The 115,343-nt window shown below is 71.0% G+C and carries 93 protein-coding genes, 1 tRNA gene and 4 pseudogenes (2 of these 98 cut by a window edge); 55 read left to right on the top strand and 43 right to left on the bottom strand.

Annotated elements, in window-relative coordinates:
• From ACFYZ8_RS01570 to ACFYZ8_RS01555, 4 genes are all read right to left on the bottom strand, one after another.
• Positions 1–574, bottom strand: the start of a protein-coding gene (locus ACFYZ8_RS01570) for a citrate synthase (protein ID WP_007382170.1). The gene continues 716 nt to the left of window position 1, outside the view; only the first 574 of its 1,290 coding nucleotides appear in the window; it begins with the start codon at positions 572–574; its stop codon lies beyond the left edge, outside the window.
• 231 nt (positions 575–805) lie between these two features.
• Positions 806–3,025 carry an ATP-dependent RecD-like DNA helicase gene (locus tag ACFYZ8_RS01565; protein ID WP_359031490.1) on the bottom strand — a complete coding sequence of 740 codons (2,220 nt, stop codon included), beginning with the start codon at positions 3,023–3,025 and terminating at the stop codon, positions 806–808.
• A gap of 61 nt (positions 3,026–3,086) precedes the next feature.
• Positions 3,087–4,049, bottom strand: a complete 963-nt coding sequence (locus ACFYZ8_RS01560; protein WP_388536522.1) for a pyridoxamine 5'-phosphate oxidase family protein — start codon at positions 4,047–4,049, stop codon at positions 3,087–3,089.
• Positions 4,046–4,753, bottom strand: coding sequence for a hemerythrin domain-containing protein (locus tag ACFYZ8_RS01555; RefSeq protein ID WP_388536521.1), 708 nt, complete (start codon positions 4,751–4,753; stop codon positions 4,046–4,048). Before ACFYZ8_RS01555 ends, ACFYZ8_RS01560 begins: the two co-directional genes overlap by 4 nt.
• A 177-nt stretch (positions 4,754–4,930) precedes the next feature.
• Here ACFYZ8_RS01555 and ACFYZ8_RS01550 point away from each other — a divergent pair, with 177 nt between their 5' ends.
• The 13 genes from ACFYZ8_RS01550 to ACFYZ8_RS01490 all read left to right on the top strand — a co-directional run bounded on the left by ACFYZ8_RS01550 (position 4,931) and on the right by ACFYZ8_RS01490 (position 25,811).
• A complete protein-coding gene (locus tag ACFYZ8_RS01550) occupies positions 4,931–8,317 on the top strand; it encodes a BTAD domain-containing putative transcriptional regulator (protein WP_388536520.1) in 3,387 nt (1,128 codons plus the stop codon).
• A 115-nt stretch (positions 8,318–8,432) separates the two neighbouring features.
• Positions 8,433–9,452, top strand: a complete 1,020-nt coding sequence (locus ACFYZ8_RS01545) for a LacI family DNA-binding transcriptional regulator (RefSeq protein ID WP_359031486.1) — start codon at positions 8,433–8,435, stop codon at positions 9,450–9,452.
• Positions 9,449–10,975, top strand: coding sequence for a sugar ABC transporter ATP-binding protein (locus ACFYZ8_RS01540; protein ID WP_388536518.1), 1,527 nt, complete (start codon positions 9,449–9,451; stop codon positions 10,973–10,975). The genes ACFYZ8_RS01545 and ACFYZ8_RS01540 overlap by 4 nt, the downstream gene beginning before the upstream one ends.
• Positions 10,965–12,902, top strand: a complete 1,938-nt coding sequence (locus tag ACFYZ8_RS01535; RefSeq protein WP_388536516.1) for a substrate-binding domain-containing protein — start codon at positions 10,965–10,967, stop codon at positions 12,900–12,902. The genes ACFYZ8_RS01540 and ACFYZ8_RS01535 overlap by 11 nt, the downstream gene beginning before the upstream one ends.
• Positions 12,903–12,968: 66 nt before the next feature.
• Positions 12,969–13,874, top strand: a complete 906-nt coding sequence (locus tag ACFYZ8_RS01530; protein WP_388536515.1) for a ribokinase — start codon at positions 12,969–12,971, stop codon at positions 13,872–13,874.
• Positions 13,871–14,260 carry a D-ribose pyranase gene (gene rbsD, locus ACFYZ8_RS01525; protein WP_388536513.1) on the top strand — a complete coding sequence of 130 codons (390 nt, stop codon included), beginning with the start codon at positions 13,871–13,873 and terminating at the stop codon, positions 14,258–14,260. The genes ACFYZ8_RS01530 and rbsD overlap by 4 nt, the downstream gene beginning before the upstream one ends.
• 1,074 nt (positions 14,261–15,334) lie before the next feature.
• Complete coding sequence (locus tag ACFYZ8_RS01520; protein WP_359031481.1) at positions 15,335–16,390, top strand: LacI family DNA-binding transcriptional regulator; 1,056 nt, start codon at positions 15,335–15,337, stop codon at positions 16,388–16,390.
• 169 nt (positions 16,391–16,559) lie between these two features.
• A complete protein-coding gene (locus ACFYZ8_RS01515; RefSeq protein WP_388536511.1) occupies positions 16,560–17,804 on the top strand; it encodes an extracellular solute-binding protein in 1,245 nt (414 codons plus the stop codon).
• 20 nt (positions 17,805–17,824) lie between these two features.
• Positions 17,825–18,808 carry a carbohydrate ABC transporter permease gene (locus ACFYZ8_RS01510; protein WP_388536509.1) on the top strand — a complete coding sequence of 328 codons (984 nt, stop codon included), beginning with the start codon at positions 17,825–17,827 and terminating at the stop codon, positions 18,806–18,808.
• Entirely contained in the window at positions 18,805–19,614 is an 810-nt protein-coding gene (locus ACFYZ8_RS01505) for a carbohydrate ABC transporter permease (RefSeq protein WP_388536508.1), read from the top strand. Before ACFYZ8_RS01510 ends, ACFYZ8_RS01505 begins: the two co-directional genes overlap by 4 nt.
• A 90-nt stretch (positions 19,615–19,704) precedes the next feature.
• Complete coding sequence (locus ACFYZ8_RS01500; protein WP_388536506.1) at positions 19,705–21,465, top strand: amylo-alpha-1,6-glucosidase; 1,761 nt, start codon at positions 19,705–19,707, stop codon at positions 21,463–21,465.
• A gap of 84 nt (positions 21,466–21,549) precedes the next feature.
• Positions 21,550–24,738, top strand: a complete 3,189-nt coding sequence (locus tag ACFYZ8_RS01495) for an RICIN domain-containing protein (RefSeq protein ID WP_359030340.1) — start codon at positions 21,550–21,552, stop codon at positions 24,736–24,738.
• Between the two features lie 206 nt (positions 24,739–24,944).
• Positions 24,945–25,811: a DUF1963 domain-containing protein gene (locus ACFYZ8_RS01490; RefSeq protein ID WP_388536504.1), complete on the top strand. Its 867-nt coding sequence runs from the start codon at positions 24,945–24,947 to the stop codon at positions 25,809–25,811.
• A 49-nt stretch (positions 25,812–25,860) separates the two neighbouring features.
• Here the strand turns inward: ACFYZ8_RS01490 and ACFYZ8_RS01485 are convergent, their stop codons facing one another.
• From ACFYZ8_RS01485 to ACFYZ8_RS01475, 3 genes are read right to left on the bottom strand one after another with little or no spacing between them, the layout of a single operon-like run.
• On the bottom strand, positions 25,861–26,691 hold the full coding sequence (locus tag ACFYZ8_RS01485) for a sugar phosphate isomerase/epimerase family protein (RefSeq protein ID WP_388536503.1): 831 nt from the start codon (positions 26,689–26,691) through the stop codon (positions 25,861–25,863).
• On the bottom strand, positions 26,688–27,842 hold the full coding sequence (locus tag ACFYZ8_RS01480; protein ID WP_388536501.1) for a dihydrodipicolinate synthase family protein: 1,155 nt from the start codon (positions 27,840–27,842) through the stop codon (positions 26,688–26,690). The genes ACFYZ8_RS01485 and ACFYZ8_RS01480 overlap by 4 nt, the downstream gene beginning before the upstream one ends.
• Complete coding sequence (locus ACFYZ8_RS01475) at positions 27,839–28,996, bottom strand: Gfo/Idh/MocA family protein (RefSeq protein WP_388536500.1); 1,158 nt, start codon at positions 28,994–28,996, stop codon at positions 27,839–27,841. The genes ACFYZ8_RS01480 and ACFYZ8_RS01475 overlap by 4 nt, the downstream gene beginning before the upstream one ends.
• Before the next feature lie 265 nt (positions 28,997–29,261).
• On the opposite strand from ACFYZ8_RS01475, the gene ACFYZ8_RS01470 reads away from it, so the two are divergent.
• Positions 29,262–30,308: a LacI family DNA-binding transcriptional regulator gene (locus tag ACFYZ8_RS01470; protein ID WP_359030346.1), complete on the top strand. Its 1,047-nt coding sequence runs from the start codon at positions 29,262–29,264 to the stop codon at positions 30,306–30,308.
• Between the two features lie 165 nt (positions 30,309–30,473).
• On the opposite strand, the gene ACFYZ8_RS01465 is transcribed toward ACFYZ8_RS01470, so the two are convergent.
• Complete coding sequence (locus ACFYZ8_RS01465; protein ID WP_388536498.1) at positions 30,474–31,058, bottom strand: DinB family protein; 585 nt, start codon at positions 31,056–31,058, stop codon at positions 30,474–30,476.
• Positions 31,059–31,157: 99 nt separating this feature from the next.
• Here ACFYZ8_RS01465 and ACFYZ8_RS01460 point away from each other — a divergent pair, with 99 nt between their 5' ends.
• The 5 genes and pseudogenes from ACFYZ8_RS01460 to ACFYZ8_RS01440 all read left to right on the top strand — a co-directional run.
• Entirely contained in the window at positions 31,158–31,952 is a 795-nt protein-coding gene (locus ACFYZ8_RS01460) for a DUF4253 domain-containing protein (RefSeq protein WP_388536496.1), read from the top strand.
• A 94-nt stretch (positions 31,953–32,046) separates the two neighbouring features.
• Entirely contained in the window at positions 32,047–32,643 is a 597-nt protein-coding gene (locus ACFYZ8_RS01455; RefSeq protein WP_359030349.1) for a dihydrofolate reductase family protein, read from the top strand.
• Positions 32,644–32,719: 76 nt separating this feature from the next.
• The gene (locus tag ACFYZ8_RS01450) at positions 32,720–33,658 is read left to right on the top strand and encodes a GNAT family N-acetyltransferase (protein WP_388536494.1); all 939 of its coding nucleotides are present in this window, start codon (positions 32,720–32,722) and stop codon (positions 33,656–33,658) included.
• 103 nt (positions 33,659–33,761) lie between these two features.
• Complete coding sequence (locus ACFYZ8_RS01445; RefSeq protein WP_359030351.1) at positions 33,762–34,562, top strand: sugar phosphate isomerase/epimerase family protein; 801 nt, start codon at positions 33,762–33,764, stop codon at positions 34,560–34,562.
• A gap of 84 nt (positions 34,563–34,646) precedes the next feature.
• A pseudogene (locus ACFYZ8_RS01440) lies at positions 34,647–35,625 on the top strand (MFS transporter); the annotation flags it as partial.
• On the opposite strand, the pseudogene ACFYZ8_RS01435 reads toward ACFYZ8_RS01440, so the two are convergent.
• The 4 genes and pseudogenes from ACFYZ8_RS01435 to ACFYZ8_RS01420 form a co-directional block, all read right to left on the bottom strand.
• Positions 35,612–35,846 (bottom strand): annotated as a pseudogene (locus tag ACFYZ8_RS01435) (N-acetyltransferase); the annotation flags it as partial. The pseudogenes ACFYZ8_RS01440 and ACFYZ8_RS01435 sit on opposite strands and share 14 nt — an antisense overlap.
• A gap of 51 nt (positions 35,847–35,897) precedes the next feature.
• The gene (locus tag ACFYZ8_RS01430; RefSeq protein ID WP_388536492.1) at positions 35,898–36,530 is read right to left on the bottom strand and encodes a GNAT family N-acetyltransferase; all 633 of its coding nucleotides are present in this window, start codon (positions 36,528–36,530) and stop codon (positions 35,898–35,900) included.
• A 7-nt stretch (positions 36,531–36,537) separates the two neighbouring features.
• The gene (gene aroA, locus ACFYZ8_RS01425; protein ID WP_359030353.1) at positions 36,538–37,797 is read right to left on the bottom strand and encodes a 3-phosphoshikimate 1-carboxyvinyltransferase; all 1,260 of its coding nucleotides are present in this window, start codon (positions 37,795–37,797) and stop codon (positions 36,538–36,540) included.
• A gap of 327 nt (positions 37,798–38,124) precedes the next feature.
• Entirely contained in the window at positions 38,125–38,370 is a 246-nt protein-coding gene (locus tag ACFYZ8_RS01420; RefSeq protein WP_359030354.1) for a hypothetical protein, read from the bottom strand.
• Between the two features lie 369 nt (positions 38,371–38,739).
• Here ACFYZ8_RS01420 and ACFYZ8_RS01415 point away from each other — a divergent pair, with 369 nt between their 5' ends.
• Positions 38,740–40,536: a glycoside hydrolase family 3 protein gene (locus ACFYZ8_RS01415; RefSeq protein ID WP_388536490.1), complete on the top strand. Its 1,797-nt coding sequence runs from the start codon at positions 38,740–38,742 to the stop codon at positions 40,534–40,536.
• Between the two features lie 132 nt (positions 40,537–40,668).
• Entirely contained in the window at positions 40,669–41,310 is a 642-nt protein-coding gene (locus ACFYZ8_RS01410) for a hypothetical protein (RefSeq protein WP_388536488.1), read from the top strand.
• A 54-nt stretch (positions 41,311–41,364) separates the two neighbouring features.
• Here the strand turns inward: ACFYZ8_RS01410 and ACFYZ8_RS01405 are convergent, their stop codons facing one another.
• From ACFYZ8_RS01405 to ACFYZ8_RS01385, 5 genes are all read right to left on the bottom strand, one after another.
• The gene (locus ACFYZ8_RS01405; RefSeq protein WP_388536486.1) at positions 41,365–42,801 is read right to left on the bottom strand and encodes a S28 family serine protease; all 1,437 of its coding nucleotides are present in this window, start codon (positions 42,799–42,801) and stop codon (positions 41,365–41,367) included.
• Positions 42,802–42,911: 110 nt separating this feature from the next.
• Complete coding sequence (locus ACFYZ8_RS01400; RefSeq protein WP_359030358.1) at positions 42,912–43,301, bottom strand: hypothetical protein; 390 nt, start codon at positions 43,299–43,301, stop codon at positions 42,912–42,914.
• A 128-nt stretch (positions 43,302–43,429) separates the two neighbouring features.
• A complete protein-coding gene (locus ACFYZ8_RS01395) occupies positions 43,430–47,143 on the bottom strand; it encodes an ABC transporter ATP-binding protein (protein WP_388536485.1) in 3,714 nt (1,237 codons plus the stop codon).
• A 91-nt stretch (positions 47,144–47,234) separates the two neighbouring features.
• On the bottom strand, positions 47,235–48,263 hold the full coding sequence (locus ACFYZ8_RS01390) for an esterase-like activity of phytase family protein (RefSeq protein WP_388536483.1): 1,029 nt from the start codon (positions 48,261–48,263) through the stop codon (positions 47,235–47,237).
• Positions 48,264–48,546: 283 nt separating this feature from the next.
• A complete protein-coding gene (locus ACFYZ8_RS01385; protein ID WP_388536481.1) occupies positions 48,547–49,389 on the bottom strand; it encodes a serine hydrolase in 843 nt (280 codons plus the stop codon).
• A 578-nt stretch (positions 49,390–49,967) separates the two neighbouring features.
• Here ACFYZ8_RS01385 and ACFYZ8_RS01380 point away from each other — a divergent pair.
• The 3 genes and pseudogenes from ACFYZ8_RS01380 (at position 49,968) to ACFYZ8_RS01370 (ending at position 54,137) form a co-directional block, all read left to right on the top strand.
• Positions 49,968–50,931: pseudogene (locus ACFYZ8_RS01380) on the top strand (RNA-guided endonuclease InsQ/TnpB family protein).
• 92 nt (positions 50,932–51,023) lie between these two features.
• Positions 51,024–53,195: a glycosyltransferase family 39 protein gene (locus tag ACFYZ8_RS01375; RefSeq protein WP_388536480.1), complete on the top strand. Its 2,172-nt coding sequence runs from the start codon at positions 51,024–51,026 to the stop codon at positions 53,193–53,195.
• 138 nt (positions 53,196–53,333) lie between these two features.
• A complete protein-coding gene (locus ACFYZ8_RS01370) occupies positions 53,334–54,137 on the top strand; it encodes an endonuclease (protein ID WP_359030365.1) in 804 nt (267 codons plus the stop codon).
• 22 nt (positions 54,138–54,159) lie between these two features.
• Here ACFYZ8_RS01370 and ACFYZ8_RS01365 read toward each other — a convergent pair whose 3' ends face one another.
• Both ACFYZ8_RS01365 and speB read right to left on the bottom strand, forming a co-directional pair.
• A complete protein-coding gene (locus ACFYZ8_RS01365; protein WP_388536479.1) occupies positions 54,160–55,842 on the bottom strand; it encodes a thiamine pyrophosphate-binding protein in 1,683 nt (560 codons plus the stop codon).
• A complete protein-coding gene (speB, locus tag ACFYZ8_RS01360; protein ID WP_388536478.1) occupies positions 55,839–56,807 on the bottom strand; it encodes an agmatinase in 969 nt (322 codons plus the stop codon). The genes ACFYZ8_RS01365 and speB overlap by 4 nt, the downstream gene beginning before the upstream one ends.
• 144 nt (positions 56,808–56,951) lie before the next feature.
• Here speB and ACFYZ8_RS01355 point away from each other — a divergent pair, with 144 nt between their 5' ends.
• Entirely contained in the window at positions 56,952–58,535 is a 1,584-nt protein-coding gene (locus ACFYZ8_RS01355; RefSeq protein WP_388536477.1) for a PucR family transcriptional regulator, read from the top strand.
• Between the two features lie 70 nt (positions 58,536–58,605).
• Positions 58,606–59,394, top strand: coding sequence for a phosphatase (locus ACFYZ8_RS01350; RefSeq protein WP_359030372.1), 789 nt, complete (start codon positions 58,606–58,608; stop codon positions 59,392–59,394).
• Between the two features lie 6 nt (positions 59,395–59,400).
• On the opposite strand, the gene ACFYZ8_RS01345 is transcribed toward ACFYZ8_RS01350, so the two are convergent.
• The 4 genes from ACFYZ8_RS01345 to ACFYZ8_RS01330 form a co-directional block, all read right to left on the bottom strand.
• Complete coding sequence (locus tag ACFYZ8_RS01345) at positions 59,401–59,868, bottom strand: hypothetical protein (protein WP_359030373.1); 468 nt, start codon at positions 59,866–59,868, stop codon at positions 59,401–59,403.
• 224 nt (positions 59,869–60,092) lie between these two features.
• Positions 60,093–60,959: an acyl-CoA thioesterase II gene (locus ACFYZ8_RS01340; protein WP_359030374.1), complete on the bottom strand. Its 867-nt coding sequence runs from the start codon at positions 60,957–60,959 to the stop codon at positions 60,093–60,095.
• A 34-nt stretch (positions 60,960–60,993) separates the two neighbouring features.
• Positions 60,994–62,151: an acyl-CoA dehydrogenase family protein gene (locus ACFYZ8_RS01335; protein WP_388536853.1), complete on the bottom strand. Its 1,158-nt coding sequence runs from the start codon at positions 62,149–62,151 to the stop codon at positions 60,994–60,996.
• A gap of 351 nt (positions 62,152–62,502) precedes the next feature.
• Positions 62,503–62,871 (bottom strand): hypothetical protein, encoded by a 369-nt coding sequence (locus tag ACFYZ8_RS01330; RefSeq protein ID WP_359030375.1) that lies wholly within the window; start codon positions 62,869–62,871, stop codon positions 62,503–62,505.
• A gap of 267 nt (positions 62,872–63,138) precedes the next feature.
• Between ACFYZ8_RS01330 and ACFYZ8_RS01325 the strand changes: the two are divergent.
• Positions 63,139–63,321 (top strand): annotated as a pseudogene (locus ACFYZ8_RS01325) (SulP family inorganic anion transporter); the annotation flags it as partial.
• Here ACFYZ8_RS01325 and ACFYZ8_RS01320 read toward each other — a convergent pair.
• Together ACFYZ8_RS01320 and ACFYZ8_RS01315 are read right to left on the bottom strand one after the other, a co-directional pair.
• On the bottom strand, positions 63,272–63,691 hold the full coding sequence (locus ACFYZ8_RS01320; protein ID WP_359030377.1) for a hypothetical protein: 420 nt from the start codon (positions 63,689–63,691) through the stop codon (positions 63,272–63,274). The pseudogene ACFYZ8_RS01325 and the gene ACFYZ8_RS01320 overlap by 50 nt on opposite strands.
• Before the next feature lie 115 nt (positions 63,692–63,806).
• Positions 63,807–64,400, bottom strand: coding sequence for a TetR/AcrR family transcriptional regulator (locus ACFYZ8_RS01315; protein WP_359030378.1), 594 nt, complete (start codon positions 64,398–64,400; stop codon positions 63,807–63,809).
• Positions 64,401–64,497: 97 nt separating this feature from the next.
• Here ACFYZ8_RS01315 and ACFYZ8_RS01310 point away from each other — a divergent pair, with 97 nt between their 5' ends.
• The 11 genes from ACFYZ8_RS01310 to ACFYZ8_RS01260 all read left to right on the top strand — a co-directional run bounded on the left by ACFYZ8_RS01310 (position 64,498) and on the right by ACFYZ8_RS01260 (position 78,282).
• Complete coding sequence (locus ACFYZ8_RS01310; RefSeq protein WP_388536475.1) at positions 64,498–66,114, top strand: carboxyl transferase domain-containing protein; 1,617 nt, start codon at positions 64,498–64,500, stop codon at positions 66,112–66,114.
• Positions 66,115–66,120: 6 nt separating this feature from the next.
• Complete coding sequence (locus ACFYZ8_RS01305) at positions 66,121–68,043, top strand: acetyl/propionyl/methylcrotonyl-CoA carboxylase subunit alpha (RefSeq protein WP_388536473.1); 1,923 nt, start codon at positions 66,121–66,123, stop codon at positions 68,041–68,043.
• Positions 68,040–68,960 carry a hydroxymethylglutaryl-CoA lyase gene (locus ACFYZ8_RS01300; RefSeq protein ID WP_388536472.1) on the top strand — a complete coding sequence of 307 codons (921 nt, stop codon included), beginning with the start codon at positions 68,040–68,042 and terminating at the stop codon, positions 68,958–68,960. The genes ACFYZ8_RS01305 and ACFYZ8_RS01300 overlap by 4 nt, the downstream gene beginning before the upstream one ends.
• A gap of 7 nt (positions 68,961–68,967) precedes the next feature.
• Positions 68,968–70,128, top strand: a complete 1,161-nt coding sequence (locus tag ACFYZ8_RS01295) for an acyl-CoA dehydrogenase family protein (RefSeq protein ID WP_359030382.1) — start codon at positions 68,968–68,970, stop codon at positions 70,126–70,128.
• A 130-nt stretch (positions 70,129–70,258) separates the two neighbouring features.
• A complete protein-coding gene (locus ACFYZ8_RS01290) occupies positions 70,259–71,305 on the top strand; it encodes an ABC transporter substrate-binding protein (protein WP_388536470.1) in 1,047 nt (348 codons plus the stop codon).
• Positions 71,306–71,339: 34 nt separating this feature from the next.
• The gene (locus ACFYZ8_RS01285) at positions 71,340–72,149 is read left to right on the top strand and encodes a siderophore-interacting protein (protein WP_388536468.1); all 810 of its coding nucleotides are present in this window, start codon (positions 71,340–71,342) and stop codon (positions 72,147–72,149) included.
• A 143-nt stretch (positions 72,150–72,292) separates the two neighbouring features.
• Entirely contained in the window at positions 72,293–73,735 is a 1,443-nt protein-coding gene (desA, locus tag ACFYZ8_RS01280; protein WP_388536467.1) for a lysine decarboxylase DesA, read from the top strand.
• Positions 73,719–74,996: a lysine N(6)-hydroxylase/L-ornithine N(5)-oxygenase family protein gene (locus ACFYZ8_RS01275; RefSeq protein WP_388536465.1), complete on the top strand. Its 1,278-nt coding sequence runs from the start codon at positions 73,719–73,721 to the stop codon at positions 74,994–74,996. The genes desA and ACFYZ8_RS01275 overlap by 17 nt, the downstream gene beginning before the upstream one ends.
• A complete protein-coding gene (locus ACFYZ8_RS01270) occupies positions 74,993–75,544 on the top strand; it encodes a GNAT family N-acetyltransferase (protein ID WP_388536463.1) in 552 nt (183 codons plus the stop codon). The genes ACFYZ8_RS01275 and ACFYZ8_RS01270 overlap by 4 nt, the downstream gene beginning before the upstream one ends.
• Positions 75,541–77,313, top strand: a complete 1,773-nt coding sequence (locus ACFYZ8_RS01265; RefSeq protein WP_388536461.1) for an IucA/IucC family protein — start codon at positions 75,541–75,543, stop codon at positions 77,311–77,313. The genes ACFYZ8_RS01270 and ACFYZ8_RS01265 overlap by 4 nt, the downstream gene beginning before the upstream one ends.
• A gap of 75 nt (positions 77,314–77,388) precedes the next feature.
• Positions 77,389–78,282: a DUF4429 domain-containing protein gene (locus ACFYZ8_RS01260; protein ID WP_388536459.1), complete on the top strand. Its 894-nt coding sequence runs from the start codon at positions 77,389–77,391 to the stop codon at positions 78,280–78,282.
• A gap of 17 nt (positions 78,283–78,299) precedes the next feature.
• Here the strand turns inward: ACFYZ8_RS01260 and ACFYZ8_RS01255 are convergent, their stop codons facing one another.
• Positions 78,300–79,862 (bottom strand): fibronectin type III domain-containing protein, encoded by a 1,563-nt coding sequence (locus ACFYZ8_RS01255; RefSeq protein WP_388536457.1) that lies wholly within the window; start codon positions 79,860–79,862, stop codon positions 78,300–78,302.
• A 186-nt stretch (positions 79,863–80,048) separates the two neighbouring features.
• On the opposite strand from ACFYZ8_RS01255, the gene ACFYZ8_RS01250 reads away from it, so the two are divergent.
• Positions 80,049–80,306, top strand: coding sequence for a hypothetical protein (locus tag ACFYZ8_RS01250; protein ID WP_057609677.1), 258 nt, complete (start codon positions 80,049–80,051; stop codon positions 80,304–80,306).
• 12 nt (positions 80,307–80,318) lie between these two features.
• Positions 80,319–82,136, top strand: a complete 1,818-nt coding sequence (gene glmS / locus ACFYZ8_RS01245; RefSeq protein ID WP_359030392.1) for a glutamine--fructose-6-phosphate transaminase (isomerizing) — start codon at positions 80,319–80,321, stop codon at positions 82,134–82,136.
• A gap of 218 nt (positions 82,137–82,354) precedes the next feature.
• Here the strand turns inward: glmS and ACFYZ8_RS01240 are convergent, their stop codons facing one another.
• On the bottom strand, positions 82,355–82,882 hold the full coding sequence (locus tag ACFYZ8_RS01240; RefSeq protein WP_359030393.1) for a universal stress protein: 528 nt from the start codon (positions 82,880–82,882) through the stop codon (positions 82,355–82,357).
• 336 nt (positions 82,883–83,218) lie between these two features.
• Here ACFYZ8_RS01240 and ACFYZ8_RS01235 point away from each other — a divergent pair, with 336 nt between their 5' ends.
• The 4 genes from ACFYZ8_RS01235 to ACFYZ8_RS01220 all read left to right on the top strand — a co-directional run bounded on the left by ACFYZ8_RS01235 (position 83,219) and on the right by ACFYZ8_RS01220 (position 85,993).
• The gene (locus tag ACFYZ8_RS01235; protein ID WP_359030394.1) at positions 83,219–83,524 is read left to right on the top strand and encodes a hypothetical protein; all 306 of its coding nucleotides are present in this window, start codon (positions 83,219–83,221) and stop codon (positions 83,522–83,524) included.
• A 386-nt stretch (positions 83,525–83,910) separates the two neighbouring features.
• Positions 83,911–85,140 (top strand): helix-turn-helix domain-containing protein, encoded by a 1,230-nt coding sequence (locus ACFYZ8_RS01230; protein WP_359030395.1) that lies wholly within the window; start codon positions 83,911–83,913, stop codon positions 85,138–85,140.
• A gap of 101 nt (positions 85,141–85,241) precedes the next feature.
• On the top strand, positions 85,242–85,844 hold the full coding sequence (gene orn / locus ACFYZ8_RS01225; RefSeq protein WP_359030396.1) for an oligoribonuclease: 603 nt from the start codon (positions 85,242–85,244) through the stop codon (positions 85,842–85,844).
• Positions 85,845–85,920: 76 nt separating this feature from the next.
• Positions 85,921–85,993 (top strand) — tRNA-His (locus ACFYZ8_RS01220).
• Between the two features lie 52 nt (positions 85,994–86,045).
• Here ACFYZ8_RS01220 and ACFYZ8_RS01215 read toward each other — a convergent pair.
• Positions 86,046–86,921 carry a LysR family transcriptional regulator gene (locus ACFYZ8_RS01215; protein WP_388536454.1) on the bottom strand — a complete coding sequence of 292 codons (876 nt, stop codon included), beginning with the start codon at positions 86,919–86,921 and terminating at the stop codon, positions 86,046–86,048.
• A 163-nt stretch (positions 86,922–87,084) separates the two neighbouring features.
• On the opposite strand from ACFYZ8_RS01215, the gene ACFYZ8_RS01210 reads away from it, so the two are divergent.
• Entirely contained in the window at positions 87,085–87,981 is an 897-nt protein-coding gene (locus ACFYZ8_RS01210; protein ID WP_388536453.1) for an SDR family oxidoreductase, read from the top strand.
• A gap of 89 nt (positions 87,982–88,070) precedes the next feature.
• On the opposite strand, the gene ACFYZ8_RS01205 is transcribed toward ACFYZ8_RS01210, so the two are convergent.
• Positions 88,071–89,126: a LacI family DNA-binding transcriptional regulator gene (locus ACFYZ8_RS01205; RefSeq protein ID WP_359030399.1), complete on the bottom strand. Its 1,056-nt coding sequence runs from the start codon at positions 89,124–89,126 to the stop codon at positions 88,071–88,073.
• Between the two features lie 359 nt (positions 89,127–89,485).
• Here ACFYZ8_RS01205 and ACFYZ8_RS01200 point away from each other — a divergent pair, with 359 nt between their 5' ends.
• From ACFYZ8_RS01200 to ACFYZ8_RS01185, 4 genes are all read left to right on the top strand, one after another.
• Entirely contained in the window at positions 89,486–90,811 is a 1,326-nt protein-coding gene (locus ACFYZ8_RS01200; protein WP_388536450.1) for an ABC transporter substrate-binding protein, read from the top strand.
• Positions 90,812–90,816: 5 nt separating this feature from the next.
• Complete coding sequence (locus ACFYZ8_RS01195) at positions 90,817–91,833, top strand: carbohydrate ABC transporter permease (RefSeq protein WP_388536852.1); 1,017 nt, start codon at positions 90,817–90,819, stop codon at positions 91,831–91,833.
• A gap of 11 nt (positions 91,834–91,844) precedes the next feature.
• Positions 91,845–92,753, top strand: a complete 909-nt coding sequence (locus ACFYZ8_RS01190) for a carbohydrate ABC transporter permease (RefSeq protein ID WP_351988240.1) — start codon at positions 91,845–91,847, stop codon at positions 92,751–92,753.
• 102 nt (positions 92,754–92,855) lie between these two features.
• Complete coding sequence (locus ACFYZ8_RS01185; RefSeq protein WP_388536448.1) at positions 92,856–94,295, top strand: GH1 family beta-glucosidase; 1,440 nt, start codon at positions 92,856–92,858, stop codon at positions 94,293–94,295.
• 86 nt (positions 94,296–94,381) lie between these two features.
• Here ACFYZ8_RS01185 and ACFYZ8_RS01180 read toward each other — a convergent pair whose 3' ends face one another.
• The 11 genes from ACFYZ8_RS01180 to ACFYZ8_RS01130 all read right to left on the bottom strand — a co-directional run bounded on the left by ACFYZ8_RS01180 (position 94,382) and on the right by ACFYZ8_RS01130 (position 106,853).
• Positions 94,382–94,801: a PIN domain nuclease gene (locus ACFYZ8_RS01180; protein WP_359030402.1), complete on the bottom strand. Its 420-nt coding sequence runs from the start codon at positions 94,799–94,801 to the stop codon at positions 94,382–94,384.
• The gene (locus ACFYZ8_RS01175; protein WP_359030403.1) at positions 94,798–95,007 is read right to left on the bottom strand and encodes a type II toxin-antitoxin system VapB family antitoxin; all 210 of its coding nucleotides are present in this window, start codon (positions 95,005–95,007) and stop codon (positions 94,798–94,800) included. The genes ACFYZ8_RS01180 and ACFYZ8_RS01175 overlap by 4 nt, the downstream gene beginning before the upstream one ends.
• 327 nt (positions 95,008–95,334) lie before the next feature.
• On the bottom strand, positions 95,335–96,426 hold the full coding sequence (locus ACFYZ8_RS01170; protein ID WP_388536445.1) for a hypothetical protein: 1,092 nt from the start codon (positions 96,424–96,426) through the stop codon (positions 95,335–95,337).
• A 75-nt stretch (positions 96,427–96,501) separates the two neighbouring features.
• Positions 96,502–98,490 (bottom strand): beta-galactosidase, encoded by a 1,989-nt coding sequence (locus tag ACFYZ8_RS01165; RefSeq protein ID WP_388536444.1) that lies wholly within the window; start codon positions 98,488–98,490, stop codon positions 96,502–96,504.
• Positions 98,487–99,830, bottom strand: coding sequence for a glycoside hydrolase family 36 protein (locus tag ACFYZ8_RS01160; RefSeq protein ID WP_388536443.1), 1,344 nt, complete (start codon positions 99,828–99,830; stop codon positions 98,487–98,489). The genes ACFYZ8_RS01165 and ACFYZ8_RS01160 overlap by 4 nt, the downstream gene beginning before the upstream one ends.
• Positions 99,831–99,856: 26 nt before the next feature.
• Positions 99,857–100,768: a carbohydrate ABC transporter permease gene (locus tag ACFYZ8_RS01155; RefSeq protein ID WP_359030407.1), complete on the bottom strand. Its 912-nt coding sequence runs from the start codon at positions 100,766–100,768 to the stop codon at positions 99,857–99,859.
• Positions 100,765–101,742 carry a sugar ABC transporter permease gene (locus tag ACFYZ8_RS01150; RefSeq protein WP_359030408.1) on the bottom strand — a complete coding sequence of 326 codons (978 nt, stop codon included), beginning with the start codon at positions 101,740–101,742 and terminating at the stop codon, positions 100,765–100,767. Before ACFYZ8_RS01150 ends, ACFYZ8_RS01155 begins: the two co-directional genes overlap by 4 nt.
• A 13-nt stretch (positions 101,743–101,755) precedes the next feature.
• Positions 101,756–103,060: an extracellular solute-binding protein gene (locus ACFYZ8_RS01145; protein WP_359030409.1), complete on the bottom strand. Its 1,305-nt coding sequence runs from the start codon at positions 103,058–103,060 to the stop codon at positions 101,756–101,758.
• A gap of 201 nt (positions 103,061–103,261) precedes the next feature.
• Complete coding sequence (locus ACFYZ8_RS01140) at positions 103,262–104,680, bottom strand: cellulose binding domain-containing protein (protein ID WP_388536441.1); 1,419 nt, start codon at positions 104,678–104,680, stop codon at positions 103,262–103,264.
• Between the two features lie 74 nt (positions 104,681–104,754).
• Positions 104,755–106,152 (bottom strand): ATP-binding protein, encoded by a 1,398-nt coding sequence (locus ACFYZ8_RS01135; RefSeq protein WP_388536439.1) that lies wholly within the window; start codon positions 106,150–106,152, stop codon positions 104,755–104,757.
• A complete protein-coding gene (locus ACFYZ8_RS01130) occupies positions 106,149–106,853 on the bottom strand; it encodes a response regulator transcription factor (RefSeq protein WP_359030412.1) in 705 nt (234 codons plus the stop codon). The genes ACFYZ8_RS01135 and ACFYZ8_RS01130 overlap by 4 nt, the downstream gene beginning before the upstream one ends.
• Positions 106,854–106,951: 98 nt before the next feature.
• On the opposite strand from ACFYZ8_RS01130, the gene ACFYZ8_RS01125 reads away from it, so the two are divergent.
• Entirely contained in the window at positions 106,952–107,464 is a 513-nt protein-coding gene (locus ACFYZ8_RS01125) for a hypothetical protein (protein WP_388536436.1), read from the top strand.
• Between the two features lie 7 nt (positions 107,465–107,471).
• On the opposite strand, the gene ACFYZ8_RS01120 is transcribed toward ACFYZ8_RS01125, so the two are convergent.
• A complete protein-coding gene (locus ACFYZ8_RS01120) occupies positions 107,472–108,341 on the bottom strand; it encodes a spermidine synthase (protein WP_388536435.1) in 870 nt (289 codons plus the stop codon).
• Positions 108,342–108,388: 47 nt separating this feature from the next.
• Positions 108,389–108,769, bottom strand: a complete 381-nt coding sequence (locus tag ACFYZ8_RS01115; RefSeq protein ID WP_388536433.1) for a hypothetical protein — start codon at positions 108,767–108,769, stop codon at positions 108,389–108,391.
• A 267-nt stretch (positions 108,770–109,036) separates the two neighbouring features.
• Here ACFYZ8_RS01115 and ACFYZ8_RS01110 point away from each other — a divergent pair, with 267 nt between their 5' ends.
• A complete protein-coding gene (locus ACFYZ8_RS01110; RefSeq protein WP_388536432.1) occupies positions 109,037–110,443 on the top strand; it encodes a tetratricopeptide repeat protein in 1,407 nt (468 codons plus the stop codon).
• 149 nt (positions 110,444–110,592) lie between these two features.
• Here the strand turns inward: ACFYZ8_RS01110 and ACFYZ8_RS01105 are convergent, their stop codons facing one another.
• A complete protein-coding gene (locus ACFYZ8_RS01105; protein WP_359030417.1) occupies positions 110,593–111,186 on the bottom strand; it encodes a histidine phosphatase family protein in 594 nt (197 codons plus the stop codon).
• Positions 111,187–111,395: 209 nt separating this feature from the next.
• Between ACFYZ8_RS01105 and ACFYZ8_RS01100 the strand changes: the two genes are divergently transcribed.
• The 4 genes in view from ACFYZ8_RS01100 to ACFYZ8_RS01085 are tightly spaced (each overlapping or abutting the next) and all read left to right on the top strand, a layout consistent with a single transcriptional unit that may run on beyond the window.
• The gene (locus tag ACFYZ8_RS01100; RefSeq protein ID WP_388536430.1) at positions 111,396–112,349 is read left to right on the top strand and encodes a phosphatase PAP2 family protein; all 954 of its coding nucleotides are present in this window, start codon (positions 111,396–111,398) and stop codon (positions 112,347–112,349) included.
• Complete coding sequence (locus ACFYZ8_RS01095; RefSeq protein ID WP_388536429.1) at positions 112,300–113,421, top strand: hypothetical protein; 1,122 nt, start codon at positions 112,300–112,302, stop codon at positions 113,419–113,421. Before ACFYZ8_RS01100 ends, ACFYZ8_RS01095 begins: the two co-directional genes overlap by 50 nt.
• Positions 113,412–115,022, top strand: coding sequence for a hypothetical protein (locus ACFYZ8_RS01090; RefSeq protein WP_388536427.1), 1,611 nt, complete (start codon positions 113,412–113,414; stop codon positions 115,020–115,022). Before ACFYZ8_RS01095 ends, ACFYZ8_RS01090 begins: the two co-directional genes overlap by 10 nt.
• A protein-coding gene (locus ACFYZ8_RS01085; RefSeq protein WP_388536425.1) for an AAA domain-containing protein crosses the window boundary here: on the top strand, positions 115,019–115,343 show its 5' portion. 1,040 nt of this gene lie beyond the right edge of the window; only the first 325 of its 1,365 coding nucleotides appear in the window; it begins with the start codon at positions 115,019–115,021; its stop codon lies beyond the right edge, outside the window. Before ACFYZ8_RS01090 ends, ACFYZ8_RS01085 begins: the two co-directional genes overlap by 4 nt.

Here is a 115,343-nt window from a genome sequence, read left to right as displayed (position 1 = left end):
GGTCGTTGCGCGGGTAGACGAACGGGTGACCGATCGACTTCTTGTAGGCGTACGCCGCGATCGTCGGAAGCTTGGCGAGCAGGCGGATCGTCGAGAGGTTGCGCTGCTTCTCGTCGAAGGGGTTGTGGCTGTCCTGGTAGAACGTCGACAGCGCGGAGACGACCGAGGACAGCATCGCCATCGGGTGGGCGTCGCGCGGGAAGCCACGGTAGAAGTTCTTGACGTCCTCGTGCAGCAGGGTGTGCTGCGTGATGTCGTTCTTGAAGCTCGAGAGCTCGTCGACGGTCGGAAGCTCACCGTTGATGAGGAGGTAAGCGACCTCCAGGAAGGTGGAGCGCTCGGCCAGCTGCTCGATCGGGTAGCCGCGGTACCGGAGGATGCCGGCCTCGCCGTCGAGATAGGTGATGGCGGATTTATAGGCGGCGGTGTTGCCGTAGCCGCTGTCCAGGGTGACCAGACCGGTCTGGGCGCGGAGCTTCCCGATGTCGAAGCCCTTGTCGCCGACGGTGCTGTCGATCACCGGGTAGGTGTACTCGCCATCGCCGTACCGCACTACTACAGAGTTGTCGCTCACGTCATCCCTCACCGACGTTGTGCCTCTTCTTCGAGGTTGCCCTGACTGTCTCTACCATCCCCCATTTGGCGCAGGAGAGTGCACTCGGGGTCGGCCATTGGGCGTATCGGCGGCACTGAGTGCCGCCAACTTGCTCATCCTGCCCCTCCCCACCCGCTTCCGGAAGGGCTCTGTGACCCACGTGACTCATTTGATCGATCATTTTTTGTGAAGCTTCGATCTTGACCGCCGTCACAGCCCCGAGAGCCGGAAGTCCAGCGCCGTACAGCGCCGCCCCGCCGAGACCGTGCGCACCGCCTGGCCGATCGCCTTGCGCGAACCGACGAGGACGACCAGCTGCTTCGCCCGGGTGACCGCCGTGTACAGCAGGTTCCGCTGAAGCATCATCCAGGCGCTGGTGGTGACCGGGATCACCACGGCGGGATACTCGCTGCCCTGGGAGCGGTGGATGGTCACCGCGTAGGCGTGGGTCAGTTCGTCCAGTTCGTCGAACTCGTACGGCACCTCCTCGTCCTCGTCCGTCAGCACGGTGAGGCGCTGGTCGACCGGATCGAGCGAGGTGACCACGCCCACCGTGCCGTTGAAGACGCCGTTGGCGCCCTTCTCGTAATTGTTGCGAATCTGGGTGACCTTGTCGCCGACCCGGAAGACCCGGCCGCCGAACCGCTTCTCGGCGAGGTCGGGGCGGCCCGGGGTGATGGCCTGCTGGAGCAGGCCGTTGAGGGTGCCGGCGCCGGCGGGGCCGCGGTGCATGGGGGCGAGCACCTGGACGTCCCGGCGCGGGTCGAGGCCGAACTTGGCCGGAATCCGACGGGCCGCCACATCCACGGTGAGCCGGCCGACCTCCTCGGTGTCGTCCTCGACGAAGAGGAAGAAGTCCTTCATGCCGTCGGTGACGGGGTGCTGCCCGGCGTTGATCCGGTGCGCGTTGGTGACGACACCGGACTGCTGGGCCTGCCGGAACACGCGCGTGAGGCGCACCGCGGGGACCGGGCCGCCCTCGGCGAGGAGGTCGCGCAGGACCTCTCCGGCGCCGACGCTGGGCAGCTGGTCGACGTCCCCGACGAACAGCAGGTGCGCGCCCGGAGGCACCGCCTTCACCAGCTTGTTGGCGAGCAGCAGGTCCAGCATGGAGGCCTCGTCGACGACCACCAGGTCGGCGTCGAGCGGGCGGTCCTTGTCGTAGGCCGCGTCACCGCCGGGCTTCAGTTCCAGGAGGCGGTGCACGGTGGAGGCGTCGGCGCCGGTGAGTTCGGCGAGGCGCTTGGCGGCCCGCCCGGTGGGGGCGGCGAGCACGACCTTGGCCTTCTTCGCGCGGGCCAGCTCCACGATCGAGCGGACGGTGAAGGACTTGCCGCAGCCGGGGCCGCCGGTGAGCACGGCGACCTTCTCGGTCAGCGCCAGCTTGACGGCGGCCTCCTGCTCGGGCGCGAGCTCCACTCCGGTACGGCCCTTCAGCCAGCCCAGCGCCTTGTCCCAGGCCACGTCACGGAACGCCGGCATGCGGTCCTGGTCGGTGCGCAGGAGACGCAACAGCTGGGCGGAGAGGGAGAGTTCGGCGCGGTGGAAGGGCACCAGGTAGACGGCGGTGACCTCGTGGCCGTCGGGGCCGGGGAGCTTCTCCCTCACGACCCCGGGCTCGCCGGACTCCTCGTCCGGCAGGGCGAGTTCGGCCAGGCACTCGATGACCAGGCCGGTGTCGACCTGGAGGAGCTTGACCGCGTCGGCGATCAGCTGTTCCTCGGGGAGGTAGCAGTGGCCCTGGTCGGTGGACTGCGAAAGGGCGTACTGGAGGCCCGCCTTGACGCGCTCCGGGCTGTCGTGCGGGATGCCGACGGACTGGGCGATCTTGTCGGCGGTGAGGAAGCCGATGCCCCAGACGTCGGCGGCGAGCCGGTAGGGGCGGTTCTTCACGACCGAGATCGAGGCGTCGCCGTACTTCTTGTAGATGCGCACGGCGATGGAGGTGGACACCTCGACGGTCTGGAGGAAGAGCATGACCTCCTTGATCGCCTTCTGCTCCTCCCAGGCGTCGGCGATCTTCTTGGTGCGCTTGGGGCCGAGGCCCGGGACCTCGATGAGGCGCTTCGGCTCCTCCTCGATGATCTTCAGGGTGTCCATGCCGAAGTGCTGGGTGATGCGGTCGGCGAAGACGGGCCCGATGCCCTTGACGAGTCCTGAGCCGAGATAGCGCCGGATGCCCTGGACGGTGGCGGGGAGGACGGTCGTGTAGTTCTCGACTGAGAACTGTTTCCCGAATTGAGGGTGGGAGCCCCAGCGGCCCTCCATCCGCAGGGACTCCCCCACCTGGGCACCGAGCAGCGCGCCGACGACGGTGAGGAGGTCACCGCCGCCTCTGCCGGTGTCGACCCGGGCGACGGTGTAGCCGTTCTCCTCGTTGGCGTAGGTGATGCGCTCCAGGACGCCTTCGAGCACGGACAGGTTGGACATGATCCGACGCTACAGGCGGGGTCTGACAGCCGGGAGCCCGGTTCGGTGACGCGGTGGTCCCTCAGTGATGAGGGGAGCGCATCACGTTCTCCAGCGGGGCCGGACCGGACCGTGCGGTGGGCGCCGCGAGGGCACGGAAGCGGTCCCACTGCACCGGGGGCCGGGCGAGGCCGCGGCGCTCCAGATACCGGTCGGTGGCGCGCTGGGTGCCGCGCAGGACCCGTATCGCATCCGTCGGCCGTCCCGAGCCCATGGGCTCCAGGAGCTTCTCGGGAAGCAGCAGCCAGCCGTCCCCGGTCCGGGTCAGCGTCCCCCGGACGAGTGCGTTGCGCATGGCGTTGATCCGTTCGTCGTGCCGGTGCACCAGCAGCGAGGCGGGGCCCGGTGTCACGGCGCCGTCGTCCGGCGGGCGCACCGCGAAGCCGTCGGCCGTCGGCACCGGGCGGGTCCGGGCCAGGACGGGGGCCCCGGACGCGTCCCGGGCGGCGAGGACGGCGGTGTCGTAGCACGCCAACCGGTCCGCTCCGAGCGGCTGCGGTGCGGGAGCGGCGGGTGCCTCCGGGAGGGGTGGCCGCGCGGTGGACCGTACGGTCAGCTGCTCCGGGGTGACCGTGATGACGAGCCGCAGGTAGTACCAGTCCATCAGCCGCCGCATGGGCCGGGAGAGGTACGCGCGGCTGTGCGGCTGCCGTTCGAACAGCATTCGCCAGTAGTCCTCCAGGTCCTGCGGGCCCGTCCTGATGTCGTCGGGGCACTCGGCGCGGCCGCCGACGAAGAGGTGCGGGGGGTCGGTGAGTCCGCTGCCGGTGGGGTCGGAGAAGAGGAGGGCGACCCGGCCGTCGCGGCGGATGTTCAGCGCCTTCTGCGCGAACGCGAGGGACGTGGTCAGCACCAGTGTCCCGTTCTCGCGCCGCCGCACCGCCGTCGGCCAGGCCAGCGGTGTCCCGTCCCGGCCCAGCGTGACGAACTCGCAGGTCCGGTAGGCGTCGAGGACGTCGAGCGGGGCGGAGTCGAGCACGGTCATCGGCCCGCCTCCCCGGCCAGCGGGGCGCGCAGGGCGTGGCAGGCGGTGGCGTACCGACGCCGGCCCACCAGCTTCCAGGCCAGGCGTCCGAGCAGCGGGGCCTTGCCGAGGAAGTAGGCCCGCTCGTCCTCGGTGGCGTCCTCCAGGATCGCTCCGATGGCGAACATGACCTTGTCCTTGGGGAGCTGCTCCAGTCCGCGACGGCCGACCAGGTCCCACTCCTCGACCGTCAGGTGCTCGGCGACCAGCGGGAGGACCAGGCGTTCCTCGTCGTCGAGGTGATCGAGGAGTGCGAGACGGTGCTCCTCCAGGGCCAGGGCGAGTTCCTGCCCGGCGACGCTGTCGGCCGACCGCCGCCACTGCGGCGCCCACTGCGCCACGGCCGCCAGAGTGCGGTCGATGCGTCCGTGCTGCTCCTCCATGCGCGCGACCAGCGCCTCGTCCTCGGCGGCGGCGCTCCGGGCACGCAGCAGCGGCCAGATCAACTCGTCCTCAAGGCTGTGGTGATGGTGCAGCCCCGACACGTAGTCGTCGAGATACGCCGCGACCCGCGCGGCCCGTTCCGATGCGCCGTCCGGTACGGCCCGGACCATCCGGGGCAGCAGCGCCGACTCACGGCGGAAGACGCGGTGGACCACGACCATCTCGTGGGTGTAGGGGCGTTGGGAGGTGGGGAGTCCGGACGGTGTGATGCTGCGGGGCACGCTGTGTCCTTCGAAGGTCGGGGTGCGGACGACGGTCGCCCACGCTGTCGTCGTCCGCTTGGTGATGACTTGGCGTCCCGCTTGGCGTTCTCTTGCAGCCGCCCTGAGAGCGTTCTGAGCTGTGCGTTTACCGCTCGTTGAACGGATTTGCGCAGCGCTCGGATAGATTCCGGTGGCGTGCTGCGTATCAGAGTGCTGGGACCGTCGGGTGCCGAGATCGCGGGTGAGCCGGTGGTACTGGGCACCCCGCGGCAGCGTGCCGTGCTCGCGCTGCTGGTCGCGGCCCGCGGCGCGGTGGTCTCGGTGGACCGGATGGCGGACGAGTTGTGGCGCGGGGCGCCTCCGGCCAAGGCGACCGTGTCCCTCCAGGCGTATGTGTCGAACCTGCGGCGGCTGCTCGAACCGGAGCGCCCTCCGCGCGCCCCCGCGGCGGTCCTGGTCTCCTCACCGCCTGGGTACGCGTTGCGGCTGCCCGAGGACGCGGTGGACGCCTGGCGTTTCGGGGCCCGGGTCGACCGTGCCCGGCGCGTACCGGCCGAGCAGGCCCGGGAGTTGCTGGCGGAGGCGCTGGGGTGGTGGCACGGGCCCGCCTTCCAGGAGCACGCGGACGAGCCCTGGGCGGCACCCGAGGTGGCCCGCCTGAACGCGCTGTGCGCCGAGGCCCGCGAACTCGCCGTGACCGCCGACCTGTCGACGGGGCACGCCGCCGAGGCCACCCTGGCCGCCGAGACCATGGTCCGGGAGACGCCCCTGCGGGAGGAGGGCTGGCGGCTGCTGGCCCTCGCCCACTGGGCCACCGGCCGCCGCAGCGACGCCCTCACCGCGCTGCGCCGGGCCCGGCGCACACTGCGTGACGAACTCGGCTGCGACCCGTCTCCGGCATTGACCGAGTTGGAGCAGGCGATCCTGGCCCAGCGGGTGGAGGTGTTGCGGGCGGCGGTGCCGGAGCGGGTCCTTGCCGGAGCGGAACGGAATCTCGATGAAGGTGAGTTGCCCTCCGCTGTATCCGAACCGGTCCGTAAGTCTGCCGAGTCGACCCGAGCACCATCACAACGACCTCCCACCGACAACCTCTTCGTGGGCCGCACCGACGAACTCCGTGCCCTCGACTCAGCCGCCCGAGCCGCTCGTCGGGGCGGTGGGCTCGTGCTGGTCACCGGGGAGGCCGGGGCCGGCAAGACCGCTCTGTTCGGGCAGCTTGCCGGGCGGTTGCGGGAAGAGGGGTGGACCGTGGTCGTCGGGCGGTGCCCGGAGCACGAGGGGGCCCCGCCCGCCTGGGCCTGGGTGGAGGCGCTCGGCGCGCTCGCCCGGCTCGTGCCTCCCGCGCGCCCCGAGGAGGTGGCCGCCCTGCTGCACGAACCGGACGGCACGGCCGCCACCACTCGCGACGAGGCGACCGCGGGACGCTTCCGGCTGCACCGGGCCTTCTCCGCGTGGCTGCGCGAGGCGGCCGCCGACGGGCCCGTCGCCGTGCTCCTGGAGGACCTGCACCGGGCCGACGGGCAGACCCTCGCCCTGCTGGAAGCCGCGGCCGCGGTCACCGGCGTGCCCCTGCTGACCGTCGCCGGGTACCGCCCGGCCGAGGTCGGCGAACCGCTGGCCAAGACCCTCGCCCACCTCGCTCCCCGGCTGCCGCACCGGATCACGCTGGCCGGGCTGTCGCCGCGGGACGTGGCCACGGTGGTGGACGCCGTCTGCGGTGAGCACATCGACGAGGCCACGGTGGCGACACTCGCCGAACGCACCGGCGGCAACCCGTTCTACGTCCGGGAGAGCGCGCGGCTGCTGGCCGACGAGGGCGCCCTGGTGGCCGTTTCGGAGGTCCCCCAGGGCGTCAGGGACGTGCTGCGCAGGCGTCTCGCCCTGCTGTCCGCCGACGCGCGGGCGGCCGTACAGCTCGCGGCGGTGGCCGGGCCGGAGTCCGACGTGGCGCTGCTGGCGGACGCGGCGGAGGCGGACGAGGAGACCGTGCTGGCCGGGCTGGACGCCGCCGTGGCCGCGGATCTGCTGACCGATCCCGGGCCGGGACGGGTCCGTTTCGTGCACGCGCTGGTGCGCGACACCGTCTACACCGACCTGTCGGGGATCCGCCGGGCCCGGCTGCACGACCGCATCGCGCGGCGACTGCGCACGCACCGCCCCGACGACCTGGCCGCGCTGGCCCACCACTTCGCCCGCTCGGGCCGGACCGAGAACGCCCCGCTGGCCGTCGACTACGCGCTGCGGGCGGCGGAGCTGGCCGAGCGGCGGTACGCCCACGACGTGGCCGTGGAGCTCGTGCGGCAGGCGCTGGACGCGCACACCGCGGCCACCGCCGACCCCGAGGCCCGCCCGGACGGCACGGTCGCGCTGCTGGTGCGGCTGCTGGGCGCGCAGATGCGGGCCGGTGCCACGGGGGCCGCCCGGCGCACCCGGCGGCAGGCGGTGGACCTGGCCGTGCGGGCCGGCCGGGACGACCTGGCCGCGGCGGTCTACGGCGCCTGGGCCGAGCCCTCGCCCTGGCGCAGCCGTCTGGAGGGCTTCCTGGACCGGCCCTCGCTGGCCCACCTGGAGCGGCTCGCCGGCGACCGCACGCTGGACGGTCCGACACGCGCGCGTGTGCTCCAGGTTCTGGCGGACGCGGTGGCGGGCGAGGACGCGCGGCGGGCCCGGGACGCGGCCGCCGCCCAGCTGGAGTTGGCGCGGGCGGACGGTGAACCGCGTCTGCTGGCCTCGGCGTTGATGACCTCCGCCCGGCTGCTGCCGCACGAGGCGCAGGGCACCGCCCGCACCCCGCTCGTGGCCGAACTCCGCGTTCTCGCCCGGGACCACGACCTGCCCGCGCACCGCTGGGTGTGCGAGCACCTGGACACCCTGACCGCGGCGACCCGCAACGATCCCGACGCGGTGCGCGGCCACACCGCCGCGGGCCTGGAGCTGGCGCACCGCTACCGGATGCGGTGGGCGCAGGGAATCAACACCGTCACCTCGGCCATGCTGGCGGCGATCGCCGGGCGCTTCGAGGAGGCGGAGGCCCGCTACACCGAGGCGGACGGGCTGTTCCAGCGGGTCGGGGCGCACCACGCCACGGCCCCGCGCACGCTGGGCCTGTGGAGCATCCGGTTCACCCAGCGCCGGGAGGCCGAGATCGAGCAGGACGTCCGCGAGGTGTACGCGGCCGTCGGCACCCCGGTCGCGGTGGCGCACGCTCTCGTCCTGGCCCGGCTGGGGCGCCTGGACGAGGCCGCGGCCGTGCCCTTCCCCGCCCGGCCGGTGACCGACCATCTGTACGGCATGGAGCTGGACTACCGCAGCGAACTCGCGGTGCTGCTGGACGACCGGGACGCGGCACACGCGCTGATCGAGGCGCTGCTGCCGTTGCAGGAGCAGTTCGCCGGCACGGCGGGCGGGGCCTACGCCACGCGGCCGCTCGCGCACGCCCTGGCGGACCTGTACCGGCTCGTCGGTGAGCGGCGGCTCGCGGCCGGCGCCTACGCGCTGGCCGAGCGGGTCGCCCGGGTCTGGGGCTCGCCCCACCATGTGGCCGCCGCGCGCCGGGCCGCCGTACGGCTCGACGGAAGCTGAACGTCACGATCCGGTCTCGGGGTCTTGCCAACCTGTCGTGTAATCGATTCCAATCCTTCGTACACGGAGTCGTGTAATCGATTCCACGCATGATCCACAAGGAGGTGGGGCGGCGATGGCGAGCATCAAGGACGTCGCTGCCGAGGCGGGGGTCTCCGTCGCCACGGTGTCGCGGGTCCTGAACGACCATCCGTCGGTCAGCGCGGACGCACGCACGCGTGTGCTGGCCGCCGTCGAGGCGCTGGGCTACCGCCCGAACGCCGTCGCCCGCTCCCTGCGCACCGACCAGACCCACACCCTCGGGCTGGTCATCAGCGATGTGATGAACCCCTACTTCACCGAGTTGGCCCGGTCCGTCGAGGAGGAGGCCCGCGCGCTGGGGTACAGCGTGATCATCGGGAACGCCGACGAGCGGCCGGAACTTCAGGACCATCACGTCCGCACCCTGCTGGACCGGCGGATCGACGGCCTCCTCGTCTCCCCCACCGACGGCGGCTCCCCGCTGATGCTGGACGCCGTGCGCGCGGGGACGCCGATGGTGTTCGTGGACCGGTGGATCCCGGGCGTGGCCGTGCCGGTCGTCAGGGCCGACGGACGGGCCGCAGTGCGCGATCTCGTCGCCCATCTGCACGGCCTCGGGCACCGCAGGCTCGCCATCATCGCGGGCCCGGCGGCGACCACCACGGGTCAGGAACGTGTCGCGTCCTTCCGGGAGGCCCTGGAGGCGTACGGCCTCGATCTGCCCGACGCCTACATAGGGCAGGGCGACTTCCAGGCCGAGAGCGGGCGGCGGGTCACCGAGGGCTTCCTCGACCTGCCCGAGCCGCCCGAGGTCGTCTTCGCGGCCGACAACCTGATGGCGCTCGGCGCCCTGGACGCCGTACGCGCGCGTGGGCTGCGCGTGCCGCAGGACCTCGCCCTGGCCGCGTTCGACGACATCCCGTGGTTCGTGCACACCGATCCGCCGATCACCGCGATCGCCCAGCCCACGGGTGAGCTGGGGCGGGCCGCCGTGCGCGCGCTCGTCGACCGCATCGAGGGACGGCCGCCGGAGTCGGTCACCCTCCCCGCCCGTCTCGTCGTCCGCCGCTCGTGCGGCGAGGACCCCAACCCTGTGCAAAGGAGCACGTCGTGAGCAACGAGGACGAGTTGCTGCGCATCGAGGGCATACGCAAGACCTTCCCCGGTGTGGTCGCGCTCGACGGTGTCGACTTCGATCTGCGCCGGGGCGAGGTGCACGTCCTCCTCGGTGAGAACGGCGCCGGCAAGAGCACGCTGATCAAGATGCTGTCGGGCGCCTACCACCCCGACGAGGGCCGGGTCCTGGTGGACGGCCGGGAGGTGCACATCCGCGGGGCGCAGGACGCCGAGCGGCTGGGCATCGCCACCATCTACCAGGAGTTCAACCTGGTACCGGATCTGACCGTCGCCGAGAACATCTTCCTGGGCCGGCAGCCGCGCCGGTTCGGGATGATCGACCGGAAGACGATGGAGGCCGACGCCGAGGTGCTCCTGAAGCGGGTCGGCGTAAACGTCTCGCCCCGCGCGCGGGTGCGTGAGCTCGGGATCGCCCGGCTCCAGATGGTCGAGATCGCCAAGGCACTGAGCCTGGACGCCCGGGTGCTGATCATGGACGAGCCGACCGCCGTGCTCACCTCCGAGGAGGTCGACAAGCTCTTCGCGATCGTGCGCAGGCTGCGCGAGGACGGCGTCGGGATCGTCTTCATCACCCACCATCTGGAGGAGATCGCCGCCCTGGGCGACCGGGTCACGGTCATCCGGGACGGCAAGTCCGTCGGCCAGGTGCCCGCCGCCACGCCCGAGGACGAGCTCGTACGCCTGATGGTGGGGCGGTCGATCGAGCAGCAGTACCCGAGGGAGCGCGGCGACACCGGAGCGGCCCTGCTGAAGGTCGAGGGGCTCACCCGGGACTGCGTCTTCCACGACATCAGCTTCGAGGTGCACGCCGGTGAGGTGGTCGGCATCGCCGGCCTGGTCGGAGCCGGCCGTACCGAGGTGGTGCGGGCCGTGTTCGGCGCGGACCCGTACGACAAGGGAGCCGTGCATGTCGCCGGGACCGCCCTCAAGGGACACGACGTGGGCGCCGCGATGGCGGCCGGGATCGGGCTGATCCCCGAGGACCGCAAGGGCCAGGGCCTGGTGCTCGACCAGTCGGTCGAGGAGAACCTGGGGCTGGTGACCATGCGGTCCGCCACGCGCGCGGGGCTCGTCGACCTCAAGGGGCAGCGGGAGGCCGCCGCGCGGATCGCCGAGCAGCTCGGGGTCCGGATGGCGGGCCTGCACCAGCAGGTGCGGACGCTCTCCGGCGGCAACCAGCAGAAGGTCGTCATCGGCAAGTGGCTGCTCGCCGACACCAAGGTGCTGATCCTCGACGAGCCCACGCGCGGGATCGACGTCGGCGCCAAGGTCGAGATCTACCAGCTCGTCAACGAGCTGACGTCTCAAGGGGCCGCCGTCCTCATGATCTCCAGCGATCTGCCCGAGGTGCTCGGCATGAGCGACCGGGTGCTGGTGATGGCCCAGGGCCGGATCGCCGGCGAACTCGACGCCGACGAGGCCACGCAGGACTCCGTGATGGCACTCGCCGTCAGCACGAACACCGTCAAGACCGAGAAGGAGGCCCCCGGTGGCCACTGACACGCTCACGAGCGGGGCGAGCGCGGGTGGCCTGCGCCGTCTCCTGCTCGACAACGGCGCGCTCACCGCGCTGATCGTCCTCATCATCGCCATGTCGGCGCTGTCCGGCGACTTCCTGACCACCGACAACCTGCTCAACGTCGGCGTCCAGGCGGCCGTGACCGCCATCCTCGCCTTCGGTGTGACCTTCGTGATCGTCTCGGCGGGCATCGACCTGTCGGTCGGCTCGGTGGCGGCCCTGTCGGCGACCGTCCTCGCCTGGAGCGCGACCTCGCACGGGGTGCCGGTCTTCATAGCCGTCGTCCTCGCGGTCGTGACCGGCATCGCGGCCGGACTCGTCAACGGCTTCCTGATCGCGTACGGCAAACTCCCGCCGTTCATCGCCACGCTGGCCATGCTCTCCGTCGCGCGCGGTCTGTCGCTGGTGATCTCCGAGGGCTCCCCGATCGCCTTCCCCGACTCCGTCTCCCACCTCGGTGACACGCTCGGCGGCTGGCTGCCGGTGCCCGTCCTCGTCATGGTCGTCATGGGGCTCCTCGCGGCCTTCGTGCTGGGACGGACGTACATCGGCCGCTCCATGTACGCGATCGGCGGCAACGAGGAGGCGGCCCGCCTCTCCGGTCTCCGCGTGAAGAAGCAGAAGCTCGCCATTTACGCCCTCTCCGGTGTCTTCGCCGCCGTCGCGGGTGTCGTGCTCGCCGCGCGGCTGTCCTCGGCGCAGCCGCAGGCCGCCGACGGCTACGAGCTGGACGCGATCGCCGCGGTCGTCATCGGCGGTGCCTCCCTCGCGGGCGGCACCGGCAAGGCGTCCGGGACGCTGATCGGCGCGCTGATCCTGGCGGTGCTGCGCAACGGCCTCAACCTGCTGAACGTGTCCGCGTTCTGGCAGCAGGTCGTCATCGGTGTCGTCATCGCGCTCGCGGTCCTCCTGGACACCCTGCGCCGCAAGGCCGGGGCAACCCCGGTGGCCGGTGCCCCGCAGGGCGGCAAGGGGCGCCAGGCGGCGACGTACGGTCTCGCGGCCGTGGTCACCGTCGCGGTCGTCGGCGCGACCTCCTTCCTGCACAACGACTCGTCCTCGACGGCCAACCCGAAGGTCGGCCTGTCGCTCTCCACCCTCAACAACCCCTTCTTCGTGCAGATCCGGTCGGGCGCCCAGGCCGAGGCGAAGAAGCTGGGCGTGGACCTGACCGTCACGGACGCCCAGAACGACGCCTCCCAGCAGGCCAACCAGCTCCAGAACTTCACCAGTTCGAGCCTCGGCGCGATCATCGTCAACCCGGTCGACTCGGACGCGGCGAGCAACTCGGTGAAGGCCGCCGACCAGGCGAAGATCCCGGTCATCGCGGTGGACCGCGGTGTCAACAAGGCCTCGGTGGACGCGCTGGTCGCCTCCGACAACGTCGCCGGCGGTGAACTCGCCGCCAAGACCATCGGCGAGAAGCTCGGCGGCAAGGGCAAGATCGTGATCCTCCAGGGCCAGGCGGGCACCTCGGCGGCCCGTGAGCGCGCCGAGGGCTTCGCCAACGGCCTCAAGGCCTACCCGGGCATCCAGGTCGTCGCCCAGCAGCCCGCCGACTTCGACCGCACCAAGGGCCTCGACGTGATGTCGAACCTGCTCCAGGCCCACCCGGACGTCCAGGGCGTCATCGCCGCCAACGACGAGATGGCGCTCGGCGCGATCAAGGCGCTGGGCTCCAAGGCCGGCACGTCGGTCTCGGTGGTCGGCTTCGACGGCACCCCGGACGGCCTGAACGCGGTGAAGGACGGCACTTTGTACGCGTCCGTGGCACAGCAGCCCTCGCAGCTGGGCAAAATCGCGGTGGACAACGCGCTGAGGGCCCTTCAGGGCAAGAAGGTCGAGGAGACGATCAAGGTGCCGGTGAAGGTGGTCACGAAGGAGAACGTGGCCGGTTTCACGGGCTGACGACGGCGTAAGGGCGGGCGGTCGCTTCGACCGCCCGCCCGGCGTCACTGACTAGGGGAGTCACTCATGTACGACTACGACCTTCTGGTCGTAGGGTCGGCCAACGCCGACCTGGTGATCGGCGTGGAGCGGCGGCCGGGGGCCGGCGAGACGGTGCTCGGCTCGGACCTGGCCGTGCACCCGGGGGGCAAGGGTGCCAACCAGGCGGTCGCGGCGGCCCGGTTGGGCGCGCGTACGGCGTTGCTGGCCCGGGTCGGTGACGACGAACACGGCCGGCTGCTGCTGGACTCGCAGCGGGCGGCCGGGGTCGACACGGTGGGCGTGCTGGTGGGCGGGGCGCCGACGGGGGTCGCGCTGATCACCGTCGACCCGTCCGGGGACAACAGCATCGTCGTCTCACCGGGCGCCAACGGGCGCCTGACACCGGGTGACGTGCGGGCCGCGGTGAGCCTCTTCCACGCCTCGCGGGTGGTGTCGACCCAGCTGGAGATCCCGCTGGAGACGGTCGTGGAGGTCGTACGGAACCTGTCGCCGGACAGCCGGTTCGTGCTGAACCCGTCGCCGCCGCGGCCGTTGCCGACCGAGGTCCTCGCGGCCTGCGATCCGCTGATCGTCAACGAGCACGAGGCGAAGGTGATCCTCGGGGACGCGTGTGTGAGCGACGTGCCGGAGGACTGGGCGCGGCTGCTGCTCGCGAAGGGGCCGAAGTCGGTGGTGGTGACGCTGGGTGCGGAGGGGTCGCTCGTGGCGTCCTCGTCCGGGGGCGTGACCCGGGTGGCGTCGGTGAAGGTGGACGCCGTGGACACGACGGGGGCCGGGGACGCCTTCACGGCGGCGCTGGCGTTCCGGCTCGGGGAGGGTGCCTCCCTGGCGGAGGCGGCCGCGTACGCGTCCCGCGTGGGGGCGGTCGCGGTGACCCGCGAGGGCGCGCAGGACTCCTTCCCCACCGCTGAGGAGGTCGATGCCCTGTGAAGAGGGCCGGAATACTGAACCGTCATCTCTCCGGCGCGCTCGCCGAGTTGGGGCACGGGGACGGGGTGCTGGTGTGTGACGCCGGGATGCCGATCCCCGAGGGGCCGCGCGTGGTCGACCTGGCCTTCCGGGCCGGAGTGCCGTCCTTCGCGGAGGTCCTCGACGGGCTGCTCGCCGAGCTGGTCGTGGAGGGCGCGACGGCGGCGGAGGAGGTGCTGGGCGCGAACCCGGCGGCGGCCGCGCTGCTGCGGGGCGAGTTCCCCGACCTCCACCTGGTCTCCCACGAGAAGCTCAAGGAGCTGTCGGCGGGCGCGCGGCTGGTCGTGCGCACGGGGGAGGCACGGCCGTATGCGAACGTGCTGCTCAGGTGCGGGGTGTTCTTCTAGGGCGGGCCGGTGGCCGGTGTTCACGGCGCGGGGACGACCAGGGGCGGGCTGCGGCACCTCTCCGCGCGGCGCGGCGCCGGCAGGAGGGTCGTGCGCGGTTCGCGGACCTCGGCCGCGCGGTCGGTGAGCAAGCTGGTGCGCAGGCGTGACCGGACGGGTTCGCGTCCGGTCGCCACCGGACGCATGCCGTCGATGTGAATGGCCCGACTCCCTTTCCGTGCGGGGGGAGCTGAAGGGGTGGCACGGCCCGCACAGGTCTGGGTCTCTGCCCCGGAGGTCTGCTCGTCGCAAACCTTGACGCCGTTGCCCGACCAGGCAGTCGGGCAGGTCCCGTAGGACGTCAGCCCTGCCGGAGCCGTCGCGCGGAGAGGCAGGGTTCGGAGAACCAGCGGCACCGGGGACCGGAGTGGGTGCCGCGCAGCGCGTCGGCGGCGGCACCTTCGGCCCGGCAGCGCTGTATCTGTGCCACGGGGCCTGCGCACCCGGCACCGGAAGCGGGACGGGGCCTGGGATCTCAGCGCTCGCTCCGGTGACGACGGCTGCCACCGCGGCGCCGACCGCCGTCGTCGCACGAGGTCTCCGTGCGTCCCGTGGCGTCCCGGACGCTGGATCCGATCCGATCCGTCGCGTTTCCGGGCCGCAGGTGCACACGGCGTGGAGGCAAGAGGCCCCGCAAAGCTCCGCAGAGGTGGGGCCTGGACGGGGTCATCCCCACAGTGATTCATCGAACCGGTTCGATCACGCTAGCACTGAGAACCGGCCAGCAATACCCCCCGGCCCGGATCCCCTCGGCCGCCCGCAGGCGACCGTCCCGGCAGGGTCACCTGTCCGCCGTCCATGGACTCGCGCATCCAGTCCGTCGGCAAACGGGCTTACAGACAGGCAAACCAGACAACGAATCTCGGCACACCAACGTTTCCGGGCCGTTACGAGAATTTCGACAAGAGGCGTTGACACCCGCCCGGGTTGCTCCTACCTTCACTTCACGCGAACCGGTTCGACGATCGGCATCTGGCTGATTTCGCACCCTGAATTACTCGAACCGGTTCGACCCATGTCGGCAAGGGAGCCCCCGTGAACATCGGTGAGATCGCCAAGCGGGCCGGTGTCTCGCGGAGCACCGTGTCGTACGCCCTGAGCGGGAAGCGCCCCGTGTCCGAGGAGACCCGCGACAAGATCCAGCGGGTCATCGACGAGCTGGGCTACCAGCCCAACGCGAGTGCGCGGGCCCTGGCCAACGGCCGGACCAACACCATCGGTCTGGTCTTCCCGCCGGCCGGGAACCACTACACCGGCATGCAGCTGGACTTCATCGGCAGCGTCACCGAGGCCGCCGCGGCCTACGACTACGACGTACTGCTCTCTCCGAGCGGCATGGACAGCGACCGCTCGTTCCAGCGGCTGCTGGGCGAGCGGCGGGTCGACGGCGCGATCCTGATGGAGATCCGGCTGGAGGACGACCGGCTCGACCACCTCACCGCGGTGGATTTCCCCTCGGTCGCCATCGGACGCACGGCCCACCCGGAGGGCGGCTGGTGGGTGGGACTGGATCACACGGCGCTGGCGGCGGCCTGTGTCCATCACCTCGCGGACCTCGGCCACCGCCGAGTCGCCTTCGTCAACCGGCCCGAACAACTCCTGAAGGCCGGCTACGAGTCGGCCCACCGAGGTCTGGACGGCTTCACCAAGGCCGCGGCGGAACGCGGACTCACCGTCCGGACGTACTGCTGCGGCGACGACGCCGCCTCGGGCCTCGCCTGTCTGGAACGCATCCTGCACGACGACCCGGCCACCACGGCCCTCGTCACGCTGAACGAGGCCGCGCTCGGCGGTCTGTACCGCGGCCTGGCCCAGGCCGGTCGTCATGTGCCGCGCGACTTCTCCGTCACCGGAGTGGTGGCCGGCCGGTGGGCGGAGACGGTGACCCCGCAGCTCACCGCCGCGGACGTGCCGGCGGAACAGATGGGCCGCCTCGCCGTCGACCTGTTGGTCAAGCGGCTCGACGACCCCGACGCACCGGCCCGGCACCATCTGCTCGCGCCGCCGATCTCCCTGCGGGCGAGCACCGCACCTGCCGGCACAAGGGCCGCCGACCCCGCTGCGGACTTCGGCGTCCCCACGCATCCCTGACCGCCGCCCGCGCTTTCCCCTCGCCCTCCGCACCCCGTACCGGCCGACTCACCGCCCGGCCTCACCGTCCGGCCCCACCCTCGGGGTCCGGCGAGCCCGGCAACTCCCTGACACCACACCCGTGCCGATCCCAGGGCACACCTGTGCCAAAACCCGTGAGGAAGACACCATGAACCGATCTGCCAGACGGCGTCTCACCGCCGCAGTCCTGACCGTCGTCGCCGTCACCACCGGAGCCACCGCCTGTTCGTCGAGTTCCGGTAGTTCCTCGGCGAAGGGTGCGGACAGCAAGACGTACACGGTCTGGGACCCGTACCCGCAGTTCGCCAAGGGCTCGTCGTGGACGAACCTGCTGGACAAGTGCGGCACCGCGGCGGGCGTGAAGATCAAGCGGACCGGCTTCGACACCAGCGACCTGACGAACAAGGCGCTGCTCGCCGCCCAGCAGGGCAACTCCCCGGACGTCCTCATCGTCGACAACCCGGTCGTCTCGACCCTGGCCGAGGCGGGCGTGCTCACCACGACCGACGACAACAAGCTGGACACCTCGAAGGTCGACCCCAACCTGCTGGCGGCGGGCCAGTCCGGCGGCAAGACCTACGGCACCCCGATCGGCGCCAACACCCTCGCCCTCTACTACAACAAGGCGGTCCTGAAGAAGGCCGGGGTGGACATCTCCTCGGTCAAGGACTGGACGTCACTGACCGCGGCGCTGGCGAAGGTCAAGGGTGCGGGCAAGAAGGGCATCACGTTCTCGGCGATAGGCACCGAGGAGGGCAGCTTCCAGTTCCTGCCCTGGTACTGGGGCTCCGGCGCCCAGCTGACCGCACTCGACTCCGCCCAGGCGGTCTCCGCACTGTCGCTGTGGAAGAACTGGCTGGACAAGGGCTACGCCCCCAACTCGGTGATCAACAACACCCAGACCACCAGCTGGCAGGAGTTCGCGAGCGGCGACTACGCGTTCGCGGAGAACGGCACCTGGCAGCTCGCCAACGCCGACAAGGCCGGCTTCGAGTACGGCGTCATCCCCGTCCCCGCCGCCACGGGAGGCAGCGCGGCCGCCCCGACCGGCGGTGAGTTCGTCACCCTCCCGGTGCAGGACGACACCGGCCGCTACACCACCTCCCAGAAGCTCGTGTCCTGCCTGACCAGCAGCCAGAACCTGCTCGCCACCGACACGACGCTGTCCTACGTGGCCCCCACCAGCGAGGTCCAGGACAAGCAGGTGGCCGCGAACGCCGAGCTGAAGCCGTGGGTCGACGCGGTCAAGGCCGCCAAGGGACGCACCAGCGACGACCTGGGCACCAAGTACCCCAAGATCTCCGAGCAGATGTGGAAGGCCGTCCAGTCCGCGCTCAGCGGGTCCCAGTCGCCGAAGGACGCGCTTACGGCCGCCCAGTCCGCAGTCAAGTGACCAGTGGCAGAGGCTCGTTGATGAACCGCACGACACCAGCGCCGGTTGCGCTGCCGGTCCGCGACGGGAACGGGGCGGCGACCGCCGTCCCGCCCCCGGCCCGCCCCACTTCCCGCCGCCGTCCCCGCTCCCCTCAATGGGCCGCCTGGGCGTTCCTCGCCCCGGTGAGCTTGTACCTCGTCCTGTTCTACGCCTATCCGCTGTACCGCAACCTCGACCTGAGCCTGCGCAACTACACGGTGCGCTCCTTCGTCCGCGGCGACGCCCCGTTCACGGGCCTGGCGAACTACCGCAAGGTCTTCGACGACCCGACCTTCGCCCCGGCCCTGTGGCACACCGTGGTGTTCACCGGCGTGTGCCTGCTCTTCCAGTACGCGATCGGTCTGGCGCTGGCGGTCTTCTTCCACCAGAACTTCCGGCTCTCGGCGACCCTGCGGGCGCTGTTCCTGGTGCCCTGGCTGCTGCCGCTGATCGTGTCCGCGTCGACCTGGTCGTGGATGCTCAACAGCGACTCCGGTGTCGTCAACGCCGTCCTGCACGCGGTCGGTGTCGGCCCGGTGAACTGGCTGACCTCGCCGTCCTGGTCACTGACCTCGGTGATCATCGCGAACATCTGGATCGGGGTCCCGTTCAACCTGGTCGTCCTCTACAGCGGCCTGCAGTCCATCCCGGCCTCGCTGTACGAGGCGGCGGCCCTGGACGGGGCGAACGCCTGGCGGCGCTTTTGGAACATCACCTTCCCGCTGCTGCGCCCGGTCTCCGCGATCACCCTGCTCCTCGGCCTCGTCTACACCCTCAAGGTCTTCGACATCATCTGGATCATGACCAAGGGCGGCCCGGCGGACTCGTCCACCACCTTCGCCACCTGGTCCTACCAGCTCGGCTTCGGCAACCTGCTGCCCGCCTTCGGCCCCGGCGCGGCCGTCGGCAACCTGCTCGTGGTCGCCGCCCTGGTCTTCGGCCTGATCTACCTGAAGGTCCAGCGAAAGCAGGCGCTGTCATGAGCAAAAGCCTGAAGACCGTCGTCGGTCTGCTGCTGACCGCGGTCATGCTCTTCCCGGTCTACTGGATGATCAACGTGTCCTTCACCCGCGACCAGGACATGCGCAAGTCCCCGCCGGACCTGTTCCCCGTCCACGGCACCCTGGCCGGCTACCGGGCGGTCCTGGACCAGCAGCTGCCCTACCTCGGCACCAGCCTCGTCATCGGCCTGGGCACCGTCGTGCTGACCGTGGCGCTGGCCGCCCCGGCCGGCTACGCGCTGGCCAAACTGCGCCCGCGCGGCGGGGGCGTGCTCAGCTTCCTGCTGCTGGTCGCCCAGATGATCCCCGGCATCATCATGGCGATGGGCTTCTACGCCATCTACCTCCAGCTCGGCCTGCTCCAGTCGGTGCCCGGACTGATCGTCGCCGACTCCACCCTGGCCGTGCCCTTCGCGGTGCTCATCTTCACCGCGTTCATGTCCGGCATCCCCGGCGAGCTGATCCAGGCCGCGCAGATGGACGGAGCGCACGCCCTGCGCACCTTCTGGTCCGTCGTCCTGCCGATGAGCCGCAACTCGATCGTGACGGTGTCGCTGTTCGCGTTCCTGTGGTCCTGGTCCGACTTCATCTTCGCCAGCACCCTCGCGGGCGGCGGCGCCCATGAGCCGATCACGCTGGGCATCTACCACTACATCGGCAACAACAACCAGCAGTGGAACGCCATCATGGCCACCGCCGTCGTGGCCTCCCTGCCCGCCACGGTCATCCTCGTCCTCGCCCAGCGCTACGTCGCCGCCGGTGTGACCGCCGGCGCCGTCAAGGACTGACCCGGCCAGCAGACGAACCGCCGTGCGCGCACCGTCGCCCCGCCCGGCTGACCACCGACCGTCCCCCCTCAAGAAACGAGTACCGCCAGCATGACCGCCGCCCCGTCCGGCCCGGCCTTCTCCGTCCACGACATCCCGTTCAGCACGTACGGATCCTGGTTCGGCATCTCCCCCGTGGTGGCGGAGAAGACGTACGCCGAGGACCTCCACCTCGTCTCGCACCAGAACGGCATGCACGCCGTCCTGAGCTTCGTCCCCCTCGATCCCGCGACGGGCGACCGCGCCGAGACCCGCGTCGAGGCCACACCGGCCCTGCTGACCTGGACCGGGGCGGCCGGACGCGTGGATCTCACCTACGAGTCGCCGGACACCGTACGGCTGCGCGGTGCGGGTGTGCCACTGCGGATCTCGGCGGCGGCCCCGGCGCTGACCCCGTTCAGCGGCACCTACTTCTACCGCGACCCGGTGGACGGAGCCCACACGTTCACCTCCTACGAGACCGGGCGCCGCTACCGGATCACCGTGCTGTCCGGCACGGTCGCCGAGGTGTCCGGCTCCCAGGCCCTGGGCGCCGGGGACCGCGGTCTCACGGTCGCCGCCGAATCCGACGGATCGTGGGAGGTCGCGGTCGAGGAACTCGACAGCGCGCGTCGGCCCTACCGCACCTCGGCGGCGTTCGGCGAGGTCATGGAGGCCGCGCGGCGATCGTTCGCCGAGTTCGCCGACACGGTCGCCCCCTGGCGCTCGGACGACACTCCGGCCGCCGAACTCGCCGCCTACGTGGTGTGGTCGGCGACCGTCCGCCCGGCCGGCCAGGTCACCCGGCCCGGTGTGCTGATGTCCAAGCACTGGATGGACAAGGTCTGGAGCTGGGACCACTGCTTCAACGCCCTGGCCCTGGCCCCCGGCTGCCCCGAACTGGCCTGGGACCAGTTCCAGTTGCCCTTCGACCACCAGGACGAGACCGGAGCCCTGCCCGACTCCGTCACCCACTCGGAGGTCCTCTACAACTTCGTCAAACCGCCCATCCACGGCTGGGCCCTGGGCCACCTGCGCACCCGGCTCACCGAACCTCTCGAACCGGCGCAACTGGCGGAGGCGTACGACAGGTTGACCCGCTGGACGGACTTCTGGCTCACCGCCCGGCGCGCCCCCGGCGCCGCCCTGCCGCACTACCAGCACGGCAACGACAGCGGCTGGGACAACGCCACCACCTTCGACCCCGGACGCCTCGCCGTCACCGCCGACCTCACCGCGACGCTGATCCTCCAGCTCGACGAACTGGCCCGGCTGGCCGCCGAACTGGGCTTCCCGGAGGACTCCCGGCACCGCACCGAGACAGCCGACGCCCTCCAGGCCGCCCTGCTGGACGAGCTGTGGGACGGCGAACGGTTCCTGAGCCGCCCGGCCCACGGCGGAGCCCTCTCCCCGAGCGCGAGCCTGCTCGACCTGATGCCGATCGTGCTCGGCGACCGCCTGCCCGCCAAAGTCCACGACCAGTTGGCCGCACGGATCGAGGCCCACCTCACCGCCCACGGCCTGGCGACCGAACACCCCGGCTCCCCGCACTACGAGTCCGACGGCTACTGGCGCGGCCCGATCTGGGCCCCCGCCACCGTCCTCATCGAGGACGGCCTGCGCCGCGCCGGGCACGACCGGCTCGCGGACGAGATCAGCGCCCGCTTCCGCGCCCTGTGCGAAACCTCCGGTTTCGCCGAGAACTTCGACGCGCTGACCGGCGAGGGACTCCGCGACCGCGCCTACACCTGGACCGCGAGCAGCTATCTGCTGCTCGCCCACGACCACCGCCGACGCCGTTCGGAGACCGCGGCCGACACCACTGTCGCCTGACCGAAGAGCGACAACCCACCCACACGTCCGGCACGGGGGCCGGCGCAGCAACAACCAGCCACATCCCTGAAGGGACGTAAGGACATGCCACGAATCGGGCAAAGGCGCTCGACCAGCAGACGCCTTCTCCACGGCATCACCAGGACGCTGCTCCCGCTGACCGTCATAGCCGGCGTCACCACGATGGCGACGCCGGCCTCCGCCGCCACCCCCACCCTCACCGTCGATCTCGGCACCACCACCGGCGCCTTCCGCGGCGGCGCCTCCGGGGCGCTGTACGGCCTGTACGGGCAGGACGTGCCGACGAACAACCTCATCGAGGGGATGGGGCTTAAGACCACCAACACCAAGTACCAGGACGGTCAGCAGCACCCCGGCTCGGACGCCCTGGAGATCGCCAAGCCCTTCACCGACAGCGGCGGCGGGGACGTCTTCATCTACATGACGGACGTCTACCGGGCCAACTACGAGCGCACGAGCTACTCGGCCTACCAGGCGACCATGAAGACCCAGGTCGAGCAGGCGATGGCCAGCCCCTACGCGAGCCACATCGTCTTCATCCCCTACAACGAGCCCGACCTGAACTGGTTCAGCGGCATGCGCACCAACTCGACCGCGCAGGCCAACTTCAACGCCGAGTGGCTCCAGACCTACAACTTCATCAAGGGCATCTGGCCCGCGGCACGCCTGGCGGGACCCAACCTCTCCAGTTACAGCGACTCCGCCCTCAGGAGCTTCCTCACCTACTGCAAGGCCAACAGCTGCCTGCCCGACGTGGTGACCTGGCACACCCTGGGCAGCCCGGCGGACGTCCGCAACACGGTCAACACCTACCGCGCGGCGGAGACCGCCACGGGCATCACCTCCCCGATCACCGTCAACCTCAACGAGTACGCCCACCGCTACCACCTGACCGACCCCGGCCAGATGGTCCAGTGGATCGCGGGCATCGAGGACGAGAAGATCGACGGCAACCTGCCGTACTGGAACATCAACGGCAACCTCGGCGACTCCGCCGCCGCCCAGAACACCCCCAACGCCCAGTGGTGGCTGTACAACTGGTACAGCTCCATGAGCGGCAACACCGTCAAGGTCACCAGCACCGGCGCCAACGCCGCCTACACCCTTCAGGGTCTGGCGAGTCTGGACACGGCCAAGAAGCAGGCCCGCGTCATCCTCGCCGGGGGCGGTACCAGCGGTGACTCCAGCACGGTCATCAAGGGCATCGACCCCGCGGTCTTCGGCAGCACCGTGCACGTCAGCGTGTTCCAGGACCGCTACAGCGGCTACATCGGCGCGGCGGCCACCCCGACCCGGCTCTCCGACGCGGACGTCGCCGTGGGCTCCGACGGCTCGATCACCCTTCCCCTCACCCTCGACGCCATGTCCGCCTACGAGGTGATCGTCTCCCCGGGCGGCACGGGCAGCAGCACCGCATCCGACAGCACCTGGACGGGCACGTACGAGGCCGAGAACGCCACCCTCAGCGGCAGCGGCTACAACATCAACACCGAGGGCACGACCGGCAACGTCGGCAAGTTCGCCACCTCCGGCACCAAGGACGTCGGAGGCCTGCGCACCGGCTCGACCACGGTGATCTCCTTTCCCGTCAACGTTCCCACCACCGGGGACTACACCCTGTCGGTGTTCGGCAACAGCTACGCCAAGGACGCCGACGTCAAGGGCCCGACGGACGTGTACGCGCGGGTCGACGGCGGGGCCTCGACCAGGATCGACATACCGGTGGGCTTCCAGTGGGTGGTGTGGGGGCACAGCGACGCCACCGTGCACCTGACCGCCGGCAGCCACACCATCACCCTGGCCACCACCGGCGACAACGGCGCGAAGACCACCGGTGACGCCATCATCGACAAGATCGACCTGCGGTACCAGGACGCCTCCGTCCAGGGCACCACGCTCTACGAGGCCGAGCAGGCCAACCTGTCCGACAGCGGCACCGCCACCTACACCTCCCAGGGCCAGTCCGGCGCCGGCGCGGTGAACCTCACCTCCGGCAAGTCCGCGACCTTCTGGGTCTACTCCGCGCGGGACGGATACGCCGACCTGACGGCCCGCTACCGCAACACCGGCCAGGCCGCCCTCACCGTCAACGGCCAGACCACCAACGACCAGACCCTCTCCGGGGCGACGACCGGCGCCTGGTCCACCTCGACCAACCGGGTGTACCTCAACGGCGGCGTCAACAAGGTCAAGGTGACCGGCAGCAGCGGCACCCTGTCCCTGGACGACCTGGCCGTCACCCCGTTCAGCGCCACCGACGCCGTCACCACCGGAAACGTCGTCACCTACCAGGCCGAGAACGGCACGCTCACCGGCACCGCGGCCACCGACACCACCTACAGCCAGGCCAACGGCGGCGTCGTCACCGGCATCGGCAACGGAACCGCCAACTCCCTCACCCTCAACGTCAACGCGCCCACGGCCGGCACCTACGCCATGACCATGCGCTACGCCAACGCCGAGGAACTGCCCTCCAACCACTACAACCCGGACCTGTACGCCGAGCACGCCGACGTCAGCGTCAACGGCGGCAGCGCCACCCGCGTCAACTTCGCCAGCACCCTGCACTGGAACCAGTTCGAGGACTACACCGTCCCCGTGACCCTCACCAAGGGCGCCAACACCGTCAAGTTCACCGCCTCGCAGCTCTACAACTACGACGGCACCACCATCGGGCTGGTCTACTCCGGCGGCGGCAGCGACATCGGGCAGCCCATGCGCTCCAGCTCCGCACCCCACCTCGACCAGGTCTCCTTCGCCCCCGCGAGCCTGCACATCGGCGCCTCCACCGGCTTCTCCTCCACCGCGGTCGCCCAGCACAGCCAGCTCTGCCTCGAAGACCCGGCCAAGTCCACCGCCGACGGCACCCAGTACCAGCAGAACACCTGCGGCACCGGCCAGGAGCAGATCTTCGACTTCCACCCCGTCGCCGGTACGACCGACACCTACACCGTCGTCAACCACTCCAGCGGCAAGTGCCTGGACGTCTCCGGCCTCTCCACGGCCGACGGGGCCGCCGTCCAGCAGTGGACCTGCCTCAACGGCACCAACCAGCGGTTCACACTGAGAGCGGTGACCGCGCTCGGCAACAGCCACGACTACCAGCTGGTCGCCGTGCACAGCGGCAAGTGCGTCGACGTCAGCACCATCTCCACCGCGCCCGGCGCCCTCGTCCACCAGTGGACCTGCGACACCGGGAGCACGCTGACCACCAAGAAGAACCAGATCTGGCGGCTGCTCGGCAAGAGCTGATCAGCGGCGGATCCACCCCGCACGCACTTCGAAGGGGCCCGGCCTGACGACCGGACCCCTTCGGCTTTTCCCTCCCCGTCAGAACCCCCGCGATCCCCCCGGATCCCCCTCCAAGAGTCCTGATGCCAAGTACGACCGGCGAGGTGGGGGAAGGGTTGTACGGGTCCACGGATTTTTTTGTCAGTGCCCGGCCCTAGGTTTCCTCCATGACTCCTGACGAGATGCGAGAGAGATTAGGGCCCTTCCGTGACAAGGCGCTCGCGCGTGGGATACCCGCCGAGGACGTGGAGCGGTGGATGCACACCGCCCGGCCCTGCGCGACGCTGGCCGAGGACGGGGACGGGCCGGTGGTGGGGCGGTTCGGAGGGCCGTTGACGCTTCCGGTCGGGACACCGCACCCCTTCCACCCCTTCGTCGCGTCCATCGACCTCGCGGCCCTGCCCACCGGTGCGACGGACCTTCCGCTGCCGCCCGACGGCCACCTGCTGCTGTTCGCCTATCCCGAGGACTTCGGCGACGGGGACACCATGGGGAGCGTGGTGTACGTCCCCGTGGGGACCGCCGTGGAGGAGCGGGACAAGGAGGGGTGGGCCTGGTTCGACAACGACGACGAGTACCAGGAGGTCTTCGCGCGGTTCCCGCAGGAGCGGCTCCGGGCGACGGTCGACGTCTCGCTGCCGTACCACCACTGGGTCGAGATGCCCGAGGAGCCCCGCTGGGTACCGCTCCCCGGGCATCCGCGCTCCGGGGAACTGGCCGCGGTGTGGCGCGAGACCCACGGCGACATCGCCTCCTCGGGGCGGCTCCAGCTCGGTGGGTACGCCGACGAGGAGGCCATCGACACGGACCCCGTCGGGCAGGCCATGTCGTACGCGGTCGACGAGGCGCGGGCGGGGCGCTGGGGCGGCGGCGAGCCGGTGTCGGCCGACCTCGCGGACTGGGTCCTGCTCGCCGACTGGACTCCCTGGATCGACGGGCTGGAGGGCGCCACCGTCCACTGGGCCATCCAGCGCGCGGACCTGGCCGCCCGGCGCTTCGACCGCACGTTCACGACGGTGTTCCGGAATCCGTAGGGCTCACGGTCCCCACCCCGGGCTCGGCGGGGCGGGGACCGAGCAGCCGTCACAGGGTGTGCGTCACGAACCGTTCCGCCGTCTCCGCGAGGACCTCGCGGCCGTCTCGGGCCCACAGGGCGTCGTTGAACAGCTCGACCTCGATGGCGCCGGTGTACCCGGCCGCCTCGACGTACCGCTGCCACTCCCGCATGTCGATCGCGCCGTCACCGATCTGGCCGCGGCCGTTGAGGACGCCCTCCGGCAGCGGGGTCGTCCAGTCCGCGAGCTGGAAGGTGTGGATACGGCCGCCCGCGCCCGCCCGGGCGATCTGCGCGGGCGCGTTGTCGTCCCACCAGATGTGGTACGTGTCCACCGTGACGCCGACCTGCTGGGCGGGGAAGCGCTCCGCCAGGTCGAGGGCCTGGGTGAGCGTGGAGACCACACAGCGGTCGGAGGCGTACATGGGGTGCAGCGGCTCGATGGCCAGCTTCACGCCCTGTTCCTCGGCGTACGGGCCGAGGACGGACAAGGCGTCCGCGATGCGTTCGCGGGCGCCGTGCAGGTCCTTCGAGCCGGCCGGGAGGCCGCCGGAGACCAGGACCAGCGTGTCGGTGCCGAGGGTGGCCGCCTCGTCGACCGCGCGCCGGTTGTCGTCCAGCGCCGCGGCCCGCTCGGCCGGGTCGATCGCCGTGAAGAAACCGCCGCGGCACAGGGTGGTGACCGTGAGGCCCGCGTCGCGGACCAGCTTGGCCGTCTCCTCCACGCCGTACGACCGGACGGGCTCGCGCCACAGGCCGACGTTGCCGATGCCCAGCTCGCGGCAGGCGTCGACCAGTTCCGGGATCGACAGCTGCTTGACCGTCATCTGGTTGATGGAGAAGCGGGACAGGTCGGTCACTGGGTCACCCCGTACAGGGACAGCAGGTTCTTCATGCGCTCCTCGGCCAGCTTCGGGTCCGGGAACAGGCCCAGGCCGTCGGCGAGTTCGTAGGCGCGCGCGAAGTGCGGGAGGGAGCGGGCCGACTGGAGGCCGCCGACCATCGTGAAGTGCGACTGGTGACCGGCCAGCCAGGCGAGGAAGACCACGCCCGTCTTGTAGAAGCGGGTCGGCGCCTGGAAGAGGTGCCGGGACAACTCGACCGTGGGGTCGAGGAGTTCACGGAAGCCCTTCGCGTCACCCGTGTCCAGGACGCGGACCGCCTCGGCGGCCAGCGGGCCCAGCGGGTCGAAGATGCCGAGCAGGGCGTGGGAGAAGCCCTGGTCGTCGCCCGCGATCAGCTCGGGGTAGTTGAAGTCGTCGCCGGTGTAGCAGCGGACGCCCTGCGGGAGGCGGCGGCGGATGTCGATCTCGCGCTGGGCCTCCAGGAGCGAGACCTTGATGCCGTCGACCTTGTCGGGGTGGGCCGCGATGACCTGGAGGAAGGTGTCGGTCGCCGCGTCCAGGTCGGACGAGCCCCAGTAGCCCTTCAGGGCCGGGTCGAACATCGGGCCCAGCCAGTGCAGGATGACCGGCTCGGTGGCCTGGCGCAGCAGGTGGCCGTAGACCTCCAGGTAGTCCTCGGGACCCTTGGCAGCGGCCGCGAGGGCCCGGGAGGCCATCAGGATGGCCTGGGCGCCGGACTCCTCGACGAGGGCGAGCTGCTCCTCGTAGGCCGCGCGGACCTCGTCCAGGGTGGCGGGGCCGGTGAGCTGGTCGGTGCCGACTCCGCAGGCGATGAGTCCGCCGACCGACTTGGCCTCGGCGGCGCTGCGGCGGATCAGCTCGGCCGCGCCCGCCCAGTCCAGACCCATCCCGCGCTGGGCGGTGTCCATCGCCTCGGCGACGCCGAGCCCGTGCGACCACAGGTGGCGGCGGAAGGCGAGGGTGGCGTCCCAGTCGACGGCGGCGGGCGAGTCGGGCGTGGTGTCGGCGAACGGGTCGGCGACGACGTGCGCCGCCGAGAAGACCGTACGGGAGGTGAAGGGGGTGCCGGGGGTGGCGGCGAGGGGTTCCTTGCGGGGCTCGTAGGCCCTGAAGCCCCCCTTGGAGTCCGGGAGTTGGATCGTCACAGCGAGATCTCCGGTACGTCGAGACGGCGGCCCTCCGCCGAGGACTTCAGGCCCAGTTCGGCGAGCTGGACACCGCGGGCGCCGGCGAGGAGGTCCCACTGGTAGGGGGCGTCGGCGTAGACGTGCTTGAGGAAGAGCTCCCACTGGGCCTTGAAGCCGTTGTCGAAGTCCGCGTTGTCGGGGACCTCCTGCCACTGGTCGCGGAAGACCTCGGTGGCGGGGATGTCCGGGTTCCAGACCGGCTTGGGGGTGGCCGAGCGGTGCTGGACGCGGCAGTTGCGCAGCCCGGCGACGGCGGAGCCCTCCGTCCCGTCGACCTGGAACTCGACGAGCTCGTCGCGGTTGACGCGGACGGCCCAGGAGGAGTTGATCTGGGCGATCGCGCCGCCGTCCAGCTCGAAGATGCCGTAGGCGGCGTCGTCGGCGGTGGCGTCGTAGGGCTTGTCGTTCTCGTCCCAGCGCTCGGGGATGTGGGTGGCGGTGAGGGCCTGGACCGACTTCACGCGGCCGAAGAGCTCGTGGAGCACGTACTCCCAGTGCGGGAACATGTCGACAACGATGCCACCGCCGTCCTCGGCGCGGTAGTTCCAGCTCGGGCGCTGGGCCTGCTGCCAGTCGCCCTCGAAGACCCAGTAGCCGAACTCGCCGCGGATCGAGAGGATCCGGCCGAAGAAGCCGCCGTCGATGAGGCGCTTCAGCTTGAGCAGGCCGGGCAGGAAGAGCTTGTCCTGGACGACGCCGTGCTTGATGCCCTTCGCCTCGGCGAGGCGGGCCAGCTCAAGGGCGCCGTCGAGGCCGGTGGCGGTGGGCTTCTCGGTGTAGATGTGCTTGCCGGCGGCGATCGCCTTCTTGATGGCCTCCTCGCGCGCGGAGGTCACCTGGGCGTCGAAGTAGATCTCGACGGTCGGGTCGGCGAGGACCGCGTCCACGTCGGTGGAGACGTTCGCCGGGTCCAGGCCGTGCTGCTCGGCGAGGGCCTTCAGGGCGTGCTCACGGCGGCCGACGAGGATCGGCTCGGGCCACAGCACGTTGCCGTCACCGAGGTCGAGACCGCCCTGCTCGCGGAGGGCGAGGATCGAGCGGACGAGGTGCTGGCGGTAGCCCATGCGCCCCGTCACACCGTTCATGGCGATACGCACCGTCTTGCGTGTCACGTCATTCCCTTCATAGGAGTCGTACGCGGTTGTGCGCGCCGCGCACGCTCCACTGATGAGCGTTACAGCAAGCGCTTTCTATCTAGGTAGAAGCTAGCCTCTGACCAGCGGTCTGGACAAGAGCGCGACAGGGGTGAGTTGTTCGAGGGGGCGAACAACTCAGGGTAATGGGCTTAAGGTCGGCTCGGAACCGGGCCATGGGCGCCCGCGTGTACGACGGAGTACGACTGAGATGCGCTGCGGCGCGCGACCGGAGGACGACGAGATGACGGTGACCCTGGCGGACGTGGCGGCCCGCGCCCAGGTCTCCCCCGCGACGGTGTCGCGCGTACTGAACGGGAACTACCCCGTGGCCGCGTCCACCCGTGAGCGGGTGCTGCGGGCCGTGGACGAGCTGGACTACGTGCTGAACGGTCCGGCGAGCTCGCTCGCCGCCGCCACGTCGGATCTCGTCGGGATCCTCGTGAACGACATCGCCGACCCCTTCTTCGGGATCATGGCCGGCGCGATCCAGTCCGAGATCGGCGGGCCGGGCGGACGCGCGGGCGGGGAACGGCTGGGTGTGGTCTGCAACACCGGGGGGTCTCCGGAGCGGGAGCTGACCTATCTCACCCTGCTCCAGCGGCAGCGGGCGGCGGCGGTCGTACTGACGGGCGGGGCGACGGAGGCCGCGCCGCACAAGGCGGCGATGTCCGCGAAGCTGCGGAAGCTGGCGGACGCGGGGACGCGGATCGTGCTGTGCGGGCGGCCGCCGGCGCCGGAGACCGGGGCGTTCGCGCTGACCTTCGACAACCGGGGCGGGGGCAAGGAGCTGACGGAGCACCTCATCGGGCTCGGGCACCGCCGCCTCGGGTACATCGCGGGCCCCGAGGAGCGCACGACGACCCGGCACCGGCTGGAGGGCCACCGGGCGGCACTGGAGGCGCACGGGATCGAGGAGGACCCCCGGTGGACCGTGCACGGCCGCTACGACCGGCGGTCCGGGTACGAGGCCACGCTGGAGCTGCTGCGGCGGGATCCGTCGCTCACGGCCGTCGTCGCCGCGAACGACTCCGTCGCGCTGGGGGCGTGCGCGGCGCTGCGGGACTCCGGGCTGCGGATTCCGGACGACGTGTCCGTCGCCGGGTTCGACGACCTGCCGTTCAGCATCGACGCGGTGCCCGCGCTGACGACGGTGCGGTTGCCGTTGGCGGAGGCGGGGGCCCGGGCGGGACGGATCGCGATGGGGCGGGAGGAGCCGCCGCCCGGGGGGATCGCTACGGTTCGGGGGGAGTTGATGGTGCGGGGGTCTTCTGGGGCGCCGCGGGCCTGAGTTCGGGTTGGGTGGCGGGGGTCGGTCGTTGCTGCTTCGTTGGCGGGTGCGGGGCGGTGGGGGCGGTCGCGCAGTTCCCCGCGCCCCCAGGGGGGTTGGGAGCCCCCACGCCCCCAGGGGGGTTGGGAGCCCCCACGCCCCCAGGGGGGTTGGGGGAACCCCCTGTTACCCGGCCGCCTTTCTCGCCGCCTCCTCCACCCGGTTCCGGTACTGCTCCCACCAAGTCCCGTCCCCCGGCGCCATGTTGTCGCCCTCCGACCGCTGGCCCACCGAGCCGTCCGCGAGTTCGCGTACGACGTCGGCGTGGCCGACGTGGCGGTGGCTCTCGGCGATCATGTGGATCAGGATGCGGTGGAGGGTGAGTTCGGAGTGCGGGGGCCCGGGGACTCGGCCGACGGTGTCCAGAGGGAGGGCGTCGAGGGTCTCGTCCGCGTGGGCGCAGGCCCGGCGGTAGCCGTCGATTATGTGTTCGCGGCTCTCGTCGGGGGTCGCCCACAGGTCGGCGTTCGGTTCGGCGGCGCCGGTGATCCACAAGGGCTGGGCCCCGGGGAGCGGCCGGCCGAAGGTCTCGCCGAAGTAGAGGGCCTCGGCACCGGTGAGGTGCTTCACCAGTCCCAGGAGGTTGGTGCCGGTCGGAGTGAGGGGGCGGCGGACGTCGTACTCGGAGAGGCCGTCGAGCTTCAGGAGCAGGGAGTCGCGGGCGTCCTGGAGGTAGAGGCGGAGGTCGGCGGCGGGGTCCGTGGTGGTCATCGGACCAGTCTGTCGGCGGCGTGATCGCTGTCCACCGAATATGGGGGCGGCCAGGTCCTCGGACCGTCCGTTGTCAGTGGCCCCGTCTATCGTCCGGGCATGGTCTTTTCCCTTCCCCACGGGCTGCCCACCGGGCGGTTCGAGCGACGAGGTCCGACGGAGGTCTGGATCTCCGACGAACTGCCGGGCGGCATAGAGGAGTTGTGGGCGGATCTGCTGAGGCAGGCCGCCGTCACCGGGCTGCACCCTCACCTGTGCTGGCCCAACGACCCCGCACGGCCCGCGGATCCGGTCGCCGCCGACGCCGTACGCCTGGACGAGGTCCTCGCGGCCGACTTCGCGGAGTACCGGGAGCAACGGCTGCCGGCCTGGTCCGATCCCTCCCCCGCGGAGCCCTCGGACGACACCCCGGAGGACGTCGAGCCCTGGCCGCACGATCCGGGGCCGCCGTTCGAGAACTGGCCGGGGCTCGCGCCCGCCGCTCCGGACACCGGTGCCGGTCCGGGGCCCGAGGAGGTGGCGGGCCGTACCGTCGCGGATCTCCTGCGCACCGGGCCGTACGCGAGCTCCCTCAGCCTCGTCCTCGTCCCCGCCCGCAGCTCCGCCGACGTGCCGGCCGTGATCGGCTGGACCGATGACCCGCCGATGCCGCTCATGGGAGCCCTGCTGCGGAGCTGGGAGGAGCGGTTCGGGGCCCGGGTCGTGGCCGCGTACGGCGGCGAGCTGTATGTCTCCGTCGCCCGGCCGCCCCTCGACCCGGCGGATGCCGAGCGGCTCGCCCTGGAGCATGTGCTGTCCACCGCGGACAACATCGTGGACGACCCGCCGACGCCGTTCCCGGAGTACGCGCGCGAGCTGGTGGGGCGGACGCAGTGGCGTTTCTGGTGGGACTGAGCCGGAGGACGCCGTACGCTCCCCGCACCGATGAGTTCCGTGCCCCGCGCCGGTCTGTACTGCCGTAATCGACCAGGAATCGGAGTGAGTCCCCATGCGCATCGTGGTCAGTGAGTTCATCAGTCTGGACGGGGTCGTGCAGGCGCCCGGCGGGCCCGAGGAGGACACCGACGGCGGGTTCGCGCACGGCGGCTGGTCGCACCCCTACTTCGACCCGGAGGTGCTCGGTCCGGCGTTCACGGAGGGGATGGAGCGGGCCGAGGCGCTGCTGTACGGGCGGCGGACGTATCTCACGATGGCGGGGGCCTGGCCGGAGCGCGCCGGGGACCGGTTCGCCGACCGGCTGAACTCCCTGAAGAAGTACGTCGTCACGGACACCCTCGACGACTCCGAGCTGACCTGGAACAACACCGAGCGGATCCCCGGCTCCGAGGCCGTCGCGCGGATCCGTGAGCTGCGGGAGCGCGAGGGCGGCGAGCTGGCGATGATGGGCAGCCCCACCCTCGTGCGCACCCTGATCAGCGAGGGGCTCGTCGACGAGCTCCAGCTCATCGTGATGCCGGTGGTCCTGGGCGGCGGCAAGTCGATCTTCCCGGAGGACGGGGCGAAGCGGCCGTTCGAGCTGGTGTCGACCGTCACCGGGAAGACCGGCGTGCAGGTGTGCGTGTACCGGCCCGCCACCGAGGAGTAGCCGCAGCGGGCGCGGACGTCCTACGCTCGGCTCATCGGTATCTCTGACTGAGTCAAGCATCCGGGGGTCGACCGCCATGACCGTCCAGGACATCCGCGCCTTCAACCGCTTCTACACCAACGTCATCGGCGCCCTCGACTACAGCCGCCGGCTGTACGCGCCGTACACCCTCACCGAGTCCCGCGTCCTGTACGAGCTCGCGCACTCGCCACGCACCGACGCGGCCGATCTGCGCACCGAACTCTCGCTGGACGCTGGGTACTTGAGCCGGATCCTGAACAAGTTCGAGCAGGACGGGCTGATCGAGCGCACGACCTCGCAGCGCGATCCGCGCCGACGCCGGGTCACGCTCACCGCGCGCGGCCGGGAGACCGCCGCGCTGCTCGCCGAGCGCGCCGACGAATCCGTGGGCGCGCTGCTCGCGACCGTCCCCTCCGCCGACCGGCCCCGCCTCACCGAGGCGATGCGGACCGTCCGTACGCTCCTGTCCGACGGCCGCCCGCCCCGCCGCGAGGACGTCCTGCTGCGCGAGCCGGGCCCCGGCGACCTCGGCTGGATCGTCGCCCGGAACGCGGCCCTCTACGCCGCCGAGTACGGCTTCAACGCCGACTACGAGGCCCTGGTCGCCAGGATCGTCGCCGACTTCGCGGAGGACCACGATCCGCATCTGGAGCGGGTGTGGATCGCCGAGCTGGACGGGCGGCCGGTGGGGTGTGTGATGTGCGTACGGGACGACGCGCCCGCGACCGCCCGGCTGCGGCTGCTCCTCGTCGAGCCGGAGGCCCGCGGGCTCGGCATCGGGGACCGGCTGGTGACGGCCGTCGTCGACTTCGCGCGCGGCGTCGGCTACCGCGAGCTCGTCCTGTGGACCAACGACGTCCTCGCCGCCGCCCGCCGCCTCTACCAGCGCCACGGTTTCGTCCTGGCCGCCGAGAAACCCCACCGCTCCTTCGGCAAGGACCTGAACGGACAGGACTGGCGACTGGAGCTGACAGGGACGGGGACGGGTGGGTGAGAGGGCCGCTGGTGAGTGCTTCAGCGGCCGGCCGGCCCGGCCGACCCACCGGTACCGATCCCCGGCTGGACCTCACCGACTCGGTCGGGTGAGAGTAGAGCGCATGAAACTGGCGTTCTCCACCCTCGGTGTCCCCGGCCTCCCCCTGACCGACGTGCTGCGGCTCGCGGCCACGCACGGCTATCACGGAGTAGAACTGCGCGCGCATCCGGAGGAGCCGGTGCACCCCGGTATCGGGCTCGCCGAACGGGCCGACGCGGTCGCCGAGTTCAAGGCGGCGGGCGTGGAGGTCCTCGGTCTCGCCGGGTACGCGCGCGTGGCCGCCCCCGGCGACGACGAACCCGTGGTCGAGGAGATCCACCGCCTCCTGGACCTCGCCCGCGACCTCGGCGCCGGATACGTCCGCGTCTTCCCCGGCGCCGCCTCCGACCAGTCCCGCGAGGACGCCGACGCCACGGCCGCCCGGCGACTCGGTACGGCCGCGGAGTACGCCGGCGACCTCGACGTACGCATCCTCCTCGAAACCCACGACTCGCACCGCACGGGCGCCGACGCGATCCGGATCCTCGGCCCGGTCGGGCACCGTCAGGTCGGCTCGCTCTGGGACGTCATGCACACCTGGCTCGGCGGCGAGCAGCCCTCCGAGACCTACGCCGCCCTCGCCCCGCACCTCGGATACGTCCAGGTCAAGGACATCGCCTCGGCCGAGGACACCACCCCGGTCGCGCTCGGCGCCGGTGTCCTGCCGCTCGCGGAGTGCGTGGAGGTGCTGTCCCGGCACGGCTGGGACGGCTGGCTGTGCTGGGAGTACGAGAAGCGCTGGTACGAGGCGGCCGCGCCGCTGGAGGAGCTGCTGGGGGCCGGCCGAGAGCACCTGGCCCGGCTCCTGAACGACTCCGCCTGACAGCGACTAATCGCCGGCCGGGACGGACACGGCCCGGTACCGTCCCCGGGTGCCTCAGCCCGCCCCTCCCCCGCTTCCGGTGTCATGAGCCTCAGCCGCGTTCCTCGCCGTACGGCCCGTGGGCACCTCACCCGTCTTCCGGCGGCTCCTGTTCGGGCGCACGGTGTCCACGCTCGGCACCTTCATGACCATGGTCACCGTCATGTACCAGGTCTGGGACATGACCCACAGCACGGTCTGGAGCGGCGCGGTCGGTGTCGCGCGGGCGGTGCCGATGGCCGGGGTCAGCCTGTTCGCGGGCGCCTGGGTCGACCGAGCCGACCGGCGCCGGGTCCACCTCACGGGTACCGTCGGCTCGGCGGTGTGCTCCCTGCTGCTGGCCGTGCAGGGCTTCGCGGGAACGCGCCGGTGATGGTCGTCCTGCTCCTGGTGGCGGTGCAGACCTCCTTCGCCGCGCTCGGCGCGCCCGCCGCCGGTGTGTTCGTGCCGCGGCTGCCGCCCAGGGAGCAGGTGTCCGCCGGTCTCGCGCTCCAGCAGGTCACCGGCCAGGCGATGATGCTGGTCGGGCCGGCCGTCGCCGGGGTCGTGCTCGGCTGATGGGGCATCGGCGTCTGCTACCTCCTGGACACCCTGAGCTTCACGATGTCGTCCTACGGCGCCTACGGCCTGCCCGCGCTGCCGCCGGAGGGCGAGAAGTCCCGCCCCGGGCTGCACGGTGTCCTCGACGGGCTGCGTTTCCCGACCGGCCACCGGGTGGTGCGCGGCGCGCTGCTGACCGACCTGGCCGCCACCGTCCTGGCCATGCCGGTGAGCCTGTTCCCGCTGGGTCAACGAGGAACGCTTCGGCGGCGACCCGCGCACGCTCGGTCTGTTCCTGTCCGCGCTCGCCGTGGGCGGTGTCGCCGCGACGGTGTTCTCCGGCCCGGTGACCCGGCTGGCCCGTCCCGGCCCGGTGATGCTGTGCGCGTCGGCGGCCTGGGGTGCGGCCCTCGCGCTGTTCGGCCTGACCACCAGCGCCTGGGCTGGCCCGGGCGTCCTGGCGCCGGCCGGTGGTTGCTCCGCAGGACGCGGCCCGCGAAGGGCATGTCGAGTTCGCCGACCAGACGGAAGCCCACCGCCCCTGGAACTCCGGCAGCACCATCCAGCCGATCTCCGAGAGGGGCCCGTTCCCGGGGTCGTGGGACCAGATGGTCACCGCCCCCGCCACCACTCGGGCGGTCCGGATCGGGGACGATCATCTTGATCCAGGACTGGTCGGCCGCCGCCTCCTCCGTCGCAGCGCATCCGGACGTAGGCGTCCACGTCGTCCACCGTGACATCGCGCAAGAGCGCCGGTCAGCCCCTCCTCGCCACGAACCCCGCCACCCGCTCCTCCAGCCGCTTCCGGCACTCCGGCCACTCCTCCGCCGTGACGGAGAAGATCGCCGAGTCGCGGAGCCGTCCGTCCTCGCCGGGAGCCCAGGAGCGGGACCAGTTGCGCAGGACGCCCTCGAAGCGGGCGCCGACGCTCTGGATCGCGGCCCGTGAGCGGTCGTTGCGGGCGTCCGTCTTCAGGTCGACCCGGGAAACGTCCCACACGTCGAAGGCGTGCCGGAAGAGCAGCAGCTTGGCCTCGGCGTTGATGCCGGTGCCCTGTGCGGAGGCCGCCAGCCAGGTGAAGCCGACCTCGACCGCGTCGAGCCGGTCGTCGGAGCGCCAGCAGCGCGGCTCCCAGAACGACGTCGCCCCCACCGCCCGTCCCGTCGCCACCGAGACCTGCGCGTAGGGCGCCAGCCGTCCCGTCGCCGCCCGTGCGAGCTGCGCGTCGACGTAGTCACCGACCTCGTCGGCCCTGGGCACCCACGTGAACTCGTAGGTGCCGCGGTTCTCCTCCGCCGCCACGGCCAGGTCCGCCGTGTGCCCGTGCTCCAGTGGCTCCAGGCGCACCAACTCGCCTGCCAGGACCGGACCTTCCAGCCGGAAACTCACCGCTTGCTCACCCCCCGATGCCCCTTCGCAGCTCGGCGAAGGCCTCATGGAAACCGGGGAAAGTCTTCCGTACGCACCCGGGGTCGTCGAACGAGATTCCCGGGACCCGCAGTCCGGTGACCGCGAAGGACATGACGATGCGGTGGTCGCCGTACGACGTCACCTGAGCCCCGGTGGCTGGTCCGGGGTGGATCTCGATCCAGTCCGGGCCCGTCGACACCCGTACGCCCAGCCGCCGCAGGTTCTCCGCGCAGGCCTCCAGCCGGTCGCACTCCTTCACCCGGGTGTTCGCCACGTCCTCGATGCGGACGGGGGCGGAGGCGAAGGGGGCGATGGCCGCGAGGGTCGGCATCGTGTCGGAGATGTCCCGCATGTTGACCGTGAGGCCGCGCAGTTCGCCGGTGCCCCGGACCGTGGTGGCGTCGGCGCCGACGGACACCTGTGCGCCCATCCGCCGCAGTACGTCCACGAAGCCGAGGTCGCCCTGGAGGGCGCCCGTGCCCAGGCCGGGGACCGTCACCTCGGCGCCCGGGGTCACCGCCGCCGCCGCGAAAAAGTAGCTCGCCGTGGACGCGTCCGGTTCGATCGCGTAGGTCGTGGCGCGGTAGCCGCCCGGCGGGACCACGAACACGTCGTCCTGCCTCGTCACCTCCACCCCGAAGGCCCGCATCATCGCGAGGGTGATCTCGACGTACGGCGCCGACACCAGGTCGGTGACGCGGATGCGCAGCCCCCGGCGGGTCAGGGGGCCGAGCAGCAGGAGCGCGGTGAGGTACTGGGAGGACTGGCCGGCGTCCAGGACCACGTCTCCGCCCTCGACGCCCGCCGCCCGTACCGTCAGCGGATGATGGCCCTCCGCCTCCTCGTGGCGCAGGTCCACGCCCAGGTCGCGCAGCGCTCGCGAGAGCGGCAGCAGCGGGCGCCGGCGCATCTGGGGCGAGGCGTCGAAGTGGTACGTGCCGTGGCCGGCCGCGGCCAGCGTGGGCAGGAAGCGGGCGGTCGTCGCGCCGTCACGGCAGTACACGTCCGCCTCGGCGACCGCCGGTCCCTGCGGGCGGCCGTCCACTTGCCAGGTGTCCCGCGTACGGCCCACCCGGTAGCCGAGCCGGACCAGGCCCTCGGCGAAGCCCTCGGTGTCGTCCGAGCGCAGGGGGCGTACGAGGGTGGTCACGCCGTCGGCCGCGGCGGCCAGGAAGAGGGCGCGGGCGGTGATGGACTTCGAGCCGGGGAGGGTGAGGGACTGCGGGGCGGGCGTGTCGGCGGGCATGCCCGTCATGATCGCCCCACCACCGCCCCCGAGGCGGCGACGTCCACGGGATGGACCTCGGAGTTCACCCTGACCGTCGGCCTCCGCTCACCGACCCGGCCCGCCGGCCCCACCAGTCGTCCGGCAGCGGCGCCGCCCCGCCGCTCACCCACTGACCGGCCGGGCCGCCACCTCCACCGGTCACCGCTGAGCCGATGCCCCGACCGCTCACCGACGCGGTCGCCGCCCCCACCAGTCGTCCGGCATCGGCGCCGCCCCCACCGCTCACCCACTGACCGGCCGGGCCGCCACCTCCACCGGTCACCGCTGAGCCGATGCCCCGACCGCTCACCGACGCGGTCGCCGCCCCCACCGGTCGTCCGGCAGCGGTGACTTCCGGTCGGTCTGTACCTGGAGTTCGTAGTACGAGTCCGCCGCCGTCCCGTGCCACACCTCGTCGTGGGCCGCCAGGGCCCCGCGCAGCGCCCCGCCCGCCGTGCCGCGGCGGCGGACGTGCCGGGCCAGCAGGGTGAAGAGGGCCAGGGTCACGGCGATACCGGCGAGGACGCTCAGGAGCGGCAGCAACTGGCTCATGCGCCGAGCCTACGCCGGGGGCGGGGCCGGATCGCCGGGTCGTCTCATCCGCCCCGTCGGTCCCGGCCTCACCAACTTGCGGGAATCGGGCCGGAGCAGGGAACCCCGCCCGGCCGCCGCTCGTCCAATGCGCAAGTTGCCGGAGAGTCACCGCGGTACGGCGTCGGCCTCGCTGCTGGCTGCGAACGCTGACCAACCCTCTCCTCCGTACTGCGGCCGGCAGCACGCCGTCATCGGCGCGCCCCCCTCCAACTGCGCCGATGGCGGCCCCTCCGGTTACTGTGCACTCCCTTGACTGGCAGAAACTTCCCGGTTATTGCTGACTCCTCGGAAGTTTCCTTCAGCGGATCACCTCCGGAAGGAGCGCACGTGCCCTCCAGACGTACCGTCCTCACCGCGACGGCAGGCGTCACCGCGGCCCTCGCCGTCGGCGGCACCGCCCACGCGGACGACCGGCAGCACGACAAGAAACTCCGCTCCCTCGTCTCCCGTATGACCCTCGAGGAGAAGGTCGGCCAGCTCTTCGTGATGCGGGTCTACGGCCACTCCGCCACCGCCCCCGACCAGGCCGACATCGACGCCAACCTCAAGGAGATCGGCGTCCGTACGGCCGCCGAGATGATCGCCAGGTACCGGGTGGGCGGGATCATCTACTTCACCTGGGCGCACAACACCCGTGATCCGCACCAGATCGCCGACCTCTCCAACGGCATCCAGAAGGCGTCGCTGTCACAGCCGCGCGGGCTGCCCGTCCTCATCTCCACCGACCAGGAGCACGGGATCGTCTGCCGGGTCGGCGCGCCCGCCACCCTCTTCCCGGGCGCGATGGCCGTCGGTGCCGGTGGATCACGCCAGGACGCCCGCGCCCTCGGCCGTGTCGCGGGGCAGGAGCTCCGGGCGATCGGCATCCGGCAGAACTACTCCCCCGTCGCCGACGTCAACGTCAACCCGGCCAACCCCGTGATCGGCGTCCGCTCCTTCGGGGCCGACCCCCAGGCCGTCGCCGGGCTGGTGGCCGCCGAGGTCACCGGGTACCAGGGCGCCCAAGTCGCCGCGACCGCCAAGCACTTCCCGGGGCACGGGGACACCGCCGTCGACAGCCACTACGGCTTCCCGGTCATCACCCACAGCCGGGAGCTGTGGGAGAAACTGGACGCCGTGCCCTTCCGGGCCGCGATCCGCGCCGGGATCGACTCGATCATGACGGCGCACATCCAGTTCCCGGCCCTCGACGACTCGGGCGACCCGGCCACCCTCTCGCACCCGATCCTCACCGGCATCCTGCGCGGCGAACTCGGCTACGACGGGGTCGTGGTCACGGACTCCCTCGGCATGGAGGGCGTCCGCACCAAGTACGGCGACGACCGCGTCCCCGTCCTCGCCCTCAAGGCCGGCGTCGACCAGCTCCTCAACCCGCCTTCCCTGGACGTGGCGTGGAACGCGGTCCTGAAGGCCGTACGGGACGGAGAGCTCACCGAGGCGCGCCTCGACGAGTCGATCCTGCGGATCCTGCGGCTCAAGGCCAGGCGGGGGCTCTTCGAGGAGCCGTACGTCAGCCAGGACGGGGTCACCCGGACCGTCGGCACCCCGGCCCATCTCGCCGCGGCCGACCGGATCGCCGAGCGGACGACGACCCTGCTGGTCAACGAGAAGCGGCTGCTGCCCCTGTCCCGGCGCGTCCACCGCAAGCTGCTCGTGGTGGGCGCCGACCCCGCCTCGCCGTCCGGCACGACCGGCCCGCCCACCGGGGTCCTCGCCGCCGCCCTCACCGAACTGGGCTTCACGGCCACCGCCCTGCCGACCGGTACGGCCCCCTCGGCGGCCACCGTCGAACGGGCCGTCGCGGCGGCGCGGGACGCGGACGCGGTGGTCGTGGGGACGTACAACATCACGGCCGCGCAGAAGACGCTCGTGGAGCAGCTCGTGGCGACCGGGCGGCCGGTGGTGGCGATCGCGATCCGCAACCCCTACGACGTGGCCCAACTGCCCACCGTTCCGGCATACTTGGCGACCTACTCCTGGACCGACGTCGAACTGCGGGCGGCGGCGCGGGTGATCGCCGGGAAGGTGTCGCCGCGCGGGAGGCTGCCGGTGCCGGTGCAGCGGGCGGACGACCCGGCGACGGTGCTGTACCCGGTCGGGTACGGGCTGTCGTACCGCCGATAGCGCGCGGGGCGTAGTTCCCGTACGACTCGCACCTCGCACATCACCCCCGAAAGGCGCAAAGGACCCCACACGTCTGGCGTGGCCCCGCCGCGACGGTCACGCTGGACGCGGGGGTAGTCCGGGGGGATTGCGATGCGCGACAGGTTTTCCACGGGGGTGGTGTGCGTCCTGCTGACGCTGCTCGCCGCCCTGCTGACGGGGTGCACACAGCCGGCGGCCGGCGGGGAGAGCGACGAGGGGCCCGCCGCGACGGCCCCGGTCTCGCCGTCCGCCACCCGGCCCTCCGGTTTCGGGGCGGTGTTCCTGGCGGTGGACGAGTGCAGTTCCTTCGGCAAGGCCAGCTTCACCGAGGTGCCCTGCACCAGCGAGCGGGCGGCGGCACGGGTCGTGGCCCGACACGACGGCACCACGTCCGGCGGTCCGCCGTGCCCGGCGACCACCGACTTCGTGCTGCACATCAGTGAGCAGAGCCGGGTCTCCGACGAGGACGGCGACGGGGCGGTGCCCCAGGGGTACGCCTGTATGCGCAACCTCCAGCCGCCGCACCCCGGCGACCCGGGCGGCGGGGGCGGGCCGCGGACCATCGTCGGCGACTGCGTGTACGGCTCGGGCGACGGACAGGTCCGGGAGACCGCGTGCGACGGCAAGGGGGCGAGGAAGCCGCAGTTCAAGGTGGTGAAGGCGGTCGCCGAGCGCACCCGGTGCCCCCTGTCGACGGCCCTGTACGTCCAGCTCGGCGGCCCCCAGCCGGTGGGCTGCGCCCGGCCGGTGTGATCCCGGCCGGGCGCGGCGAGCGGACTGCGGTACGACCGCCTGGCGGTCTGTCGCTTACGGACGCAGGGCGGGTTCGCGCTCCACGTCCCGCACGTCCAGCTTCCTGTCGAACTTCGCGAGCGGCTTCGCCTCGGCCACGGCGGGAGCCGGGACACCCGCCCAGGCGAGGATCCTGGCCGTGGCGAACGCCTTCTGGTCGGCGACCAGACCGGCGACGTTCGCCCCGTGGTTCATGCCGGGCGCGGTGAACACGTACGCGTCCTTCGCCCCCTTGTCGACGCGGAAGCGCTCCGCGCCCCACGGGTCGTTCTGGCCGTAGACGTAGAGCATGTGGTGGGCGTTGTGGCGCACCCAGGTGTCCACGTCCCGCATCGCGTACGGCTGGAACTTCGTGGGGATGCTGCGCGGGACGAAGTTGCGCGGCGGCTGGTAGCCGTAGCGGATGTACTTCTTCTCGATGTGCGGGAACTTGATCGTCGGCGCGCCGAGCTGGGTGGCCGCCTGGTAGTAGTACGGCGTGTACGTCTCCAGGCCCTGGTCGGCGTAGGCGGAGAAGCCGGAGATCGTGTCGATCGAGTTCCAGATCTGGTCGTCGGTCGCGTTCTTCGCGTTCGCCGGGATCAGCTCGTCGTCACCGCAGTTGGCCAGCAGGTTGTACTGCCAGAAACCCCAGACGTAGTCGAGTACGACGGCCTCGTACGCCTTGTCCAGGCTGCCGACGGTCGTGAAGGTGTAGCCCTCCGCCGCCGCGTAGTCGGCGTACTTCTGCTCCAGGGACTCGCGCCGGACCAACGCCTCGCGCTGCACCGCGTTCAGCCGGTCGCGGCACTCCTCGGTGCCGACCTTCTCGAAGAAGCGGTCGTAGGCCGAGTCCTCGTTGTTGACCACGTCGTTGGGGGCGACGTAGGCGACCACGCCGTCCATGTCCCGCGGGTAGAAGCGCTCGTAGTAGGTGGCGGTCATGCCGCCCTTGGAGCCGCCGGTGGCGATCCAGTGCTTGGTGTAGATCTTCTTCAGCGCCTTGAAGATGCGGTGCTGGTCACTGGCGGCCTGCCAGATGTCCAGCTTGCTCCAGTCGGCCGGGGCGGGCCGGGAGGGCGTGAAGAAGCGGTACTCCATCGAGACCTGGTTGCCGTCCACGATCTGGGTCGGCTCACTGCGCCGAGGCGTGGTGGAGACGTTGTAGCCGCCGGTGTAGAAGACCGTCGGCCGGCTGACGTCCTTGTGCAGCACGGTGATCCGCTGCTGGAACGTGCCCTTGGACGGGTGCCGGTGGTCGACCGGCTGGGTGTAGTTGAGCACGAAGAAGCGGTAACCCGTGTACGGCTTCTCCTCGATCAGGCTCATGCCCGGGATGGCGAGGAGCTGATCCTTGATGTCGGTGGCACCGGTGCCTCTGGCCTCCGGCTCGGCGGCGGTGGCCGCTCCCGCCGTGCCGACCGTGCCTATGAGCACGACCAGCGTGAGAAGCCATCTGAGCGCCTTGCGCATGCACCCTCCCCTGTGAGTACAGATGTGCGCCGGACGCTAGCCGCGCAAGTGCGGTCCGCACCAGGGGAGATGGCGCCTTGATGGGGAAAACCCTGTGAGAAATCCGTGCGTCAGAGGCGGATCCAGCCGTCCGAGTCGTAACTGCCCCGGCCGACCGCGCCCTTCACCCACACCTTGCGCTGCCCGGCGTGCACGGTGACGGGGCCGGCCCGGTACTTGTACCGGCCGGCGTCCTCGACGGGCAGCAGCCCGTACGCCCGCAGGCTCACCCGCATCTGCTGGCGCACGCCCGGACGCTTGGACACGGTGACCGCGCACACGTAGCCGCCCCGCTTGTAGACCTCCACGGTGCCGGTGGAGAACGGGAACGACCTCACCTTGCGCCCCTCGCACGACGAGGCCGCGGCCTGCGCCTGCCCCGGCACGGCGACCCCGAGCATCCCGGCCGCCGCCGTCACGGCCAACCCCACCGCCAGCCGCCGTATCGCTCCACTCTTCACTGCCGTCCCTCCCGCAGCTCTCTGGGCGTACAGGTGTACGGACGCACAACGTATGTCCGACGGTTGCACGCCCGTCAGCACCCCACGCCGACCGTCGCCCCGGACACCGTCGCGGGCCTGGGATCGGGTCAGGCCGCCGCAGGCGCGTCCTCGCCCACGAAGGTGCGCCACAGCTGGGCGTAACGGCCCTCCAGTGCGAGGAGTTCGTCGTGGGTGCCGTCCTCGATGACTCGGCCGTGGTCCATGACCACCACCCGGTCGGCGCGGGCCGCCGTGGTGAGGCGGTGGGCCACGACGAGGGTGGTGCGGCGGCCCGCGAGGCGGTCGGTGGCCTGGTTGACCTGGGCCTCGGTGGCGAGGTCCAGGGCTGCCGTGGCCTCGTCGAGGAGGAGGATGTCCGGGTCGACCAGCTCCGCGCGGGCCAGGGCGATCAGCTGGCGCTGGCCCGCCGAGAGGTTGCGGCCGCGTTCGGCGACCTCGTGGAGGTAGCCGCCCTCCAGCGTGGCGATCATCTCGTGGGCGCCGACCGCCCGGGCCGCCGCCTCGACCTGGGCGTCGGTGGCGTCCGGGCGGCCGTAGGCGATGGCGTCGCGGATCGTGCCCTGGAAGAGGTAGGCCTCCTGGGGGACGACGCCGAGGCGGTGGCGGTAGGAAGTGAGGTCGAGGGTGCGCAGGTCCGTGCCGTCGACCGTGACCCGGCCGTCCGTCGGGTCGTAGAACCGGGCCACCAGCTTGACCAGGGTGGACTTGCCCGCGCCCGTCTCTCCGACGAAGGCGACCGTCTGCCCGGCGGGGATCTTCAGGTCGATCCCGCCGAGGGCCTCCTCGTCGTCCCCGTACGCGAAGCGCACGTCCTCGAAGGCCACTTCGCCGCGCAGGGAGAGGACCTCCAAAGGCTCGTCCGCCGCCTTCGTGGACGTCGGCTCCCGGAGCAGCTCCTGGATGCGGCCCAGGGAGACGGTCGCCTGCTGGTAGCCGTCGAAGACCTGGGAGAGCTGCTGGACCGGGGCGAAGAACAGGTCGATGTAGAGCAGGTAGGCGACCAGGGCGCCGGTCGTCAGGGTCGTCGCGTCCACCCGGCCCGCGCCCACGATCAGCACGGACGCGGCGGCGACGGAGGACAGCAGCTGGACGAACGGGAAGTAGATCGAGATCAGCCACTGGCCCCTGATACGAGCCTGGCGGTAGCTGTCGCTGCGCTCCGCGAACCGCGCCCCACCGTCCCGCTCCCGGCGGAACGCCTGCACGATCCTGAGCCCCGACACCGACTCCTGAAGGTCCGCGTTGACCAACGACACGCGCTCACGGGCGAGTTCGTACGCCTTCACGCTCGCCTTGCGGAAGAAGTACGTGGCGACGATCAGCGGCGGCAGCGTCGCGAAGACGACCAGCGCCAGCTGTACGTCGATCACCAGCAGGGCGACCATGATGCCGAAGAAGGTGACGACGGAGACGAACGCGGTGACCAGGCCGGTCTGGAGGAAGGTCGAGAGGGCGTCGACGTCCGTCGTCATCCTCGTCATGATCCGGCCGGTCAGCTCCCGCTCGTAGTAGTCGAGTCCGAGCCGCTGGAGCTGGGCGAAGATCTTCAGGCGGAGGGAGTAGAGCACCCGTTCGCCGGTGCGTCCGGTCATCCGGGTCTCGCCGATCTGCGCCGTCCACTGGACGAGCACCGAGAGCAGGGCGAGCAGGGTCGCCGTCCAGACCGCGGCCATGGCCATCCGCGAGACACCGTCGTCGATGCCGTGCCGGATCATCACCGGGAGGAGCAGACCCATGCCGGCGTCCAGCGCGACCAGGCCCAGGCTGATCAGCAGCGGGCGCCCGAAGCCGCGCAGCAGCCGCCGTAGGCCGTACGACTCCTCGGGCGTGACCGCGCGCGCCTCGTCGATGTCGGGAAGGTCCGTCGCCGGGGGCAACGCGGCGACCTCGGCGAGGAGTTCGGGAGTGGCCGGGGTGCCGGCGAGCGCCGTGTCCTCGGCGTTCTCGCGCTCGCGGTCACCGGTCCACAGCCGGGGCGTGACTCCGCGCTCGGCGTCGAACTCGGCGTCCAGCTCGTCGCGTACGGAGGTGTCCTCCTGTACGGCGACGGGCTGGGCGTGGCCCGGGGAGACGCCGCCGAGACCGTCGGGGTCGGTGAGCAGGCGGCGGTAGAGGGGCGACCGGCGCTGGAGCTCCTCGTGGGTGCCCACGTCGGCGAGGCGGCCGTGGTCCAGGACGGCGATGCGGTCGGCGAGGTTGAGCGTGGAGCGGCGGTGGGCGATGAGGAGGGTGGTGCGACCCTCCATGACGTGCTTCAGGGCCTCGTGGATCTCGTGCTCGACCTGCGCGTCCACGGCGGAGGTGGCGTCGTCGAGGACGAGCAGACGCGGGTCGGTGAGGATCGCCCGGGCGAGCGCGACACGCTGGCGCTGGCCGCCGGAGAGGGTGAGGCCGTGCTCGCCGACCGTGGTGTCGTAGCCCTCGGGGAGCTCGGTGATGAAACGGTCCGCCTGGGCGGCGCGGGCGGCCTTCTCGATCTCCTCCTGGGTCGCGTCGGGACGGCCGTACGCGATGTTGTTGCGGACCGTGTCCGAGAACAGGAAGGAGTCCTCGGGGACCAGGCCGATCGCGGCCCGCAGGGAGTCCAGGGTGAGCTCGCGGACGTCGTGGCCGCCGATGAGGACGGCGCCGTGGGTGACGTCGTAGAAGCGCGGGAGCAGGAGCGAGACCGTGGACTTGCCCGAGCCGGAGGAGCCGACGACCGCGAGGGTCTCGCCGGGGCGGATCTCGAAGGAGAGGCCGTCGAGGACCTTGCGGCCGTCCTCGTAGCCGAAGGACACGTCGTCGAACTCGACCGTCGCGGGCGCGTCGGCGGGGAGCTCCTTGGCGCCGTCCTTCAGGTACGGCTCGGTGTCGATCAGCTCCAGGACGCGCTCGGTGCCCGCGCGGGCCTGCTGGCCGACGGTGAGGACCATGGCGAGCATGCGGACCGGGCCGACGAGCTGGGCGAGGTAGGTGGAGAAGGCGACGAAGGTGCCGAGCGTGATGTGCCCGCGGACCGCGAGCCAGCCGCCGAGCGCCAGCATCGCGACCTGGCCGAGGGCGGGGACGGCCTGGAGGGCGGGGGTGTACTTCGAGTTGAAGCGGATCGTGCGCAGCCGGCCCGCGTACAGGCGGCGGCCGACCTCGCGCAGCTTGCCGGTCTCCTGGTCCTCCTGCCCGAAGCCCTTCACCACGCGTACGCCGCTGACCGCGCCGTCGACCACGCCCGCGACGGCGGCGGCCTGGGCCTGGGCGTACCAGGTGGCGGGGTGCAGCTTGGAGCGGGAGCGCCTGGCGATCCACCACAGGGCCGGGGCGACCGCCAGGGCGACCAGGGTGAGCGGGATCGACAGCCAGGCCATCACGACCAGGGAGATCACGAACAGGGCGACGTTGCCGATCGTCATCGGCAGCATGAAGAGCAGGCCCTGGATCAGCTGGAGGTCACTGGTGGCCCGGCCGACGACCTGGCCGGTGGACAGCTCGTCCTGGCGGCGGCCGTCGAGGCGGGTGATCGTGCCGAACATCTCGGTGCGCAGGTCGTGCTGGACGTCGAGGGCGAGGCGGCCGCCGTAGTAGCGGCGGACGTACGTGAAGACGTAGACGAGGACGGCGGCGGCGATCAGGGCGCCGGCCCAGGGGGCCATGTCCCGGGTGTGGTCGCCGATGACGTCGTCGATGATCACCTTGGTGATCAGGGGGACGACCGCCATGACGGCCATGCCGCCGAGGGAGGAGCCCAGGGCGAGGACGACGTCCTTGGGATAGCGCCAGGCGTACCCGGCCAGTCGTCGTGCCCATCCCCGTTGCGGTGTCACGCGGGTGCCCTCCGGTTCGTACGGCCTGATCGTCCGGAAGGCACCAACACGCGTGAAAGCGGATTTCATCCCTCCGCAACAAAGTCGGAGGTCAGACCCGGACCCTCAGGTAGTAGAACCGGGTCGTCTGCACCGCGTTCTGGTTGTCGTCGCTGACCAGGAGAACCTTGAGGCGGCCCTTGCGCCCGCCCGTGATCACCATGCCCTCGATGTTGTCGAGGAGGGGGTTCGGCTGGGGCTGCTTGGCGGTGGCGCCCAGGGTGGGGCAGCTCGCGATGTCCGTGAGCAGGGTCTTCTTGATCAGGCGTACGCCGGACTGGCCCGTGAGGTTCTCGATGCCGCTGGTGTCCGTCGCGTGGCGGGGGTCGGCCAGGTACAGGCGGACGGTGTTGCCGACGCCGGAGGTGAAGCCGCGTTCCAGGACGAGGAGGCGGCCGTCGGGGAGGGCCTGGACCTCGGGGACGCCGAGGAAGGCGGCGTCGGTGCGGTAGGCGTACTGGGCGGCGGGCTTGAAGTGGTTGTTCTTGGTCCGCGTCCAGGTCTGGAAGCGGACAATGCCCGCCGTGTCGCCGGAGAGCGCGTACTCCATGGAGGCGAGCAGGGTGCGGCCGCGGTTCATGAGGGTCAGGCCCTCGAAGGTCTGGTTCGACGTGGCACGGCCCGCCGGGGCGACCTGGAGGGAGGCCGGGACGGGGAGCCGGTCGAGGATCCTGCCGTCCGCGCCGTAGCGGCGGATCGACGGCTCGGTCTCCGAGGTGATCAGACGGGTGCCGTCGCGGTCGATCACCAGGCCCTCGGAGTCCAGCGCGGCGCCCTGCTCGTCGGCGAGCGGGACGACCGACGTCGGCGCGAGGGTCCTCGCGTCCAGGCCGAAGAGGGCGGAGCGGTCGGAGAGGGCGGCCAGGGAGCCGTCCCGGTCCAGCGCGAGCGCGGAGAAGTTGCCGACGAAGGTGCCGTCGTACGTCGTCTTGTCGAGCGCGTCGGAGAAGCGGTCGAGGGAGACGGACGGGGAGCAGGCGTGGCGCGCCGGGGCGGCGGCCCGCGCCGGCCCGGCGAGGGTCAGGCAGGTCGCCGCCGCCAGGGCCGCGGCGGTGGTCGCGAGTACGGTTCTGAGCTGCATGGGCGTCACGGTAGGGCGGGTTCGTGACGTACGGGAGGCCGTGTCATGAAGGGCCCTGGTCGCTGCCCGCGAACGGAGCGGCGAAACTCCCGGAGCCGGAGATGCCGCCGCCGCATGCGCCTCGCCGGTCCCGGCTTCGTGGCGGGGAGGCCGTGTCATGGGCGGGGAGGCCGTGTCATGAAGGGCCGGCTGGGGATTGAACGCCGGTCGCCGTCCGTGTACGAAGCGGCGACACCTCCGAATCCGGAGATGCCGCCGGTGACGTCCGGGAGTCCGGCCGGCGTCAGCTCGCCGCGAGGTCCTTGTGGATGACCTTGGCGACGCCCTGGATGGTGTTGATGCCGTAGTTCATGGTGCTGTTGCCGTGCGTGAGCACCGTGATCATGTAGTCGTGGCCGCCGCCCGTGAAGGTGCCGACGCTGTGCACCCGCCAGCCGTGCGTGGAGCGCTGGAGCCAGCCGTTCTTGACGTGCCAGGAGATGCCCGAGCCGGCGCCGTACGGGGTGCCCCAGCGCTGCGACGAGATGACCTGCCCCATCAACTTCAGGATGTAGGCGCGGGAGTTGTCGCTCAGGACGGTGTTCTTGGCGGTGATCAGCTTGAGCAGCTTCTGCTCGTCGGTGACGGTGATCTGGGTCAGGCCCCAGTAGCCGTTCGCCCCCGGCTTGGTCTGGGTCATGCCGGCCGCGCTCAGGAAGCCCTTGATCTTCGTCAGGCCCAGCTGACGCCACAGCTTGCTGGTGGCGTCGTTGTCCGACTTGGTGATCATGGCCTTGGCGAGGTTGTTCTCGGTGGTGGTCAGATACCTGTTGTGCTTCTTCGCGTCCCACAGCAGCGTGGCGAGGACGGTCACCTTGACCACGCTCGCGGAGTCGTAGGCGGTGGAGGAGCGCAGGGTGCAGGTCGTCTTGGTCGTACGGTCGTAGAGGCCGACGGCGATCGTGCCGGAGCGGTTGGAGACGGCGGACGTGATGTCCCGCTTGAGTTTGTCGGCGAGGCCCGCCTTGGCGGACGTGCAGCTGACGGTCGGTGTGGTCGCCGCGGCGGCCGGAGTGGCGGCGGCGACGCAGGCGGCCAGCGCACCGGCCGCGATCCATTTCGTGTGTCTGAATATCCCCCGTGTCATGCCCAGTTGACTCTCGGACGGAGGCGAATGGTTGTACGCATGGGGAATGGTTGTGCGAGCCGTTACCTGACCCGCGGTGTTTTTACCTGACTTTATTGAAGATTCCCCGGTGTTCACACAGGGAGGCACCGCACCCCATGACGGCATCGCGAGGTGCCGCTGTGTGCGCTCCTGTACAGCCTGCGGCACCCACGGGAGCACCCACGGCCGGGCAGGACCGGACCGAGTGGAGAACGAACTCAAGTTCCCTCGTTCACTGGTTGCGGTGACTGCATGTGATGAGGGCACGGGCGTGCGGGAGTCGCACGTACGGTCTTGCCACGGGAGCTGGGAACAGCGGGCGAGGCGTGGCAGGGGGTACTGGAGTGTCAGCGGAGCAGGAAGGCAAGGAGGGCGGGCGTGCCCGATACACGTACCGGCTGCGCGTCTCGTCCACCGCCCGCACGCGGCTGCAGTCGGAGTGGGACCGCTGCCGGTGGATCTGGAACGAGTGCGTGGCCAAGTCCAAGGCCGTGCACGCGTATGGCAAGGCCCGCCCCGGCGACAAGCTGACGTGCGGCCCAGCTCAGCTCGACAGAATGCTGACCGCGGCCCGTGAGCGCACGCCATGGCTGCGCGAGGGCAGCTCGGTGCCGCAGCAGCAGACCATCCGGGACTTCGGCAAGTCCCGCGCCAAGGCGCAGAAAGACATCAAGGACTGCCTCCCACAGCGCCGGCGCGCGGGGATGCCGAAGTGGAAGAAGAAGAGCGAAGCCGACCCGAGCCTGAACTACACCAGGCGCGGGTTCCGGCTCAAGGACGGGCGCCTGCATTTGGCGGGAAACATCGTGCTGACGGTCGTATGGTCCCGCGACCTGCCCGCCGATCCCTCCTCGGTACGGATCTACCGGGACAACCTCGGCCATTGGTATGCCTCGTTCGTCGTGCCGACTAGGGCGTCAGGGAGACCGCCACCACCACGAGTGACGCTCACGACCTGCCCCACGCCCAGCACGGCCGCGTGGCCCAGGCGAAGCTGTCGCGGTACGACCGGATGATGGCTCGCCGCAAACCCGCCAGAGGGCAGGCCGCCTCAAGGGCTACCGTGAGGCAAAGCGCCTGCGGGCCAAGGCCTACAAGAGGGTGGCCCGGCAGCGGCAGGACACCGGCCGCAAGTGGGCCAAGAAGATCGTGCGCGACCATGACGCGATCGCGGTGGAGGACTTCCGGCCGAAGTTCCTCGCCAAGACCACCATGGCCCGCAAGGCCGCCGACGCCGCTATCGGCGCCACCAAACAGGCCCTCGTGGAGATGGGCCGCAAACACGCGCGGGACGTCCGCCTGGTACACCCCGCGCACACCACCATGGACTGCGCATCGTGCGGGGCGAGAACCAAGCACGCACTCCCGCTGTCGGAACGTACCCACACCTGCACCACATGCGGAGCCGTCTCCCCCAGAGACAAGAACTCCGCCCGCGTGATGCTCGTCCGGGCTGGTCTCAACCCGGCTGGTGCCGAGGGCGTAAGACCTCCTGGAGCCCTGCTCCAGGAGGCAGCCTGAGCCAGGAATCCCCTCCCTCGGAGGGGAGGATTCAAAGGATGGCGCCAGGTACGTCACAGCTCCCGCCCAAGCCCCCGCCGCACGATGCCGGGGTGACATCTGCCACCGATCCCCACCCCCGCCCCCGCGCCGAGACCGTGTCCGCCGACTGGCCACCGCCGGTCCCGATCGCGGCACCCACGGACAAGGCCCCGCGCTGGTCGCTGCCCGCGCTGCTCGCGATCCTGGCCCTGGCCGGCGTCCTGTACGGCTGGAACCTGAGCGGGAACAGCCTCAACAGCTTCTACAGCGCCGCGGTCTACAGCGGTACGCAGAGCTGGAAGGCCTGGTTCTTCGGCTCGCTCGACGCGGGGAACTTCCTCACCGTCGACAAGCCGCCGTTCGCGCTCATGGTCATGGGGCTGTCCTGCCGGGTGTTCGGCTTCGGCACCTGGCAGATGATGGCGCCCGAGATCGCGGCCGCCCTCGGCACGATCTGGATCCTGCACACCTCGGTGAAGCGGGTGTTCGGGCACGCGGCGGCCGCGATCGCCGCGCTCGTCCTCGCGCTCACCCCCATCACGGTCGCGATCAACCGGGACAACAACCCCGACACGATCCTGGTGTTGCTGATGGCCGGCGGCGCGGCCCTCGCCCTGCGCGCGGTGCGTACCGACAGGCTGCTGCCCCTCCTGGGCTCCGCGGTGCTCTTCGGGCTCGCCTTCAACACCAAGATGCTGCAGGGCTACATCGCGCTGCCCGCCGTCTTCGCGGTGTACGTGTACGCGTCGAGGCTCGGCTGGCGGAAGAAGGCCGTCAACCTGGCCCTCGCGGCGGTGGCGTTGGCGGTCTCCAGCTTCTGGTGGGCGACGGCGGTGTCCCTCGTCCCGGCCGACGACCGGCCCTACATCGGCGGTTCGACCGACGGCTCCGCCTGGAACCTGATCATGGGCTACAACGGCCTCGGCCGGGTCCTCGGCGGCGAGGGCAACGGCGGGGGTGGCGGCGGCGGGGCCACCTTCGCCGGCAGCGCGGGCATCGGCCGGATGTTCAACGACGTCCTCGGCGGCCAGATCTCCTGGCTGATCCCCTTCGCCTTCCTCGCCCTCGTCGCCGGCCTGGTCCTGTGCGGCCGCGCCCCGCGCACCGACCCGGCGCGGGCCGCGCTGGTGATGTGGGGCGGCTGGCTGGTGCTGCACTACCTGACCTTCGCGATGGCCGAGGGCACCATGCACCCGTACTACACGACCGCGCTCGCCCCGGGCATCGCGGCGCTGACCGGCGCGGGCGGCGTCATGATGTTCCGCGCCTTCCGCCGCGGTGACGCCCGCTGGTCCTGGGTGCTGCCGGCCGGGCTCGCGGTCACCGGCGTCTGGGCGATCGTGCTGCTGCGCCGGGCCACCGGGTGGAACACCTGGCTGTGGCCGGTCGTCGGCGTGGTCATGGTCCTGGCGATCGTGGGCCTGTTCGTCTTCCGTACGGCGGGTTCCGGGACCAGGGCGCGGCTGCTGGGCGTGTCCGTCGCCGCGGCGATCGTGGCGGCCCTCGCTGGCCCGACGGCGTACGCGGCCTCGCCGGCCTTCTCCGCCACCACCGGGGGCATGGGCGGCACGAATCCGACGGCGGGCCCGTCGACCGGGGGCGGCATGGGCGGACCCGGTGGCGGCCGGGGCGGCTTCGGCGGCAACGGTCCCGGCGGCGGGCAGGGCGGGACGCGGCAGGGCGGCCGGGCGGGCGGGGAGTTCCCCGACGGCGGTGGCGGTGCCGACCGGATGCAGCCCGGTGGGGGCGACGGTGAGCTGCCCCAGGGAGGCGCACCCGGTGGCACGAACGGAGCCGGTACGGCTCCCGGCGGCACCGGCAACGCGGCGGGCCGCCCCGGCGGCGGGATGGGCGGCAGCGTCGACAGCGCGCTGATCTCCTACCTGGAGAAGCACCAGGACGGCGCCAAGTGGCTGCTCGCGGTGTCCAATTCACAGAGCGCGGGCCAGCTGATCCTCAGCACGCACAAGCCCGTCATCTCCATGTGGGGCTTCACCGGCACCGACCAGGCGATGACCCTCGCCAGGCTCAAGGAGCTGGTGAGGAAGGGCGAGTTGCACTACATCCAGCTCGGTGGCGGCGGTATGGGCGGCAACAGCGGCCTGAGCCAGGAGATCACCGCCTGGGTGCAGAAGAACGGCACGGCGGTGAAGGCGAGCGACTACGGCACGAGCGGGAGCAGCGGCTCGGCCTCCGGCACCACTGGGACGGTCTACCGCCTGGATCCCTCGGACGTCGGCTGACGTCCACCCGCACGAGAACGTCTCCCGGCCTCACGGTCGGGAGACGTTTTTAACGTTCCGTTAATCGACTTGACCTCATGTTCATGTCACGCTCCCATCTGCCGCCTCCGTTCAACCCGCGTAGATGGGACCCCCTTTATGTTGGCGACACGCATCCGCAGCTGGAAGTCGGTGGCACTGACCACCGCCGCCGTGCTGGTCGGGCTCGCCGCCCCGGTCGTGACCACGACCCCGGCCGCCGCCACGACGACCGCGTACGACTCGACGTACTACAAGAACGCGATCGGCAAGACCGGGACGAGCCTCAAGTCGTCCCTGCACACGATCATCAGCAGCCAGTCGAAGATCTCGTACTCCGCTGTCTGGGACGCGCTCAAGGTCACCGACCAGGACCCGAACAACACGAGCAACGTCCTCCTGCTGTACAGCGGTGTCTCCCGCAGCAAGTCCCTCAACGGCGGTGACGTCGGCGACTGGAACCGCGAGCACACCTGGGCCAAGTCGCACGGCGACTTCGGCGAGGTCACCGGCCCCGGCACCGACCTGCACCACCTGCGCGCCTGCGACGTCCAGGTCAACAGCATCCGCGGCAACCTGGACTTCGACAACGGCGGCAGCTCCGTCACCAACGGCGGCGGCTCCACCGTCGACTCCGACTCCTTCGCGCCGCGCGCGGCCGACCGGGGCGACGTGGCCCGCATGATCCTGTACATGGCCGTGCGCTACGAGGGCGACGACGGCTTCGCCGACCTGGAGCCCAACGAGAAGGTCGCCAACGGCTCCAACCCCTACATGGGCAAGCTCTCCGTCCTCAAGGCCTGGAACGAGGCGGACCCGCCCAGCGCCTTCGAGGAGCGCCGCAACCAGGTCATCTACGACACCTACCAGCACAACCGCAACCCGTTCATCGACCACCCGGAGTGGGTCGAGGCGATCTGGTAGGACCGATCCGGCAGGACCCCGGCTACAGGTGCGTCGGCGCGAACATCCGAAGCACCGCCGGGAGTACGACCACCGACGGCCCCGGTGAACCGAGCGCCTTCGACAGGTCGTCCGCGAGCGTCCCCGGTGTCGTACGGACCCCGGGGACGCCGAAGGACTCGGCCAGCGCCACGTAGTCGGGGCGGGTCAGCTCGGTCGCCGTGGCCTGGCCGAAGGCGTCCGTCATGTACTCGCGCAGGATGCCGTAGCCGCCGTCGTCGACGATCAGCCAGGTGACGTTCAGGTCGTACTGGCGGGCCGTGGCCAACTCCGCGACGGAGTACAGGGCGCCGCCGTCACCGGAGACCGCCAGGACCGGGACCGAAGGGTCGGCCACGGCGGCTCCCAGGGCGGCGGGGAAGCCGTAGCCCAGCCCTCCGGCCCCCTGGGCGGAATGGAGGAGGTTGGGGCCCTTGGCGTCGAACGCCGACCAGGCCCAGTAGGCCAGGATCGTCATGTCCCAGAAGGACGGCGAGTCGGCGGGCAGCGCCCGGCGGACCGACGCCAGCACGTCCTGCTCCAGGGTGAGTTCCTGAGCGGCGATACGGCCCGCGACACGGGCCAGCACCTCGCGCACCCGCTCCGGTGCCTGCGCGTCCTCCCTGGGCGTGACCGTCTCCAGCAGCGCCTGCAACGCCAGTCGCGCGTCCGCGTGGATGCCGAGGGCGGGGTGGTTGGACTCCAGCTTGCCGAGGTCGGCCTCGATCTGGATCACCCGGCCCCGCGGCCTGAACGTGTGGTAGTTCGAGGAGAGTTCGCCGAGCCCCGAGCCGACCACCAGGAGGACGTCCGCGTCCTCCAGGAAGTCCGTGGTGTGCCGGTCCTCGATCCAGGACTGGAGGGACAGGGGGTGCGTCCAGGGGAAGGCGCCCTTGCCGCCGGGGGTGGTGACCACCGGCGCGTGCAGCGTCTCCGCCAGCTGCCGCAGCTTGCGGGACGCGTCCGCCCGTACGACTCCCCCGCCCGCGATGATCGCCGGGCGGGCGGCGCGGGACAGCAGGTCGGCGGCCACCGCGGTGAGTTCGGGGCGCGGGGGCAGCTCCTCGGGGAAGGCGTCGCCGCCGGTGACCACCGGGATGGCGGTCCCGGCGAGCAGCACGTCCTGCGGGATCTCCACCCACACCGGCCCGTGCGGGGCGGTCAGCGCCGACTTCCAGGCCGCCTCGATCGCGGAGGGGATCTGGGACTGGGTGCGGACGGTGTGGACCGACTTGACCACTCCCCTGAACGAGGCTGCCTGGTCCGGGAGTTCGTGGAGATAGCCGTGGCGGCCGCCGCCGAGCCCGGCCGTGGGGATCTGGCTGCTGATCGCCAGGACGGGCGCCGACGCGGCGGCCGCCTCCTGGAGGGCCGCGAGCGACGTCAGCGCCCCCGGTCCCGTCGACAGCAGCAAGGGGGCCGCCTCCCCGGTGATCCTGCCGTACGCGTCGGCCGCGAAGCCCGCGTTGTTCTCCACCCGCAGACCGATGTAGCGCAGGTCGGAGCGCCGTAGCGCGTCGAACACGCCGAGCGCGTGCTGGCCGGGCAGGCCGAAGACGGTCGTCGCGCCGAGCGCGGCCAGCGTCTCCACGACCAGGTCTCCGCCGTTGCGGCCGGGAGGAGGGTTCAGAGCCGCCGAGATCTGCGCCTCGGTCGGACGGAGCACCAGGTCGTGGTCGTGAGTCACTGCGCGCGGGCCTCTGCAATCTGGCGGGACATGATCGTGGTCAGTTCGTAGGCGGTGTGGGAGGCCGCCACCGACGTGATCTCCGCGTGGTCGTACGCGGGGGCCACTTCGACGACGTCCGCCGACACCAGGTTGCACGATGCCAGACCCCGCAGGATCTCCAGCAGCTCGCGGGAGGTCATGCCGCCGGCCTCGGGGGTGCCGGTGCCGGGCGCGTGAGCCGGGTCCAGGCAGTCGATGTCGATGGAGATGTAGAGCGGACGGTCGCCGATGCGCTGACGGAGCTGGTCGGCGACCTCGTCCACACCGCGCCGCATGACGTCCGCCGACGTGACGATGCCGAAGCCCAGCTTCTCGTCGTCGTCCAGGTCCTGCTTGCCGTACAGCGGCCCGCGGGTGCCGACGTGGGAGAGGGCGGAGGTGTCCAGGATGCCCTCCTCCACCGCCCGCCGGAACGGCGTGCCGTGCGTGTACTCCGCGCCGAAGTAGGTGTCCCAGGTGTCGAGGTGGGCGTCGAAGTGGAGCAGCGCGACCGGGCCGTGCTTCTTGGCGACCGAGCGTAGGAGGGGGAGCGCGATGGTGTGGTCGCCGCCCAGGGTCATCAGACGGGCGCCGGTGCCGAGGAGGTCGTCCGCCGCCGCCTCGACGGTCTCCACGGCCTCGTTGATGTTGAACGGGTTCACCGCGATGTCCCCGCCGTCCGCGACCTGGGCCAGGGCGAAGGGGGACGCGTCCTGCGCCGGGTTGTAGGGGCGCAGCAGCCGGGACGCCTCGCGGATCGCGTTGCCGCCGAAGCGGGCGCCCGGCCGGTAGGAGACGCCCGAGTCGAAGGGCACGCCCACGACGGCGACATCGGCTTGGCCGACCTCGTCGAGGCGGGGCAGCCGGGCGAAGGTCGCGGGTCCGGCGTAGCGCGGGATGCGGGAGGAGTCGACGGGGCCGCGGGGCGTCTCGGGGGAGCTCATGGGCGGATGCCTTCCTTCTGCCGTTCTTCTGACGTCCTTCTGACGCCTTCTGTCGTCCGTCTGTCGACACTAGGTCGCCGGAAAGCGGCTGCGAAGTGTACGTTTCATCCATTCGAGCGGCGCCGGATGGAGGGAACGTCCACCATGTCGGACCCGGCTGTCCCACCCACCCCACCGGTCCCGCTGACCGCCCTGCTGGCCCGCGAGGACCTGGGGCTGCGGCAGATCGCGGGGCCCTCGGACCCCGACGCCGTCGTGCACTGGGCGCACACCTCGGAGATGGCGGACCCGTACCCGTATCTGCTGGGCGGTGAGCTGCTGCTGACGGCGGGGGTGCACATCCCGGAGGCGGCGGGCTCGGGCAGGTACTTCGAGGACTACGTGTCGAGGATCGTCGCGGCGGGTGGGGCGGCGCTCGGATTCGGGGTGGCGCCGCTGCACGACACGGTCCCGCGGGCCCTGGCCGCCGCCTGCGACGCGTACGGGCTCCCGCTGCTGGAGGTGCCGCCCCGGACCCCCTTCTCCGCAGTGGCCCGCGCGGTCTGGCAGCTGATGGCCCAGGCCCGCCACGCGGAACTCCGCCGTGTCACCGAGGCCCAGCAGAGCCTGGCCGCGGCCGCCTCCCGCCCCGACCCGGTGCCGTCGGTGCTGCGGCAGCTGGCGCAGCGGGTCGGGGGGTGGGCGGTGCTTTTCGGGCCGGACGGAACGGAGGTCGCGGTGGCCGGGCAGGGGTCCTGGCCTCGGGACGTGCGAGAGGAGCTGGCGGGGCTGGCGCGGATCGTCCGGCCGACGGCCACGCTCGCGCCCGCCGGACCGGCGCCGGCCGGGCCCGACAGCCCGGCTGCCTCCGCCACCGCTCTCCCGCCCGGCAGCCGCACGACCCCGGCCGCCGCGCCCCCTCCCGCCTCCCGCCCCTCCCCCACCTCCGCCACCGATGTCGTCGCCGGCGTCCACCTGGCCGCCTACGCCCTCGGCGCCGGCCACGGCTTCGTGCTCGGGGTCGCCACGCCCCACCGGGACCCCGGCGATCACACCATCGCCTCCGTCGCCGCCGTACTGCTGTCGTTGCTCACCGGTGAGCAGCAGAGCGGGTCGGGGGCGGCGCGGTCGTCCGCTCTCGTACGGCTGCTGCTGGGCGCCCCACCCGAGGACGTGGCCCCGCTCCTCGGTGGCGGTCGGTGGATCGTCGTGCACGCCCGCCCTGATACGCCCGCCGCCCCCGACGCCGACCCCGTCGCCGCCTCCGCCCTGGGCGCGGCGCTCGGCTCACCGCTGGTCGACGTGGCGCGGGACGTCGTACGGGTGCTGCTGCCCGCCGAGCGGGAACCGGCCCCGCAGCCCGGGTGGACGCTCGGGGTCAGTGCCGTGGCCGGACCGGCGGAGTGGGCCGTCGCCGACGCCCAGGCGGGGCGGGCGCTGGCCCGCGCCCGGGCCACCCGTGCCGAACTGGTCCGGCACGGAGCCCGCCCGGCGCTCGCGGACCTGGTGCCGGAGGCGGACGCCGAGGCGCATGCCCGGGCCCTGCTGACACCGCTGAGCCCCGCCCTCGCCGAGACCCTGCGCACCTGGCTGTCCCTGCACGGCAGTTGGGACCGTACGGCGGTCGCCCTCGGCGTGCACCGCAACACCGTCCGGCAGCGGATCGCGAAGTGCGCGGCGCTGCTGGAGGCGGACCTGGACGACCCGGACGTACGGATGGAGCTGTGGTTCGCGCTGCGCCGGGCATGATCGCGTGAGCCGCGTCCCAGCGTGCGGGATGCGCGGCGGTCCCGTGAAGGAGTGCATCAGAATGGGAGGCATGCCGATACCCGGGACACCCAGCCGCGCCGAGCTCGTCGACCACCTTGTGAAGACCCGTATCGCGGGTGAGGTCGCCACCCCGCGGGAGAACAACCTCTCGCACTACCGCCAGCTGGCGAACGGCAACCGCCACTACTGGCTCGGCCTGGAGCTCGGCGACCGCTGGAGCGACGAGCAGGACGTGCTCGCGGTGATGGCCGAGCGGGTGGGGGTCAACGACGACCCGGAGTACCGGTACGGCCAGGACACCATCGACCCCGAGCTGACGGTCGACGCGCTGGAGCGGATGGCGGCGCGGCTGCGCAAGGCGGCGGACGGGCAGCAGCGGGTGCTGTTCGCGACCGGCCACCCCGGCGGCATGCTCGACGTCCACCGCGCCACCGCCGCCGCGCTGCGCACGGCCGGCTGCGAGATCGTGGTCATCCCGGACGGGTTGCAGACGGACGAGGGGTACGTCATGCAGTTCGCGGACGTGGCCGTCCTGGAGCACGGCGCCACGCTCTGGCACACCCACTCCGGCGAGCCGATGAAGGCCATCCTCACGGCCCTGGAGCGCGAGGGCCGCCCGCTGCCGGACCTGGTCGTCGCCGACCACGGCTGGGCGGGCTACGCCGGTCAGCACGGCGTGGACTCGGTGGGTTACGCCGACTGCAACGACCCGGCGCTTTTCGTGGGCGAGTCGGAGGGCACGCTCCAGGTGGCGGTCCCGCTCGACGACCACGTGGTGAGCCCGCGTTACTACGACCCGATGACGGCGTATCTGCTGGAGGCGGCAGGCCTGGCGTAGCGCGGCTCAGGTCAGAGTCGTCCTCGGCGCGTCCGCCGCGTCCCCCGGCAGCGTGACGACACCGGCGATCTCCTGAGCGACTCGGACCCGCCCCTTGAGGAACGCGAGCCGGTTCAGCAGGGAGTACCCGTCGCACAGCACCGTCTCGTGGCCCGCGTAGCTCTCCAGGTTGACCACGGCCGCCTCCACGTGCGCGATCTCACCGATCAGCATCGGGATGCCGGAGCGGCCCAGCGCGTCCGCGGCGCCCGCGCGTTCGTACAGCACGGGGACGAGCGCGGAGCCGCTGCCGTTGGTGAGCGTCGGCTCGGAGCTGTCGCTCAGTTCACGCAGCCGCGCCCGGGCATGGCGGGTGACGCGCTCGATCGTCCGCAGCTCGTCCATGGTGATCTCGAACGCCAGTGGCGGCAGCGCCGCGGCGGCGGAAGAGTCGGGCGCGGCGGCGCGCTGGGCACGCCTGCTGAAGATCGACACGGAGCAGGGCCTCCTCACGGACGGACCAACACGAGCAAACGCCCCGACGACGGGTGTCGGGGCGAGGAACTCTGTGCCAGTGCGGGCCAGCTGGTGTGGGGAGGCCGAAAGTGACCCTTCTGACAGCTCTAAAGCGCTTTCATGGTAGAGCCGAAACGATCAGTTGGCTCCGGCCGAGACTAACGAATGGATGACGGCCGGGGGGCGGACCGTGTGAGCACACCTCAGCGAGGCGCGCGGACCACACCCTCCTGGATCACCGAGATCGCCAGCCGGCCGTCCTGCGTGTAGATCCGGGCCTGGCCGAGGCCGCGGCCGCCGGAGGCCGACGGGGATTCCTGGTCGTACAGGAGCCATTCGTCGGCGCGGAACGGGCGGTGGAACCACATCGCGTGGTCCAGCGAGGCCCCGACGACGTCACCGACGGCCCAGCCGCCGCGCCCGTGCGCGAGCAGGATCGAGTCGAGGAGCGTCATGTCGGAGACGTACGTGGCGAGGACGACGTGCAGCAGCGGGTCGTCCGCGAGCTTGCCGTTGGTGCGGAACCAGACCTGGGAGTGCGGTTCGCGCGGCTCGCCGAACTGTCCGAACGGCGGCTCGTCGACGTAGCGCAGGTCGATCGCCTCGCGGGTCTCCAGGAACCGCTCCACGACCGTGGGATCCAGGTGGTCGTAGCCGCGCAGCCGGTCCGCGGAGGTGGGCAGCGTCGCCGGGTCGGGGGCGGCCGGCATGGGGGCCTGGTGGTCGAAACCGTCCTCGTACCGCTGGAAGGAGGCGGAGAGGGCGAAGATCGGCTGGCCGTGCTGGACCGCGACGACCCGGCGGGCGGTGAAGGACCGGCCGTCGTTCATGCGGTCGACGGTGTAGACGATCGGCGCGCCCGGGTCGCCGGGGCGCAGGAAGTACGCGTGCAGGGAGTGGGCGAGCCGGTCCTCGGGGACCGTCCGCCCCGCGGCCACCAGCGCCTGCGCCGCGACCTGCCCGCCGAAGACGCGGGGGACGACGGCGGGGCGGGAGTGGCCACGGAAGATGTCCACCTCGATCTGCTCGATGTCGAGCAGATCGAGGAGGGACTGGAGTGCCTGGCTCATGGAGCTGTTGTACCGGCCGGTGATATCGCTCGGCTTACAGGCCCATGTCCTTCGCGATGATCGTCTTCATGATCTCGCTGGTGCCGCCGTAGATGCGGTTGACGCGGTTGTCCGCGTACAGGCGGGCGATCGGGTACTCGTTCATGAAGCCGTAGCCGCCGTGCAGCTGGAGGCAGCGGTCGATGACGCGGTGGGCGACCTCGGTGCAGAAGAGCTTGGCGGAGGCGGCCTCGGCGGGGGTCAGCTCGCCGGCGTCGAGGGCTTCGAGCGCGCGGTCGGCGACGGCCTCGGCGGCGTCCACCTCGGCCTGGCAGGCGGCCAGCTCGAACTTGGTGTTCTGGAAGGACGCGACCGGCTTGCCGAAGACGGTGCGCTCCTGGACGTACTCCTTGGCGAACCGCACGGCGGCCTTGGCCTGCGCGTAGGCGCCGAAGGCGATGCCCCAGCGCTCGGAGGCGAGGTTGTGGCCCAGGTAGTAGAAGCCCTTGTTCTCCTCGCCGAGGAGGTCCTCGACGGGGACCTTCACGTCGACGAACGCCAGCTCGGCGGTGTCGGAGGTCTTCAGGCCGAGCTTGTCCAGCTTGCGGCCGATGGAGTAGCCCTCGGACTTGGTGTCGACGGCGAAGAGGGAGATGCCGTGGCGGCGGTCCTCGGCGGTCGGCGCGGAGGTGCGGGCGCAGACGATCACACGGTCGGCGTGGACGCCACCGGTGATGAAGGTCTTGGCGCCGTTGAGGACGTAGTGCGTGCCGCCCTCGGAGAGCTTGGCGGTGGTCTTCATGCCCGCGAGGTCGGAGCCGGTGCCCGGCTCGGTCATCGCGAGGGCCCACATCTCCTCGCCGGAGACGAACTTCGGCAGGAAGCGCTTCTTCTGCTCGTCGGTGGCGAGCATCTTGATGTACGGCAGTCCGAGCAGGACGTGCACACCGGAGCCGCCGAACTGCACACCCGCGCGGGCCGTCTCCTCGTACATGACGGCCTCGAACTTGTACGAGTCGATGCCGGCGCCGCCGTACTCCTCGTCGACGCGGATGCCGAAGATGCCGAGCTCGGCGAGCTTGTAGTAGAAGTCGCGCGGCGCCTGGCCGGCCTGGAACCACTCGTCGTAGACGGGGACGACCTCGGCCTCGATGAAGGCGCGCAGGGTCTCCCGGAACGCCTCGTGGTCCTCGTTGAACACCGTACGGCGCACCGCCGCCACCTCCACCTGACTGAAAGGGTCCATGTCTAAGCGCTTGCTCAGACCCAAAGGTACCGGCCGGTAGCGAGAGCCGTCCAGAGGTGATCCCGTAACGCTCGTCACGCCGCTTCCTGAAGTGCCTTTAAGCCATCGATCACGCTGGACCTGTACGTGCGTCTCTACGAGGACGACGAGGACACAACGGCCGCGCTCATCGATGAGGCCCCGGCGGATGCGGCCCGAGAGTGCCCCCACGCCCCCGGAAAACAGGGAGTTCGCAGGTAGACACAGGTAAGGCGGCACCCGTGCGGGGGTGCCGCTCACGGGGTCAGGCCCCGACCTCCTCGCCTCCCGGCTTCCCTGTCAGCGATTCGGACGCCCAAGATCGACCCAGTAGTTCTGTGTCGCGAGGTTGTAAGGGACCAGTCGGTCTTCTACGCCCACTACGCCTCCCCAGGCCTCCTTGCACGATGTGCCGGACTGTCCCCAGAATGCGTATCTCTCGCCTTCTTTGACGTAGATTCCGGTATTCACATCCCGCCTGCCCTGGATGTTCTTGACGCAGCCGACGCGTTCGTACACGCCATCGGCCCGAATCTTCTTCCAGATGAGCACACTGTGCACGCCGCCGGGAAAGTTAGCCCCGGTGAGCATGACGTTGTGCGTGTCCGCCGCCGAGGCGCTCGGCGCGGTGATCATCCCGGCGGCCATGAAAACGCCCAGAGCCGCCATGACCCCGCGGGTACGGCCACCTACGACTCTCTTCAATCGATGCATATGTCCTCAGCCAATTGCTGGTTGCTGGTTGCTGGTTGCTGGTTGCTGGTTGCTGGTTGATCTTGCGCTTCTCAGGATGGCGTAGCAGCAACATGCGAGAGCTCAGTTTTCCTGTGATCTTGGACATGTTTCCAAGGCCCGGAGCCGCAGTGCCGCCCGCTCCGAACAGCGCATGGACACCACCGGCTCCACCGCCGAGGTGCGGCTGAACGCCGAGCTGACCGCGCTGCACAGGTCGGCAATCTGCCGGCCTCCGTCCAGGTGCCGGGGCCGGAGCAGTTCGCGGGGTTCGCGGACGCCGCGATCATCGCCTCCATCCTCACCTTCACGGTCATCACCTCCGCGGAGAGCCTGTTCACCGCGGCCGCCGTGGACCGCATGCACAGCGGCCCGCGCACCCGCTACCGGGATTCAAGAGGGCCCGCACGTCCTCGGCGGTGGCTCCGGGCGGGATGGGCGGAGTGTCGGGGTTGGTTTCGACCATGGCTACGGCGGGCGCGCCCGGGGGCAGCAGGCCGAGGAACCAGACGACGGTGTCGGCCCAGAAGACGGGCGGGGCATCCTTGAGGACCAGGTAGCTGCGGTCGAAGTGGAGCCCGTGCCTGCGCTCGTCATCGAGATCGACTTCAAACGCCAGACAGTCCTGGCCACGGCCGGGCTGTTCGAGGGTGCACATCGCCTCGGCGTAGCGGTCGAGGATCCGGGTCTCGAACTCCTCGACGGTCAGCGGCCAGCTGGTTCCGGGCGGCGCCGCGATGAAGATGGCGTCCTGCATGACCTCGCCCTCCCCTTCTGCCGCCGGTGCCCGTCAGGGCACGTAGCGGACGAAGCCGCGCAGGGATCCCTTTGCCGCCCTTCGATGAGCCCTTGGCCTGCGGTCCACGAAACCCTCACTCCGAGGCGGCCGCCAACGCCCCCCGGGCCATCCGGTGCAGCAGCGCAGCCGTCGCCCCCCGCCCCGGCAACGACCCCGCCCGTCCCAGATGCGGCGTCGAGTTCAGCAGCCCGAACACCGAGTGCACGGCGGACCGGGCAGCAGGCTCCAGCAGCTCCGGGTACAGCTCGCGGACCACCCCCACCCACAGCTCCACGTACTGCCGCTGGAGCTGCCGGACCAGCTTGCGGTCGCTGTCGCGGAGCCGGTCCAGCTCGCGGTCATGGAGGGTGATGAGGGGGCGGTCATCGAGGGCGAAGTCGATGTGCCCCTCGATCAGGGAGTCCAGCAGCGCCTCCGCGTCCCCGCCGTCCGCCTCCGCCACCCTGCGCTTCCCACCCGTCAGGAGCTGGCCGCTGATCCCCACCAGCAGCTCCGCCAGCATCGCGTCCTTGCCCGCGAAGTGCCGGTAGAGCCCGGGCCCGCTGATCCCGACCGCCGCGCCTATCTCGTCCACGCCCACGCCGTGGAACCCGCGCTCGGCGAACAGCCGCGCGGCCTCCTTGAGGATCTGCTCGCGGCGGGTGGGGGCGTCGGTTCTGGTGGTCATGCGAGCAATTCTAGACAGGGAGGTTAGCGGTCGTTAACCTGGAGGCGATGGTTAACGCTCATTAACAGGCGATCACTGGGTGAGGGGACCGCGGGACATGGATCAGGCACCCGAGCTGACGAGCGCGGCGGACCCCGCGTCGGAGGCCTGGAAGGCCAACGAGGAGGCCCACCGGGCCCTCGTGGAGGAGTTGCGGGACAAGCTCGCCGCGGCCAGGCTGGGCGGCGGGGAGAGGGCGCGCGAGCGGCACACCGCGCGCGGGAAGCTGTTGCCCCGGGACCGGGTCGACACGCTCCTCGACCCCGGCTCGCCCTTCCTGGAGCTCGCCCCGCTCGCCGCCGACGGGATGTACGACGGGCAGGCCCCGGCCGCCGGGGTCATCGCCGGGATCGGCAGGGTGAGCGGGCGCGAGTGCGTCGTGGTGGCCAACGACGCCACCGTCAAGGGCGGCACGTACTACCCGATGACGGTGAAGAAGCACCTGCGCGCACAGGAGGTCGCCCTCGACAACCGGCTCCCCTGCGTCTACCTCGTGGACTCCGGCGGCGCCTTCCTGCCCATGCAGGACGAGGTCTTCCCGGACCGCGAGCACTTCGGGCGGATCTTCTACAACCAGGCCCGGATGTCCGCCCGGGGGATTCCGCAGATCGCCGCCGTCCTCGGGTCGTGCACCGCCGGCGGCGCCTACGTCCCCGCGATGAGCGACGAGGCCGTCATCGTCCGCAACCAGGGCACGATCTTCCTCGGCGGCCCCCCGCTCGTGAAGGCCGCCACCGGCGAGGTCGTCACCGCGGAGGAACTCGGCGGCGGCGAGGTGCACGCACGCGTGTCCGGCGTCACCGACCACCTCGCCGAGGACGACGCCCACGCGCTGAGGATCGTGCGGAACATCGCAGCGACCCTGCCCGCGCGCGGCCCCCTGCCCTGGTCCGTCGAGGCCACCGTGGAGCCCAAGGTCGACCCCTACGGCCTGTACGGCGCCGTCCCCACCGACTCCCGAACCCCCTACGACGTCCGCGAGATCATCGCGCGCATCACCGACGGCTCCCGTTTCGCCGAGTTCAAGGCCGAGTTCGGGCAGACCCTCGTCACCGGCTTCGCCCGGATCCACGGCCACCCGGTCGGGATCATCGGCAACAACGGCATCCTGTTCTCCGAATCCGCCCAGAAGGGAGCCCACTTCATCGAGCTGTGCGACCAGCGCGGCATCCCCCTGCTGTTCCTCCAGAACATCTCGGGCTTCATGGTCGGCAAGGACTACGAGGCGGGCGGCATCGCCAAGCACGGCGCCAAGATGGTGACCGCGGTCGCCTGCACGCGTGTGCCCAAGCTGACCGTGGTCGTCGGCGGTTCCTACGGCGCCGGGAACTACTCCATGTGCGGCCGGGCCTACTCCCCCCGCTTCCTGTGGATGTGGCCCAACGCCAAGATCTCCGTCATGGGCGGCGAGCAGGCCGCGTCGGTCCTCGCGACCGTCAAGCGGGACCAGCTGGAGGCCCGCGGCGAGGCCTGGCCCGCCGAGGACGAGGAGGCCTTCAAGGACCCGGTCCGCGCCCAGTACGAGCGCCAGGGCAACGCCTACTACGCCACCGCCCGCCTCTGGGACGACGGGGTCATCGACCCGCTGGACACCCGTCAGGTGCTCGGCCTGGCCCTGACCGCATGCGCCAACGCGCCGCTGGGCGAACCCCAGTTCGGCGTCTTCCGGATGTGAGGACCCATGTTTGACACAGTGCTTGTCGCCAACCGGGGCGAGATCGCGGTCCGCGTCATCCGCACGCTCAAGGCCCTGGGCGTGCGCTCCGTCGCCGTCTTCTCCGACGCCGACGCCGACGCCCGGCACGTCCGGGAGGCCGACACCGCCGTACGCCTCGGACCGGCGCCGGCCGCCGAGAGCTATCTGTCCGTCGAGCGGCTCCTGGAGGCGGCCGCCCGCACCGGCGCCCAGGCCGTCCACCCCGGCTACGGCTTCCTTGCGGAGAACGCCGCCTTCGCGCGCGCCTGCGCCGACGCCGGGCTGGTGTTCATCGGGCCCCCGGCGGACGCGATCGCCCTCATGGGCGACAAGATCCGCGCCAAGGAGACCGTGGAAGCGGCCGGAGTACCGGTCGTGCCCGGTGGCCGCGACCCCGAACTCGCCGAGGCCGCGCGCGCGTTGGGCGCGCCGGTGCTGCTGAAGCCCAGCGCGGGCGGCGGCGGCAAGGGCATGCGCCTGGTCCGGGACCTCACGGTCCTGGAGGAGGAGATCGCCGCCGCCCGCCGCGAGGCCCGCGCCTCCTTCGGCGACGACACCCTGCTCGTGGAGCGGTGGGTGGACCGGCCCCGGCACATCGAGATCCAGGTCCTGGCGGACGGCCACGGCAACGTGATCCACCTCGGTGAGCGCGAGTGCTCGCTCCAGCGGCGGCACCAGAAGATCATCGAGGAGGCGCCCAGCGTCCTGCTCGACGAGGACACGCGCGCGTCGATGGGCGAGGCCGCGGTCGAGGCGGCCCGCTCCTGCGGCTACCGGGGCGCGGGGACGGTGGAGTTCATCGTGCCGGGCGACGATCCCTCGTCGTACTACTTCATGGAGATGAACACCCGCCTCCAGGTGGAGCACCCGGTCACCGAGCTGGTCACCGGCCTGGACCTGGTGGAGTGGCAGCTGCGGGTGGCCGCGGGCGAGCGGCTGCCGTACGGGCAGGAGGACGTCCGGCTGACCGGGCACGCCGTCGAGGCCCGCCTCTGCGCGGAGGACCCGGCGCGCGGGTTCCTGCCGTCCGGCGGCACGGTGCTGCGGCTCCGCGAGCCCCAGGGCGACGGCGTGCGCACCGACTCCGGGCTCAGCGAGGGCACCGAGGTCGGCAGCCTGTACGACCCGATGCTGTCCAAGGTCATCGCGTACGGCCCGGACCGCGAGACCGCGCTCAGGAAGCTCAGGGCGGCGCTCGCGGAGACGGTCACGCTGGGCGTGCAGACCAACGCGGGGTTCCTGCGGCGGCTCCTCGCCCATCCGGACGTGGTGAAGGGCGAGCTGGACACCGGGCTCGTCGAGCGGGTGGTGGACGACCTGGTCTCCACGGACGTACCGGACGAGGTGTACGAGGCGGCGGCGGCCGTACGGCTCGAAGCGCTGCGGCCGGGGGAGGACGGCTGGACCGACCCGTTCTCGGTGCCGAGCGGCTGGCGGATGGGGGGCACGGGGTTCACCAGGCCCGTCGGCTTCCCCCTGCGGGTGCAGGACCCCGTGGAGTACGTCCCGCGCGGCACCCACACCGTCACCGGCGACCGGGTCTCGGTCACCCTCGACGGCGTCCGCCACGCCTTCCACCGCGCCGGTGACTGGGTGGGCCGCGACGGCGACGCCTGGCACGTGCGCGACCACGACCCGGTGGCCGCGTCCCTCACCCGCTCCGCGCACGCGGGCGCCGACTCCCTCACCGCCCCGATGCCCGGCACGGTGACGGTCGTGAAGGTGGCCGTCGGGGACGAGGTGGCCGCCGGTCAGAGTCTGCTCGTCGTCGAGGCGATGAAGATGGAGCACGTCATCTCCGCCCCGCACGCCGGCACCGTCGCCGAGCTGGACGTCACGCCGGGCACGACGGTCGCCATGGACCAGGTGCTGGCCGTGATCGCACCGCACGAGGAGGTGGCGCAGTGAGCCTGCCCATGACCGTCCCCGAAGCGGGCCTGCCCGCCCGGGTCCGCATCCACGAGGTCGGCGCCCGCGATGGCCTGCAGAACGAGAAGTCGACCGTGCCGACGGAGGTCAAGGCGGAGTTCGTGCGCCGCCTCGCGGAGGCCGGACTGACGACCATCGAGGCGACGAGCTTCGTGCACCCGAAGTGGGTGCCCCAACTCGCGGACGCGGAGCAGCTGTTCCCGCAGCTCAGCGATCTCTCGGTGGACCTCCCGGTGCTGGTGCCGAACGAACGCGGCCTGGACCGGGCCCTCGCGCTCGGCGCGAGGCGGGTCGCCGTGTTCGCCAGCGCCACCGAGTCCTTCGCCAAGGCCAACCTCAACCGCACGGTGGACGAGGCCCTCGCGATGTTCGAGCCGGTCGTCGCCCGGGCGAAGGCCGAGGGAGTGCACGTCCGCGGCTATCTTTCGATGTGCTTCGGCGACCCCTGGGAGGGCGCGGTCCCGGTCCCCCAGGTCGTCAAGGTCTGCCACGCCCTGCTGGACATGGGCTGCGACGAGCTGAGCCTCGGCGACACCATCGGGGTGGCGACCCCGGGGCACGTACGCGCGCTGCTGACCGAACTCGACGTCCCCGTCGAGAAGGTGGGCGTGCACTTCCACGACACCTACGGCCAGGCCCTCGCCAACACCCACGCGGCCCTCCAGCACGGTGTCACCACCGTGGACGCCTCCGCGGGCGGCCTCGGCGGCTGCCCCTACGCCAAGTCCGCCACCGGCAACCTCGCCACCGAGGACCTGGTGTGGATGCTCCAGGGCCTCGGCATCGACACCGGAGTCGACCTCGGCCGTCTCGTCGCCACCAGCGCCTGGATGGCCGAACACCTGGGCCGACCCAGCCCGTCCCGCACCGTCCGCGCCCTCTCCCACCAGGAGTGAACCCCCGATGGACCACCGCCTCTCCCCCGAGCTGGAAGAACTCCGCCGTACGGTCGAGGAGTTCGCTCACGACGTCGTAGCACCCAAGATCGGCGAGTACTACGAGCACCACGAGTTCCCGTACGAGATCGTCCGCGAGATGGGCCGCATGGGCCTGTTCGGGCTGCCGTTCCCCGAGGAGTACGGCGGGATGGGCGGCGACTACCTGGCGCTCGGCCTCGTCCTCGAGGAACTCGCGCGCGTGGACTCGTCGGTGGCGATCACCCTGGAGGCCGGCGTCTCGCTGGGCGCGATGCCCCTGCACCTGTTCGGCACCGAGGAGCAGAAGCGGGAGTGGCTGCCCCGGCTGTGCTCGGGCGAGATCCTGGGCGCCTTCGGACTGACCGAGCCGGACGGCGGCAGCGACGCCGGGGCGACCCGTACGACGGCCCGCCTGGACCCGGACACCGACGAGTGGGTCATCAACGGCACCAAGTGCTTCATCACCAACTCCGGCACCGACATCACGGGGTTGGTGACCGTCACCGCGGTCACCGGGCGCAAGCCGGACGGCAAGCCGCTGATCTCCTCGATCATCGTCCCCTCGGGCACCCCGGGCTTCACGGTCGCGGCCCCGTACTCCAAGGTCGGCTGGAACGCCTCCGACACCCGTGAGCTGTCCTTCTCCGACGTCCGGGTCCCGGCGGCGAACCTGCTGGGCGAACAGGGCCGCGGCTACGCCCAGTTCCTGCGCATCCTCGACGAGGGCCGGATCGCCATCGCGGCCCTCGCGACCGGGCTCGCGCAGGGCTGTGTGGACGAGTCGGTGAAGTACGCGAAGGAGCGGGAGGCCTTCGGGCGGCCGATCGGCGCCAACCAGGCGATCCAGTTCAAGATCGCCGACATGGAGATGAAGGCCCACACGGCCCGCCTCGCCTGGCGGGACGCGGCCTCACGCCTGGTCTTGGGCGAGCCCTTCAAGAAGGAGGCGGCCCTCGCCAAGCTGTACTCCTCCACGATCGCCGTGGACAACGCCCGTGACGCCACCCAGATCCACGGCGGCTACGGCTTCATGAACGAGTACCCGGTGGCCCGTATGTGGCGCGACTCCAAGATCCTGGAGATCGGCGAGGGCACGAGCGAGGTCCAGCGGATGCTGATCGCGCGGGAGTTGGGGCTGGCGGGTTAAGCCGCAGCTCACCGGGCACCCACGGCTGGAGCGGGGCGGCACCCCACCCTCTGGACATTCACTGAGGTTAGGCTAACCTACATTCGAACTTGTCCGGCGGGCGCCCCGCCCCGTTCGAAAGCAGCCACACATGTCCAACGCACGAGCCGCCCACCTCACCCGCCGTGGCCTCCTCGCCGCGGGCGGCGCACTCGGCCTCGGCGCCGTGCTCGCGGCCTGCGGTGACGACGACTCCAGCAGCGAGGGCTCTGGCAAGGGGACCACGGCCGCCAAGTCCGGGGCGTGGACCTTCAAGGACGACCGCGGCACGACCGTGAAGCTCGACAAGGTCCCCACGAAGATCGTGGCCTTCGTCGGAGTCGCCGCCGCGCTGTACGACTACGGCATCGAGGTCAAGGGCGTCTTCGGACCCACCAAGACCAAGGACGGCAAGGCCGACGTCCAGGCCGGCGACATGGACGTCAGCAAGCTGACCGTCTTCGGCAACGTCTGGGACCAGTTCAACGTCGAGCAGTACGCGGCCTTCGCGCCCGAGGTCCTCATCAGCACGACCTTCGACAGCGCCGGCACCCTCTGGTACGTCCCCGCGGCCTCCGCGTCCAAGATCGCCAAGCTGGCGCCGAGCGTGGCCGTCTCCGTGTACGACCGTCAGATCACCACGCCGCTCCAGCGGGTGTGGGAGCTGGCCGAGTCCCTCGGCGCCGACATGACGGCGGCGAAGGTCACCGACGCGAAGAAGCGGTTCGAGTCGGCGTCGGAGCGGTTGCGGGCCGCCGCCAAGGCCCACCCCGACATCAAGGTGCTCGCCGGGTCCGCGGCCCAGGACGTCTTCTACGTCTCCGGCTCCAACCTCTCCATCGACCTGGAGTACTTCAAGGCGCTGGGCGTGAACTTCGTGGAGCCCCCGGCGTCGGTGCTCAAGGCCTCCGGCGGCTGGTACGAGTCGCTGAGCTGGGAGAACGTCGACAAGTACAAGGCCGACATCATCATGATGGACGACCGTACGGCGACCATCCAGCCGGCCGACATCACCGAGGCGACCTGGAAGAAGCTGCCCGCGGTGAAGGCGGGTCAGGTCATCTCGCGTTCTCCCGAGCCGATTCTGTCGTACGACAAGTGCGTGGCGATGGTGGAGAACCTGGCGAAGGCCATCGAGACCGCGAAGAAGGTCAGCTGACCGTTCACGTCTTCCTGAACCCCAGGAGCTTTGTATGACTACGGCCGTAGCCGCCCCGTTCCGTTTCTTCTCCCTCCAGGTCGTACGGACGAGGCGGCTGGGGCCGTCCCTGGTCCGGGTCACCTTCGCCGGGGAGGATCTCCGGCACTTCTTCTCCCACGGACACGACCAGTCGCTGTCCCTCTTCCTCCCCGCCGAGGGGCGGACCGAGCCCGGCGTTCCCGTCGAACTCGGGGACGGGTGGTGGCAGGCGTGGCGGGAGCAGCCCGACGACGTGCGGGCCGTCATGCGGTCGTACACGCTGCGAGGTCTGCGGCGCGATCCCGACGAGATCGACATCGACTTCGTGCTGCACGAGCCGGCCGGGCCCGCGTCCGCGTGGGCCTCGCGGGCCCGTGCCGGTGACCGGGTCCAGCTGCTCGGGCCCGCCGTCGCCGACAACCGGGCGATCCGGTTCCGGCCGCCCGCCGACACCGACCTGGTGCTGCTGTGGGGCGACGAGAGCGCCCTGCCCGCCGTCTCCGCGATCCTGGAGGCCCTTCCCGCGGGGCAGCGCGCCCGCGTGTGGCTGGAGGTGCGGGACGCCGGGGACATCCAGGACCTGGCGACCGAGGCGGACGCCGAGATCACCTGGCTCGTCGGGGAGAAAGCACCGGACCTCATCCGCGACGCCCAACTCCCGCCCGCCGAGCGGCCGTACGTCTGGATCGCGGGCGAGTCCGGGTGCGTGAAGGAGCTGCGGCGCCACTTCGTGCGCGAGCGCGGGGTCGACCGGCGCCGGGTCACCTTCGTCGGGTACTGGCGGCAGGGGATGACCGAGGAACAGCTGCGGGCGGCCGAGTAACCCCCGCCGACGTGACGCCGGTCACGGGTGGGGCAGGTTTTCCCTCGCGTTAATTAGGTTAGGCTTACCTAAGTTGAAGCCCGGGTAACCGCCCCGCTCCTGCCCCCGTCCCGCACGGATCGTCCCCACCGGAGGACCCCCACATGCGCTCGCACCTGCTCAATGACACGACCGCGGAGAGCTACCGGCGCTCCGTGACCGAAGGAATCGAGCGGGTGGCGGCCAAACTCGCCACCACCACCAAGCCGTTCACCGGCGTCACCGTCGACGCCCTCACCCCCCGCATCGAGGAGATCGACCTCGACAAGCCCCTGCTGGACACGGCGGCGGTGCTCGACGAGCTGGAGGACGTCTACCTCCGGGACGCGATCTACTTCCACCACCCCCGCTACCTCGCCCACCTCAACTGCCCGGTGGTCATCCCGGCGGTGGTCGGCGAGGCGATCCTCTCCGCCGTCAACTCCTCCCTGGACACCTGGGACCAGTCGGCCGGCGGCACCCTCATCGAGCGCAAGCTGATCGACTGGACGGCCGCGCGCATCGGCCTCGGTCCCGTCGCCGACGGCGTGTTCACGTCCGGTGGCACACAGTCCAACCTCCAGGCGCTGCTGCTGGCGCGCGAGGAGGCCAAGACCGACGACCTGGCCACACTGCGCGTCTTCGCCTCCGAGGTCAGCCACTTCAGCGTCAAGAAGTCGGCCAAACTGCTCGGTCTCGGCCCGGACGCCGTCGTCTCGATCCCCGTCGACCACGACAAGCGGATGCAGACCGTCGCCCTCGCCCGCGAGCTGGAGCGCTGCCGCCGCGAGGGCCTGATCCCGATGGCCGTCGTCGCCACCGCCGGCACCACCGACTTCGGCTCCATCGACCCGCTGCCCGAGATCGCCGAACTGTGCGAGCAGTACGGCACCTGGATGCACGTCGACGCCGCCTACGGCTGCGGACTGCTCGCCTCGGTCAAGTACCGGGACCGCGTCGACGGCATCGAACGCGCCGACTCGGTCACCGTGGACTACCACAAGTCCTTCTTCCAGCCGGTGAGTTCGTCCGCCGTGCTGGTCCGTGACGCCGCGACCCTGCGCCACGCCACCTACCACGCGGAGTACCTCAACCCGCGCCGCATGGTGCAGGAGCGCATCCCCAACCAGGTGGACAAGTCCCTCCAGACCACCCGCCGCTTCGACGCCCTCAAGCTGTGGATGACCCTGCGCGTGATGGGCGCCGACGGCATCGGCCGGCTCTTCGACGAGGTCTGCGACCTGGCCGCCGAGGGCTGGAAACTGCTCGCGGCCGACCCGCGCTTCGACGTGGTCGTCGAACCGAGCCTCTCCACCCTCGTCTTCCGTTACATCCCGGCCTCCGTCACCGACCCTGCCGAGATCGACCGCGCCAACCTGTACGCCCGCAAGGCCCTGTTCGCCTCCGGTGACGCGGTCGTCGCGGGCACCAAGGTGAGCGGCCGCCACTACCTGAAGTTCACCCTGCTCAACCCCGAGACGACGGTCGAAGACATGTCCGTCGTCCTCGATCTCATCGCCGGCCACGCCGAGCAGTACCTGGGAGAGTCCCTTGACCGCGCGTCCTGAAAACCCGTCCAAGACCTACGACTTCGTGGGCATCGGGCTCGGTCCCTTCAACCTCGGCCTGGCCTGCCTCACCGAACCCGTCGACGAACTCGACGGGATCTTCCTGGACTCCAAGCCCGACTTCGAGTGGCACGCCGGGATGTTCCTGGACGGCGCCCACCTCCAGACCCCGTTCATGTCGGACCTGGTCACCCTCGCCGACCCGACCTCGCCGTACTCCTTCCTCAACTACCTGAAGGAGAAGGGCCGGCTGTACTCGTTCTACATCCGCGAGAACTTCTATCCGCTGCGGGTGGAGTACGACGACTACTGCCGCTGGGCCGCGCACAAGCTGAGCAACCTCCGCTTCGGCACGACGGTGACCGAGGTGACGTACGAGGACGGCGTCTACGTCGTGAAGACCGAGGCCGGCGAGGTCTTCCGCGCCCGCCACCTCGTCCTCGGCACCGGCACCTCCCCGCACTACCCGGAGGCCGTGCGCGGCCTCGGCGGCGACTTCTTCCACAACTCCCGCTACGTGCAGCACAAGGCGGAGCTCCAGAAGAAGGAGTCGATCACGATCGTCGGCTCCGGTCAGTCCGCCGCCGAGATCTACTACGACCTGCTCAGCGAGATCGACGTCCACGGCTACCGGCTGAACTGGGTCACCCGCTCCCCGCGCTTCTTCCCCCTCGAATACACCAAGCTCACGCTGGAGATGACCTCCCCGGAGTACGTCGACTACTACCGCGAGCTGCCCGAGGCCACCCGCTACCGGCTCACCGCCGAGCAGAAGGGCCTGTTCAAGGGCATCGACGGCGACCTCATCAACGAGATCTTCGACCTGCTCTACCAGAAGAACCTGGGCGGCCCGGTCCCCACCCGGCTGCTCACCAACTCCTCGCTGAACAGCGCGCGGTACGAGAACGGCACGTACACGCTCGGCTTCCGCCAGGAGGAGCAGGAGAAGGACTTCGAGATCGAGTCGCAGGGCCTGGTCCTCGCGACCGGCTACACGTACGCCGAGCCGGAGTTCCTGAGCCCGGTCAGGGACCGCCTGGTCCACGACTCCCGGGGCAACTTCGACGTGTCCCGCAACTACGCGATCGACGTGACGGGCAGAGGTGTCTTCCTGCAGAACGCCGCAGTCCACACCCACAGCATCACCAGCCCCGACCTGGGCATGGGTGCCTACCGCAACAGCTGCATCATCCGCGAGCTGCTCGGCACCGAGTACTACCCGGTCGAGAAGACGATCGCGTTCCAGGAGTTCTCCGTATGAGCACCACCACCGCGACCACCTTCACCTTCCGCCCCCTCGACCCCCTGAAGGACGCCGAGTTGCTGCACGGGTGGGTCACCCACCCCAAGGCCGCGTTCTGGATGATGCAGGACGCGAAGCTCGAGGATGTCGAGCGCGCCTACATGGACATCGCGGCCGACGAGCACCACCACGCGCTGCTGGGCCTCGACGCGGACGGTGTCCCCGCCTTCCTGATGGAGAAGTACGACCCGGCCCACCGCGAGCTGGTCGGCCTGTACGAGCCGCGGCCGGGGGATGTCGGCATGCACTTCCTCACCCCCGCGACGGACCGGCCCGTCCACGGGTTCACCCGGTCCGTCATCACCGCCGTGATGGCCCACCTCTTCGAGGACCCGGCGGTCCGGCGGGTGGTCGTCGAGCCGGACGTCTCCAACAAGGCCGTCCACGCCCTGAACGAGGCGGTCGGGTTCGTGCCCGAGCGCGAGATACAGAAGCCGGAGAAGAAGGCCCTGTTGAGCTTCTGCACGCGGGAACAGTTCTTGAGGGCGACGGGGGTGGACGCATGAGCCTCGCCGACGCCGTGTCCCATCTCTCCCCCGAGCGCTGGGAGACCGCCAACCGCCTGCTGATCCGCAAGGGCCTCGCCGAGTTCGCCCACGAGCGGCTGATCGAGCCCGAGGAGACCGACAAGGACCAGTACGTCGTCCGCAGCGACGACGGCAAGACCCGCTACGACTTCACGGCCGTGCGCCGTGCCCTGGACCACTGGCAGGTCGACGCCGACTCCATCACCCGCCACCGCGAGGGCACCGAACTCCCGCTCGCCGCACTGGACTTCTTCATCGAGCTGAAGAACACCCTCGGCCTGAGCGACGAGATCCTGCCGGTCTACCTGGAGGAGATCTCCTCCACCCTCTCCGGCACCTGCTACAAGCTCACCAAGCCGCGGATCCCGGTCGCCGAGTTGGTGAAGGCCGACTTCCAGGACATCGAGACCGGCATGACCGAGGGCCACCCCTGCTTCGTCGCCAACAACGGCCGGCTCGGCTTCGGCATCCACGAGTACCTCTCGTACGCCCCCGAGACCGCGAGCCCGGTCCGCCTGGTCTGGCTCGCCGCCCACCGCTCCCGCGCCGCCTTCACTGCCGGGGTCGGCATCGAGTACGAGTCCTTCGTACGGCAGGAGCTGGGCGAGGAGACCGTCGAGCGCTTCCACGGCGTTCTGCGCGACCGGGGACTCGACCCGGCCGACTACCTCCTCATCCCGGTCCACCCCTGGCAGTGGTGGAACAAGCTCACCGTCACCTTCGCCGCCGAGGTCGCCCGCGAGCTCCTCGTCTGCCTCGGCGAGGGCGACGACGAGTACCTGGCCCAGCAGTCCATCCGGACCTTCTTCAACACCTCCCACCCCGAGAAGCACTATGTGAAGACGGCCCTGTCCGTCCTCAACATGGGCTTCATGCGCGGACTCTCGGCCGCGTACATGGAGGCGACCCCGGCCATCAACGACTGGCTCGCCCAGCTCATCGAGGGCGACCCGGTACTGAAGTCCACGGGTCTGACGATCATCCGCGAGCGGGCCGCCGTCGGCTACCGGCACCTGGAGTACGAGGCCGCCACGGACCGCTACTCGCCGTACCGCAAGATGCTGGCCGCGCTGTGGCGCGAGAGCCCCGTCCCGTCCCTCCAGGACGGCGAGTCGCTCGCCACCATGGCCTCCCTGGTCCACGTCGACCACGAGGGCCGGTCCTTCGCGGGCGCGCTCATCGAGCGGTCCGGACTCACCCCGACGGACTGGCTGCGCCGCTACCTGCGCGCCTACTACACCCCGCTCCTGCACAGCTTCTACGCCTACGACCTGGTGTTCATGCCGCACGGCGAGAACGTCATCCTGGTCCTGAGGGACGGCGTGGTCGAGCGGGCGGTCTACAAGGACATCGCCGAGGAGATCGCCGTCATGGACCCGGAGGCGGTGCTGCCGCCGGCGGTCGAACGGCTGCGTGTCGAGGTCCCCGACGACACCAAACTGCTGTCGATCTTCACGGACGTCTTCGACTGCTTCTTCCGCTTCCTGGCCGCGAACCTCGCCGCCGAGGGAGTCCTGGAGGAGGAGGACTTCTGGCGCACGGTCGCCGAGGTCACCCGCGACTACCAGCACTCGGTGCCCGAACTGGCCGACAAGTTCGCCCAGTACGACATCTTCGCCCCGGAGTTCGCCCTGTCCTGCCTCAACCGCCTCCAGCTGCGCAACAACCGGCAGATGGTGGACCTGGCGGACCCGTCGGCCGCGCTCCAGCTGGTCGGCACCCTGAACAACCCCATCGCGGGCCGGTAGGCACGGCCCGACGACCAGGCGGGTCCCGGGAGTACGGTCCTCCCGGGACCCGCCTTGCTCCGCCACACTCTCCCCATGGCGGAAATCCTCCAGAAGGACGGCTCATGGGTCTTCGACGGCGACGCTCTGCGGCTGACGCCCGGGAGAGACAAGAACGTCGGGCTGCTCCGCAAGGAGCTGGGTGAACTCGTCGTGCCGCTGGGCGCGTTGGCGGGCGTCTCCTTCGAACAGGGCAAGAAGACGGGCCGGTTGAGGCTGCGGCTGCGCGACGGCGCCGACCCGCTGCTGCAGGCGACCGGGGGCCGGCTGACCGAGCCGCACGACCCGTACCAGCTGACCGTCGAGTCGGACCGCTACGGCGTCGCCGAGTACTTCGTGGACGAGGTCCGCGGCGCCCTGCGCCTGGACCAGGTCCCGGCCGGCCCCGTGGACGGGTATCTGCTCCCGGGCCCGGCCGTGCCCCTCGCGGTCTCCGCCGGGGACGGCACCGCCGGCTTCGACGGCGCGCACATCCGTCTGGAGTGGAACTGGAAGACGGAGGACGCCAAGGCCTCCGCGGGCCCCCGCGTCCTCGCCCTGGCCGACGTCGTCGCCGTGGAGTGGCAGCCCGCGGTCGGCCTGGAGAACGGCCATCTGCGCTTCACCGTGCGGCACGCGCCGACCAAGGCCCCGCCCAAGTACGACCCCAACGCGGTGGAGCTGTGGGGCTTCAAGAAGGACCCGCTGATGGCGCTGGTCGCGGCGGCGGTCCAGGCCAGGCTTCCGCACCCGGCCCGGGCCGCCGCCGTCGACGTACCCGCGAAGAAGCAGCTACGACCGGAAACGCCTTCCTCTCCGGTCGCCTCCGCCGAGGACGGCCACGACGCCCTCCTGCGCCGGCTGCGCGAGCTCGGTGAGCTGCACCGCACGGGTGTCCTGACGGACGAGGAGTTCACGTGGGCCAAGCAGGCGATCCTCAAGCGGATGTGACGGCCCTGCCAGGGCGGCTACTTCGCCCTGCGCGCCACCGTGAAGTGGTCGATGCGGTCGCCGGTCTCGGCGATGCCCGACACCTTCAGCCTGGCGTAGTGGCCCTTGGAGGCGGGCTCCACGTCCACGCGCAGGAAGGAGTAGTTGAGGTAGCGCACCCGGGACCAGGCGACGGTCTCGTTGACCTTGCCGTCCTTGGTGTTGATGAAGGAGGCGACCGAGTCGACCTCGTTCAGGTGCCCCTCGTAGGAGTCCGGCGCGGTGAACGCGTACAGGCTGCGGCCCGCGGCGCCCGCCGTGACGTAGACGACTCCCTCGGTCTCCGGGTACGCGGTCTCGCCGATCGGGAGCTTCTTGGCGACCTTGTCGCCCTTGATGACGTCGGTGCGCTCGTACTGGTGGTTGTGGCCGTTGATGACCAGGTCCACGGTGTACTTCTCGAACAGCGGCACCCACTCCTGGCGCACGCCCCCCTCCGAGGCGTGCGCGGTGGAGGTGCAGTAGGCGCAGTGGTGGAAGAACACGATGATGAAGTCGATGTCCTTCGCGGCCCGGTACTTCTTCAGCTGCCCCTCGAACCAGGTGGTCTGGGTGCCGCCGGAGATGCCGAGGTTGGCCGGGATCTCGAAGGAGACGTCGTTCGGGTCCAGCGAGATGATCGCGGTGTTGCCGTAGACGAAGGAGTAGACGCCCGGCAGGTGCGCCTTGTCCGGCCCGTTGTCGGGGAGTGTGAAGCGGGCCTCCTCGCCGCCGTAGCCGTTGGGCGAGTACCAGGCCTCCATGTCGTGGTTGCCGTAACTCACCATCCACGGCACGGACTTGGCGACGGACTCGGTCTGGGCGAGGAACTGGTCCCACACCCGCGAGTCGAAGCCGGTGTCGGCCGACTTGCCCTGGCCTGCCGGGTCGGCGTAGGCGATGTCGCCGGCGTGCAGGTGGAAGGCCGGGTTCTGGCCGAGGAGCAGGCTGTCGTTGGCCAGGCCGTGGTAGCTGACGCCCTGGTCGCCGAAGGCCGTGAAGGTGAACGGCTTCTTGTGGGCGGGCGCGGTGGTGAAGGTGCCCAGGGTGCCCGTCAGGTGCGGCTCGGCGGGGTCGAAGCCCTGGTGGCCGACGCCGTAGTAGTAGGTCTGGCCGGGGCGCAGGTGGGTCAGCTTGGCGTGCAGGTAGTACTGGGTGTGGTCGGCGCTCGCGCCGACGCCGGCCGGGGTGTACAGGGTGCGCACCTCGGCCTCGATCTTGCGGGAGAGGTCCCAGGGGCGGGCGCCGATCCGGATGAACGGCTTCTTGACGGCGACCGGCACCTGCCAGGAGACGGTCATCTCGGTGCGCGGGTCGTTGCCGTAGGCGAGGTGGCGGCCGAAGGGGGCGACGAGGGCGCCGTCGACGCTCTCGGCACTGGCGAAGGTCCGGGTGGGTGTCGCGGCCTGGGCGACGGCGCCCGGCACGAACGCGCCACCGGCGACGGCGCCCAGCGTGACGGCTCCGCCCCTGATCATCGTGCGCCGGGAAAATCTGGTGCGCAGGTACTCGTGCTGCTCGGCCATGCTCATGCGCTCGGCGAGCTGCTCCGGTACTCCCATGCGAGGAATGTCCATGGCGTCTGAAACTCGTCTGCCTGGGCGACGGACCGCGGGACGCAGGATGGACAGCGTGCGAACAGGCACTCATGAGAGATTCAATGTTCTCCCAAGGAGTATCAACAGACACGTGCCCGAAATCGGGCAGGATTCTTGCGAAAGGCCGGGAGGTGCTTCAGGATCTACCGGGTGCACGACGACCTGGTTGATCATCTGACGCGGTCCACGCCCCTGAGCCGGGGCGAGGCGCTGCGGGTGATCCAGGACGTGCTCGCCTACTTCGACGAGACGACCGTGGAGTTCGTCCGTCGCCGCCACCGTGAGCTCCAGGCACAGGGCCTGGTGAACACGGAGATCTTCGGACGGATCGAGGCGGACCTGAAATACCGAGCGGTGGCACCGCCCGAGCTCACGCTCAGGCAGCTACGGCGCATCGTCTACGGCTAGGAAGACATACACATGTGCGGAATCGTCGGTTACATCGGGAAGCGTGATGTCGCTCCCCTGCTCCTGGAGGGCCTGCAGCGCCTGGAGTACCGCGGCTACGACTCGGCCGGCATAGTGGTCACCTCGCCGAAGACGGCAGGCCTGAAGATGGTCAAGGCCAAGGGCCGCGTCCGTGACCTGGAGGCCAGGGTCCCGGCCCGCTTCAAGGGCACGACCGGCATCGCCCACACCCGCTGGGCCACCCACGGCGCCCCCTCCGACGTCAACGCGCACCCGCACATGGACGCCGAGTCCAAGGTCGCCGTCGTCCACAACGGCATCATCGACAACGCCTCCGACCTGCGCCGCAAGCTGGAGGCGGACGGCGTCGAGTTCCTCTCCGAGACCGACACCGAGGTCCTGGTCCACCTGATCGCGCGCTCCCAGGCGGAGAAGCTGGAGGACAAGGTCCGCGACACCCTGCGGGTGATCGAGGGCACCTACGGCATCGCCGTGATGCACGCCGACTTCAGCGACCGCATCGTGGTGGCCCGCAACGGCTCCCCGGTCGTCCTCGGCATCGGCGAGAAGGAGATGTTCGTCGCCTCGGACATCGCCGCGCTGGTCGCCCACACGCGGCAGATAGTGACTCTCGACGACGGCGAGATGGCCACCCTCAAGGCCGACGACTTCCGCACCTACACGACGGAGGGCACCCGTACGACGGCCGAGCCCACCACCGTCGAGTGGGAGGCCGCCTCCTACGACATGGGCGGCCACGACACCTACATGCACAAGGAGATCCACGAGCAGGCCGACGCCGTGGACCGCGTGCTGCGCGGCCGCATCGACGACCGCTTCTCCACCGTGCACCTCGGCGGCCTCAACCTGGACGCCCGCGAGGCCCGCCAGATCCGCCGCGTGAAGATCCTCGGCTGCGGCACCTCGTACCACGCGGGCATGATCGGCGCCCAGATGATCGAGGAGCTGGCCCGTATCCCCGCGGACGCCGAGCCGGCCTCGGAGTTCCGCTACCGCAACGCGGTCGTCGACCCCGAGACGCTGTACGTGGCGGTCTCCCAGTCGGGTGAGACGTACGACGTCCTCGCCGCCGTCCAGGAGCTCAAGCGCAAGGGCGCCCGGGTCTTCGGCGTGGTGAACGTGGTCGGTTCGGCGATCGCCCGCGAGGCGGACGCCGGCATCTACGTGCACGCGGGTCCGGAGGTCTGCGTGGTCTCCACGAAGTGCTTCACCAACACCACGGTGGCCTTCGCGCTGCTGGCCCTGCACCTGGGCCGCACCCGGGACCTGTCCGTGCGCGACGGCAAGCGGATCATCGAGGGCCTGCGCAGGCTCCCGGCGCAGATCACCGAGATCCTGGAGCAGGAGGAGGAGATCAAGAAGCTGGCCGAGCAGTACGCCGAGGCCCGCTCGATGCTCTTCGTCGGCCGTGTCCGGGGTTACCCGGTGGCCCGCGAGGCCTCCCTGAAGCTCAAGGAGGTCTCCTACATCCACGCGGAGGCCTACCCCGCCTCCGAGCTCAAGCACGGTCCGCTGGCCCTGATCGAGCCGGCCCTGCCCACGGTGGCGATCGTCCCCGACGACGACCTCCTGGAGAAGAACCGCGCCGCCCTGGAGGAGATCAAGGCCCGCAGCGGCAGGATCCTGGCGGTCGCCCACCAGCACCAGGAGAAGGCCGACGAGACGATCGTGGTCCCGAAGAACGAGGACGAGCTGGACCCCATCCTGATGGGTATCCCGCTCCAACTCCTCGCCTACCACACGGCGTTGGCCCTGGGCCGGGACATCGACAAGCCGAGGAACCTGGCGAAGTCGGTCACCGTCGAGTAGCAGCTGCACGCAGGACGGACCCCCATGTGACGCCACCGCTCACAGGGGGTCCGTACGGGCGCCGGGACCGCCCAATACCCCGGCGCCGGCTGCCACTTGGCCGGTGACCGTCACGCCCCGGCAGGCAGCCAGTCGGTGACCGGTATATGCCCCGCACCAGGGAGCGAACACCTCTACGCGCGGGTAGGTTCACACATCTCGCGCGCGGGGACGGCGAGTTACGGGATGACGATGACGGGCCGCTTCGCCCGCTTGGCGAGCCGCCCCGCGACGGAGCCGAAGAGGCGCCCGACGATGCCGTGCGTGGAGCCGACGACGATCGCGTCCGCCTCGTACTCCCGCCCGACCTCCTCGAGTTCGTGGCAGATGTCCCCGCCGCGCTCGACGAGGATCCAGGGGACCTCGGCCAGGTAGTCCGCGCAGGCGAGTTCGAGGCCGAGCACCTCGGTGCGGTGGTCCGGCACGTCGACGAAGACCGGTGGCTCGCAGCCGGCCCACACGGTGGTGGGCAGCCGGTTGGCGACATGCACGATGATCAGGCCCGAGCCGGAGCGACGGGCCATGCCGATCGCGTACGCGAGGGCGCGCTCGCTGGACGTGGAGCCGTCGAAGCCGACCACGACGCCGTGCTTGAACGCGGGGTCGCAGGAGTGGCGTGGCTCTTCCGCCGCCAGGGGCTCGGCCGCCGTGGGATCGGCGACGGGCCGCTTGCGGTCCGCTGGTTCGAAGAATTCGTGACCGGCCATGGCTGTCTCGGCGTCGTGATCCTTGTGTGGGAGGGACAACAGTGTGCGGCGGAGCTGTGTCCGGGAATCATCTTCCCAACCCCATACCCCCAAGGGTACGGCGGCACGCCTCCTTAGCCCAGAGCCCATCCACGGTGCGTGGGGGTTCCAGGGAGCATGCACGAGGGGGCGCCCGTAACGCAATGGTTGCTGCGTTGTACAGGCGGTTTGCACGGGATTCACGCGCCCGTTCCCGCCGCGCACCCACCGGACGGCCCCGTCGCAGTGACCGACGGGTCGAACGGGCGTTGAGCCCCGTGAGCCACGCCGCCAGGGGGACGTCACAGGGAGCACGCGATGACCGGACACCGACCGCCCTCCGAGGACTCCACCACGGACGTGATCCGCTGGGCGGCCTTCAGCTGCGTCCTCGTCCCCGTGGTCCTCGTCGTGTACGGCACCTCGCTGGCCGGCGCGACGGGCACCGCCCTCGGTCTCGCCGCCGTCACGGCCGTCTGCCGTATCCTCCTGCGCCAGTCGGAGCGCGGCGCGGCCCGCCTGCACGCCGAGGAGCGGGCGCCCCACCGCGGCCGTCACCACAAGAGCGGTACCGGGGCCCATCGAGGCGGTCGTCACACTGGGGGAAGTACACCGGTCGGCTGACCGGTTTCCGTGCACCGCGACGATTCTTTTCAGCCAACTTCCGCCTCGGGCGTGTCCCTTGGCCGAACCACCCCTCAACCCCCGTTCCACCTGCACGGATAGGGTCTCCGGTGCCCTGTGCACCCTACGTGGATTAGCCACCTCCACAAGGCGCACTTCCCTGCACGGCCCACGAGTGCAACGCTTCGTGATCGAATGCTTTACGCCAAGTTGCCAAGTCGACAATGTGCCGGATGACGAACTGGTCACGCCGACACCACGGGACACAGTAGATTCGATCTTGACGTCTTACGGCGGGGGACTCGTGCAGGACCGAGGGGAAACGTGCTGGAGCGACATGCCCGACAAGTTAGGGGCGCCGCGACCACCGAGGGGGGCTTAGCAGTATGAGCCACGACTCCACTGCCGCGCCGGAAGCCGCGGCCCGGAAGCTTTCCGGGCGACGCCGCAAGGAGATCGTCGCGGTGCTGCTGTTCAGCGGCGGCCCCATCTTCGAGAGTTCCATACCGTTGTCGGTGTTCGGGATTGACCGCCAGGACGCCGGCGTGCCGCGCTACCGCTTGCTGGTGTGCGGCGGCGAAGAAGGCCCACTGCGGACCACAGGGGGCCTGGAACTCACCGCGCCGCATGGCCTGGAAGCGATCTCACGCGCGGGCACGGTCGTCGTGCCGGCCTGGCGCTCGATCACCTCACCGCCACCGGAGGAGGCGCTCGACGCGCTGCGCCGGGCGCACGAGGAGGGCGCCCGCATCGTGGGCCTGTGCACCGGCGCGTTCGTGCTGGCCGCAGCCGGCCTGCTGGACGGCCGCCCCGCGACCACCCACTGGATGTACGCGCCGACGCTGGCCAAGCGCTACCCGTCGGTGCACGTGGACCCGCGAGAACTCTTCGTGGACGACGGCGACGTACTGACCTCGGCCGGTACCGCGGCCGGAATCGACCTCTGCCTCCACATCGTGCGGACGGACCACGGCAACGAGGCGGCCGGTGCGCTGGCCCGCCGTCTGGTGGTCCCGCCGCGCCGCTCGGGCGGTCAGGAGCGCTACCTCGACAGGTCTTTACCAGAGGAGATCGGCGCCGACCCGCTCGCCGAGGTCGTCGCCTGGGCGCTGGAGCACCTCCACGAACAGTTCGACGTGGAGACGCTGGCAGCGCGGGCGTACATGAGCCGTCGTACGTTCGACCGCCGGTTCCGCTCGCTCACGGGGTCCGCCCCGCTGCAGTGGCTGATCACCCAGCGGGTGCTGCAGGCGCAGCGGCTCCTGGAGACGTCGGACTACTCGGTGGACGAGGTCGCGGGGCGCTGCGGCTTCCGTTCGCCGGTGGCGCTGCGCGGGCACTTCCGGCGGCAGCTGGGCTCGTCCCCGGCCGCCTACCGGGCCGCGTACCGGGCCCGCCGCCCGCAGGGCGACAAGCCCGTGGACAGCGACGGTCCGGTGGGGGGCCCGACGGGTCCCGCGCCCAGCGCGCCCGTGCCGCTGCACCCGGACAGCGGTCCGGTACCGATCCAGACCCGCCGCACCCCGGCCCCCGTGGGCCCGTCCTCCGACAACGGCCGCGAGCTGTACGTCGGCGGCGGCCGGGCGAGTCTGCCGGGGCAGCGCAGCGGAGCATGACGTCCTGACGCCGGGCGGGCCGTGACGGCCCGCCCGGCGTTCGGCTGCCCGGCACCGACACGGGGCGCCACAAAAGCAGACGTCACCCGTAGGGTGTTCGCATGAACGATCGCATGGTGTGGATCGACTGCGAGATGACCGGCCTCTCGCTGTCCGACGACGCGCTCATCGAGGTTGCCGCCCTCGTCACCGACTCCGAGCTCAACGTGCTCGGCGACGGTGTGGACATCGTCATCCGGCCGCCGGACCAGGCGCTGGAGACGATGCCGGAGGTGGTGCGTCAGATGCACACCGCGTCCGGGCTGCTCGAGGAGCTGTCCGGCGGCACCACCCTCGCCGACGCCGAGGAGCAGGTCCTCGCCTACGTCCGCGAGCACGTGAAGGAACCCGGCAAGGCCCCGCTGTGCGGCAACTCCGTCGGCACCGACCGCGGTTTCCTGCTGAGGGACATGCCCACCCTGGAGAACTACCTCCACTACCGGATCGTGGACGTCAGCTCCGTCAAGGAGCTCGCCCGGCGCTGGTACCCGCGGGCCTACTTCAACAGCCCGGACAAGAACGGCAACCACCGCGCCCTCGCCGACATCCGCGAGTCCATCGCGGAGCTGCGCTACTACCGCGAGGCGATCTTCGTCCCACAGCCCGGACCCGACTCCGACACCGCGAAGACGATCGCCGCGAAGCACGTGCTGCCTGCGCAGTAAAGCCGGGCGCGAGCACCCCTTCGGACCCTGTACACTTTTTCTCGGCCGGTCGGGGAAACCAAGACAGCCGAACATGGTGGGTGTAGCTCAGCTGGTAGAGCACCTGGTTGTGGTCCAGGATGCCGCGGGTTCGAGTCCCGTCACTCACCCTCATCACCTCAGCCGGTGATCCTGGAGACAGGATCACCGGCTGAGGTCGTTTCAGGAGCCGGACGGCTTCAGGAAGGTCCCCGCCGCCTTGCGGAAGGCCGCGACCAGCCGGCTCCGCTCCTCGGCGCGGGTCGCGAGGACCACATGGGCCGGCTCGACGCCGTGCAGCGGGACCGCGGTGACATCGGGCCGGAGCGTGCCGGCCCTGGGCATGGCCGTGATGGACAGGGCCTGTCCGGAGGCGACGAGTTCGAACTTGTCCTCCAGCGCGTCGGCCAGGGGCCCGTCGGGCGCCGGGCGGCCGTCCGGCCGCGGGTCGATGCGCCAGTACGCGTTCCAGACCGGGTCGGCCACCCGGACCAGCGGCTCGTCGGCGATGTCGTCGAGGGTCACGGACTCCTTGCCCGCGAGACGGTGGCCGACCGGGAGCACCAGCACCCGGGGCTCCTCGTACAGCACCGTCACCTGCGCCCCGTCCGTCGGGAAGGGCAGCCGGGTCACCAGGACGTCGACCTTCAGCTCGGGCAGGGCCGTCGTCCGCTCGGTCCAGTCGACGTGCGCGGTCCTCACGTCGGCGTCCGGGAAGCGCTCGCGCAGGGCGCGCACCGCCGGGGTGACGATGATCCCGGCCGTGTACCCGACGGTGATCCGGCTCGGCTGGGCGGCCGCCCGGGCCAGGCTCGCGGCCTGGGCCGCGGAACGCAGCAGCGCCTTCGCCCGGGGCAGGAAGACCTCCCCCGCCTCGGTGAGCCGGCTCCCCTGCGGGGTCCGCTCCAGCAGCCGCGCGCCCAGCTGCTGCTCAAGGCGCCGGATCTGCCGGCTCAGCGAGGGCTGGGTGATGTGCAGCGCGTCGGCGGCCCGTCCGAAGTGCCGGTGCTCGGCGACGGCCGTGAAGTACCGGACCAGCCGGAGGTCGAGGTCGCTCATGCCTGAAGCGTACGCCGACGTCGTCGGCGGTTTCCGGTCGATAACGCTACTCACCTGCGGTGATGCCTGATCCGTATTGCCCCATGCGAAACAGGCTTTGGACTCAGACGGCCCCGCCTTCGCACGCTGAAGGGGAATTCACTCGTCACAGCGAAGGACCACCATGCGTGTATTCGTCACCGGTGCGACCGGCTTCGTCGGTTCCGCCGTCACCCGTGAACTTCTCGACGCCGGGCACGAGGTCCTGGGCCTGGCCCGTTCCGACCGGTCCGCGCAGGCGCTGAAGGCCGCCGGAGCGGAGGTGCACCGCGGCGACCTGACCGACCTCGACAGTCTGCAACGGGGTGCCGAGGCGGCCGACGGCATCGCCCACCTGGCCTTCATCCACGACTTCACCAACCTGGGCGCCTCGGGCGAGGCCGATCTCAGGGCGATCGAGGCCATCGGCGGGGTGCTGGAAGGCACCGGCAAGCCCTTCGTCGTCACCTCGGGGCTGCTGACCGCGCCCGGGCGCGTCGGCACCGAGGAGGACCCGGCCGACCCGGACTCCCCCGCCAAGCACCGGCACGCCTCGGAGGTCGCGACGCTCGCGCTCGCCGAGCGCGGGGTGCGGTCGTCGGTACTTCGGCTTCCGCCGAGCGTGCACGGCGAGGGCGACTACGGATTCGTGCCCATGTTCATCGACTTCGCGCGCGAGAAGGGCGTCTCGGCCATGGTGGGCGACGGCTCCAACCGCTGGGCGGCCGTCCACCGCTTCGACGCGGCCCGGCTGTTCCGGCTGGCGCTGGAGGAGGCGCCGGCGGGCGTACGGCTGCACGCGATCGGGGACGAGGGGATCCCGTTCCGTGAGATCGCCGGGACGATCGGGCGGGGTCTCGATGTGCCGGTGATGAGCGTGGCCCCCGAGGAGGCGACGGACCACTTCGGCTGGCTCGGCCGTTTCGCCGCCATCGACATGCGGGCCTCAGCCGCCCTCACCCGGAAGCTGCTCGGCTGGGCCCCGGAACACCCGGGGCTGCTCCCTGACCTGGAAGCGGGCCACTACTTCAAGAAGGCCTGAGCGCTACGCCGCCGCCCGCCGTTCCTCCGACTCCCGTACTCCGCAGCACCGGTCGGAGATCCTTGCGTTCAACCTCTTGACGCACCAGGTCAGGACGACGCCCGCTCCACCAGTTCCGTCGCCAGCACCACCTGGCGGCGTTCCAGGCCGCGGGAGACCGCCGGGCGGCGGTCGGCGATCTCGGAGAGGAGGAGGTCGATCATGTGGCGGCCCATCTCCTCGATGGGCTGGCGGACACTGGTGAGGGGCGGGTCCATGTGCCGGGCTATGGCCGAGTCGTCGTAGCCGATCAGGGCCACGTCCGAGGGGATGGCCAGGCCCTCCTCGCGCAGCACCTGGCGGGCGCCGGCCGCCATGACGTCCGAGCCGGCGAAGACCGCGTCCAGGTCGGGGCGGCGGGCCAGCAGTTTCGTCATCGCCCGGCGGCCGCCCTCCTCCGTGAAGTCACCGGCCTCGATCAGCCGCTCGTCCACCTCGTGGCCCGCGTCGAGCAGGGCGTCCCGGTAGCCGTCGACGCGCCGCTGGGCGCCGTACACGTCGAGGCGGCCGGTGATGTGGCCGATCGTGCGGCGGCCGCGGGCCAGCAGGTGCTCCACCGCCGAGCGGCCGCCGCCGTAGTTGTCGGAGTCCACCGACGGGAGCGTCTCCCCCGCCGAGCGCGGGCCGCTGATCACCGCCGGGATCTCCAGCTGGGCCAGCAGGTCGGGGAGCGGGTCGTCGGCGTGGACGGAGACCAGCAGTACGCCGTCGACCCGGTGCGCGGCGAGGTACTGGGCGAGGCGGCGGCGTTCGCGGTCGCTACCCGCGAAGATCAGCAGGAGCTGCATCTCGGTCTCCGAGATCTCCGCGCCTACGCCCTTGAGCATGTCCGAGAAGTACGGCTCGGCGAAGAACCGCGTCTCCGGCTCGGGCACGACGAGCGCGATCGCGTCCGTGCGGTTGGCCGCCAGAGCGCGCGCGGCCGTGTTCGGGACGTACCCGAGTTCCGCCACCGCCGCCTCGACGGCCGCGCGGGTGGCGTCGCTGACCCGGGGCGAACCGTTGATCACCCGGGACACAGTGCCCCGGCCGACACCGGCACGCGCGGCGACCTCCTCCAGGGTGGGCCGGCCACCGCTCCGGCTCCGCGCTCCGTGGCTTGCCATTGGGCTCCGCCTTCCCGCCGTTGTCTTGACGCTGGCCTGGAATTTAACAGTCCCGCCTGTTCCGGTGACTGTCGCGGGGGCTGCCGTCCCGCACCCCCACAGCTCCGCGGCGCGAGCGCCCGGTGGACCGGGGGCGTCCAGTTAACGGCCTGATAACTGAACGCATCTCCCCTCGCCGACTCCCTTGACACCCCCGCTCCAACCCGCGAACCTTCAACACATCACCGATGGGAGCGCTCCCACGGTACCTGACACATAAATATCCCGCACGTTCCCCGCCCGAGCCGCAGCAGTCAAGTAACGGGCCCAACAACGCAGTTGGCCGGGGGGTCGGCACGTCAGGGCAACAGGAGGACGCAATGCGAGCACGTACCCGAACCGCCCGCAGCAGGGTGGTTGTCCTCGCGGCCGTCGCGTCGCTGGGCGCCGGGCTGCTGGCCGGCTGTGCCGACGACGGCGGCGACGACAGCGACGGTTCGTCGTCGGACGGCGGCGGCAAGACCACGATCACCCTCGGCCTCTTCGGCACCCAGGGCTTCAAGGAAGCCGGTCTCTACAAGGAGTACGAGAAGCTCAACCCGAACATCAAGATCCAGGAGAACGTGGTCGAGCGGAACGAGAACTACTACCCGGCTCTCGTCAACCACCTCACCACCAACAGCGGACTCCTGGACGTGCAGGCCATCGAGGTCGGCAACATCGCCGAGGTCGTCTCCACCAACGCGGACAAGCTGGTGGACATGTCCAAGGTCGCCGGGGTGGACAAGACCAAGTGGGTGGACTGGAAGTGGCAGCAGGCCACCACCAAGGACGGCCAGACCATCGGCCTCGGCACCGACATCGGCCCGATGGCGATCTGCTACCGCAAGGACCTCTTCCAGCAGGCCGGTCTGCCCACCGACCGCGAAGAGGTCGGCAAGCTGTGGGCGGGCGACTGGAACAAGCTCGTCGACGCCGGCGCGACCTACAAGAAGAAGGCTCCCGCGGGCACCACCTTCATGGACTCGCCCGGCGGTCTGCTCAACGCGATCGTCAGCAGTGAGAAGGACAAGTACTACGACGCCTCCGGCGAGGTCATCTACAAGTCGAACCCGGCCATCAAGAACGCCTTCGACCTGACCGCGAAGGCCGCCAAGGACGGGCTGGTCGGAGCGCAGACGCAGTTCCAGCCGGCCTGGGACACGACGATCGCCAAGAGCAAGTTCGCCGCGATCGCCTGCCCGCCGTGGATGCTCGGCTACCTCAAGGGCAAGTCGGCCCCCGAGTCCGCCGGCAAGTGGGACGTGGCCGCCGCACCCAAGTCCGGCAACTGGGGCGGTACCTTCCTTTCCGTGCCCAAGAGCGGCAAGCACGTCAAGGAGGCGGAGAAGCTGATCACCTGGCTGACCGCTCCGGAGCAGCAGGCCAAGCTGTTCAGCGTGCAGGGCAGCTTCCCGAGCTCGTCCGCCGCCTACGACCTGCCCCTGGTCACCGACGCGAAGAACACGATGACCGGTGACGCGCCCATCGGCAAGATCTTCGCCGAGGCCGCCAAGGCCATCCCGACGCAGGTGATCGGCCCGAAGGACCAGATCATCCAGCAGGGTCTGACCGACAACGGCGTCATCCTCGTCACGAAGGGCAAGTCGGCCAAGGAAGCCTGGGAGACGGCCACCAAGACCATCGACAACAACCTGGAGAAGTGACCGGTATGGCCACCCGGCACGACACCGCCGCGCTCCCCCTCAAGGAGGGGGGCGCGGCCCCGGGCCGCCCGCCCGCAGACGCCGTACCCGACGACAAGGACCAGCGGCGCCGGGCCCGGCTGTCCCGCCGCTGGCAGCGGGACATGCGCTGGAGCCCGTACGCGTTCGTCTCGCCGTTCTTCCTGCTGTTCCTCGCCTTCGGCCTGTTCCCGCTGATCTACACGGGCTGGGCCTCGCTGCACACGGTGGAACTGACCGACCCGACCGACATGCAGTGGGCGGGCCTGCGCAACTACACCCGGATCTTCGACGACGACTTCTTCTGGAACGCGGCGAAGAACACCCTGACCATCGGCATCATCTCCACCGTCCCGCAGTTGGCGATGGCGATGGGCCTGGCGCACATCCTCAACTACAAGCTGCGCGCGTCGACCTTCTACCGGGTCGTGATGCTCGCGCCGTACGCGACGTCGATCGCCGCCGCCTCGCTGGTGTTCGTGCTGCTCTTCGGGCGCGACTACGGCATGATCAACTGGGGCCTGCACTTCTTCGGTGTCGACGCCATCGACTGGCAGAACGACAAGTGGCCCTCGCAGATCGCCGTTTCGTCGATCGTCATCTGGCGCTGGACCGGCTACAACGCGCTGATCTACCTGGCGGCGATGCAGGCGATCCCACAGGACCTGTACGAGTCGGCGGCTCTGGACGGAGCCAGCCGCTGGAAGCAGTTCCTCCACGTCACCCTGCCCTCGCTGCGGCCGACGATCCTGTTCACCGTCGTCGTCTCGACGATCGGGGCGAGCCAGGTGTTCGGCGAGCCGCTGCTGTTCGACGCCAACAAGGGCGCGTCCGGCGGCGCCGAGCACCAGTTCCAGACGCTCGGGCTGTATCTGTACGAGCAGGGCTGGGTGAACATGCACCTGGGCCGCGCCTCCGCGATCGCCTGGACGATGTTCCTGATCCTCATCGTGATCGGGATCGTCAACTACGTCATCTCGCGCCGGCTGCGCGCCAGTAGTTAAGGAGACCGGCCGTGACGACGACCCTGACGAAACCCGCGGCGGACGCGGATCCCCAGCCCCCGAAGCGCGTACGCCGGCCCAAGTCGGCGCGGGCGGGCGGGCAGATGCACGCGGGGCCCATCGCCTACGTCATCCTCGCCCTGTTCACCATCGGCTCGCTGTTGCCGCTGGTGTGGACGGCGATCGCCGCCTCGCGCGACAACCAGCGGCTGGCGCAGACCCCGCCGCCGTTCTGGTTCGGCGGCAACCTCTTCCACAATCTCGACATCGCCTGGAACGACGCCAACCTGGGCAAGGCGTTCATCAACACCACGTTCGTGGCCGGTGTGTCGGCGCTGACCATCGTCTTCCTGTCCACGATCGCCGGGTTCGCCTTCGCCAAGCTGCGCTTCAAGGGCCGCGGCGCGATGATGCTGATCGTCATCGGCACGATGATGGTGCCGCCGCAGTTGAGCGTCATCCCGCTGTACATGATGGTCGCCAAGCTCGACTGGACGGACCAGCTCCAGGCGGTGATCCTCCCGTCCCTGGTGAGCGCGTTCGGGGTGTTCTTCATGCGCCAGTACCTGATCCAGGCGCTGCCGGACGAGATCATCGAGGCGGCCCGGGTGGACGGTGCCAGCAGCTGGCGGGTGGTGTGGCACGTCGTGTTCCCCGCCGCCCGGCCCGCGATGGCCGTCCTGGGCATGCTGATGTTCGTGCAGACGTGGAACGACTTCCTGTGGCCGTTCCTGGTGCTGACCCAGAACGGCAACCCGACCGTGCAGGTCGCGGTGGCGCAGCTCGGCCGCGGTTACACGCCGGACCAGTCCCTGATCATGGCGGGCGCGCTGCTCGGCACGCTGCCGCTCCTGCTGGTCTTCGCGATCTTCGGCAAGCAGATCGTGGGCGGCATCATGCAGGGCGCCGTGAAGGGCTGAGCCCCTGCTTTCCGAGGGTCGGGTCAGCGCCGCCCCGGCCCCCTCTCCTCCTCCCCCCTCTATCAGTCGGTCTGTTCCCCGACCTCCAATGGGAGCGCTTCCATGCCTGAGTCCGAATCGCCGGCGACCCCGGTGGCCTTTCCCCCCGCCTTCCTCTGGGGCGCCGCGACCTCCGCCTACCAGATCGAGGGGGCGGTGCGGGAGGACGGCCGTACGCCGTCCATCTGGGACACCTTCAGCCACACGCCCGGCAAGACCGCCGGCGGCGACCACGGTGACATCGCTGTCGACCACTACCACCGCTACCGCGACGACGTGGCGCTCATGGCCGACCTGGGCCTGACGGCGTACCGCTTCTCGGTCTCCTGGTCCCGGGTGCAGCCGACCGGCCGCGGTCCCGCCGTGCAGCGGGGTCTGGACTTCTACCGCCGGCTGGTGGACGAGCTCCTCGCGCACGGCATCAAGCCGGCCGTGACGCTCTACCACTGGGACCTGCCCCAGGAGCTGGAGGACGCGGGGGGCTGGCCGGAGCGCGACACGGCGTACCGCTTCGCGGAGTACGCGCAGATCGTCGGAGAGGCGCTCGGCGACCGGGTGGAGCAGTGGATCACCCTCAACGAGCCGTGGTGCGCGGCCTTTTTGGGCTACGCCTCCGGGGTGCACGCGCCGGGCCGTACCGACCCCGCGGCCTCCCTGAAGGCGGCGCACACGCTGAACCTGGCGCACGGGCTGGGCACTTCGGCCCTGCGCGCCTCGATGCCGGCCCGCAACTCGGTGGCGCTCGCCCTCAACTCCTCGGTGGTCAGGCCCTTCTCGCAGGACGCGGCGGACCTGGCTGCGGCGCAGAAGATCGACGACCTGGCCAACGGGATCTTCCACGGGCCGATCCTGCACGGGGCGTACCCGCAGACGCTGTTCACGGCCACGGAGCTGATCACGGACTGGTCGTTCGTCGAGGACGGCGACCTCGCACTGATCAACCAGCCGCTCGACGCGCTGGGCCTCAACTACTACACCCCCGCACTGGTGTCGGCCACCGACACGGAGACCAGCGGGCCGCGCGCCGACGGGCACGGCAGCAGCGACCACTCCCCCTGGCCCGGCGCGGACGACGTCACCTTCCACCAGACGCCGGGCGAGCGCACGGAGATGGGCTGGACGATCGACCCGACCGGCCTGCACGACCTGATCATGCGCTACACGCGCGAGGCCCCCGGCCTGCCGCTGTACATCACGGAGAACGGCGCGGCCTACGACGACAAGCCCGACCCCGACGGCCGCGTCCACGACCCCGAGCGGATCGCCTATCTGCACGGCCACCTGGCCGCCGTCCGCAGCGCGATCGCCGACGGCGCGGACGTGCGCGGCTACTACCTGTGGTCCCTGCTGGACAACTTCGAGTGGGCGTACGGCTACGAGAAGCGATTCGGCGCGGTCTACGTGGACTACTCGACGCTGGAGCGGACACCCAAGTCGAGCGCCCTCTGGTACGGCCGCGCGGCCCGCTCGGGCGCGCTTCCGGAGGTCCAGAGCATCCAGTAGCCACTGTGGAGAAGGGGGACGGGGAAGGGGCGCGGCATCCGAGGGGGGTGCCGCGCCCCGGCGTGTCTCGCCGTGTCCCGCCGGGCTCAGAGACTGCCCGGCGCGGCGAGCCACTGCGTCGGCTGGCCGGTGACCGTGGCGACGGTCTCGAAGTCGTTGTCGTAGTGCAGCATGATCAGGCCCTGGAGTTCGGCCGTCGCGGCGACGAGGAGATCCACGGCTCCGGCGGATCGGTGCCGCCCCTTCTCCGTGAGTTCCCGCTGCACGTCCCACGCGCGGGTCACAGCCCCGTCGTGCAGAGGCGTCCAGCCGAACAGCGCATCCAGATCCTGGACCAGTTCGGACCGGTCCTCCGCGTTCCTGGCGCTGTGAAGAAACTCGACCTCTGTCAGGGGGCAGCGCGAGATCAATCCTTCTTCCAGAGGCTTCTCCCACAGAGAGCGGGCGGGGCGCTTCAGAATGCGGACCAGGGCGCTGGTGTCGATGAGGTAGGCGGCAGCGCTCATCGACGGTAGTTCTCCTTGTCCAGCAACTCGTCGAAGTCCCCCGCGTCGGCCCGCGCCGCAAGCCTGGCGAGGGCGAGCGCCCGCTTCTTGCGCTCGACGCCTTCCTTGAGGGCCGCGTTGACGGTGTCCTTCTTGGTCTTCGTCCCGAACGCTATGGCGGCCTCGGCCAGCAATTCCTCGTCGATGTCGATCAGGGTCTTGGTCATGCGACGACCTCCCGGATATCCGCGCCCCCGCCGAGTATATCCAGCGAGCTGTGAACACGGCGGCTTCAGTGGCGAGCACTCTGGCTCGGGGGAGGTCGGGGCCGGCCGGGGGCGGGAGGAGGAGGGTGGCCAGCCGTCGGGCGAGGGGCGCGACGTCGGGGTTCTCCGGGCTGATCGGAACTGGCCCTCGGCCGCTGGGCAGCAGAGCGGCGTACGCGGCCAAGTGGGCGAAGACCTGCCCCGTCGGCTCGCGAAGCCACCGCGTCGAGACGGTGGCGGGCGGCGGCCGGGTCGGTCACGGCGGTCAGGGGGCCTCTCGTCGTCGAGTCAGCGCAGCAGCGCCACCACCAGCACCGCGACCAGGGCCACCAGGGCCACCGAGGCCATGGCGATCCCGGCGAAGTAGCGGACACGTTGCGTCGTGGGGCGAGTGGTGACCTCGATACCGGCATGGGAGGGGAAGGCGAAGTAGTCGCGGTGCGGGTCGGCGTGGACGGTGACGTGGGCCAGGGGAAGGCGGCGGAGGGTCGCCAGACGGGCCACCTCGTCCTTGCGCGGGGCCAGGTGGGGCGCGATCAGGTTCTCGTCGGCCTCGTCCAGGTCGTCGGGGAGCTGGTCGGTGGCCCTGCGGAGGATCGTCTCGTGCCAGCGGCCCACGCTGCCGGTCGTGCGTCTGAGATCCAGTCGGCCGAGCCGGCGCTCCTTCTCCCGGTGGGGGTTCTGGTGGATCCAGCCCTCGGTCCACACGGTGAAGCGGCCGGTGCCACCGCACTCCTGGTGGGTGACGCGTTTCGTGCCGTCGCAGACCCCGCACTGCACATGGCCCTTCTTCTTACAGTCGGGGCAGTCGAGTTGGCGGCGGCCGGTGCACTTGGGGCAGGCCGCGTTCGAGGCCCGGCAGCGGGCGCACGTGGCACGGCGGGCCGAGGGGGCGCCGGAGCGCAGACGTGCGGGTCTCCCGGCACGTCGGCGGCCGGTGCCCTCGCACTCCCAGCAGGCGTCCGGGCCACCCTCGCAAACGGGGCAGTCGACGAAGCGGGGGCAGTCACGGACACCACGGCCTTCGCAGTCCCCGCACTTGGTCGTACCGCGGTCGCAGTTGGCGCACCGCTCCTCGTCGAGCGAGCCCCGGCGCACCAGCAGCCACGCTTCGGTCTTCTCCGGGTCGGAGGGCGGGGCGACGGGGTGGGTGGCGATGTCGGTGTAGGTGGGGCGGCTCGCGAGGCCGTCCTGGCCGCCCGGCTCCCGCATCGGACGCTCGCCTCGCGTCTCGATCGACCGGACGATGCGAAAGTCCAGCAGTGTCTGCCAGGTGACGTCGGGGGCGCCCGGGTCGGTCAGGCGGGCGGCGATCCCGCGTCGGCCGGCGTACGCCTCGACCGCCTCGAGTATCTCCATGTCGGACGGTCTTCCGGCCATGGCCGCTCCCCCTGTCGACGACCGGACGGTCGGACGATCAGGGTAGGAGCGGCTCGCACGGCCATCAAGGGTGTTTCAGGGTGCTTCCCGTACGACCACCACGTCGCCCGGCGGCACGGTCACCCGGCCGCCGGCGATTCCCTTGCCGCTCAGCAACTCGGTGGCACGCGCGGCCACTTGCACCTCCGCGTCCCCCTCACCGTGGTTGATCAGGAAGAGGTAGTCCGCGTCCTCGCCCCGCCGCAGCACCGCCTCCACCCCCTGAGGCGTCTCCCGCACCGGCTCCACGCCCGCCTCCGTACGGATGCGGTCCAGGAGTGCGGCGAGGGTGTCCGGGTCCGGGTGGGTGGCCAGGTACCAGGCCGTGCCCGTGCCGTGGGTGTGCCGGGTCACCGCCGGAATTCCGCTCAGCGGCCCCGAGGTGTACGACGTCACCGCCTCCGCGCCCGCCAGGCGCACCCGCTCCGACCACAGCGACGCCGTACCGCCGCCGCTCAGCCCCAGGGACTCCCCCGGCAGCAGCGGGAAGAGCTCGTCCGTGCTGACGCCGAGGGCCTCGCGGAAGGCGCCCGGGTAACCGCCCAGGCGGACATGGCAGTTGGTGTCGACGGCCCCGCTGTGGAAGCCGACGACCAGCGTGCCGCCCGCCGAGGCGAAGCCCGTCAGGTTCTCGGCGCCCTCGTCGTCCACCAGGTACAGGGCGGGAGCCAGGACCAGACGGTACGCCGACAGGTCCGCCGAGGGGTGGACGAAGTCCACCGCCACGCCGGAGCGCCACAGCGGCTCGTACCAGGCGCGGACCAGGTCCAGATAGCGGACCGACTCGCTGGGCTGGGACGGGAGTTCCAGGGCCCAGCGGGCGTTCCAGTCCCAGACGACGGCGACGGACGCCGGGCTCACGGCTCCCCGCACCTCAGCCAGTGCCTTCAGGTCCGCGCCCAGCGCCACCACGTCCCGCCAGATCTGGCTGTCGGTGCCCGCGTGCGGCAGCATCGCCGAGTGCCACTGCTCGGCACCCGCCTTGGCGGCCCGCCACTGGAAGTAGGCGATACCGTCGGCGCCCCGGGCGACGTGCCCCAGGGCGTTCCGGCGCAACTCACCGGGATTCTTCGCCCGGTTGACCGGCTGCCAGTTCACCGCGCCCGTCGAGTGCTCCATCAGCAGCCAAGGACCGCCCGCCAGCGAACGGACCAGGTCGCCGCTGAGCGCGATGTCGATCTCCGACTCGGGATCCGTCGACCTCAGATAGTGGTCGTTGGAGACGATGTCCAACTCCGGTGCCCAGCGCCAGTAGTCCAGCGCGTCGAAGTTGTACATCACCATGAAGTTGGTGGTGGCGGGGATCTCCGCCGAAGCCTCGCGCAGCACCTCGCGCTCCGCCTTGAACAGCGAGAGGAGTTCGTCGCTGCAGAAGCGGCGCCAGTCCAGCTGGTGCGTGGGGTTCGGGACGGCTCCGGTGGCGCGCGGCGGGATGATCTCGTCCCAGTCGTAGTACCACTGGCTCCAGAAGGTAGTGCCCCAGGCGTCGTTGAGGGCGTCCAGGTCCCCGTACCGCTCGCGCAGCCACCGCCGGAACGACTCGGCGCTCACCTCGCAGTAGCACTCCGCGTTGTGGCAGCCGTACTCGTTGTGGATGTGCCACATCACGACGGCCGGATGGTCGGCGTACCGCTCCCCGAGCACCCGGGCGATCCGCAGGGCCGCCTCGCGGTAGGCGGGGCTGGAGGGGCAGAAGGTCTGGCGGCTGCCGTACGACAGTCTCCTGCCGTCCTTGTCGACCGGCAGCGCCTCGGGGTGCTCGCGGAAGAACCAGGCCGGCGGGGCCGCCGTCGGAGTGGCCAGGTCGGCGGCGATGCCGTTCTCGTGGAGCAGGGCGAGGATCCTGTCGAGGCGCGAGAAGTCGTACTCGCCCTCGCGGGGTTCGAGGAGCGCCCACGCGAAGATGTTGACGCTGACCATGTTCACGCCCGCCTCACGCATGAGGCGTACGTCCTCGGCCCACACCTCCTCGGGCCACTGCTCGGGGTTGTAGTCGCCGCCGTAGGCGATGCCCTCCGGGATCATCGGGCACCTCCGCCGAGCAGTCGGCGGGTCGTCTCCACGCCCCACGGGTCCAGGGACAGCAGGCGGTCGCTGGACGCCATCAGACCGCCGGTCGCCTCCACGTGGGCGGCCCAGCGCTCGCGGGTCTCCACGGCCGGGCGGGCCATCAGGCAGTCGGGGTCGTTGACCCAGAGCCGGCCGTGCTGCCACTGGCGGCCGACGCCGGTGAACTCGGCGGGGTCCTGGCCCGGCTGGCTGTAGTCGCCGGCCTCGGGGCGCCGGTGCGGGGCCGTGTCGGGGCTGACCCGCATCGCGTCGAACAGGCCGATGGAGGGGAGGATCGGCGCCCCGCAGCCGAGCAGGTAGGCGTCGGCGCCGATCGCCTCGCGGATCAGCTCGATCCCGGAGCGGTACGCGGTGAGCGCGTCCGCGGCGGAGTGCCGTACGCCGTCCAGGGCCCCCGCGTAGAGGAAGTCGACCTTGAAGTAGTCGTAGCCCTCGGACGCCAGGGTCCTGAAGACCGATGTCAGGTACGCGGCCGCGTCCGGGTGGGTCGTGTCCAGGACGCACAGGTCGTGGCCCCAGTTGCGGCCGGCGTGCAGGAAGCCTCCGTCGAGGTCCTGGACCAGCCAGTCGGGGTGCTCGGCGGCCAGGTCACTGGCCGGGTCGACCAGGAAGGGGGCCGTCCAGATACCGGCGCGCCGGCCCCGTGCGCGGATCGCGTCGGCGATGCCCGCGCGGGAGCGGAAGCGGCCGGAGAGGGTGAGCCAGTCGCCGAGGGCCTTCTGGTAGCCGTCGTCGATCTGGACGACGTCGACGGGCAGGTCGAGGGTGTCCATCGCCCGGAGGTTCTCGTGGATGTCGTCCTCGGTGACGCTCGTGAAGTACTCGTACCAGGAGCACCAGACGGTGGGCGCCGGGCGGGGGGCCTCGACCCCGAGCCCGGCGGCCCACTCGCCCAGCACCGACTGGATGTCCGTACCCGTGAACTCCTTCACCGGGCCGTCGGCGGAGACCTGCGCCGTGGTGCCGTCGAAGGTGGTGCCGTCGACAGTGGTGCCGTCGAAGGTCAGGCGGATCGACGGGACCTCACGCGTCGGTTCCGTCGCCGCCCACAGCCTTACCGGCGATCCGTCGCCCGGGTCCAGCGCCAGCAGGCCCTCGCCCTGGAAGGCGCCTTCGGGGACGGTGACGCCGGGCCGGTAGCAGACCGTGGCCCAGTTGTCGTTCGTCGGGCGGTACGGCTTGTCGCCGAGGGCGTAGGCGCCGCTGGGGCTCCAGGACTGCCAGCCCTCCTCGTGGACGCGCGCCGCGTGGGGATCCACGGGCACGGAGGCGAGCGGGGTGAAGGGGTGGGGCACGGTGGTTCTCTCTCAGGTGAGGGCGGTCAGCCCTTGTTGGCGCCGAGGGTCAGTCCGCTGACGAACTGGCGCTGGAGCACGAAGTACACGATCAGGGTGGGGATCGCGGTGAGCAGGGCGCCGGCGGCGACCAGGTTGGGGTCGGTGAAGTACTGGCCGGAGAGGTTGTTGAGCGCCGAGGTGATGGGCATGTTCTCGCCGGTGGAGATCAGCACGATGGCCCAGAAGAAGTCGTTGTAGATCCAGATCGACAGCAGGGTGGCCAGGGCGGCCATCGCGGGCTTGCACAGGGGCAGCACGATCTGCCAGTACATGCGCCACACGGAGGCGCCGTCGACCAGGGCGGCCTCGGTGAGCTCGTGCGGGAGCATCCGCATGTAGTTGGACAGCACGAAGGCGCAGAAGCCGGACTGGAAGGCGACGTGGATCAGGACCAGGCCGAGGGCGGAGTCGTAGAGCTTGCCGCTCATGGTGATGCCGGGCAGGTCGATGAGCAGGTACATGCGGTACAGCGGGGTGATGATGACCTGCTGGGGGAGCAGGTTGCCGGCGGTGAAGACCAGCAGCAGGAAGATGTTGAGGCGGAAGTCGAAGCGGGAGACGTAGAAGGCGACCATCGACGACAACAGCAGGGTGATCAGCACGGCCGGCACCGCGATGATCAGCGTGTTGCCGAAGTAGTGCAGCATGTCCGACTGCTCGAAGGCGTTGGTGAAGTTGTCCAGGCTCAGCTTGTCCGGCCAGGACACATAGCCCTTGGTGCTGGTCTCCGAGTAGGGCCGCAGCGCGGCCAGGACCGCCCACAGCAGCGGGGCCAGCCAGGCCAGGGCCGTCACGACCAGGAAGACGTGCAGCAGGACGCGGGCCGGGCGCACCGGGGTGCGCTGCTTGGCGGGCGCGCCGGTCGCGCCGGGGGCGTCGGCGGTCAGGGTGCTCATGCGCGCCGCTCCTTGCGGAAGGTGGCGATCAGGTAGGGGATGATGACCGCGAGGGAGATCACCAGGAGCACCACGGCGATCGCGGAGCCGTAACCGATCCGGCTGGACTCGCCGATGATGTTGTTGGTGATCAGGATGGACAGCAGTTCGGTGCCCTGGGCGCCCTTGTTGAAGACGAACACCAGGTCGAAGGCGCGCAGCGCCTCGATGATGGTGACGACCAGGACGACGGTGTTGGTGGGGCGCAGGGTGGGGAAGATGACGTTCTTGAACGTCTGCCACTCGTTCGCGCCGTCCAGCGAGGACGCCTCCCGCAGCGAGGGGTCCACGCCCTTGAGGCCGGCCAGGTAGAGGATCATCATGTAGCCGGTGTGCCGCCAGGACGCGGCGATCAGCACCGCCCACAGGTTCAGGTGCGGGTCGCCGATCCAGTCGATGTAGTGGCCGGGCTTGTTCGCCCCGATCAGGCTGTTGATCAGACCGGTGTCGGGGTTGTAGACCAGCTGCCACACGAACCCGGTCACCGCGAGGGAGACCACCACGGGCAGGAAGAACGCGGTCTGGTAGACCCGGGAGAAGCGGATCTTCTTGTCCAGCTGCACGGCCAGGAACAGGCCGAACGGCGTGGGGATCAAGATGAGCACCACGAACCAGATGATGTTGTGCTCGACCGCCGGCCAGAACTGCGGGTTGTCGGTGAACAACTGCTTGAAATTGTCCAGCCCCACCCACTTGATGGAGTCGAAGCCGATGCCGTCCCAGCTGGTGAAGGCCAGCGCGATGGAGGCGAGCGCGGTGACCCAGACCAGGGCCACGTGCAGGACCGTGGGCACGCCGGCCATGAAGCCGAGCGTGACGCGGTCACGGCGGGTCAGCAGGCGCCTGTGCCCCCGCGGAACCCGCTTGAGCGGGGCAGCGCCCGAAGGCGGCACAGCGGCCGCCTCCGGGCTCTTCGTGTTGATGTCGGTAGTCATTCAGTCGCTCAGCTCAGCCGGACGCGAAGATCGTCTTCTTCTGGCGTTCGATCGAGGACAGCACGCTGTCCACGCCCTTGGGGTTCTGCAGGAACTTCTGCAGCGAGGGCTGCATCACCGTGGAGGTGAAGTCCGGACGCGAGTCGCGGTCCATGAACTGGGTCAGGCTCTTGGCGTTCGAGATCATCTCGTACGCCTTCTTCTGCAGCGGCGTGTACGAGGAGGTGTCGGCCTTGTTGGAGGCGGCCACCACGCTGGTGTCGGACTTGAGGTAGATCTGCTCGGCCTCGGGCGTGCCCAGGTACTCCAGCAGCTTGCTCACGCCCGCCTTGTTCTTGGGCGACTTGGAGACCATGAAGCCGTCGGTGGGGGCCTCCACGGTGTCCTGCCCGTACGCGGAATTGATCTCCGGGAAGGCGAAGAAGTCCAGGTCGTCCAGGTCCGCCTTGTTGGTGAACTGCTGGCCCACGAAGGTGCCCAGCACGTACATGCCGGCCTTCTTGGCCACCAGCGTCTGCGCCGCGTCCTGCCAGGTACGGCCCATGAAACCGTCCTGGTGGTAGGGCAGGATCTCGGCCCAGTGGTCGAAGACCGTCTTGACCTTCGGGTCCGTCCAGGAGGCCTTGCCCGCCATCAGCTCGACGTGGAAGTCGTAGCCGTTGATGCGGAAGTTCAGCTGGTCGAAGGTGCCCATGGCGGGCCAGGCGTCCTTGTCGCCGAACGCGATCGGCACCAGGCCGTCCTTCTTCATCTGCTTGCACAGCGCGACGAAGGCGTCCCACGTGGTGGGCACCTCGTAGCCGTGCTGCTGGAAGACGCTCTTGCGGTAGAAGACCGCCCACGGGTAGGTGATCAGCGGCACGAAGTAGTACTTGCCGTCCGCGCCCTTGGACAGCTTCTTCATCGCGTCGGGGAAGTTGCCCCCGATCTTCGCCCACACGTCGTCCACCGGCGAGGCCAGGCCCTTGGCCGCGAAGAACTGCATCCGGTACCCGGCGAACCAGTTGAACACGTCGTCCGGCGTGCCCTGGAGGTAGGAGTTGATCTGCTCCTGGAAGGTGTTGTGGTCCTTGGTGTTGACCTTGACGGTGATCCCCGACTGCTTCGTGAACGCCGTGTAGATCTCCCCGTACGCCTTCTTCGGCACGGCGTCCGACTGGTTCGAACCCAGCGAGACGGTCTTGGGGTCCGACGAACTGCCACTGCTCCCGCACGCGGACAGCAGCGGGATACCCGCCCCGAGCAGGGCGGCACCACCCACGCCCTTGAGCACACCGCGGCGGCTGGGCGAGGGAAGGGATGAGGAGAGATCACGCATCTACGGCTCCTGGAAGGCAGGGTTCGGTCACGGAGGGATTCGAAGACCGGTCGTAATCGACCAGAAATCAACTTGACCGAACACGGTGGCGCAATGACAGCGTTATGTCAGGTCATGCGTCAATAGCTATCGGCCCGATTTGTCGAAACGTGACCGACATCCCTGCCTACCGGTGACCCAGGAGCCTCGTCGGCGAGGGGCTCAGTTGTACGCGGCGAAGGCCTTCGAGAAGGCGAACGGGTCCTGGACGACCGAACTGCAGCTCGCGTCGGCGGAGGGCTTCGCGCCGCCGGGGCACTGCTTGTCCCGGGTGGCGGACCACATCGACAGCCCGCCCAGCCCCTTCGCCTTGGCGAAGGTCACGAGCTGGGCGGCGTCGTCGACCTTGAAGATCTCCGAGGCCACGTCGTTGACCCCGATCATGGGCGTGACGCCGACCGCCGTCCAGGCCGCGCTGTCGGACAGCCCGAGAACGGCCTTGACCTGCGCCTGGGTGGCCGTGGCGGCCTGCTCGGCGTAGGTGCCCATGTCGGCGCTGTACGAGGCCCCGTAGTCCATGGCCATGATGTTGACGGTGTCGGTCCTCACACCGTTCGACTTGGCGTTCGCGAGCAGGGCCACACCGTCCTGGGTGAGACCCTCGGGCATGACCGGGAGGGTGTAGGAGACGTCCAGGCCGGGGTGCAGCGACTGGAGCTTCGCGATCGCCTGCGCCCGCCGGGTGTTCGCGGCCGTGTTCGGCAGCGCCCCGCCCTCCACGTCGAAGTCGACCTTGGTGAGTCCGTACGCGTCCACGACCTTGCCGTACGCCGCCGCCAGCGCGTCCGCCGAGGAGCAGGTCGTGGCCAGCTCGGAGCCGGAGGCGCCGCCGAAGGAGACCCGGACGTCACCGCCCCTCGCCCGCAGCGCGCCGATCTGCGCGGCCACGCCGTCGCTCGCCAGATCGGTGACCCCGCCCCACTTGGGGGTGCAGCCGCCACCGTCGGTGACGAAGGCGAGGTTGTAGTCCTTCACGCCGGTGGCCGCCGCGCTCGCGAGGAGGTCGAAGGCGGGGTAGAGCGAGGTGTCGACGTAGGGGGCGAAGCGGGCGCTCCGCGAGGGGGAGGCGGTGGAGGTCGGGGCGCCGGTGGGAGTGGCGGTGGGGGTGGGGGTGGGGGTAGGCGTGCTTGTGGGGGTGGGTGTGGGTGTGGCGGTGTCGTCGGCGGAGCACTTCGCGCCGTCCACGAGACACCCGGTGGGGTCGGCGGCGCCGTTGACGACGAAGCCGACGGTGACGGACTCGCCGGGCGCCAGCCCGTCGGTGTCCCACTTCGCCGAGGTCACGGTGACATGCCGCCCGCTCACCACCGACTCGGCGTTCCACAGGGAGCCGAGCTTCGCACCCGAGGGCAGGTCGAACTCCAGCTTCCAGTCCCGGTCCGCCGCCCCGCTGTTGTTGGTCACGACGTACTGCGCGCTGTACCCCGTCGACCAGTCACTGGTCTTCGTGTACGCCGCCCCGATCCCGGCCGCCTGGGCCGTACCACCCAGAAGGACCGCGCCGGTCCCCACCACGGCGGCGGCGACCACCCCGCCGATCGCCTTGTTCCTGCCGCTGACTCTGCGCCGATGCATGCTCATGACGCGGCACGCTAGCGATCCGGAATCGGGCAAATGACCTGATCAGGGCGGGCGTTGAGGATCTTAGGGCGCGCTTAAGGAAGGGATCGGGGCCGGTTAAAGGTCGAGACCAGTCTGCCCGTCCGGCGTCTGCGCACCCGGTGCCCGCGGCGCACCGGCTCCCGCCCGTCCAGCTGGATCCACACCCGCACCTCGGTGCCGCCCAGCACCGACGACCCAATCCGTACGTCCCCGCCCGTCGCCTCGGCGAGCCGCCGCACGATGTCGAGCCCGAGCCCGGTCGACCCGGTGCTGCCGGACCCCCGCCCGCGCGCCATCGCGGCCTCGGGGTCGCGGATGCCGGGGCCCGCGTCGGAGACGAGCACGATCACCGCGTCCTCGCCGTTGTGCACGTCGACCGCGAAGGCCGTGCCTTCCGGGGTGTGCCGGAAGACGTTGCCGAGCAGGGCGTCCAGGGCGGCCACGAGATCCGCCCGGGCCACGGGTATGCGCACCGGCCGCTCGGTGCCGGCCACCCGCCACTTGCGGCCCTCGTCCTCGGCGAGCGCCGACCAGAACCCCATCCGCTCCCGGACCACCTCGGCCGCGTCGCACCCGGCGCCGGGCCCGGCGGCCGCGGTCTGCGGCTTGGCCTCCCGGGCGGTACGGATGATGGTGTCGACCTCGCGCTCCAGCTGTGCGACCGCGGCACGGGTCTGCTCGGCGGCCGGACCGTCCCCGAGCGAGGCCGCGTTGAGCCGCAGCACGGTCAGCGGGGTGCGCAGCCGGTGGGACAGGTCGGCGGCCAGCTCCCGTTCGTTCGCCAGCAGTTGGACGACCTGGTCGGCCATGGAGTTGAACGCGACCGCCGCAAGGCGCAGTTCGTTCGGCCCCTCCTCCGGCACCCGTGCGCCCAGCTTTCCCTCCCCCAGCTCATGGGCGCCCTCGACGAGTTTCCGCGCGGGCTGCACCATCCGTACGCCGAGCCGGTCGGCGACCGCGACCGAGCCGACGACGAGCGCGATGCCGACGCCCGCGAGGACCGCCCACGCGGTCGCGACGCCGTTGCTCACCTCGGACTCGGGGACGTACACCTCGACGACGGCGATCTCGCCGGAGCTGAGCGCGACCGGCTGGAGCAGGGTGGAGCCGCCCGGCACCTCGGTGGTGGAGGCGCGGCCCAGCCTGCGCACGGTCGCGATGTCGTCGGCGGCGGCCCGCTGCCGTCCGATGTCCACGGCCCGCTGGCCTCCGCCCACCGGTATGTGGACGGCCATCCCGGAGTCCGATCCCGCCGAGGCCACGACCCGCTCCAACTGGTCGCGGTCGGTGGTGATGGACAGGGCGGGGGCGACGGCGGCCGCCTGCCGCTCGGCGTTGGAGAACGCCCGGTCCCGGGCCATCTCCTTGATGACCAGACCCAGCGGGATGGCGAAGGCGACCACGACCATGGTGGTGACCGCCAGGCAGACCTTGACGAGAGCCCATCTCACAGCGGCAGCCCCCCGCCCGGTGGTTCCAGCTTCACGCCGACTCCCCGCAGGGTGTGCAGATAGCGGGGCTGTGCCGCCGTCTCCCCCAACTTCCGCCTGAGCCAGGAGAGATGGACGTCGATGGTCTGATCGTCGCCGTAGGACTGCTGCCAGACCTCCGCGAGGAGTTCCTTGCGGGGGACGACCACCCCGGGGCGGGCGGCCAGGAAGGCGAGCAGGTCGAACTCGCGCCGGGTGAGGTCGAGTCGGACGCCGTCCAGTTCGGCCTGGCGGCGCAGCGGGTCGACGCTCAGGCCGCCGACGCGCAGCACGGTCTCGGGCTGCGCGTCACCTCCGGCGGCCCGGGAGCGCCGTAGGACGGCGGCCATCCGGGCGGAGAGGTGCTCGACCGAGAAGGGCTTGGTGAGGTAGTCGTCCGCCCCGGCGTTCAGCAGGCGGACGATCTCCGTCTCGTCGTCCCGGGCGGTGGCGATGATGACCGGGACGTCGGTGATCCCGCGCAGCATCTTCAGCGCCTCGGAGCCGTCCAGGTCGGGCAGTCCGAGGTCCAGGATCACCACGTCGAAACGGAAATGGGCGACCTCGCGCAGCGCCTCCAGCGCCGTCCCGACGCTGCGCACCGTGTGTGCCGCGTCGGTCAGGTGCCGGATGAGCGCCGAGCGAACGAACTGGTCGTCCTCGACCACGAGCACACTTGCCATGCGCCGCACCGTACGCGATTCGGGCGGGCCCGGCCGGGGCCTGTGGACAACTCACTTCGTGTGCGGCCTGTGAGACGCGTGAGGCAGTATGGCGGGCGATGCGCAGAGGACTCGTACACGTACTGGCCTGGCTGCTCGCCACGGGCGCGGCGGTCACGCTGTCGTGGTGGGGTGTCCACACGGTCATGGCGGGCACGGCCTACGACCCGCCCCGCGCCCTGCCCATCACGGCGGCCGAGGCGACGACACAGGAGTCGAAGCCGCTGGCCTCACCCACTCCGACGCCGACGCGGACCGGGCGGTCGACCCCGTCGAAGAGCCCCGCACCGACGCCGAGCCCCACGACCGCGAGGCCGGTCCCCTCGAAGAGTCCTTCGCCCACCGCCTCCGGCCGGATCAAGAGCTACGACACCGCCGGCGGGCGTGCGGTCTTCGACCTCGGCGAGAAGTCGGCGACCCTGGTGTCCGCGACGCCGGGCACGGGGTGGTCGATGCAGGTGTGGAAGGCGGAGTCGTGGATCCGGGTGGAGTTCAGCTCGGGCGCGGACCGGGTCTCGGTGTTCTGCACCTGGCACGACGGACCGCCGCGGGTGGAGATCGGCACGTACTGACCGGCGTCTAGCGGAAGACCGAGGCGGGCGGGGCCGGGGAGGCCACGGCCTCGGTGTCCGTCACGGGTACGGCCCCGCCGGTGAAGTCGAGGAGGCTCTTGCCGTGTTCGACCCGGCCGGGGTGCGGGTCGGAGGCGGCCCGGCGGGTCAGTTCCGCGACCGGCAGGGGGGTGTCGGAGGCGACCAGGACGGCGTTGCCGAAGCGCTTGCCGCGCAGGACCGTCGGGTCGGCCACGAGGGCGAGTTCGGGGAAGCGGGCGGCGGCGGTGGCGATCTGGCCGCGGAGGTGGGCGAGCGGCGGCCCGTCGGCGAGGTTGGCGGCGTAGAAGCCGCCCGGCTTGAGCGTCCTGCGGACCTCGTCGAGGAATTCGGTCGAGGTGAGGTGCGCGGGAGTCCTGGCCCCGCTGAACACGTCGGCGATCACGAGGTCCGCCCATCCGTCGGCGACCTTGGCGAGTCCCTCGCGGGCGTCGAGGGACCGCACGCGTATCCGGGCGTTCGGCTCCAACGGCAGCTTCTGCCGGACCAGTTGGACCAGAGCCGCGTCCCGCTCGACGACCTGCTGGGTGGAGCGGGGGCGGGTGGCGGCGAGGTACCGGGCGAGGGTGAGCGCGCCGCCGCCGAGGTGAACGGCGTGCACGGGCCTGCCGAGCGGGGCGACGAGGTCGATGACATGACCGAGCCGGCGCTGGTACTCGAAGGAGAGGTGGCGCGGGTCGTCGAGGTCCACGTGCGACTGCGGCGCGCCGTCGATGAGCAGCGTCCAGGCGTGGGGCCGCTCCCGGTCGGGGATGAACTCGGCGAGGCCGCCGTCGACCGGCTCCACGACGGCTTCGGCGGCGGTGCTGCCACGCCGGGAGCTCTTGGACTTGCCCATGGGGCCATTATCGGGCGCCCGGAGGGCGTCGGCTCAGCGGGGACCCGTCACCGGCAGTTGTCCGCGGCCTCGATCAGCCGTGCCGCTTCGCCCAGGGCCGCCCGCAGCACCGCCGGATCCGTCGCCAGGTCGGCGTCACCGGGCGGCAGCAGCCAGTCCGAGCCCTCCACGGGCGGCTCCGGAGCCAGCCGCAGCCCCCGGCCGTCCGTCTCCGTGCAGGTGCTCCCCGGCACGTCCCAACCCGCCGCCGTCCCGGGCGGAACCAGGAACCCCAGCGTCTGGCCACCGTCGTCGTGCAGCACCGGCCCGACCCCGTCCCCCACCCCCCGCCGCAGGATGTCGACGGCCTCCAGGCCGTGTCGCGTCGGCACCGTGACCACATCGCACGACACCGGCGTACAAGGATCGACGCTTTGGCTGATCTCCATCGCGGCCTCCACCCGAGGAACCCTCGTCCGACTCCGAGGAGTTCAACGCGCGCCCGCGTCAACGGCTACGGCGAAAGACCGCCGCAAAGGATGGCAGTTCATGGCAGATCTCGGATGAGATATCCGGTTTGTAGCCAAACCCCGCATGGCGACCCGGACACAGCAGGTACGTTCTTGCCCGCCGGAAACAGGGCGTCACACTGACAAACCAGTCAACTCGCCCCGTCCCCCGGCATGGTTCGACGGTTCGCACGAGAGGGCCCGGCCATGGCGTCGTCAACGGTGACCTCGTCCCAGTACCCCACACCACCGCGGCCGAACCTCGCGTTCCGGCGCCTGCGCGGACAGCGCTCGCCGGCCGAGTTCGCGGCGGCGGTGCGGCGGGCCGCGCGCGAGATCGGTGAGCGGGTCAGCTGCGACGCACGCTATGTGGGCCGCGTCGAGGCGGGCGAGATCCGCTGCCCCAACTACGCGTACGAACGGGTGTTCCTCCACATGTTCCCCGGCCGCACGCTCACCGACCTGGGCTTCGCGCCCCGCTCCTCCGTACGCGGACGCCGGGCGCGGGAGGCGTCTGAGACGCCGGGGGCACCCGAGCCGTATGACACGCAAGACACGCAGGACCCTGACGAGACGTACGACAACTACGAGGAGAGCGACGTGCTGCGTCGCGCATTCATGACCGGCGGGGGCGCCACGGTGGCCGCCGCCTCACTGGGCCCCCTCGGGCTCGCCGCCGACGCCACGGCCGCCGGACGGCCGGTCCGCCGCGCCGGGACGGGCGAGGCGGGTGCCCTGGAAGAGGCCGTGCGCAGGATCCGGCTGCTCGACGACCGGCACGGCGCGGACGGCCTGTACCGGCGCGCCGCGGCTCCACTGCGCGCCGCCTACGCGCTCCTTGACGCGGGCGCGACCCGGCAGACGACCGCCGACCGGCTGCACTCGGGCGCGGGCGAACTCGCCATCTCGGTGGGCTGGCTCGCGCACGACTCCGGACGGTTCGACGACGCCCGCTCGCACTACGCGGAGGCGCTGGCGACGGCCCGGTTCACCGGTGACGACGGCCTGGAGGCGCACGCGTTCTGCAACACGGCCTTCCTCGCGCGCGACGCGGGACGGCCGCGGGAGGCGGTGCGGGCAGCTCAGGCCGCGCAGCGGGTCGCCCGGCCCCTGGGCTCACCCCGCCTGATGTCGCTGCTCGCGCTGCGCGAGGCGGGCGGCTGGGCGGGACTCGCCGACCGCACGGGGTGCGAGCAGGCACTCGCCCGCGCGCAGGCCTTCTTCGAGCGGGGCCTCTCGGACGCCGACCCCGAGTGGATGAGCTTCTACGGCGAGGCCGAACTGGAGGGCCTGGAGGCGCAGTGCTGGTCCACCCTGGGCGACTGGCGCCGGGCCGCCCGGCACGCGCGCCGGGCGGCGGATCTCCAGGACCCGCACTTCACCCGCAACATCGCGCTGTACACCGCCGAACTCGCCGACGACCTGGCCCGCGGCGGCCACCCCGACGAGGGCGCGGCGGCGGGGCTGCGGGTGCTGGAGCTGCTGGGCGAGGTCGAGTCGTCCCGCATCCAGACGATGCTGGCGGGGACGGCGAGGGTGCTGCTGCCGCATCGGCGGGCTTCGGGGGTGTCGGCGTTCCTGGAACGCCATGCGTCGATGCCGCGGACTGCGTGAGGGCGGTTCTTGTTCGGCTGCGGGCCGGTGGGGGCTGGTCGCGCAGTTCCCCGCGCCCCTGAGTGGGTACAGCCAGGCAGGCTGTCACTGCACCGACCTAGGGGCGCGGGGAACTGCGCGAGAAGCCCCACCGGCCCGCGGCCGGGCAACTACCCCAGATGCCCCAAGTCGTTCCAGCTCTCGATCGCCGGCTCCCCGTAGGCCCAGCCCAGCACGGACAAGGACGTCGGATTAAGCCGCACCCGCGCCGCGAAATCGATCGGCGACCCCAGCCACCGCGCACAGATGGACCGCAGGATGTGCCCGTGCGCGAACACCAGCACATCCCGGTCCGCCGAACGCGCCCACGCGACGACCTCGTCCGCGCGGGAGGTGATCTCCGCCAGGGACTCCCCCTCGGGGACGCCGTCGCGCCAGATCAGCCACCCCGGCCGCACCGCCTGGATCTCCTCCGGCGTCATGCCCTCGTACGCGCCGTAGTCCCACTCCATGAGCGGGTCCCAGGTGGCCGCCCGCTCCCCGAAGCCGGCGAGTTCGCAGGTCTCACGCGCGCGTGCCAGCGGGCTGGTGCGTATCTCCACTCCGGCAAGGCCGTCGTACGGGGCCCGGTGGAGCCGCTCGCCGAGCAGTTTGGCGCCCCGCCGGCCCTCCTCCAGGAGCGGCACGTCGGTCCTGCCGGTGTGCTTGCCGGACAGCGACCACTCCGTCTGTCCATGCCGGGCCAGCAGGATGCGCGGTGCCATGAAGAAACCTTTCCGGGGGAAAACGGAGGCGGAACCCCTCCATCATCGCTCACCCTGTGGGAGGGCAACCCGATGGCCGGTCTCAGCGTCTTTGAGGGCCGAAGGCGCTGCGTGGGGGCACTCCACGAGAGCCCGCACATACGCCGTAAAGTGGCACCCCCGGACAACGACCGCCGGACGCCGCGCGAAACGAAGGGGGACAGGATCGGATGCCGCTGACCGAGACACCAGGCACCGAGGCAGTCCCGGAGACGCGGCTGCGCTGGTGGACCGAGCTGCCTCTGATCCTGTTGGTGTACGCCTGCTACAGCGCCGGCCGGCTCCTCGCCAGGGGTGATGTCACGGGCGCCGTCGACCACGGTCTGGCGATCCTCAAGATCGAGAAGGTCCTGTACCTCAACGCGGAGCACCCGCTCAACCGGCTCTTCACCGACCAGGCCTGGATCGGCGTACCGGCCGACTTCTGGTACGCCTCGCTGCACTACCTGGTCACACCCGCCGTCCTGGTCTGGCTCTTCCGCTCCCGGGCCGTGCACTACCGCGCGGCCCGCACCTGGCTGATGACGTCCACGTTCATGGGCCTGATCGGCTTCACCCTGCTGCCGACCTGCCCGCCCCGCCTCCTCTCGGCGGGCCACGGCTTCGTCGACACCATGGCCCAGTACAGCTCGTACGGCTGGTGGGGCGGTGAGGCGAGCGCGCCCCGGGGCATGGGCGGCATGACGAACCAGTACGCGGCCATGCCGAGCCTGCACGTCGGCTGGGCGCTGTGGTGCGGTGTGATGCTGTGGCGCTACGGCAGGACGCGTACGACGAAGGTCGCGGCCGTCGCCTACCCGCTGATCACCACGATCGTGGTCATGGGCACCGCGAACCACTACTTCCTCGACGCGGTCGCCGGCGCGGCGGTGATGGGCGCCGGGTTCCTGCTCGCCCCGTACGTCAGCCGGGCGGCGGAGCGGGCCACGGATGGTGTCCGAGCCCGGATAGCCGCCGTCTCGGTCGCCTCTCGGGACACAGAGCCCTCAATTGTCAGTGGCGGATGCCAGACTTCCGCGGGTGAGCACATTCCACGGCAGCGCGAGTCACGCTTCGGAAGCGGAGTCGAGCCGAGTGCCGCTCCCACGGACGCGGGGGACGGCGCTCCGGCAGCGGCTCGCTGAGCTGCGCGGGCCCGAGGTACCGGCCAAGGCACTGGACGCGCGCGCCCTGGCGGCCCTCGCCGCGAACCCCGGCTGCAAGCGGCGCGCGATCCTCGACGGCGCCGGGGTGGACAAGCAGGCACTGGCGGGCGCGCTGGGTTCGCCGTCCGCCTTCGGGCAGTCGCAGTTCGCCCTGACGCGGGGCAACGCCTTCGAGGCGAAGGTCAAGGCGGACGGCGGCGCGGAGCTGCTGCGGCTGGTGCACGAGCGCCTGGACCGGACCGCCGAACCGCCCGCCGGGGCCGAGGTCCCCGACCTCACGGCGATCGGTCCCGAGGGCCGCACCGCGCGGACGGCGCTCGCCCTGCGCGAAGCCACCGAAGCACAGGGGTGGACCCTGCTCGACCACCCCATGCTGGCGCTCGATGTGGCCGGCTCCCCCGCCTTCCTGGAGCCGGACGCGGTGGTGGTGCACCCGGACGGCAGCTGGACGGTCGTGGAGATCAAGTCCTTCCCGATGCTGGACGGTTCGGCGGACCCGTCGAAGGTGGGCGCGGCCGCCCGCCAGGCCGCGGTGTACGTCCTCGCCCTGGAGGAGGTCGCCGCCCGTCTGGAACCGGCTCCGAAGGTCCGCCACCGGGTCCTGCTGGTCTGCCCCAAGGACTTCTCCAACCTGCCCACCGCCTCGGCCGTCGACATCCGCAAGCAGCGCGCGGTCACCGCCCGCCAGCTGGCCCGCCTCACCCGCATCCAGGACATCGCCGACGCTCTCCCCGAGGGCACCTGCTTCGCCCCCGACCTGCCCGCCGCCGACCTGACCGCGGCGGTCGAGTCGGTCCCGGCGACCTACGCCCCCGAGTGCCTGTCCGCGTGCGAACTGGCCTTCCACTGCCGGGACCGCTCCCGCGCGGGCGGCGCGGTGACCTCCCTGGGCCGCTCGATGCGCGCGGAGCTGGGCGGTCTGACGACGGTCGAGGAGGTCCTGGCGGCGGCCCGCGGCGAGGCCGGCGACCCGGACGACCCGGCGGTGGCGGCGCTGCGCAGAGCGGCGGAACTGCGCGCGGAGGCGCTGGGGGTGAGGGCATGTCGCTGATCGCCACGCTCGCCCGCCTGGAAGCCGTCAGCACGGGCCGCGCCCAGCCCGCCGCGACCGTCCGTCACCGCCGTCTCTCGGACCGCCCGCTCGTCCTCGTCCCGCTCACCACCGCGGGCGAGGCCGGTGCCCCGCTGGGCGCGCTCGTGGGCACCGACCGGGACGCCCCGCACCTCCTGGTCGTACCGCAGCCGCGCGACCGGGACCTCAGGTTCGGCTTCCTGGCCGAGCTGGCGGACATCGTGCTGCCGTACGTCGACGGGTACGCGGAGGCGGTGGAGGCCGCCGAGCGCAACGAGACGGATCCGGAGACCGGCAAGCGCGTCAAGGTCGAGGTCGAGCTGTGCGCGGACGCCCCGCAGCTGATCCTGCCGAGCCGCGCGGGCATCGATTTCGTACGGCTGCTCGGGCGCTCCATGCGCTTTCGGCGTACGGCGGAGCAGGACCCGGAGACGCCGTATCCGGCCCCGCCCCGGGTGCCGTTGCTGGGCCGGTGGCTGACCCACTTCGGGGAGCGGGCCCGGGTGCCGGGCTCCTCGCTGCTGCTGGCGATGACGGACGTGCTGGCCCGGCACTGGTCCACCGGGCAGTCCACGCTCGAGGACCAGCACCTGGGCGCGCTGCTCGCCTGGATCGACCCGCCGGAGGGCCGCTCGGGCGCCGAGGCCGCGCTGGAGGCCGAGCTCGCCCGGGACGACCGGGGCCAGCTGCTGCATCCGCCCGCCGGTCCCGCCACCGACCCGGCGTTCGACAACAAGCTGCTCGCCCCCGCCTTCGAGCGCTACGACCGCGCGCGGACCGCGCTGGCCGCCGCCGAGGACGGTCTGGAGGCCGACGACCGGCTCGGCGCGCTCACCGCCGCCGAGCAGGAGATCCGCGCCCTCGTCGCGAGCCGCACGCGTCCGACCTGGGACGCGGTATGGCGGGGTCTGGACCTGCTGCGGGCGCTGCCCGAGGGGGCCCATGTCGAGGAGCGGTGGACGCGCGACCGCTGGTCGTTCACCAGCCACCGGGACCGGGTCGTTGCGGGCGAGCCCCCGCAACCGCGCCGCGACGACGCGGTCACCGCCGCCAACAAGCTCGCCTCGCGCGAGCGCGAGCAGGCCCGCCTGGAGGCGCAGGAGGCGCTCGACGACCCGCTGGTGATGGCGGGGCGGCGGCTGGCCGGTGAGGCGTTCGCCGGGGAGGTCACCGACGTGGTGATGACGTACAGCGAGGGGAAGCGGCCGAGCCCGCGCCCGCTGGTGACCGTGCGGACCGACGACCGGCCGCATCTGGGCGAGCGGGCCAAGGTGTACCGCTCGCTGGGCGGCAAGCCGCAGTCCGCCGAGTTCGTGGGGTACGAGGACTCCCCCGAGGGCTCCTTCGGGGGCTCGCTGATCGTGCTCAAGGTCCTCGACAAGATGGGCCGCGGCAAGGAGCCGGAGACCGGGTCCGTGCCGGAGAAGGGCGACCGGGTGTGCTTCACGCTGTTCGAGCACGAGCAGCGCGGCGGCGCGAAGCTGCCCGACCCGGAGGAGACGCCCTGGACGCACGGCGGGCCGCCCGGTGAGGCCGTGCAGGAGGCCGCTGATCCCCTGACCCCGGAGGATGTGCTGTGACCCCCCAGACCTCCGGGGCCACCCAGGGCTCCAGGGCCTTCGACCCCGGTGCCGAGGCCGCCCGGGCCACCGACGCGATCCTCCACGACACGCTGCACGGCACCCACCGCGGTGTCGTCGTCGACTCCCCGCCCGGCGCCGGGAAGTCCACCCTCGTCGTCCGCGCGGCACTGGAACTGGCCGACGCGGGGCGCCCGTTGATGGTGGTCGCGCAGACCAACGCCCAGGTCGACGACCTCGTCCTCAGACTCGCCGAGAAGAACCCCGGGCTGCCGGTCGGGCGCCTGCACAGCAGTGACGCCGACCCGTACGACAAGGCGC

The organism is Streptomyces sp. NPDC001668, assembly GCF_042893155.1.
Classification (GTDB): domain Bacteria; phylum Actinomycetota; class Actinomycetes; order Streptomycetales; family Streptomycetaceae; genus Streptomyces.
The sequence above is the reverse complement of the archived record's forward strand: the minus strand, read 5'-3'. Positions and strand labels throughout refer to the sequence as shown.

Bases quoted from the DNA above. Each gene is read 5' to 3' on its own strand.
- ACFYZ8_RS01565 (WP_359031490.1), bottom strand. From the start codon at position 3,025: ATGTCCAACCTGTCCGTGCTCGAAGGCGTCCTGGAGCGCATCACCTAC.
- ACFYZ8_RS01560 (WP_388536522.1), bottom strand. From the start codon at position 4,049: ATGACCGTGCTCGACTCCGCCCCGCTCGACGTCCTCGACGCCTACCGG.
- ACFYZ8_RS01545 (WP_359031486.1), top strand. From the start codon at position 8,433: ATGGCGAGCATCAAGGACGTCGCTGCCGAGGCGGGGGTCTCCGTCGCC.
- ACFYZ8_RS01530 (WP_388536515.1), top strand. From the start codon at position 12,969: ATGTACGACTACGACCTTCTGGTCGTAGGGTCGGCCAACGCCGACCTG.
- ACFYZ8_RS01515 (WP_388536511.1), top strand. From the start codon at position 16,560: ATGAACCGATCTGCCAGACGGCGTCTCACCGCCGCAGTCCTGACCGTC.
- ACFYZ8_RS01510 (WP_388536509.1), top strand. From the start codon at position 17,825: ATGAACCGCACGACACCAGCGCCGGTTGCGCTGCCGGTCCGCGACGGG.
- ACFYZ8_RS01505 (WP_388536508.1), top strand. From the start codon at position 18,805: ATGAGCAAAAGCCTGAAGACCGTCGTCGGTCTGCTGCTGACCGCGGTC.
- ACFYZ8_RS01500 (WP_388536506.1), top strand. From the start codon at position 19,705: ATGACCGCCGCCCCGTCCGGCCCGGCCTTCTCCGTCCACGACATCCCG.
- ACFYZ8_RS01495 (WP_359030340.1), top strand. From the start codon at position 21,550: ATGCCACGAATCGGGCAAAGGCGCTCGACCAGCAGACGCCTTCTCCAC.
- ACFYZ8_RS01490 (WP_388536504.1), top strand. From the start codon at position 24,945: ATGACTCCTGACGAGATGCGAGAGAGATTAGGGCCCTTCCGTGACAAG.
- ACFYZ8_RS01470 (WP_359030346.1), top strand. From the start codon at position 29,262: ATGACGGTGACCCTGGCGGACGTGGCGGCCCGCGCCCAGGTCTCCCCC.
- ACFYZ8_RS01465 (WP_388536498.1), bottom strand. From the start codon at position 31,058: ATGACCACCACGGACCCCGCCGCCGACCTCCGCCTCTACCTCCAGGAC.
- ACFYZ8_RS01460 (WP_388536496.1), top strand. From the start codon at position 31,158: ATGGTCTTTTCCCTTCCCCACGGGCTGCCCACCGGGCGGTTCGAGCGA.
- ACFYZ8_RS01455 (WP_359030349.1), top strand. From the start codon at position 32,047: ATGCGCATCGTGGTCAGTGAGTTCATCAGTCTGGACGGGGTCGTGCAG.
- ACFYZ8_RS01450 (WP_388536494.1), top strand. From the start codon at position 32,720: ATGACCGTCCAGGACATCCGCGCCTTCAACCGCTTCTACACCAACGTC.
- ACFYZ8_RS01445 (WP_359030351.1), top strand. From the start codon at position 33,762: ATGAAACTGGCGTTCTCCACCCTCGGTGTCCCCGGCCTCCCCCTGACC.
- aroA (WP_359030353.1), bottom strand. From the start codon at position 37,797: ATGCCCGCCGACACGCCCGCCCCGCAGTCCCTCACCCTCCCCGGCTCG.
- ACFYZ8_RS01420 (WP_359030354.1), bottom strand. From the start codon at position 38,370: ATGAGCCAGTTGCTGCCGCTCCTGAGCGTCCTCGCCGGTATCGCCGTG.
- ACFYZ8_RS01410 (WP_388536488.1), top strand. From the start codon at position 40,669: ATGCGCGACAGGTTTTCCACGGGGGTGGTGTGCGTCCTGCTGACGCTG.
- ACFYZ8_RS01405 (WP_388536486.1), bottom strand. From the start codon at position 42,801: ATGCGCAAGGCGCTCAGATGGCTTCTCACGCTGGTCGTGCTCATAGGC.
- ACFYZ8_RS01390 (WP_388536483.1), bottom strand. From the start codon at position 48,263: ATGCAGCTCAGAACCGTACTCGCGACCACCGCCGCGGCCCTGGCGGCG.
- ACFYZ8_RS01385 (WP_388536481.1), bottom strand. From the start codon at position 49,389: ATGACACGGGGGATATTCAGACACACGAAATGGATCGCGGCCGGTGCG.
- ACFYZ8_RS01370 (WP_359030365.1), top strand. From the start codon at position 53,334: ATGTTGGCGACACGCATCCGCAGCTGGAAGTCGGTGGCACTGACCACC.
- speB (WP_388536478.1), bottom strand. From the start codon at position 56,807: ATGAGCTCCCCCGAGACGCCCCGCGGCCCCGTCGACTCCTCCCGCATC.
- ACFYZ8_RS01355 (WP_388536477.1), top strand. From the start codon at position 56,952: ATGTCGGACCCGGCTGTCCCACCCACCCCACCGGTCCCGCTGACCGCC.
- ACFYZ8_RS01350 (WP_359030372.1), top strand. From the start codon at position 58,606: ATGCCGATACCCGGGACACCCAGCCGCGCCGAGCTCGTCGACCACCTT.
- ACFYZ8_RS01340 (WP_359030374.1), bottom strand. From the start codon at position 60,959: ATGAGCCAGGCACTCCAGTCCCTCCTCGATCTGCTCGACATCGAGCAG.
- ACFYZ8_RS01330 (WP_359030375.1), bottom strand. From the start codon at position 62,871: ATGGCGGCTCTGGGCGTTTTCATGGCCGCCGGGATGATCACCGCGCCG.
- ACFYZ8_RS01320 (WP_359030377.1), bottom strand. From the start codon at position 63,691: ATGCAGGACGCCATCTTCATCGCGGCGCCGCCCGGAACCAGCTGGCCG.
- ACFYZ8_RS01315 (WP_359030378.1), bottom strand. From the start codon at position 64,400: ATGACCACCAGAACCGACGCCCCCACCCGCCGCGAGCAGATCCTCAAG.
- ACFYZ8_RS01310 (WP_388536475.1), top strand. From the start codon at position 64,498: ATGGATCAGGCACCCGAGCTGACGAGCGCGGCGGACCCCGCGTCGGAG.
- ACFYZ8_RS01305 (WP_388536473.1), top strand. From the start codon at position 66,121: ATGTTTGACACAGTGCTTGTCGCCAACCGGGGCGAGATCGCGGTCCGC.
- ACFYZ8_RS01295 (WP_359030382.1), top strand. From the start codon at position 68,968: ATGGACCACCGCCTCTCCCCCGAGCTGGAAGAACTCCGCCGTACGGTC.
- ACFYZ8_RS01290 (WP_388536470.1), top strand. From the start codon at position 70,259: ATGTCCAACGCACGAGCCGCCCACCTCACCCGCCGTGGCCTCCTCGCC.
- ACFYZ8_RS01285 (WP_388536468.1), top strand. From the start codon at position 71,340: ATGACTACGGCCGTAGCCGCCCCGTTCCGTTTCTTCTCCCTCCAGGTC.
- desA (WP_388536467.1), top strand. From the start codon at position 72,293: ATGCGCTCGCACCTGCTCAATGACACGACCGCGGAGAGCTACCGGCGC.
- ACFYZ8_RS01270 (WP_388536463.1), top strand. From the start codon at position 74,993: ATGAGCACCACCACCGCGACCACCTTCACCTTCCGCCCCCTCGACCCC.
- ACFYZ8_RS01265 (WP_388536461.1), top strand. From the start codon at position 75,541: ATGAGCCTCGCCGACGCCGTGTCCCATCTCTCCCCCGAGCGCTGGGAG.
- ACFYZ8_RS01260 (WP_388536459.1), top strand. From the start codon at position 77,389: ATGGCGGAAATCCTCCAGAAGGACGGCTCATGGGTCTTCGACGGCGAC.
- ACFYZ8_RS01255 (WP_388536457.1), bottom strand. From the start codon at position 79,862: ATGGGAGTACCGGAGCAGCTCGCCGAGCGCATGAGCATGGCCGAGCAG.
- glmS (WP_359030392.1), top strand. From the start codon at position 80,319: ATGTGCGGAATCGTCGGTTACATCGGGAAGCGTGATGTCGCTCCCCTG.
- ACFYZ8_RS01240 (WP_359030393.1), bottom strand. From the start codon at position 82,882: ATGGCCGGTCACGAATTCTTCGAACCAGCGGACCGCAAGCGGCCCGTC.
- ACFYZ8_RS01235 (WP_359030394.1), top strand. From the start codon at position 83,219: ATGACCGGACACCGACCGCCCTCCGAGGACTCCACCACGGACGTGATC.
- ACFYZ8_RS01230 (WP_359030395.1), top strand. From the start codon at position 83,911: ATGAGCCACGACTCCACTGCCGCGCCGGAAGCCGCGGCCCGGAAGCTT.
- orn (WP_359030396.1), top strand. From the start codon at position 85,242: ATGAACGATCGCATGGTGTGGATCGACTGCGAGATGACCGGCCTCTCG.
- ACFYZ8_RS01215 (WP_388536454.1), bottom strand. From the start codon at position 86,921: ATGAGCGACCTCGACCTCCGGCTGGTCCGGTACTTCACGGCCGTCGCC.
- ACFYZ8_RS01210 (WP_388536453.1), top strand. From the start codon at position 87,085: ATGCGTGTATTCGTCACCGGTGCGACCGGCTTCGTCGGTTCCGCCGTC.
- ACFYZ8_RS01205 (WP_359030399.1), bottom strand. From the start codon at position 89,126: ATGGCAAGCCACGGAGCGCGGAGCCGGAGCGGTGGCCGGCCCACCCTG.
- ACFYZ8_RS01200 (WP_388536450.1), top strand. From the start codon at position 89,486: ATGCGAGCACGTACCCGAACCGCCCGCAGCAGGGTGGTTGTCCTCGCG.
- ACFYZ8_RS01195 (WP_388536852.1), top strand. From the start codon at position 90,817: ATGGCCACCCGGCACGACACCGCCGCGCTCCCCCTCAAGGAGGGGGGC.
- ACFYZ8_RS01185 (WP_388536448.1), top strand. From the start codon at position 92,856: ATGCCTGAGTCCGAATCGCCGGCGACCCCGGTGGCCTTTCCCCCCGCC.
- ACFYZ8_RS01180 (WP_359030402.1), bottom strand. From the start codon at position 94,801: ATGAGCGCTGCCGCCTACCTCATCGACACCAGCGCCCTGGTCCGCATT.
- ACFYZ8_RS01175 (WP_359030403.1), bottom strand. From the start codon at position 95,007: ATGACCAAGACCCTGATCGACATCGACGAGGAATTGCTGGCCGAGGCC.
- ACFYZ8_RS01170 (WP_388536445.1), bottom strand. From the start codon at position 96,426: ATGGCCGGAAGACCGTCCGACATGGAGATACTCGAGGCGGTCGAGGCG.
- ACFYZ8_RS01165 (WP_388536444.1), bottom strand. From the start codon at position 98,490: ATGATCCCGGAGGGCATCGCCTACGGCGGCGACTACAACCCCGAGCAG.
- ACFYZ8_RS01155 (WP_359030407.1), bottom strand. From the start codon at position 100,768: ATGAGCACCCTGACCGCCGACGCCCCCGGCGCGACCGGCGCGCCCGCC.
- ACFYZ8_RS01150 (WP_359030408.1), bottom strand. From the start codon at position 101,742: ATGACTACCGACATCAACACGAAGAGCCCGGAGGCGGCCGCTGTGCCG.
- ACFYZ8_RS01145 (WP_359030409.1), bottom strand. From the start codon at position 103,060: ATGCGTGATCTCTCCTCATCCCTTCCCTCGCCCAGCCGCCGCGGTGTG.
- ACFYZ8_RS01140 (WP_388536441.1), bottom strand. From the start codon at position 104,680: ATGAGCATGCATCGGCGCAGAGTCAGCGGCAGGAACAAGGCGATCGGC.
- ACFYZ8_RS01130 (WP_359030412.1), bottom strand. From the start codon at position 106,853: ATGGCAAGTGTGCTCGTGGTCGAGGACGACCAGTTCGTTCGCTCGGCG.
- ACFYZ8_RS01125 (WP_388536436.1), top strand. From the start codon at position 106,952: ATGCGCAGAGGACTCGTACACGTACTGGCCTGGCTGCTCGCCACGGGC.
- ACFYZ8_RS01120 (WP_388536435.1), bottom strand. From the start codon at position 108,341: ATGGGCAAGTCCAAGAGCTCCCGGCGTGGCAGCACCGCCGCCGAAGCC.
- ACFYZ8_RS01115 (WP_388536433.1), bottom strand. From the start codon at position 108,769: ATGGAGATCAGCCAAAGCGTCGATCCTTGTACGCCGGTGTCGTGCGAT.
- ACFYZ8_RS01110 (WP_388536432.1), top strand. From the start codon at position 109,037: ATGGCGTCGTCAACGGTGACCTCGTCCCAGTACCCCACACCACCGCGG.
- ACFYZ8_RS01105 (WP_359030417.1), bottom strand. From the start codon at position 111,186: ATGGCACCGCGCATCCTGCTGGCCCGGCATGGACAGACGGAGTGGTCG.
- ACFYZ8_RS01100 (WP_388536430.1), top strand. From the start codon at position 111,396: ATGCCGCTGACCGAGACACCAGGCACCGAGGCAGTCCCGGAGACGCGG.
- ACFYZ8_RS01090 (WP_388536427.1), top strand. From the start codon at position 113,412: ATGTCGCTGATCGCCACGCTCGCCCGCCTGGAAGCCGTCAGCACGGGC.